The sequence below is a fragment of the Paenibacillus sp. NEAU-GSW1 genome, assembly GCF_009737085.1.
Lineage (GTDB): Bacteria > Bacillota > Bacilli > Paenibacillales > Paenibacillaceae > Pristimantibacillus.
This window is the reverse complement of record NZ_WOVL01000005.1, coordinates 115,344-218,282: the sequence shown is the minus strand read 5'-3', so window position 1 is coordinate 218,282 and position 102,939 is coordinate 115,344. Positions and strand designations below refer to the sequence as shown.

The following is a 102,939-nucleotide window of genomic DNA, read 5'->3' as shown; positions in this document are numbered from 1 at the left end:
TGAACGACGTAGATCTCCCTGAACTTGGAGAAGCATCGACCATTACAAGTGAAAAGCTGGAGCAGGCTGTTCAGCAGCTGGAAAACAAGCTTCAAGAAAAGCCAAAGGACAAGCCACTAAAGAAAGCTGTTCGCCTAGTGCGGAAAGACGTTCTCCCACGGTTGCAGAAATATGAAGATCAACAAGCGACGCTCGGAAGCCGCAACAGCTTTAGCAAAACCGACACCGACGCCACATTTATGCGCATGAAGGAAGACCACATGCGCAATGGTCAGCTGAAGCCTGGGTATAACGTGCAGATTGGGACAGAAGATCAATTCATCCTCGCTTACAGTATCCATCAACGTCCAACGGATACGCGTTGTCTCAAGCCACATCTGGACAAAGTGAAAGCCTCGTTTGGTCAATTGCCGGGAACCATCATTGCAGACGCAGGTTATGGAAGTGAAGAAAACTATGCTTACCTGGAGTCTGAGGAACAACGGGCACTTGTTAAATACAATACCTATCACAAAGAAAATACCAAAGCGTGGAAGCAAGACATTAGCAAATTCGAGCATTGGTTGTATGACGAGAAAGAAGACACGTGGACATGCGCAGCAGGACAGAAACTTCTATTCCGTTATGAAAGCAGAAGTACCACGGAAAGTGGTTATGAAATTACCACTCGCCATTATCGCAGCCTTTCCTGTGAAGGCTGCCCGCTGAAGGAACGATGTACGAAGGCACAAGGCGAGCGTGAAATAAAGGTTAGCATGGAATATCTTCGCCTCAAACGACAAGCGAGGGAGCAATTAAAGAGCGAGGATGGTATGCATTATCGGTTCGACGCATGCACGAACCAGAGCGTGTGTTTGGCCAAATCAAGAATAACCGAGGATTCCGCCGGTTCCTGCTTCGAGGCTTGCCGAAAGTCAGCTTAGAGGTCGGGTGGCTTTCACTTGCCCATCATTTGCTGAAGAAAGCTGCAAAGGATAAAAATCTAAAAATAGCGTTGCAGGTCCGCAACGCTATTTTTATGAAATTCACTTTTGTAATTTAGATGCGAGCCATTTCTCTAGCGAGCGAACCTCTTTTGAGACGGCCCCTTTGATAACATTACGCTTGCCGTTCGTCGTATCCAGCATTATTGTCATATCAAGGAAATTGTAAATTCGTTAGAAATTACTTAATCCCCGCGTTCCTCCGCCCCATCCTGCTCCTTGCTTTCAAACTCATTGAGCAGCGAACGCACTTCATTTGTTGACTTTGCGTTCATCAACGTATTTCTTAATTCGCTTGCCCCTCGAAATCCGCGGACGTATATTTTGAAGAAACGGGCAAGGGGCCGGAACGAACGCGGCTCCAGTCCTGAATAGCGATCATGGAAATCCAGATGCAGCCGCAGCAAATCAAGCAATTCCTCGCTGCTGTGCTCCTTCGGCTCCTTCTCAAAAGCAAACGGATTATGAAAAATACCGCGCCCGATCATAATACCATCCACACCGTACTGCTCAGCGAGCTTGAGGCCGGTCTGGCGGTCAGGGATATCCCCGTTAATGGTCAAAAGGGTATCTGGCGCCACCTCATCACGAAGCTTCTTAATCTCCGGAATCAGTTCCCAGTGAGCATCCACTTTGCTCATTTCCTCTCTTGTGCGCAGATGAATGGACAAATTAACAATGTCCTGCTCCAAAATATGGGTTAACCATCCGCGCCATTCATCTAGGTCACTAAAACCGAGCCTTGTCTTTACGCTGACGGGCAGTCCTCCTGCTTTGGCGGCCTGGATAAGTTCCGCTGCGGTTTCAGGGCGGCAGATCAGGCCGCTCCCCTTCCCATTCTCGGCTACATTCGCTACAGGACAACCCATATTAATATCAATGCCTTTGAAGCCTTCTTTCGCCATACCGATGCTCATTTGACGGAAGTATTCCGGCTTGTCTCCCCAGATATGTGCTACAATGGGCTGTTCATCCTCTGTAAAAGTCAAACGCCCGCGCACAGCATGGCTCCCCTCCGGGTGGCAATAACTCTCTGTATTCGCAAACTCCGTAAAAAACACATCCGGTCTGGCTGCCTCGCTTACGACATGGCGAAAAACAACATCCGTCACATCTTCCATGGGCGCCAGTATAAAAAAGGGCCGTGGTAAATCACGCCAAAAATTATTTGTCATATCAAAAACCTCTCTATACTTTCAGCATGTTAAAGGAACGTATTTCAAACGGCAGTATGTCCTAATGGCAAACATTTAATAAGTATACCATAACCCCGAGAGAAGCATATTCTTCTCCAATCGATGCTTTCAGTCTGATTTGTCTCAGGGTATTATTAATAATAATACCTAATAAATAGGATGATAGAACGAAAATATCGGGCTAGCCATTTGGTGCACAAAATGCAAGGCACGTATCAGGAGTTCGCGATATAGTAACACGGGGAGGAAGCTGCGAATGGAATGGGTAACACGAATGACCGATGCAATCGGCTATATCGAGGAGCATCTGACAGAAGAGATCGTCTACGCGGAAGCGGCGCGAATCGCCGGCTGTTCTTCCTATCATTTTCAACGGATGTTCTCTTATATGGCGGAAGTCTCCTTGGCGGAATATATTAGGCGGCGGCGAATGACGCTTGCGGCGTTCGAGCTTCAGAACAGCCCGATCAAAGTGATCGACCTCGCATTGAAATACGGCTATGAGTCGCCGGAAGCGTTCGCCCGCGCGTTTCAGCAGCTGCACGGCACGACGCCAACCGCCGCGAGACATGCCGGAACGAAGCTTAAAGCCTATCCGCGCATTTCCTTCCACTTTACGATCAAGGGAGCTCTTGAAATGAATTACCGTATCGAGCAATTAGGGCCGTTCAGTATCTCCGGCAAGAAGGAACGCATTGACATGGAGCTTGCTTTCGAACAAGTTCCCCGTATCTGGCAATCAGCGCAAGAGGAAGGGTTGTTTGGCCTGCTGTGGGATATTCGCAATGCCGAGCATCCAATTAGAGGCATAATGGGCGTATGCGTGGACGGCAACTGGGGCAAAAACGACGGATTCGATTACTTATTGGCGATCGCTTCCGAACAAGAGCCGCCGGAAGGGTTGGAGAAGCTTGAATTTTCGGAAGCCTCTTGGGCCGTTTTCGAAGCACTGGGCCCCCCGGAAGGCATACAGGACCTATGGAGACGGCTATATACGGAATGGATTCCCGCTTCCAATTATGAGCTTGGGCATTTGCCGGCTATCGAATGCTACTTGCCGATCGAAGAGGGTAAAAACGAGCTTTGGGTGCCTGTTGTGAAAAAGGGCTAGCTTCTGTCATCGTCTAGTGTTGTAAAAGCGAGGAAGCCGCCGGGCTTCCTCGCTTTTTGCGCTATTGCATGAAGAACGCTTCATCCTGCACATTCGGAAACGGATCGGCGAGGACGCTCCAATCGCACTCCATCTCCTCATCGCTAAGCAGGCAGCGGTCCAGCTCTGCTTCCAGCTCCCGTCGATCCAAACCAATACCGATCAAAACGACTTTATTCATCCGGTCGCCGTATTTCGGATGCCATTGCCGTGCCAGCTCCTTCTCTTCCCTGAGCAGCTGCAGCTTCTCATGCTCCGGCAGCGCATCCGCCCATAAGCCGGCCGGGCCAAATTGAATAGAAGGCCCCGCTTGGCTTAAGCTCTGCGCATGCTTCGCGCGCGAAGCCAGCCAGACGATTCCTTTTGCCCGCACGACTTCCTCCGGCCATTGCTCCATCCACTTCATCAGACGCAGCGGATGAAACGGCTTAACCCGTTGATAGACAAAGGAGGAAATGCCGTACTCCTCCGTTTCCGGCGTATGAACCGGCGATTCCAGCTCCTTGATCCAGCCTGCAGATCGGCTCGCCTCCTCGAAATCGAACCGCCCGGTATTCATAATGACAGCCGGCTCAACTTGCCCTTTCACGGTGCGGATTAGCTTCGCACGCGGCTGAAGCGTACGCAATACCTGCTCCAGTTCTTCCAGCTCTGCTTCTTCTACAAGATCGCATTTATTGAGCAGAAGCACATCGCAAAATTCAATTTGATCAATAAGCAGATCGACGACTTCGCGCCGGTCATCCTCGCCTGCCGCTTGGCTGCGGTCGAGCAGCGACTCGCCGGACGAGTAGTCATGCCAAAAGCGGTAAGCGTCAACGACCGTCACCATCGTGTCCAGCCTGCACCATTGCGTTAAATCAATGCCTTGCTCCTGATCGATATACGTAAACGTCTGCGCTACCGGCACTGGCTCGCCGATCCCCGTCGACTCGATCAAAATATAATCGAACCGTCCCTCCTTGGCGAGCCGTTCCACCTCGCGAAGCAAATCCTCCCGCAGCGTGCAGCAAATACAGCCGTTCGACATTTCCACCAGCTTCTCGTCGGTACGGGAAAGGCCGCCGCCATTTCTCACCAACTCGGCATCGATATTAACTTCGCTCAGGTCGTTAACGATAACGGCTACCCTTAAACCGTCGCGATTATGCAGTACATGATTAAGTATCGTTGTTTTCCCCGCTCCCAAATAGCCGCTCAGCACCGTTACCGGAATTTTGTTCATTGCCATCCATTCGCACCTCTTTCATTATATTCAACATTCAATAAATCGTAACAATTACGATTATTGCCCGTTAATAAATCCGAGAATCGGTTCTCGGATTACAACTTTATTTTAATCGTAACAATTACTATTAAAAGAAGTGTAGCATCTTTCTTCTTTTAAGGCAACCCGCTCCTTTTATCGATTCTAAAGTACTTTTGCATCTAAAATGTCGGGCGTAATCCCGGCAATATAAAAACCGCTCCCTCGGCATGTGCAGTATGCCGAGAGAGCGGTTTTCGTGTGTTAATGCGGCATCGGCTGCCCCTTGTGTGTAATAAAGAGCGCTTCCGGCTGCGGCGAGGCCGTCCGGTCCACGATGCTCATAATGCCTGCTGCGGCAACCGCCGCGTCGCCCGGCGCATTTCCGCCGCCCATATCGGTGCGGATCCATCCTGGATGGAGCGCATAGACAAGCATTCCTTGCGGCGAAAGCGCGCCGCGCAGCTGCGCGGAGAACATATTCAGCGCCGATTTGGACAGCGCGTACGAGTAATCTCCGCCGTACGCGCCTGCGATACTCCCCGCTTCCGAGCTGATGTTCATGACGCATTGCCGCTCGCCGCGCTGCAGCAACGGCAAAAAGTGCTTCATGACGCGCATCGGACCGTACAGGTTCGTCTGCATCGTTTGCTCCACCTGACCGAAATCAAGCTGCTCCAGCTTCTGCTCGCGGCCGAGCAAAATGGCTGCGCTATTAATGACGGCGTCTATGTAATTGCCATGCTCCGCTGCTGCCTGTGCCGCCGCCGCTTGGACGGACGATTCATCGTTGACGTCAAGCGGCAATAGATGCAACTGGCCGGGATATTCTGCCGAAAGCTTATCCAATCCTCCTGCAGAAGCGGTACTGCGGACGCCGGCCAGCACTACATGTCCGCGCGCGCACGCTTCCGCAGCGATCGCGAGGCCTAAGCCGCGATTTGCCCCGGTTATTAATATTTTCATCTATGATGCCTCCCAGCTAGTTGTCATTCTCCAGCAGCTCAAGCATCACTTTCAGCTGCTTGAACGTATCCATGTACGCATAGCGTCCGCCTGTATATTCGCCCTTTTGCACGAGCGCCATGCCGCTCTTTTCCATGACGGCGACCTTCTCCTGCATGCCTTCCACTGCAAACGCAATATGATGAGGGCCTTCGCCATGCTTATCCAGATGCTCCCGCCATGTGCTAGGATGCTCATCCGGCTCGATCAGCTCCAGCTGGAGCGACCCCATATCAAAGAAAGCCAGCTTCGCGCGGGCCACGGTTGATTCTCCGTTATATTCCGTTTGCGCTTTATCGACCGTATCGGTCCAAAACCAGTCGGGCTTCTCCACACCGAAAAAGTCGGCATATGCTTGCGAGACTGCCTCAATATCATGTACCAGCAGTCCGATTTGAGTGATGGTGCGATTTCCAAGCTTGCTTTTGTCCATAACGCGATCGCTCCTTTAGCAAAATAGATTAGATACAGCGCTTTCAATCTTCATCATACTATAAACGGAACGTTGCTTGTACACTGTACGTGATCGAAAACATATTAGTTTTTAACACCGATAGCTTAACTTCTTATCTTTTTTTCAATTTGTGTAATCGTTACATTTATATTGGGAAACAGGTCGACACCCACCTATAAGGAGATGAGAATATGAATACGGCATCCTATTTGAAAATCATCGACGAAGTTAATGCTACCGGGAAATACAAGGACAATTGGGATTCGCTCAGCCAGTTCCAGCTGCCAGACTGGTATCCGAACGCGAAGTTCGGCATTTTTATTCATTGGGGCGTTTATTCGGTTCCAGCCTTCAGCAACGAATGGTATTCGCGCAATATGTACATACAAGGCAGCAAGGAATTTGAGCACCATAAGGCTGTTTACGGCAATCATAAAGATTTCGGATACAAAGATTTCATTCCGATGTTTAAAGCGGAACATTTCGATGCTCGGCAATGGGCCGAGCTGTTCAAGCAAGCGGGCGCAAAATATGTGATGCCCGTTGCCGAACACCACGACGGCTTTCAAATGTACAAAAGCAGTCTATCCCGCTTCAACGCTTATGACATGGGACCGCAGCGTGACTTGCTCGGAGAGATGAAAGAAGCCTTCGAGGAAAGCGGCCTTCAGTTGTGCATCTCCTCCCACAGGGCGGAGCATTGGTTTTTTATGTCGCATGGCAAGGAGTTTGATTCTGATATTCGTGAGCCGCTGGAGCAGGGCGACTTCTATTGGCCGGCAATGCCGGAGCCTGATCATCAGGATCTATACGGCTCCCCGCCTAACCAAGCTTACTTGGAGGATTGGCTCGTTCGCTGCTGCGAGCTGGTAGACCAATACAAACCGAAGGTGTTCTACTTCGATTGGTGGATTCATACCGCGGCATTCAAGCCTTATCTTAAAAAATTCGCCGCCTACTATTATAATCGGGGATTAGAATGGGGCCAGCCGGTTGCGATCAATTATAAACATGACGCCTATATGTTCGGCACGGCCGTCGTCGATATTGAACGGGGACAGTTCGCAGAGCTGAAGCCTTATTTTTGGCAAACCGATACAGCTGTTGCGAAAAACTCCTGGTGCTATACCGAAGGAAACGACTATAAAACGTCCGGAGAAATTATTCGCGACCTGGTCGATATCGTTAGCAAAAACGGCAATCTGTTATTGAATGTAGGCCCGAAAGCGGATGGCACGATCCCGGAGGAGGATCGCCGCATCCTGCTGGAAATCGGGGAATGGCTACGACTCAACGGCGAAGCGATATACAGTGCGAGCTACTGGCGGACGTTTGGAGAAGGACCTACCAAAGTTTCCGAAGGCCAATTTACGGACGGAGAAATGAAGCTCTTTACGAGCGAGGATATTCGCTTCACGGCCAAAGGCGGCTCGTTGTATGCCACCGTGCTTGTATATCCAGAGAACGGGGAAGTACGGATCAAATCGCTTAAGGCACATTCTCCTCATTTTCACGGGATCATTAAAAAGATTCAGCCGCTCGGCTGGGAAGAGACGCCGGTGTGGGAGCGCAACGAAGAGGCTTTGTGCATTACGACGAAGACGGTGCAAAGTGCGCTCCCGGTCGTATTCCGCATTGAGTTGGACTAATTCAAAATAAACGGTTTGTTGCTGCTGTGAACTCGTTCAAAAAGGGTGAGAAAACAGGCGGCTGCACCGCTGCATTCAACCATTTCCGGGTAAGACAGCCCTTCATACAATAGAGCATAAGCGCAGGCCGCGCGTGATACCTGCCCATGTCCGAGCGTAGATAGGGGATGCCGTCGATGTGCTGTTTTATCGGAAAGGTGATTATATGCAAAAACAACGGCACGATCCATTTCGGAAGGATTGGGCGGCTTAATTCTATCGAGGACTTTGTCGGCAATGCGCCTCAAGGCGCTTTGAACGAAGGCCAGGACGCCGGCGTTAATGCAGCAGCAAAGAAGAAATCGGTGAAAGGCAACCCGAAAGCTGCTAAATACCGATGAAATAAAAGGAGCTGACTTTGCAAGATTTACTTGCATAGTCAGCTCCTTTGTCGTTAAAACGTAAATTGCTTGATCCGTTCATACTCTTCTAATGTAATCGGAAGCACCGTTCCGTGCTTAAAGCCGTAGGGGAAGTTAAAGCTTTCATCCGAGCGGATAAACCGGCCGCTTTCGATATCGTCAGCGACGAATGGCACATACCCCTGCCCTGCACCCTCCACGCCGAAGAAGTCGAGCAGCAGACACCATTGTCCGTTCGCCAACTTAAACGCTGTCGGCGCTTCATAAGCGCTGTGTCCAAGCTTCGCCATCTCCACGTCGAACGCTTCGATTCGCGTATACTCGCCGGTTAACGTTTTCCCCTTTTGCAAAATAATGCCCGCAGGGTCAATCTCGCTCTTCAGAAACCGGTAATAACTGCCGTTCTCCTCATAAATTGCGGAATCGATAATGCCGCTGCCATCCTTCCGGCAAAGCATTTGCGGTTTGGTAAAGCTCTCGAAGTCTTTCGTCCGCGAATAGTAGATGGCCTTATGGCCGAAATTGTTCGATGCGTGAGAGGATGACCAATGGAGTACATACTCTTCATTCGCTTTATCATAGATGACGTCAGGCGCCCACAGGCAGCCGTAATCTTCATCTCCGAGCTCAATTAATTTTTGCTCCGACCAGTTGACGAGGTCTTCTGACTCCCACATGGACAGACATTTGCTGCCTTCCCTGCCGATGTTAGCCCAATCGCCTTTATATTTCGTCTGGAAGCAATTCGCAAGGCTAAGATCAGTAGCAAAAATATAAAATTTTCCGTTGTTCGCCCGCACGATCGTATGATCCCGGACGCCCTCTTCGCCCAGCTTGCTCCAAAGGACAGGCTCGCCGCCGTTGACCTGCTTCCAATTGAAGCCATCGGTGCTTAAACCGAAATAAACCTGCTCGCCGTCCGGCGTTTTTTTCTCTTTAAAATGGACGAATAAATAAGCTTGCATGCAAGTTCCTCCCTAGAGCAGCGGTGCTGCCCTCTTTGAATTAATATAAATATTAAACAGAATATAGTTTTATTAATTTAAATCTATCATAATATAAAATCGGTTGCAACGATGCGTCGAAAGAAAAGCCCAGCCAAACGCCCGGGAGCAGCGGGCAGGATTTTGCACCGATATGTTGAATTGAAACATGAAATATATGGATTGAAATTAATGAAGCAGGTGACGAGACGATATGGGATTATTTGATTTTTTAAAGAAACCGAAAATAGCTGAAATGGAAGTACAAAACGAAGCTTTGCAAAATGTTGAAAGCTTTGCGTCTTTTCAACAATTGTTAGAGCGATACAGCGGGATCGCTTTTGAAAAACAGCTGGCAATGACCGATTTGATCGGCGATCTGGATTGGAATGTGGATATGATCGCAGGGACAGCTACATTCGGTACGGAGTTCACTTTCCCCATCCAAATGCTGGGCAGCGTTTCACATCAATCAAACACTTGGTTATGGGCATGGGCAAACACCCAGGCGCAAATGTCCGCAACCATTTTGAAACAAGCAAATGAGTTGAAAGCTTACGGCACTAAGCACAACATTGCCGAGCTTGCTGAAAAAACATTTTCTGCGACCAGTCATGAAGGACATGCGATTGCCAGCATCGCTTCCGGCATGTTTAAAAACCGTTTTTATTACGCAGGCAACTATGGCGCTGGCACCGCTTTTTTCACAATTGATACGGCAGAAGAAGATGTAAAGAAGCAACCCGAATCGGTATTAAACGTATTTCCGCAGCTTATTATGGCGTTTGAACTCGATCATAGAAAAGCGTTAAGCTTCTATTTGCAAGACAAAGGCTTTGAAGTGATTGACTCTGATGACGGCTTAACAGGCGTTTCTTCCAGGCTCACGGTTAAAGCATATTTCGATAAGCAAAGTCGAATGACCAACCTTGAGGCAGCTCCTAAATAAAAAGGCAGAGATAAAAGAAGCAGCTGGCTATGCGACAGCCGGCTGCTTTTTTCGGATATGTTCTACTTCTCTTGATTTTCCTTAAATCGTTCTATAATCGCCTGGTAATGTTCATCAGAAGGATAGATGCCTAGAACCATTTCCGCTATTTATGCCGCTGCTGTGCTTTTATTTTGTTAGGATCATTCTTGTATAGTTTCTTAAATCTTGTAAGCCTTCATCGCTTTTCTAAGCTCTTTCCATGTAGGGCGTTTGCCGTACATCAGCACGCCTGTACGGTAAATTTTTGCCGACAGCCAACCGCCAAAGTAGATGCTCACAAACAGGATGCCGAGCGACAGCAGCACTTGCCATACTGGCGGGTCTGTCAGGCCAATACGAAGCAGCATAACGAAAGGCGAGAAGAACGGAACATAGGAGGCAACCTGTACGAGCATCGTGTCCGGGTTCGACATGCTGAACGAGGCGATGTAGAAGCCTGCCAACGATAAAATCGTAATCGGAAGCACCGCTTGACCAAGCTCCTCCGTCCGACTCACAATGGAGCCGACTGCCGCATAAAGAGTTGCGTACAGGAAGTAGCCCGCGAAGTAATAAACAAGCGCATAGACGAGAATCATCGGATCGATTTGTGTCAGATCAATATTAAATTGCATAAATGCTTCTTTGTTATGCGGCATTCTTGCATTGACGAACATGGTGAGGACATAGATCATAACTTGCGAAACCCCTACGATAAACACCCCGAAAATTTTCCCGAACATTTGCGTCAGCGGAGGGACGCTCGTAATGAGCACTTCCATCACACGCGAGCTTTTCTCAGCTGTTACCTCGGATGCGATCATTTGTCCCGATACCATAATTGCAAAGAAGAGAAGCAAAATAATAACGGTTATAGCTCCTATCGTAACGCCCAGCTCAGCCTCATCCTTGCCTTCTCCAGACGCATCGATTTGAATCGTTTCCATTGCCAATGGCGTTAGAAGCATTGCGCGCTGCTCATCCGTTAGTGCTACACCAGTCAATGCAGCTTCCGTTTTATACAGATTCAATATGGATTCAAGCATTGCCATTGTCGTTGTATTCATGCTCTCTGCTTTATACGTTACTTTCGGTAAACCATTCTCCGCTTTCTCACCGAATAGTAAGTAGCCGCTAATTTTTTCTTCCGCGATTGCTGCTTTCAGCTTTGCTTCCGCTTCCTCCGCATTGCCCCCTTTGCCAACTTCTATCAAGCTGACGTTCAATTGCGGCGCATTGGAAAGGTAATCCGACAACTCTTTCCCCATCTCTGATCCTGGGATATTATCACTTTGAGTGGCATAGCCGATCTTAACCAATTTATTATCGTTGCCATCTTTATCAAACAACGAAATGATAGCCGGCAAGTTAATGCCAATCGACATAATAACGACAATGATAAGTGTTGTGATTAGAAAAGCTTTCGAGCGGAACTTGTTGCGAGCGGTAAAGCCGACTACTGTCCAAAATTTACTCATTTCTCTCACCTACCGTTTTTATAAAGATTTCGTTAAGCGTTGGTTCCATAATTTCAAAGCGGTAAATTTCCGTTTGGCCGATGGCATGACGCAAAATGCTGCCAGCTGCTTCTTCATTAGAGATGTTCACAATGTATCCGTTCTCTTGGCGGGTTACCTTAGTAATTCCTTCCAGAGACTCAAGACCGTTCACTTCGCCTGACGTACGCAGTATAACTTTTTCACGCGGGTAACGACTCTTTATTTCTTTCAAGCTGCCCTGCACAACAGCGTTTGAGCGATGAAGTATTGTAATATTCCGGCATAACTCTTCGACATGCTCCATACGGTGCGTCGAGAACAGCATCGACGTTCCGTTGTCGCGAAGCTCTTTAACGGTCGACTTCAGAAGCTCGACATTGACCGGATCAAGGCCGCTGAACGCTTCATCCAATATAACGATTTTCGGATTATGGATGACCGAAGCGATAAATTGAATTTTTTGCTGATTGCCTTTCGATAATTCTTCCACCCGTTTGTTGTAATACTCCGGCACTTCGAATCGTTCAAGCCACCGCTTTAAGCTGGCATCTGCGTCTCTTTTCGATACGCCGCGAAGCTCTGCCAAATAGATGAGCTGATCGCTGACGCGAACTTTCGGATACAAGCCGCGCTCTTCCGGCAGGTAGCCGAGACCTTTCAATTCGTCATTCGAGTAAGGCTTGCCGTTGTATAGGATGCTTCCGCCGTCCGGGTAGATCAAGCCGAGCACCATCCGCATCGTTGTCGTTTTACCGGCGCCGTTCGCGCCGAGCAACCCGTATATTTCACCTTCTCCTACTTCAAAGCTGATATGATTGACTGCCGTTTTCTCTCCATACTGCTTATAAATGCGATCGACCTGCAACCGTTGCATATATCGATTCTCCCTTCGATTCTATCTACCGTTTTTTTGATGTTGAGCCTATTAAGATCGTACGCGAAGCCTCTCTTGCTCGATTAATATGGCGAGTATATCGTCTAGACTTAACGCTTGCCTACCGACGATGCGGAGCCCCGTTTCCTCGAGCCAGCGCTCAGCCGCAAACGCTTCTTTTGTCACTACGCGGAATGTGCCGCCTCCATTGTCCTCGATCAAACATTGGCCAGGTATTTGTTCCGCCGCTTTTCGAGTAAAACCCTCACCGCTTATATAATAGGAGTGCCAGCTGCTGAACAATTCATCTTTTTCGAAAACACCGAGCACTCGGCCATGCCCCATGAACACGATATAGTCGGCCAGCCTTTTCACTTCTTCTATGATGTGCGAAGCCATTATGATGGTTCGCTCTCCATCCTCCATATAACGATGCAGCACATCTATCATCGTTCGCCAAGCGAGCGGATCAAGTCCCGAGGACGGTTCGTCGAGCAGCAGCAGTTCGGGGTGATGTGAGAGTGCAAGCGCAAGCTCGTATTTGCGGCGCGTCCCCTTGGACATTTTGCCAAGCTTAATGCTGTCATCCACCTCAAACACTCGCAAAAGCTCACGATATCGGTTCAAATTCCAATCCGTATACCATCTTCTCACAAATGCTGTTTTCTCCGACGCCCTCATTTTGCCGTCGTGGGAACCGAACAATTCCGGCAAATAACCGATTCTCTGTTTCAATTCCGCGTCATTCCCGCTGCCGATCTGCTCGCCGAGTACAGTAACTTCACCCTTTGCAGCTTTCTCCAAATTGAGTATCAGCCTAAAGGCCGAGCTTTTGCCTGATCCGTTAGGGCCAACGATTGCAGTTACGCAACCCTTTGGCACTTCTAAATCAATCGGTCCCAGTTGAAAATGCGGTCTGCTTTGCTCAATGCCAGTAAGCTTAACCGCAGCTTGTTGCGACATCCTTCTCTCTCCCTTCAACAGGTGTCAGCCGTTGTAATGTTTATTCAGCGCTTCCTGAAATATTTCATTGATTTCATCCTTCGTACATTGCACAAGCTTTCCTGCCGTCACGGCATTGTCTACCGCTTCGATCACTGCCGCTAACCGATGCCGGTCAAGCTCTCGTTGTTCTACTCGCGCCACATAGGTGCCGGTTCCTTGCCTCGTCCGAAGGAGTCCTTCCGATTCTAAATCTTGATAGACCCGACGGACCGTAATGATGCTGCACTTGAGCATCTGAGCCAATTCTCGAATCGATGGCAACAATGTTCCTTCCGCAAGCTGTCCGCTCACGATTAGCGCCCGCAGCTGCACTTCGATCTGGTAGTAGAGCGGTTCCGCGCTTTGTTCATTAATTTGTATCGGCAGCCACATGGCGTCACCTTCTTCGATTATGACTTGTTGATTAAGTATCTGTTATACATTCGCTTCCCAATTTCGATTAACAAAGCTTCGTTTTTCCAGCCGTTTTACAATTAGAGAGTAACCAAGCAGCATTGCCCCGAGGCTGTAAATAAATGCTGCTGTTGTGTACCACCAGTGACCCGCTTGAAGCTCTTTCAGCAATCCAAGCACGACACTTACATTCGCCAGCTTGAGTATAACCATCACAATGGTGATTGCTACTACGAATAAATAACAGAAGAAGAAGTATGCTTTTCCGGAATGACCCAACTCGTAATAAACATACATGACAGCAACTCCAACCCCGTAAAAGTACCAAAACATTGCGAATAGAATATAGGCTCCAATCGATATCGAATTCCTAATTTCAGCCATCACCGCATACTGCACTCCGAAGAACAAAATAACAATTGGCGTCAGGATGATGATGATCTGAATTAGCCTGCCCAGTGTTAATTGCTTTAGCGAAATCGGCATCGTCCTCCACTCGGCCAGCTTATCGGTAAACGAATCTTCCCGCCAAGCTTTTAACGAAGTTCGATTCATTACGAATGCAAATGACGGAAATACGATTGCATATGCAAGATCCAGTATCCAAGTTAATCCTTCTGGCACCTCTTCATCCAGATCAAAAATCCCCATCGTTACAAACACCATATATAAGCAAAATCCAATTGTGATCAATACGCCGTACTTATCTCTGTTCATCTCATGCCTGACGATATGCCATGCTCCTTGCCAAGTATTCACTCCGGCAGCCCCTTTCGTTCAAGTGGTTATACTGTATATATCTTTATACACAGTATAACCACAGTAGATACAGTTGTCAACATATACCATGAAAAATATTTCCTTTTTTTTGTTTGTGCTTCTTTTTAGGTGAAAAAGCTGGTTGCTGCCACGCTGCCTCTCCTGTTGCCGCTACAAGTTCGAAATAGCGGAACTTCGCTCCTCTATCCAACGCCTAAACCTCCATTTACAACAAAAACCCAGGAAAATTGCGGAACTTGTAACGCAATTAGTCGAACAACAAAAAGAGAGCCCCGCATAATGCATAATACTGGGCTCTCTCGCTCATTCTTCTTTTCAATACCTAACCAAAAATCGCATGAAAAACCGGTTTCGTATGACCGCCCGGGTACATCAGATAGAGCAGTACATAGACGGCAACGCCTGTTATCGCCGTAAAAAACCAAATAAGCGACGTTACGCGTCCCCATTTGCGATGCTTCGCAAACTTGCTTTTGAAGCCAAGCGTAAGCGTCGTAATGCCGAATACGGCTGCAACGGTCGCAAGGACGATATGGAACAGCAGGAACGTCACATAAAAAGGCTTCAGTTCAGGCGGCCCGCCCCACGACGTATTGCCGATGATTAACGTACGAGACGAATAAATAATAAAGAAGATAATCGCGGCAATCGCCGCCCAGATCATTACACTTTTATGCGCTTCAAGCCTGCGCTTAATCGCAAGGCTCCAGCCGATTGCTACAAGCACAGCACTGATGACGATAAACGATGTGCTGATCGTCGGGAAAATAAAATACCAATCTAAATTCACCATAATCCCACCTATACTAAACGTTTAAATTGTTGCTTAGGCCGTGCCGGTGTTTGTGTTGTTCGGCAATTCATCCAGCTCATCATCCTTATGCTCCTTACGGAACCAATGAAGAAAAATGTAGCCGAGAATAATGCCGTACATCAGCTCTTGCACGAGCTTCATAATGATGCCGCCAAGCTGCTGATCCTCCGCCGGATCCATCAGATTGAAAAACTGCGGGCCAAGCTCCATTAAGCGCGAAGGATCTCCCGTTACGCAATAGCCCATCGCTTCTACCCATACTTGCGGATCGTTGTAAATCGAATACATCGACGAGGTAGCGAAAATGATCAGCGCACATGCCGGCGTCAGAAGAATGCCGTTCGCAAACACGTAAGCGAGCTTCTTCAGATCGGTCAATCTGTTCCATTCCGGCACCGGACATGAAATTTGCCACCACATCATCATTGAAGTGATCAGCAATACGACATAATAGATCCGATGTATTGTAAAATGTGTCATCACGTAATCATGAATCAGCGGAATATGATACACAGAGAAGAGCACATTAAACAGTAGAATTGCCGCAATCGGATGCGCCAGAAAATTTAGCTTCGACCACCATGCCGGCTCAAACACCTTCCGCCACACAAAAGCCGGTATAGACAGCAGCAGCATCGGCGGCACAATGAGATAAGAGACGGACATATTGATCATATGAAACGTAAACATCAAGTGCCCAAGCAGACTAAGCGGCCCTCCATGCACGATGTAGAGCATAATGATCGATGTCACGAACATTATCTTTTGCATTACCGTTGCTGAAGGCTCTGCAGGGGCGTGCTTTTCCCGCCATGGCCCGATCACATAGAAATATGCGATGACAATCAACGCCATGATGAACATAAACCACGGGGTCCACACTTCTTCAAAGCTAAAATATTGTAAACCTAGCATATGTGGAGGCTCCTTTCACATAACCGGGCAGAATGTCTGCCATTTTTGCAAAAAAGGAGGGACCCAGCCTTTAGGGACCCTCCTCTTTTTAATTATTAGACGACTCGCTTTCTTACCACCAAGCCCAATATTCAGCCATAATTACGCAAGTGAATACGATAAATACGCCGAACAGGATAGCGATTGTGGCATAAGCATGGCCGCGGTCTTTCATATGCATCCATACTGCCATTTGAACGAATACTTGCACAAACGCGCTGGCAACAAGAATGATGTAAATAAAGTCGGTGTTAATCTCGCCGGAAGCGACTGTCGCGAAAGAAATCAGCGTCAGGAGAACGGATAAAATAAACGATACGATCGCCTTCTGCGGTCCTTCAAGACGATGGCGAACCGGGCGTTGCTCTTCAGCGGAGTGATTGCTTGACATGGATTAACCCACCTTTCCCATCAAGTAAACGACAGTGAAGATAAATACCCATACAACGTCGATAAAGTGCCAGTACAGGCCGGCTACATACGCTTTCGGCGCAGTAACGACCGTCAGCCCTTTTTTCATCAATTGACCGATCAGGAGCGAAATCCATACGATACCGAGCGCAACGTGCGCGCCGTGGAAGCCTACAAGCGTGTAGAACGAGGAGCTGAAAGCGCTCGTTGTGAAGCCGTGTCCTTCATGTACGTAGTGGTAGAACTCGTAAATCTCAAGGCCCAGGAAGCCTGCGCCTAACAAAACGGTAACGATCAGCCAGTTGATCAACGCTTTGTTGTCGTGGCGATGAAGCGCTTGTGTTGCAAATACGCTCGTCAGGGACGAGGTAAGCAGGAGCGCTGTTGCAATCGCAACGAGCGGAAGCGAGAACAGCTCATGTGCCGGAGGTCCCTCCAGCACTTGATGGCGGAGCGCCAGGAACGCCGAGAACAGCGTTCCGAACAATACCGTTTCACCGCCAAGGAAAAGCCAGAAGCCTAATACTTTATTGCGTCCCTCAAGGGTTGCCTTTTCGGGCTCATGAGGCAATTGCCCGTCTACATGCGTATGTGCGCTCATGCGTTTACCCCCTCATGTTGGTCTTCAGGCTCAATATGGAAGCCATGGTCATCGAACAAGGAACGAAGCACCATGCAAGTAAAGGTAATGATCAAGCCGGCTGCGCCGACAACATAACCGGTGTCGATGCCTGCGACTTTGCCCCAAGTGCCGTCGGAGTACAGCAGGCCGAAACCTGTGATGAACAAGCCAAGCGACATAATGAAAGGCAAAATCGATGGAGACGGCATGTGGATCGATCCAACAGGCTCGGCAGGCGTCATGCCTTTCTTGCCATCCATTTTTTCTTTCCAGAATGCATCATAACCGCGAACAAGCGGAGTTTGCTTGAAGTTGTACTCTGGCGGCGGCGAAGAAATCGTCCACTCCAGCGTACGGCCGTCTTCCCATGGATCGTTGACTGCGTTTTTCGGTTTGAACGCGGTAATCGTAACGTTCAGCAAGAAGAAAATCGTGCCAAGGCCCATCAGAATTGCGCCAATCGTACTGATCAAGTTCATTTCGTTGAAGCCCAGACCGTCCAGGTAAGTCCAGATCCGGCGCGGCATGCCGAGCAAACCAAGGAAATGCTGTACAAAGAACGTCAAGTGGAAGCCGATAAAGAATGTCCAGAACGTCAGTTTGCCCAAGCCTTCGCTGAGCATGCGTCCGAACATTTTCGGCCACCAGTAGTGCAGGCCGGAGAAAATACCGAGAATCAAACCGCCGACGATAACGTAGTGGAAATGCGCTACGACGAAGTACGAGTCATGGTACTGGAAGTCCGCAGGCGCTGCTGCCAGCATGACGCCGGTTACGCCGCCCATTACGAACGTCGGGATAAAGCCGACTGCGAACAGGTTCGCAGAAGTAAATTTGATCGAGCCGCCCCACATCGTGAACAGCCAGTTGAAGATTTTAATACCCGTTGGAACTGCGATCAGCATCGTTGCGATGGAGAACAGCGAGTTCGCTACCGGTCCAAGGCCTGTGGTGAACATGTGATGCGCCCAAACCATGAAGCCCAAGAAGCCGATCAGGATTGTTGCGAATACCATCGAGCTGTAACCGAACAGACGCTTGCGGGAGAATGTGCTGATTACGTCGGAAATCACGCCGAAAGCCGGCAGGATGAGGATATATACCTCAGGATGTCCGAAGATCCAGAAAATATGCTCCCAGAGGACGCTGTTGCCGCCGCCCGAAGGATCGAAGAAGTTTGCGTCGAAAATACGGTCAAACATAAGCGCCGCCAGACCTACTGTAAGAGCAGGGAAAGCGAACAGGATCAACGCCGAAGTGATGAACGACGCCCAAGTAAACATCGGCATCCGCATGAATGTCATGCCAGGCGCGCGCATGTTGATAATCGTTACTAGGAAGTTGATACCGCCGATCAGTGTACCGATACCGGCGATCTGCAAGCCGAGTACGTAATAGTCCATGCCGTGGCTAGGGCTATAATCTGTGCCGGCAAGCGGGGCGTATGCTGTCCAGCCTGCTTCAGGCGCGCTGCCTGCAAACCAGCTGACATTCAGCAATACGGCACCAAAGAAAAAGGTCCAGAAGCCAAGCGCGTTAACGAAAGGGAATGCAACGTCGCGTGCGCCGATCTGCAGCGGAACGATGGCGTTCATCAATGCGAACAGCATCGGCATCGCTGCCAAGAAGATCATTGTCGTACCGTGCATCGTCAGCAATTCGTTATATGTATCCGCACTTACGAAGTCGTTAAGCGGCTTCCACAACTGAATCCGAATGAGCAATGCTTCCAAGCCGCCGACGAGGAAGAAAAATCCTCCGGCGATCAAATATAATATACCGATTTTTTTGTGGTCAACCGTCGTCAGCCAATCCATAAGGCCGGTATGACGTTTAACCGCATGTCCATGAGCCAAGGTAGGAACCTCCTTCAATCACCGATGAGTTATTGTTCGTAATCAAGCGTCAATTCCGACAAATATTTAGCAATGCCATCGAGCTCTTGCTCAGTCAATTCTACTGTCGGCATTAGATTGCCTGGTTTGACAGCTTGAGGGTCCTCAATCCAGCGATGAAGGTTTTCTTCAGTCGAGCCTTCATTTTTGTATTTCGGATCATCGGTGTTCACGAGAATGCCGCCTACTGTCTGGCGACTGCCGATGCCTGTAAGGTTAGGGAATGCCGGACCGCCTTGGTCGCCTACAGCGTGGCAAGTCAAGCACTTGCTTACGAATGCTTCTTTAACAGCAGGATCGCTAGGAAGCGCAACCGGCTCTTGCAGTGCCGCTACCCAACGGTCAAACGAAGACTCGTCCACCGATTTAACTTTAAAATCCATCAAGCCGTGCGATGGTCCGCAAAGCTCGGCGCATTTACCTAAGTAAACGCCTTCGTTAGGCGCAGAGAAATGCATAACGTTTACGTTAGCGCCAGGGTTCGTATCGATTTTGCCGGCAAGCGACGGAATCCAGAACGAGTGAAGCACGTCTGCCGATTTCGCCTCGATCGAGATCGTTTTGCCAGTAGGAATGATCAATTCCTGCGCTGTTTTGATGCCAAGCTCTGGATACTCGAACTCCCACCAGTATTGGTGCGAAGTAACGATTACTTTAACCGCTTCAGGGTCCTTCGTGTAATCCTTGGACAAACTAAATACCGATTGAACAGTCGGTACGCCAAGAATTACAAGCAGGATGATTGGAATAACCGTCCAAATAATTTCCAGCTTGTGGCTGCCTTCCACTTGCTTCGGAATCGTCTTGTCTCCGGGACGCCGGCGGAAACGAATAATTACGTAGAAAGAAATCGCAAATACGACAACAATCACGATAAGCATGATTGAAATCGCCAGCTTCATCAGTCCGAATTGTTCTTCCGCTACAGGGCCTTGGGGATTCAACGTGGACAAATCACTTCGTCCGCACGCCGACAGCACTAGCACCATCAAGGCCAGAAGCGGCGCTAGCCGTTTAAATAACTGCCACCGATTCATCTCAATAATCAACCCCACTTTTGACGTTTTCGCAGCTGCAGAAATCGCGTAAAATCGCGGCAAACTGCGTGTTTTCACAGATGTTATGACAACTCCTGCACTAAATACACACTTTATTAAATATAAAGTTGAAGCCCCTATTTGTCAATGTTCCACAGAGAGTTCACAAATTGTTCGCAAAGCTGTCAAATCCGTTCATTTTCAACGTTTTCGGCTGCAAATTGTACCTGTTTTTGATTGACTCTCTACCCTACATTGTGCTCCAAAACCATGGTCAATTATGTATGATTCCGGGTACGTATATTTAATCGTTCCCTACAAACCCTATCCATATAAGATGATGTTCAAAAAGTCCGCTTTTGATCACGCAGATAACCAAAGAAGCTTAATCGACATCCGAATGGAGGCTGATTATAATGGCTAAAAGAACGACCCGGATTTATTGGTTTTCCTTTATTGCCTTACTGCTGCTGGCGCTGATGAGCTCCTGCGGCTATGAGAAACGCATTCAGAAGAGCGATTACGACTACGGCAGCCGCACTGCCGGTGATCCGAAAACGCACGGCGTTAAACTTTACGGCTCCACGAAGAATAAAGCGGACCAGCACGACAACACCTTCTTCGAATACAGCAACACGCTCTCAAACAAAGTGACGCAGCTCAACGGCGTCGGAACCGCAATCGTTATGCTTACCGATAAAAACGCTTATGTCGGCTTGGCGCTTGATTGGACCGCAGTCGGGACGAAAAGCAGCGGCAATACGAATGAGCAGCGCAACGGCGACGCCGTCTACAATACCGAGACAGGCAGCTCGCACTGGGATAACCGGCAGCTCATTACTCCTTTCAACTCATACTTCTCGGTGAACGACCATTCGCAATTGTCGCATGAGCTAAAGCAGACGGTCGCCAGACGCGTTCGCGAGTTCGCTCCAAATGTGCAAGAGGTGCACATATCGGCTAATATGGATTTCGTGAATCAAATGAACGAATATGCGAAGCAAGCTTGGATGAACCGTTCGCTCGCCCCTTGGACCGACGATTTCAACAATTTAGTTAAGCATCAATTCGCAGGCGGACAAAAAATGCCGGCGCAAATTATCGAGTATGAGAAAATGCGCGCGAAGAGCCGCCGAGGCGAATCGATCATTCCTGACACTCGTTAACCCGTGTAAAATTGCGATGACAAAAAAATCTCTTCCTATTATATATACAACAAACGAGACGATCAGCCGACGCCGATCGTCTCGTTTGTTTTCCGCTTTTCAAACCATTACGATGTCGGTTGCTTCATTGCGCTCTTAAGCTTATTAATAGCGCTGCGGTAATCGCGCTTGTCATCCTCATTCGTCGCAAATTGCTCCAGCATATGCAGCTCATCTTCATACTGCTTAAGCAAATCCGCAATCTGATCCTTCGGCTTGGATGGCTGTTGGCCTTTTACGCTTGCTGTGCCGGTCTGAATAGATAGTTCTCCGTTTGCGTCAATTTGCGCCAGAAAAACTTCCTCCATGCTCAGCTTTTGTTTGCGAAGCTCCCTCTTCAGCCAATTTTTGTCCCGTCCGGAATGATAAAGAGATTGCTCAAGCAACTGTCCGTCCATAACAATTGTCTGCGGCTCCACCTCTTGCTTAATATGCCAGCCAAGCGAATCGGGCGTAATCGGCTGATGCTCTTTTTTCAGCATGACATTGATTTCGCCGCTTTGCTCCATAATGGCAAACTCAACATCGGCCACTCGATAAACATCCTTCTTGCGAAGCTGCTCCAAAATTTCATCGAGCGTAATCCTTTCTTTTCGCATATTTGCCTTAAGCAAATTCCCTTTTTCGATCAGTACCGTGCCGCTTCCGTCGACGAAATCGCGAATTCGCTTGTTCTTTAGCGTAATAAATTCGAAAGACACGGATACGCCCACCCATACCGCAAGCGAGACGATGCCCAAGTACCATAAATTATCGAGATCAAGCGATATATAAGCGGCAATATTGCCAATCGTGATACCCGTAATATATTCGAACAAAGACAATTGCGATAATTGCCTTTTTCCCAGCAGCTTCGTAATGGCGAATAAAATGACGACAGACGACAAGGTGCGCAGTGAAATTTCTAACCAATCAGGCATTGCTTTCCCTCTTTCTATATGTTATAATTTTAGTTATGCTGTATTTAACCCCTTAAATATCCCTCAAAAAGAACTTCAATTTTTCCTCTGATTTTGATTTTCTATTCCGTTAATTCTCAAGCCAAGTTCAGTAAAGCTATTCTTTGATTCACACTGGCGCGGTCTTCGGAGCCGCAAGGACGGAAGAGAGGCAGGGCTTCCGTTGTTTTAAAGTAAGCTGTATGCGTGTGGAAAGAGCTTTGCTCCTCTAACCAACATGCGATTAACAAGGGATTTCAAGCGAAAAACACTCATAATTCGGGTCTTCCCTCTCACAGGAAGCGCTTCGGTTAAATATTGCAATTACGCGGCGGCATCCAGGCAGGATGCCGCCTTCCAATTCTATGCCTTTTTCAACGTTGTCTGACGGTACTCGTTGATTCCAAAAAACACGCATAACAAGAACGCGCATATAAATAAAATGCCGCTAATCTTCCCGTACATTCCGCTCACGTGGCCATAGATCGCGCCAAAAGCAATCGCTGCGGCGCAGCCGAACAAGGATAGCCAAACGAGCTTCCCATTACTGCCGTTTTGCCGATCGTCCGCTATTATCGCACCGCCAAGGCTGGATCGTTTCAGCGCAAATCCAATAAACAAACATCCGAAAAACAACACTTGCACAGCAATCGTAATCGGCATGATGCCGTAAATATTAAACATGCTCACTTCATCCATATTGCTGAACATGATGTCGGTCAACATCGCAACAATCAATCCGGTCATCACATTGGCGAAATCGTAGTTTTTCTTTTTCGTATAAGAGGCCAACCCCGTCAGTACGCCTGTATACAAAATAGCGAATTTGATCAGTAAAATCGGAACGTACAGCGATATGAGAAACAAGTCAATTCGGTCTAAAAAGTCAGTTACGTGGATTTGCTGCACGACGATCCAGCCGATATAGATAAGCCTCGACGACAGCATCGGACTAATGACGCTGACGACGCAAAACAGCCAAATCGTCAACATGAACGATGAGAAAATGACACCGACTTTGACGGAAAAATATATATCTCTCGGTTTTCTCACATGATGCAGAAACGCTCCCATAACGATAAGGTCCCCGTAGGCGCCAATCGCTAAAATTCCCGCTTTTAAGGGAGGAGCAATTCCGTTTGCCATAATCGGCTCCAGCTTCTGCAGGTCGATCTCATTTAACAGCAGCAGCGGAAGCAACGTATAAAAGATAATAAACAGCGCGATCAGCACAACATTCAGCCGCGCTAAATGTTCAGTAGAGCCCGTTGCGATATACATTAGCAATATAGCTGTCAGCAATACGACATACTCGGACGGCGTTCGAAGCAATATCGACGCGCTGAAAAAGTCGCTGTACACACGTATTTGACCAACCAAATCGAGCAGCAAATATGCAATCAGCACGGCGTTCAAAGCGCCTCCGATCCATTTGCCGCAGGCCAGTTTCGCCATCTCAAAAATATTTTTATTCGGCATTTTCCTAGCCAGCCTCCAGAATATATAGGCTAAAGCTATGCCATATGGAATCGGTGTTACAAACACGATCCAAGCGTCCTGCCGAGCAATTCCCGTTAATGCCATGGGTAGGCTGATCATATTCGAGGCGACAAGCAGCGAGCAAACGAGCAGCATCAATTGCATCGCCGAAATTTTCATCTTGTCTTTCATTTTCCGCTCACCCCTTCATCATCGCTATGATCGATTTCACGGAACGATAAATAAACTCGTTTTGCATGAGATTCACTTCCGTCTCCCGTTCATGCAGCAAAAGCAAGAAGATCACAACGCCAAGCAATGAGTAGAACATCGTTGCGCCGGTTTTGCTATCCAGCTTTTTCCGCTTCATTACAATCGTTATAACGGTTAACACCACAACGACCAGGATATATGCGTTATTCATAGCGTTGATCCTTCTTCGCTAAATTTTCGCGGTTCATGCCAATCCGGAATACTTCCGCCTTCACCGTCACTATAAATTCGCTCTGCGGAAATAGCTCTTCCCATTTTCCTTTCCATTCCTTATCCCATTTTCCCGGCTGCGAACGGCTTAAGTACCGCCCAAATCCGATTACATCCGATTTGGACTGCTTCATAAGAGCCAATGCGGCATTAATATCACTCTTCGCTTTTTTCACGAACAGCTTCTCGATATGACTGCGCTGTCCTATATCATCATAATCGCGGTCATAATTCGTATCTTCATTGATGCTGATTTTAATCAAACTGCTAATCTCGAAATAAGGAACACCGTTGCGCATCGACGGCTTTATCTTAAGCTGATTTGAATTTGCCGCAATCGTAATCGTGCTTTCGCCGTCTTCCAACGTTTCCCGATATGGACGAAACTGGGCGTTTAATAAACGGACGCCATTCGCCGCCCCGTCACTGGCCGATGCTTTCATCACTCCGTCATGCGTTAAGGCAAAGCCGATAACTTGAATATCCTCCGACTCATGCCCTTTCAACGTTGTTTTACGTTTATTCAGGTAAGGAAACATTGCATCATCGCCGACCGCGATCATTTTTGCGGTAATTTCTTTGAGCGATATCCGCAAGCTGGCATCAGACTGCAGCATCTCGCGAATGGACTCGGCCGAGAAGCGTTCCATACGAATATCCGCGTTTAATACATCGATCGCTGGACCTTTCGAAACTGCGATGAAAGCAGTAAGACGATTTTCCGGCGTTCTCGTAATCGCATCCACAACAGGCTTAAAACCTATGGTTTCGACTAACTTGTCACTAACGATGAGAACGCGGCGATGCCCGAAAAACAGCCACCGCGGCAAACTTTTTTGCAAGTTGTCGACAGCGCCTCTAATATCCTTGCCGTAAGCCGTCTTAATTGTGAATGGCTTGGCATCGCCGGCTCCGCCCATTGCGCCGCCCATATTGCCAGGGAGCGGAATAAGCGCTGAAACTTGATATTCGCCCGATTCGGTAATATCAATCGCGCTTCCCAGGACGAACGCAACGTCATTGATTTCCCTGCGGTCCCAACAGCCCGTCAGAATCGCACTACTAACAATCAGAGTCAACAGCACGCATGCGTGTTGTTTCCATTTGTTCAACATCATGGCATGCCGCCTCCTTCCTACTCCTGACGAATCGTATCTTCCGGATGAATAAATTGAGGGCGGCTCTTCATCTTGCTCCAAGGCGCCCTAAAGACGACGTCTTTCCAGTCTCCTGCCGAGAACGGCGATGCCGGCGCTATATAAGGCACGCCGAAAGAAGTAATTTTCGACATGTGCGAGATGATAGCAACCGTGCCGAGAATAATGCCAAGTAAACCGAATACCGATGCCAGCAGCATTAGCGGAAAACGAAGCAGCCTAATCGCAATGGCGGCGTTGTATCTCGGCAGCGTAAAGGAGGCAATGCCTGTCATTGACACGACAATGACCATTGCTGCCGATACAATCCCCGCTTGAACGGCTGCCTGCCCGACGACAAGCGCTCCCAGAATGCTGACCGCTTGCCCGACGGTTCGCGGCAAACGAATTCCCGCTTCGCGCAGCGCCTCGAAGGCGATCTCCATAATAAGCGCTTCGACGACGGCGGGAAACGGAATCGCTTCGCGCGACGCCGCAATACTAATAAGCAAATTGGTCGGTATCATTTCCGGATGATAGGTCGATACGGCAATGTACAACGCCGGCGCCATAAGCGCAATGAAGAGGCAGCAAACACGGAGCATCCGCGTCAGCGTGCCAACCATAAATCTCTCGTAGTAATCCTCGCTTGCGTGAAGCCATTGCCAGAAAGTAAAAGGTGCAATAAGCGCAAACGGCGTACCGTCTACCAATATCGCGATTCTTCCTTCCAATACCGCCGCAGCAACCGCGTCCGGCCTCTCTGTCGTCTGAATTTGCGGAAACGGCGAAGTAACTTGATCTTGAATAAACTCTTCGATATAGCCGCTCTCCAGGACAGCATCGATCTTAATATCATTCAAGCGGCGTTCAACTTCTTCGACAAGCTTCGGATTTACGATACCTGCCATATAAGAGAGAACGACATTCGTATTCGATTCCGTTCCGATGACAAATGATTTCATTTTGAGCCTTGGCGATTTGATTCGGCTGCGAACCAATGCTGTATTCGTTCTCAGCTTTTCCGTAAAGCCTTCTCTAGGTCCGCGAACGACAGTCTCTGTCTCCGGCTCCGCGACCGTGCGGCGTTCTCCGCCCCGTAGTCCAAGGCATACTGCTGTTCTTCCGCCTTCGATTATCAATCCGACATCACCGGCGAGCACGTTAACGAGCAGCTCCGAATAGTGCTGGACCTGCAGCGCCTGGCCGACAGGCAACGCCTGCTCGCAGATCGTATCTATCGTAAATGCGCCGCCCTCAAACACCATGAGCGCCTGCATCGCGTCGTCTACCAAAGCGGATGTCACTAAGCCGTCAACCAAACAAATCAACGCTTTCGGACCTTTTTCAATTTGAAATTCGCGGATGACAAAATCAGAGCTGTCGGTAAATAACTCCTCAAGCAATGCTCTGTTCGCCTTTACGGTATTCTCAATCCGCATATGCTTAAGCTGGCCGATTGCCTTATGATCGAGCCGGCCCTCTTTCTTCCCCAATGAACGCATGCGCATCCGATCACCTCCGTTTGCGGTTAGCCTTTCCTGAACGGCCAAATTTATGCCAGAACGCAAAAAGAGCTCGAACGGCAAGGCAATTTTCAGCCTTGCGTTCAAGCTCTCTATCCATTCAGAACATTAACCTTTAATGCCGGAATTCCCTTCATAAACTGCCTAACCAAAAATAAGTTGCCCATGCCAATCAATCGGCAGCATTCTGAAGCCAGTCTTGTGCTTGCAATTAATGAGTAACAGGCAGATTAATAACATTTTAATGAATAATTTATATTTTTATTATCAATATACAAACAACAACTGGCCATCCGACATTACGTTCTATTTCAATGGCAAAAAAGTCGGCATGTGGACAAGCCCCGGCGATTTCGGCGGCAAAGGCAAGCTGAATCCGCCATGGTGGTTCGAAAGCGTCAGCCAATACGGCCTGCTGAAGCATTTGATCATTAAAAAAGACGGCACCTTCATGGACGGCATTCAATTGTCGGACGTCTCCATCGACGACATCGATATCCGCAGCAATCAATGGACATTCCGAATTGCGGTTGAGGCCGATGCGGAGCATATCGGGGGCGTTACCTTATTCGGTTCCGGCTTCGGCAATCATAATCAGGATCTTGTTTTTCGGCTTTATTATACGAAGAACGGAGCCAGCCCAGGACGAATAGCCGCGCCGTAGTAAGGCTCGCATGATTTCGCGCTGAGAAGCCATAATAAAAGTCGAGCGAGGTTTTGCTTCGCAAAACTAAGCGTATGCTTTCGAAGCAAGTTTTGCTTCGCAAAACTAAGCGTATGCTTTCGAAGCAAGTTTTGCTTCGCAAAACTAAGCGTATGCTTTCGAAGCAAGTTTTGCTTCGCAAAACTTTTAAGGAGGGTTTTATCATGACATCATCCCAAAACCGCCGCGAAAACCGATGGAATCAGCGCAAGCAAAATCAGCAGCCTCACGGCAAGGTGAAATCATTGGCTGAGCTAAGCGCAGAGCTTGGCACTACGAAACAAACAGATAAGGAGCAGCAGTAACACGCAAGCGCAAGCTGCTCGCATAGCTATATGAAAAATGGGCATCTCGCAAGTCTTTCGACTTTGCGAGATGCCCATTTTTTTCATGCACGCGGCTATTCTACAAGCAATTCATGCTCTGAAATTGCAATGCCTATTTTTTTTCCGCCAGCTGTGAGACATAATTTCCCGTCTCGTCCGTTGTAATACACCGCTCCCGGCATCAGCGGCGTTTCGCTTTCCGATATGCCCCTCACCGTAACTTCAACATGCTCGCCTCCGTTGCCGGCTGAAGATGCGACTCCCAGCGGCGTTAGATACGGCCTTCCATAAGACAGCGACTCACCGTCTCCATAGGCCAGCATATACACTTGATTGCCGTATTCATCGGTTCCAACACAGAAAGCGCTCTGATGATCGAGCGGGATAAATACCGGAACGATATCAACAGCTCCTGGAAATGGATAAAAGCGATCCTTTGGCGGCGTTCCATCACCGTCTGTTTCCATGTCGATATCAAGCAAAGCCAGCCACAAATTTTGATGCGGCGCATCATAGCTGGCATCGCGTCCGCTCTCCCATCTCGCCCGATAGACGAACGCGGCCCTGCCTCCGAAATTCGTCATTTTCGACTTCACCGCAAATGCCTGTTTCTTCCTTGCAACCGTATCAGCCGTTTGATATAAACCGTTGTTCAAGCTTGAATAAGAAGTCGTTTCGAGTCCGTTGTTGCTGTTATTTATCGTAATTTGCGCAGCTCCGCCTTTCCCGTCCGACACAAAGCCTAGCGTCTTGCGATTCGTCAGCTCGGAATAGATTCTTTCGAACGCAACCAAATCGCCATTACTCGATATTTCGAGAAGGATCGTACAGCTGAACGTATGAACCGCAACTTTATTGCCAGCCAGTTGAATCGACTCTACGTTTCCTCTTTCATAATCCAACGCTAAATAACGCCCGAAACTATACATAGCGGTCCCTTGAGCTTGATACTTCACAACTTGCGCGACTACCGCCTGGCTGCCGGAGGTAACGCCTACATGAAGCAGGCATCCGTTATCCAGCTTTGTAAAATGGCTGTTGACGTATAGCTGTGCAAGATATGTAACGCCACTCGTCATCTTGTTCGTCAGGCCGGATTCGGTAATCGTCGCAACCATCACCTTCATCTCTTCTATCCCCTCGCCGCGATCCAATTGCTTCGAATCGTATGCAGGCACGATGCGTTGCTTGAATTGCACGGCAATCGTACCGGGATCCAGCTCAACGATGCTGGGATTATCAATATGGCTATACGAAAAAGTATGCGACAGCAGCGGCTGATAACCGCCATCTGCCGGCTTGAATACCGACAGCTTTCCATGCCAGGTATCGCGCTCGCGGTAAGCAATGGCGATATAGCCATTCGTTAAACGAACTACATCCATCGTACGTTTAATGAAACCATGGTCGCCCGTCGCTTCCTTGAATTCTCCAATACCAGAAGTAATGAACCGCATCGGAGACCAGCCGCAGCGGTAAATTTTCAGCCTGCCCCGCCCGGCGGCTATGAACCGTCCGCCTGTACCGATGGGGCTGAACCGGAACACCTCGGCAACGGCATCCTTATCCCAAATATTAATGAGCTGCTCTTGCTGAGTAAAAACGTCAATCACTTCTGTCGTTACGCGCAGCATCGCCGCCTGCGTGTAATTGTAGCCAGGTTCCGTTACATGGTTAAAGCCCAGCACAAATATGTCGTTGCCCATCGGAACGAGCTGCAGCTTGTTATGATTTCCTTTTACCGTACTGAGAATCACTTTGCTCGCAATGGATCTAACCATTGGGTTAGCCGTATCGAGAATCGACAGCGTCAGCGCTCCGGTCGTTGATCCGGCATTTATTGCGGTTAAAATTCGGTCTGAAGACAGCTTGACTGCATCGAAAAAGGGGTCGGTAAGCGAAACTTGGTGTATAATTCCGATAAGCAAATCCGTCTCCTCTAAAAACACCGTATAATAATTCAGCATCGTATCCAATTTATTGATCAGCACAAACTTTGTAGGCGACAAAACAAGCTGCCGCAGCTCGACCAAATTATTATTGGGCGTGTTCACAGCGGTTCTCACACCGGCAACAGGGACGCCGTCTTGATTGATTTGAAGCAGCTGGTTGACGATCGTGCCTCTCGTGGCACCTTTCAGCCAAAAGCTTGCCACAAAAAGTTGATCCGCCAGCTTGCTTAATGCAAAGTCGTCATGGAGCGTTTCATTCGTTTCCACCGATAGAGGAGTTCCCATAATTTCGATCGTATCGTATACCCGATTAATCGCAAAAGATACCGACTTCAACACTTTTGCCGGCTCTTTTCCGCAAACCCAAGTTACTAGAAACGATTGCTCCGAGAGACTTTCGACTGCAACCGTTCCGTACGTATACAATTCAATCTCATAAGGAAGGCCGACTCGCAGCTCCTCTTCGCCCGGCCAGCGAATCATACGAAACGCCCATTGCGAAGTATTATATTCGAGATAATATAAAATGCCAGTATCCGCTGTCAGCGGCTTAAAATGCAGTTTATAAATGCCCTCTGAGCCAAACACGGGCAAACTTTTTTGCGCTATTACTTGAATGCCGCCGGCGGTTGCTTCCGCACGAATAATATGAATATAAGTAGCAGTCATGCCTATATGAATAAAGCTGTCCCCGCCTATCGGATGAACGGACATGTTTTCAATGCCTAGCGGTAAATAATAGACGTCCGGACTGAACCTCGGAAGCTCGCTCAGCTTCATTTCTCTATTTCTGTAAAGCTTATCATCGACCACGGTAACAACGTCGTCCTTTTGGATCGTTTCGCCCGGCGCAACCTGGAAAGCGCGTTTAATGGAAGCTGTCCCTCCGCCTCCCGTCATCCCTTTTAGTGAACTATACACCCGGAATCACCTCGACTCCGGATATATCGATGGACAAGGCGCCAGAAACCGTCTGCGAGGCGGCGATTATCGTTCCCTTAGGCAGCACCGTCTCAAACGAAAACTTGATCGTATCCTCGCCGCCGATGCTCGTGCCGATCCGCTGCGTTTCCGCATTTGCCGTTTTGCCCGGGCGAATAACATAAAGCTTCAGCTTTGCTCCCGAGGCTGTCGTATTATGGATGACAATGCTTTTTAATATCGTCTTTTGCTTTAAAGTAACGAGGTCGGTCAGCGCAATTGCCGGCTGCCCGGCATACAAATCAACAGCCGAATAGACTTCATAAGCCACAAGTCTACACCCCCATCCAATACATGCAATTTGCATTGCTCAATTTAATGTTGATTTCTTTAGCCAGCTTCTCCAGCTGCTCCAAACGTTGTTCCGTCTCGTCGAGCGCCAAATTTACCTTTTGAGCTCCGGCGTAAAGGCTGTCAGGCGCAGCCGGGTCCAAATTAATGCGGTTCGGATTGCTCATCGCCAATCACCCGTTTCTCTAAGATAACGTTACCATCAGTCTTCTTGCCCGAGGCGTCTCCGCTCTGCTTTTATCGTCGTTCGACTGCTTGATCCGAATACGGATCTTTTTCGAAGCGGCGACGGTTGCCTCAAATTTGTACTGCGCGTATTGGCCCATTGGCTGATTCACCTTTCCTGCTCCCAAGGAAACCCAAGTCGAGCCGCCGTCAATGCTGAATTCTACGCTTTGCGACGTTCCTGCCGGCTTGTAAAGATCGACGTATACGATAATTTTCGTAAACGGATCGTTTGTCGTCCATTCTCTGCTGACATACGTTCCATTCGTCTTATAGGATAAGGCCGCTGCGCCGATCGCTTCGGTTTGAATGACTGGAGAGCTTTTGGCTGAGCCCGATAAAAGCGCCCGCACGAACACTTCTTTTGTCGGCGCTCCAAGGCCCGTTACTCCCGAGTCGTTCAACGCGAACCAGCTGGTTCCATCCAACGACCATTGCCATTGCAAGTTGCTGCCTTGCGGAACAACCTGGCTTGTTGAAAGCAGCAGCTGGGAAATCTCCGACTGCAACGTAAGCCCTTCAAAATAAATTTTGCTCACAGGTTTCTTGAATTCAGCCGCATACAGGCGGAACTTCAAATCCATATCCTGATGCGCTGTCCATGCGGTCGCGTTGGAGCTTGAGAACAGCAGGCCGACTGCGTAAGGCTGACGGGATACAATGTTGCCGGTTACGAGATCCTTGGCGCTCATCTTCGCGACAAATAACCGGTATTGACTAGCTCCGGTCAAGACGACAATCGCATATTCAACATTCGTCTGCAGCAGAACCGGATCGGCAAACGTAAATTTTGTCGGCAAATTGCCTTTCGCCGAAATTTGAATAGATTTTGCTTCGACCACTTTCGAAGCGAGCACCGTCGTGCCCGGATAGCCATTAACGACGTTGCGCAGCTGTACCGTAACCGGCTTGGCTAAATACTCGGCAGGCGTTCCTGCTGCATGATCGACGTCCTTCGTTTCGAAAAAAAGCTCTATGCTCGTTACAAGCCGCTCCTCTAGCAGAAGAAAGGTTTGCGCAAGCGGATCGATTTGATTCCACCATGGCACTTGCCAGAAGGTTTGTTCAATAATTTGCCTCCGGCCGACGCCGACATAGGATGTTCTCGATTCATTCTGAATCTGAGCCACTCATACCCCTCCTTAAAAGCTTGCCTATCAAATTCAAATTCGGTTTCGCAAGACAAACGTTTCCTTTTTGCTACACGTAATTGTAAATCCGCACTTCCCGCGTGCCCGTCCTAATGTTCTCAGGAATAATAAAGGTTGCCGTAAATTTCCCGGCTCCGTTCGCCTTCACCGTTCCGTTTTTGGTTCCTGCGGCGGAACCGTCAGCCGGAACGAGCTGTACATTCACTCCGTCAAAAGTAGCCTGCAGGTTGTCGCAGTTCGGCTCGAACCCTTCTCCGTGCACGGTCACGACGCGCTGCCTAATGTACGGAATGTTCTCGTCCAGAATAACGCGTGTTTCCGTCCGATTGCCGCTCCACCAAGCATCCCACCAGCCCCATACCGTTTCATAGACATAAGAGGTTTCCACCCACGAATCTTGCGAAGGCGTTAACCGGATCGTAGCCTGCGAGCCGAATACCTGATAAGGGTTAATGTTCAAGGACTCGGTACCGTAGCTTTGATCGATGATGACCTCTTCCGTATAGTCGAGCGTAAGCAACCTTTCATGCTGCCGAACCGACTCTCCGCTTTCGAATTCCATCTGGATAAACAGCTGATTGACCGGCAATTGCAGCGTTTGATTTGCCGGATCGATCATCGCGTCGAAGCCAAAGCCCAAGTCCGCCCGTTCGAAGTTCGTAAAGTTGTCGGTAAAAATCCCTTTTTTATTCGTCGTTTGGTCGGTAATTTGCGCCGTCCGGTCGAGCTCCAGCATCGCCTGATTGTATTCTGCGCGCTCTAACCGATCGAGCAGCGATCGCAGCTCCAGCATCGTCAGCCGTTTCGGCTTGTTGTTGACGACTTTGGTCTCCAAGCCTCCTGCCGAAAAATGCAGCTCTCCGAGCGCCAGTATATCCGGAGGCACCGGAGGTGCAGGAGGATTAATATCCGACTGACCCGTTACGATTTGAATTTGTCCGTCAGCAGTCAAATAGAACGCATCTCTGCGCGATAAATAATAGTCGTAGGTTACGTTAAAATGCCTTTCAAGGATCGGCCGGCTGCTCCCCGTCAGCATCAATTCGTTCGTGCCTTCCAGCAGCTTGTAATCAACGCCCTGCGTCAGCTTCTTCATGCAATCATACTTGACTTGATACGCGACATTGTTAGCCGGACGGGTCGTGCCGATCGACCAATCCACGCTGTTATCCGTCAGCTTGTAGTCCTTCCCTTTGACGAATGTTTTGCCCAACTGCTCGATGCTGTAAATATCAACAACCGCATCGGACCCAATCGGATTATAGAGGGATGAACCGTCATACGTTAGTGTTGCATCGAGCCTAAGCATAGCGGTCACTTCCTGAATGGCTTTTACCGGCTTGCTGCTTAACGAATGGATATCCGTGCCATTGTAATACTTCACCTCGTCGAACACCCGTCGTGATTCCAGCGCCTTCCCCAGCTTGATCCGGGTCGGCACGAGCCGATTAATCTCGTAGCCCAGCACATACGCCTTGCCGGCCTCGATGACGAGCGTTACATAATCGCCTTCAGCCGGTTCAATAAAACCGTCCATTCCGGACACGAGGAAGCTTCCGCTCGTATCATGCGTTCTTCTTGCCAGCATCGGCGTGAAGCCTTCCAGCTCTGGCGGCACCTTCGCCGTGACGACTTGACCGTCAATGATCCGGTACATCGGAATGGCGGCCGGATCGTTCACAACCCAATCCGGCACCGCGATCAGGCGGTCCATGCCCGGCGAGCCGAAATTCGCATAGCCGACAGCCGGATCCAGCAATTCTTTTTTTATCTCGTATGTAATCGTCTCATAAACGATTTTCAACCCGATCACTTCTTCGCCTGCGCCGGTGATGGGGATTTTCTTCTCCCCGATTTTGTGAATAATGCCGTCCACATAAACTTTGGAAGGAAAAATAATCGCCAGTTTGGCCGGCGCAAGCTGTACATATATTTGCCCGCCTTCGATAATATGGCCAGCTCCGAATATGACATCGCCCATTTGCTTATCCCGATGCAAAGCGAGCGACTGGATCTCGTTCAATTCCGCAGACTGCAGCCGTCTGCCGCTCTGCGCAAGCAAGGATACCCAGCGGTCGTTCGGGTCAAAACGGTTGTATACACTCATCCCCCGCGTTCCTCCTAAAACTCCACGATAAATTCGAGATATTCGCGTTGATCCTCAGCCCTGTTAATGACCGTACGGTTATTCAAGACGAGCGCGTAGCCGTGGCTGCTCACCTCTTCGGCTTTAACCGCCAGCTTTCCGGGCAATGTCTCCGGCGCCAGCTCCAGCTCGGTAATGATCGCACTCTGCCGATAGCTGACCGCAGGCAGCTCGGTGCCGTTAATCCATGCGGCAACATAAACCCAGCGGGTTAAGCTTTGCATCGCTTCCGCTTCCGTGATCATTTTCCACTTTTGCTCGAACTGAATAATGTCTCCGTCCGGGTCAGGCATGACGAACCTGACCTTCTCCGCTTTCTTATAGCCGATCGGTTCGCTAAACTGCGCTGCGCCCGTCACTTCCGGCACGCTGTCCGTTTCATTCCATGGCGTCGGCTTGCCGATACCGATCCAGATATTGTCCGTCCGCACAAGATTTAGCGCCTGAAACGCCCTCATCCCGGCAACCGAGGCCGTATAACTGACTCCCATGTGCTCTCCTCCTAAGCTAAAGCTATCCTTGAACGATCGTGACAGCCGCTTGCTGAATGTGAAGCTCCTGCTCCGCAAAGGTTAACGAATCCGTAAAAAACACGTTTGGCGACCACCACGCTTCTTTCGCCGTACGGGCTATGCTGCCGGCTGGCAAACAGATACCCATTGCCATATTGGTGCTTAATTTCTGTCCGCTGACCTCTTCATAATTTAGTTTCGTTTCGCGATCCGATCCCAAATACAAACTTCGCCACGTGCTAATCCTCGGGCTTTCCAGCTTGACTTGCTGCTGCAGCATGACGGCAAGCCAATATTTAAAACCGGCAAAGCCGCTAATTTGCAACAGCTTGCGAACGACATCCACCTGATCCGGATTGACATAAATTGCTGTAATCAACGGCCCGAAAAATTCGCCGTCCGGCAGCATCGCATCGTCACCCGACAGCGTATAGCCGTCTTCCGGACTCAGCCGAAACGTTTCCAGTGCAGTTAGGCCAAGCGCATTAATCGTTTCCATATTGAGCGTGCCCGATGACGATCTCAGCTTGGCAAGCAGCGCCTCTCTGTTCGTCTCCTGCAGCTCCTTCTGCCACAAATACAGCCATTCCTCAGGCGATTCCGATAAAAAAAGCGTATGGAGCAGCCGGCCCTCCACATCGGGAATATCCGGCTCCGCAGCCTCCATAATCGCATTCATTTGCCTGCTTTCCTGATAGTACTCGGGCAAATAACGAATGAGCGGCGAGGTCATACGATAATCACCTCCGCTTGCAGGCTCCGATCAAGAGGCAGCTCCAGGTTTTGCTTCGGCTCCTCGATGGTTGCATCTGTCGCTCCTGCGGAAATGATCGCCGCCACGATTTTGGACAAATAAATCGTTCCGCCGATGTCCACCGTACGCAAATAGCCGTAAACCGCATTTTTGGCCGCCGCTTCGTTCAAGCCGATCACTTTTACTCTCACCGTCATCGACTCCGGGACAACAGGCTTTACGATAACGTCGACGCCCAGCGGCTTTTTCAGCTCAATCAGCTTCAGCACTTCCGCGCATACCTCTTTGATGTTTCCGTCGCTGCCAACGATGACATCGACCGTGCCCAGCCCGCGATTGCAATTGATCGCTTCTGCATACGTGACGCCGGTAACGGAAAGCGCCCATCGCTTGTAGTCGGTTTCCGTCCCGCCATGCTCCGGGTTGCGCTTCTGGTACAAAATGCGGTTGCGAAGCGCTTCATCCGGCTCCTGATTGAGCCCGCCGACTGCAGGACGCGGGTTGTTCACTTTCGAAATATCCTTGAGCGGATCAAACAGCAGCCGGATCGTATCTGCATTTACGTTGCCGATTATGCCCGCTTGCTTGCATCTTGCCTTTACAATCGTCTTTTTTTGACTGCCGATGGTCGCTTCGCCGACCGTCGCAAAGGAGAGATCCGAGTTTTCAATGCCGACCGTCGTGCCGTCCGGAATAACGGCGTTTTCCGTGCCCGTGAACTCCAGATCTACCCAAGAAGCAGTGGCCGGCGTGCGGTCCATTCCGTAATCCTTTGCGATTAAATCGAGAAAACGGCCTTCCGCCGTTACGGCAAAGGCCTGCTCCATAATGCTGCGAAACTTGCTCTCTTCGATCCAAAGCTGCATAGCTATTGGCGCCAACGCGTCATATATGATCGAGCCTTCGCTTTTGTCCAGCCCGTCGTCGACGCGATCGAGCAGCTGCTGCAGCTTTGATTCAAAGCTGACTGTATTTGTGCCGTTCAAGCTACAACACTCCTTCGTATCGGATGATGCCCTGCGTCGTCTCCGCCTGGAAAGCGATTTTCACCTCGTCGCCGGCCAACTCGATATTAAAATCAAACACACGGCTGATACGCTCGTCATAGACGAGAGCTTCCGTAATCATCCTGATCATCTCTACCTGAATAAACCCTTGCGTATACGACTTGCCGAGCAAATACACAATCTCGCAGCCGTAATCATTCGAGTAGATCGAATAATTAAACCGAATCGTAAGAATCGCTTTATGAATAAATTGCTTGACCGCGTCTTTGCCGTCGATTTGCCTTCCGATTTCCCCGGTTTCCAAATCAAGGCTGTACGTGCGCAGCACCGGCTTCTTTTTAACAATCAGGTCCGGAAAATCAATTTCGGGCGTTAGTCCCATGCCACCGCCGCCTTCCCATGGCCATCAATATTGAACGATCCGGTCGAAAATAAAAAATTTCTGACCGCCCTCGTAAGAGATGACCATCACTTTATCGCCTTTTCTCAACAGATCATCCTCTTTTTTGTCATTAATGAAATGGATTTCGCCTTCCTTCATCGTGAAATCCTTATCCTTCAGATCGACAGTAACTTTGTAGCTGTGAGGATGATCCGAAGGGTCTGTATTTCCGCTGAACTCTTGCGATTCGATGGTCGTCAGCTTCTCATTGGTCAAATTTACTTTCCGTCTTACACGGCATAGCTTTTCGGCAACGACGATAAGCTCCTTCGGAATAATGAGCTTATCGCTTCCCTTGAGCTTAATTTTCAAATCCGGCGCATCCGAGACGACTTCGGCCTCCATCAGCTCCGGCAGCTTCATCGATTGCACGCTTTTTAAGCTATGCTGCTTGATCAATTGCCCAAGCGACATTAATGGCACCTTCTTTCATTCATATTGGAAAATCCGGTCGGCAATAAAGAAACGCTGCCCGCCCTCGAATGAAATGACCATCACTTTATCGCCCTTTTTCAGCAGATCGTCCTCTTCGTCATCGTTAATATAGTGCAGTTCGCCTTGCTCCATCGTAAATTCCCGGTCAGTCAAGGCGACCTTCACTTTACCGGTATGCGTGTGTATCGGATACGGGTAGACGGGATGCTTCTCCTTTGAAAACGACAAACTGAACTCCTGCTCCCCAATCGTCGTCTGGCCCTTTGTCTTCTTCCCGTCCACAATCTTGGCTTTGTTCACCAAATTCACCTTCCGCTTTACTTCGCACAAATGCTCCGCAACGACGATCAGTTCCTTCGGGATGATGAGCTTGTCGCTCCCCTTCAGCTTAATCTTCAGCTCGGGCGGCTCGGAGACGACTTCAGCCTCCATGAGCTCCATCAGCTTCAGCGACTGCACGCTTTTCATGCTGTGCTGTTTAATTAACTGCCCCAGCGACAGCGACATCTTGCATCCCCCCAAAAGGCTTTTACGATCAGGACATCTCGGAAAGCGCGAGCGACATTTTATGATAGCGCCCGCTAAATTGATGCGTATCCTCCTCGACCGCATAAGTCTGCTCAATGCCGAGCTCCGGCACTTTGACGATGATCGTCGTCCCGGCCACCACCTCTGTAATGCCAAGCACCTCATCAAGCCTAAGCGTCTTCTTCACTTTGCCGTTCTCGGCCAGCATCATGTTAGCCGCATCTTGCAGCTGCGCCCGATTCGACTTATCCTTTATTTTCTCGTAATGCTGGAGGACGCCGAATTGCTTCTGCAACGATTTATTCTCAGCCGTAGCGATAACCGTCTGTTTTCCGTCGCTGCCCTGCAGCTTCACTTTCGTTACCGTCTTGTCAATCGATTCGCCGTACGAATAATCGATCAAATTCATGCCAGTCTCGATCATCCATTTCCGGCTGTTTTTCTTAAAAGGCACGAGCTGCACCTTCCCCTCCTTCGAAAAAAGGGAAAAGCGCTCGCCAATATTTTTGTACGTAATATCGAGCGCTTTCTTCACCATATCGAACAGCGTTTCTTCGTCGCATACCATATGCGAGATGACGTGGGTCGTATCCTCTATCGTTCCGGCCGGAATCGAAAAGTCGGTGCAAAGCTTGTTCAGCAACGCCGACGCTTTCATGCTTTTGAACACATAGGAATCTTTGTTGTTCGTCAAGTAAATCAGTTGATCGTAGGCGGTTAAGCTGAGCTTTCCCGGCTTATACTCCGCATTGAATACGATGCCGCGAAACAGTTCTTCCTCGCCGAAACGAAGTACGATACCGCTGCCGTTTTCCACCTTTGCCGGCGCGATATCGCCTTCTTTGGCATGCACCAGGCTGACCGTAAGCTTGCGAATCGCTTTTTGCGCCGTCCCCGACCATTCCGCGCTTTCTACCAGCGCCGTTATATCGTTCATTTGCCCGTCTGTAACGGTCATTACTTGAATCATGGAATCACCAGCACTTGATTCGGATAAATCGTATAAGGCGGTTTAATACCGTTGGCCGCCGCTATCTTTTCATACGGCACGCCGACTCTCATCTGAATGGCCCATAGCGAATCCCCGGTTTTTACCGTATACGACTTCGGCTTCACGCTTTGATCCGGCCGCTGCCCTTTGTTGCTGATTTCCGCTACCGTCTGCCCGTTTTCCTTCTTCGTCTCAATGACGCGAGGCTTCGTATATTTGAATTCCCGCAACGAAAGCTCGTAATAGATGCTTCCGACATCGCCTGCCATTTCCCGGTAGGACAACGATTCGATCGTGACCGGAAGAGTCATCTTCTCTTCCTCCGAATGAATGACGACAAATTGGACAGGATAGCCGCTGTTCTTCCATTTCTCGAGCTGTTCGATTCCTTTCATCGGCGGCTTAATATTGACATAGGAGCAATACGGGCCGTAATGCTTCGGAAAATGGGAGGCGAATTCGTATGTTCTCAGAACCGGATCCTGGATGACCGTAATTTGTCCCAGCTTTTGCACCGACACCGTCTCGTTGGCCGAGCCTGCCGACACTTTCAATTCAGAAGGATTGACGGGCAGCCAAAGCGACTCCGCTCCGTTGTTAAAGGTGAACCAGAACTCAACCGGCATAGACGCCTTCTCCTTCCGTCAGCAAATCCTCCTCCAGCATCCGCTTTAGCTTGTCAATAAACCGGTTCTCATCGGCTTCGTCATGCACATGCATCTCTCCGATCAAGTTCGCGATTGCTACCGATTTGGATTGGTCGACAGGGCCGGACGTTCCTCCTGCTCCGCCGTAAGGCTGCAGCATGGACGAACGCTGCTCGCCGCTCAATTGCCCGTTCCGGTAACGGCTTGCCTGCTCGGAGGTAAGCACCATTTCCCCTTGATGAAGCTCGGCAATATAGCCGTTGAACGGCACGCTGTTAAGCCCTGTTTTATGACTGCCGTTAATCGGCTGCACATTCATGTTTACCGTCGCAGATGCGCTGCCGAAAATATTTCTAATCGAATCCCATATTTGCTGAACCGTCTGCATAAGCGTTCCATACATACTTTGGAACCCTTGAATGAGGCCGTCCATGAACTGAGTGGCGAATGTCATCGCATATTGCGCGATACCGTTCAAGACGTCGTAAACGATGCGGGCGCCCCAGAAAAACGTTCCGGCGATGATGCCCCAGATCAACGCAATAAATTCGTTGATTCCGGTAAATGCCGTAGTAAAGACGCCGCCGATGGCATTGAGCGTGTCTGCGCCCCATTTGTACATATCCGATAACGCGGTTCCGACTGCTGTCGAGACCTGATTAAACGTCGTGACGAAAAAGGTTCCGATCGCCGACAGGATACCTTCAACATACGTCCATATCGCGCCTAATCCTGTCCAGATATAGCCAAGCCCCGTTTGAATCGCTTGGCCCACCGCCGTCATCGCATTCATAAAGCCGTCGGAGATGGCTCTGCCGACGCCTTGCATGTACGCGGCGAACTCTCCCCAAGCGGTTCTTGCCCAATCCTGAATCCGCTTGCCGGTCGTAACGACAAACGTCGAAATTTCGTCCCATGTGGCCGTAATGTAATTCCATACCGGCATAACCGCATCTCTGACCGTCTGGAATAAGCCGATCAAACCGCCGGCGTAGCCGATAATGAAATTACGCGCATAATTGAATGCTGTAGAGGCAAAGCCGTCCAACAACGCGCCGATCTTGCCGACGGCGCCCATAATGGCGTTTTTGATCGTTATCAAAGCACCCTTGTGGTCGCCTGCCGCCCCCTGCCATACGCCTTTGAAAATACCGCGCAGCATTTCCATGCCGGCCTTTCCGATGCCGACTATCGTATCGAAAGCTGCGGACACGATGCCGCTGATCGTATCGAAAGCGGATTGGACCGTATTCGCAATAAACGATCCGATACCGGTCACGATAGCAGCCATGCCGTCCCATATCAGCTTATAGAACGTAAAGACTCGCGTCATATAGCCGGTAACGATGGACCAAACGTATTGAAAAGCGGCGCTTACCCCTTGCCAGATACGGCCCGCCAGCTCCGTCGTAACCGCTGCGATACCGCTCCAAACCTCTTTCATCCAACCGGCCAAATCGGTAAAAAACTGCTTGGTATCCGCAATAAACCATTCGATCTCTTGCGCGAGCGATTGATAAGAAGCAACGATCCAAGCGACGGCTGCTTTGGTCTTGTCTTGAATGCCGAACCAATTGCCTGTCCATGCCGCGGTCAGCAGACCGATCGCGGCGACGATCCAGAAGATCGGATTCGTCAACAGGCCAATAGCGGCTCCAATGCCCGATATAATCGACATGACGGTTGATATAACCGCGAATGCGGCGAATGCGGCGATCAGCCCGTTCAGAATCGGCTTTAAGGTCTCAAAGTTGGCCCCGACCCAGTCGAGCGCCTTCTCCAGCCAGCCGAATACCGGGCCGATGACATCCATCATCCATAAGAAGCATTTGACGAACACATCGACGGTCTTCGCCGCGATGTTTTCCAGCTTCTTAAAACCGCCGCTCGTCAGCCAGGTGACCAGCCGCTGCATAATTGGCTTTACCTGCTCCAGTGCAGCCACTCCGGCGTTCTGCAGCGAGCCCTTAAGCCCTTCCGTCACAATTTCCCACATGCCGTTGGCGGATTTGTTCAGCTTCTCACCCCCGCCCTGGAACCAGGTGCCTGCATCTTTCAGAAACTTATCCCAGCTGCCCTTCTTGAATTCGAAACCGAATGCCTCCAGCTTCTTGTAATCCTTCGAATTGGCGGCCTCAATTGCTTCCATCGCTTCGGCTACCGACTTGCCCGGATTAAAGCCGGCCATATCCTCCGCCAGCTTGACGAGCTGCATCGCTTTGCCTGTATCGCCCTTCGTCAGCTTGACCGCCGACATTCCGCCTTCCAGCACCTGATCCGCCGAGAAGGCTGTATTCTGGGCATTGTCGCGCAATGCCGTCCAATAATCGGCGAATTTCTTCTCCAGATCTTGCGCGCTGGCAGGCCCTTTCTTCCCCTTGCCCTTGCCTCCGCCGCCTTGGCCTTGCAGCTTGCTCATGGCAAAGTCGAAACCGATTTTACTCGTTTCCAGATCGGCGGCGGCAACGACGGTCGAAGATCCAAAGCTTTTTAACGCCTCTCCGGCACCGCCGAATATTTCCTGAATACCTTTGATGTTGCCGGCAATCTTCTCGCCGACGCCGCCGACCTTTTCTTGAATCCCTTTCATATTGCCTTTCAGCTTCTCCATGAAAGACGGCTCTTTCTTGCTTTCGGCCGCGCCTGCCTTCTTCACTTTCATTGAGGATTTATCCAGTTTCCCAAACATGCCCTTCATCGATTGCTTCCCGATGCCTTTTTTGGAAAACCCCTTGCCTCCATTCGTGACTAAAGCGTATTTATCGCTGCTTTTCTTAACGGCATAACCTTTGGCTACATTTGCTGCGGTATTTGCAGCCGCCATACGAGGTCACCCTCTTCCTTGCTTACATCCGAATTCTCCAAGCCTACTTCCGCTTTTGCGCGCGCTCCGCTTTTCGCTCGGCATCCATTTCGACAAATTCAGAAGCATAGATAAACGCTTTGTGGTAATCATCCATTGCCCAAAGCTCTTGCGGGGCCAAATGATGCTTTTGCCATATCCGATGAGAGACGAGCGCATGGTAATCGCCACTGTTAATTAGTTTTTTGCTTCTTCCACCAGCTCTTCAAAATCGGTATCAAAGCCGTTAACGCGCTGCACCGCTTGAATAAGCTCGGCATACTCCCCGCCGACGTTCAAAATTTCCTTAACGAGATCGCAAGGGTCAACGAGTCCGTAGCTGCTCAGCAGCTCGGCGTCGCGGAAGTTTGGAAACACGGTCGTCTCGACTGCCAGCCTGCAAGCAAACCGTTTCCAGTCGATCTCCTCGCCTACCTTTTTTCCTTTTTTGAACTGCGGCACCGTGCACTCATCCTGCAAATCCTCAATCCGCTTCGTATCTACCGCTTTAAGCACAAACGGGATCGTATTGCCGTCCTCGTCCACATATCGCTTAGAGACGATGACCTCCTCCGTTACCGCCTGCTTCGCTTTGCCTTTCATAAACATATCCATCGATCTAGTAGCCGTTGTCATTGTTTATTCCTCCTTGTAGTGGATTGAATGTAACGCTTATTCAAAGCTGTCCTTGAGCGAATTCGGAATTTCCGCACCCTCAAATGTAAACGGAATTTCCTCCTCCAGCACTTCCGCCTCGACGCTGAACTGGCTGATTTTGACCGAATCGATATTGCAGTTGAGCAGATTGACCCGCTCCGTTCCGCGCCCGGAGCCAGGATCGTCGAGCACGCCTTGCAGCGTGAAATATACGTCTTTGCCGCTAGTCGAATATTCCAGCATCATTTTCGAAAATTTGGACGTTACTTTGTACAAGGTGAGTGTTCCCGTACCGCTTAAGCTGGTTGTCTTCTTGCTAAGCCAGCGATTGCCGAGAATCGCCACGTCGACTTTATTTTTCTCGATCGTCGCTTCGAACGACTTGGCGTAGCCGATTTCCTCGCTGTCGATAAACAGTCTTGCTTCCCGTCCGTTAATCGTATTGTCGCCGCGAAATTTAGCCATTGATTATCGCACCTCCACCGTAAAGAAAAATTTCTCCATGCTGTCAACCGGCTGAATGCCGAGATTGACGTATACTTCGTCGCCGACCGAGCGGATCGGATCGATCTCGAAATCTTTAATGAAATCTACGTTCTGAATCGCGCCCGCATCCTGCAGATCACGCAAATATTGGTTGGCTGCCGCTTTCAGCAAGGCGTGGCCGTCCGCATTATTGTCGATTTTGCCGATATAGCTATCATTTGCCACGCGCGCGAAATCGTTGGCAATGGCGTCCAGCACGCGTACAACGCGGTTTTTCGAGAAACGTCCGTTGCGCGTTTGCGAGTAGGAAACGAGCGAATTGATATCCTGCTCAACCTTCACCTTAACGCCGTCATGGACGAATACGAATTGGCCCTTCTTGAGCGCGTCGATGACTTGGCTGTTCTTCAGCCTCGGATTGGCGTCAGCCGCGCCTTCATAAGCGCTGTATGTATTCGACTGGATAATCGAAGCGCCTGCCGTTGCGCCTGCGACCCAAGCGACCGCATCCGTTGCGTTAAGCACGGTTCCGTCCAGCAGAGTGACGCCGTTGCCGACGCAGACGATGCCTTCATAATCGGCAATCTTCGAGAAGGCGCCGTCCTTAAAGAGGCCGGCAATAACGCCTTGAATTTTTTTGCCTTCCTCTTCGCGCATCCGTTTGATGAACGAAACAAACGAAATTTTCAAGCTGGAATCCTCAAACGGATAAGCGATGACTTCAAAATGCTGCGTTTCCGTCGCTTCCAAATATTCGGTATGGTCCTCGCCCTTCACTTCGTTGTCCTTGCCGCCTGTAAGCGGCGATCCCGCCGACTTCTCTACGCTGCCCGTACCGGCAAACGAAACCCAGGCATTCGGTTGCAAATCAGCCGCCGAACCAACGATCTGCTGGTGAACCACCCGTCCGCTGACGAGCGTTTTAACCAGTTTTTTCCCTTCACTGGACGGATCTTCCTCGGACGTAATCGAAATATCGTTTCCGCGCTTGCCGGCATGGAGCGCCGTAACGACCGTTGCATTTGCATCCGCTCCGATCGTAACCTTCGCTTTATCGCCGTCGTTCAGCCTGTAGATGAGCAGCGTTTTTGCCCGCTTCTTCGCTTCCCGCACTTTCGTTACTTGCGGGTCATTAATGTCGTAGCCAAGCAGCTCGAGCACGTCGCTGTCTTTCTCGATCCGCAAAAACTTGCGCGATTCGCCCCAGCTCAGCGCCAGCGGCATCGTTACCGTTCCGCGATCCCCGGATTTGATCCGCTCAAGCGCCGCGATTTTGAAATTCATATAAAGTCCCGGCCGTACCTTCTCTACCCCTTGAATCCATGTTCCTCCTGCCATCCTAACGAACCTCCCTTTGCAAATAAGCGGTAATTAACGTTTTTACTTCTGTAATTGTGAATGCTTCGCCGTCCGCACCGTACAAAGCGCCGTCGACGACTTCAGGATTGACATGGAATAAGTGCCGAGCATTGCGGCGCAGGCTGTCTGCGGAATAACGCGTTTCCTGCTCCTTCGTTTCTTGCGCTTCTGTCGTCGTTTCAACCTTTTCCGGCAACGGCTGTATGTCTGCTTTTTTTGCTTTAGGCATCGTTCTTCACCCTTTCGGCAATCGTAAGCCTTTTAATTTTTTCATAGGTTTCGCGTTCGTAGTTGTCCTGGCGGGTCCACACGAGCGTCAGCTGCGCTTCTCCTGTCCCGGCCATTTGCAAATCCATTTGATCGATCCGGATAAAAGAGCCCGTTGCCGTTCCCGATTCATCAAGCTCCGGTATGCGGTAACGCGGATAGCGGATCCCGTCCGCGATCGTCTCCGCCATTGCAAAAGCCTTGCTGTCCGATTCATCAAAAATTTTCACGATAAGCGTATACGTCTTGCGGAAAGAAGCCAGGTTGCCCGGACTGTCTACGATGCGCGGCGGCGGAAATGCGATGGCCGGGATCGTCTTCTGTTCGGGAATATCGCCGATATACAGCTCCGCGCCAATCAGCCCCCCGCAGAAGGCCGCGATCGATTCAATGTCGGGGAACACATGATCATCTCCTTGCTCCCGATTTATTCAAAGCATAAAAGCCACCCGATTCCGGATGGCTCTTCCTGAAAGCTCTGTTTCAGTGTAATGCGAAATCGGCCTATGTTCGGTACAAGCCGCGTACGAATTAAATACTAATTTCGCATTAAAAAAGCCTAAAATCGGCCCAATGTGTTGCCGCTGGTTTCACCCGTTTGCTCCAAATTAAAAAAAGCTTCCTCTGCGGAAGCTTTCGGGACTTGCTATATTCGAATGTACAGCAGCGTTGTTGGACTAGAGCATGTTGGCCGCTTTCAATATCCTAGACATCGTGCTTATTGCGCGGGCTTTGTAAAAATCATAAGTACTTTTCGGTATTTTCAATATAAACTCGTAAATATGTTTGTCTTTTCTCTGCTCAAAAAAACATTTCGTCAATATTTCCTTCCCTTCATAAGGCAGTGCCTCTAGCGCCCGCTCGATCGCTTTGCATTTTCCGGCATATTCGACAAGATGATCAGCCCTATGGTCCCACACGGAAATATCGACCGCCGCTTTCATTGACGGGTAAGCCTTAAGCAGCTGCTTGACCTTCAGGCGCTCTTCGTCAGAGACGACCTTCGATTGCAGCAACATTTCATCACCATCCATTTTAAGGTAATACTTATATTACCAAAAAAATAAGATTTGTGAAGAGATCCTAAGACCTACCTGCCTATTCATTGCTCCGGACAGCCGCTTAGCAAATGGCCCGAACGATTAACCTTCGTTTGCAAATATTTCTCATTATATTCCGATACGTCGCCCCATAGCGGAATTCGATCCGCTACCTCAAGTCCTGCAGAGCGCAGAGCATCCAGCTTTTTCGGATTGTTGGTAATGAGCTTGACCTGCTTTTCCCTAAGCGATCGCAGCACCCGTATCGCATCGCCGTAATTGCGCGCGTCGTCGACAAAACCAAGGTTCAAATTCGCCTCGACCGTATCGTAGCCGTCCTCTTGAAGCAAATATGCCATCGCTTTGCTGAACAAGCCAATGCCCCGCCCCTCATGATTGGCCAAATAAAACAACGCGCCCGCGCCGTGGGATACGATCATTTGGAGCGATTGATGAAGCTGGAATCCGCAATCGCAGCGCTTGCTGCCAAAAATATCTCCGGTATGGCATATGCTGTGCATACGGATAAATGCATCGTCCGCGTGCTCGAAGTCGCCGTAGACAAGAACGCTCGATTGCTGCATTTCCGCCAGATTGACGGCCGACAGCTTATGAATAATCCCCTCGATGTCATGAAGATCCTCTTTGCAAAGCAGCCAGCAATACCATTGAAAAATAGCCGTCTCCTCGCCCAGATGAATCGGCAGCTTGATCGGTCCGACCAAATAAATTTCGCCCGAATTGCTGCTGATATGCTTTATTTTATCCTCCAGAATAGATACGACCTTCTGCTCCATCATAATTCCCGCCTTTCCAACGTTAACCTATAAAGGCTATGTTGCGCAGCGCCTGCGTTTGCTATCCCTCCAGCCGCTGATACACATCATCAAAAGCGAAAAAGTTGTATTTTACGAAAGCGTTTGCCATGATACACTGTTTACAAATGGATGCTATGCTTACAGCTATTGGCGCTCTTGCCGCCTCCATAATTGATCCGAATAAGAGAGGAAGAACGTAAATGGCAAATATTGTTAATTTCGCGCACCGCGGGGCGTCCGGCTGCTGCCCGGAAAATACGATGGCGGCGTTCTCGAAAGGACTGGAGCTTGGAGCAACCGGTATTGAAACAGATGTGCAAATGACGAAAGACGGCACTCTCGTCTTGATTCATGACGAAAAACTGACACGGACAGCCGGTTTGGATGCTCTTGTAGCAAGCGTCGATTACAGCGAAGTGAAACAGCTTGATGCGGGCAGTTGGTTTGGCTCCGAGTTCGCAGGCGAGCGCGTGCCGACACTGGAACAGCTTCTCGAGCTTGTAAAGGACACAAACACCATCGTCAACATCGAGCTGAAAAACGGATTCGTGCAATACCCGCAGCTCGAAGCCAAAGTAATAGAGTCCGTTCGCCGCTATCAAATGACCGAGCGTGTCATTCTATCGAGCTTCAACCACTATTCGCTTGCAGAAGCCAATCGACTGGCGCCGGAAATCGCCACAGGCATTTTATATATGGAAGGGCTTTACGAGCCGTGGAAATATGCGCAATCAATCGGAGCTTCCGCTCTGCACGCTCCGTATTATGCTGTTCTGCCGGATTGGGTTGCCTCAGCCAAAGCCGAAGGCGTCATTTACAATCCGTTTACTGTAAACGATCCGAATGAAATGAAGCGTCTCATCGATGCGGGCGTCGCCGGAATCATTACCGACTATCCGGACCGCTTGCACGCGTTATTGTAAGATTTAAGGAGAGGGGCTGAAAGTTAACGGATGAAAAAGACATGGCTATTGGCATTCGGCTTTTTCAGCATCAGCATTACATGGGCGCTTTACAATGCTTTTGTGCCGTTTTTTCTCGACAATTTTTTGAAGAGCACTGCCGTTATTGGTTTTATGATGACGATCGACAATTACTTCGCCCTGTTTCTGCAGCCTTGGATCGGCAGCCGCAGCGATCGGACTGACACCCGCTTCGGCAAAAGAATGCCTTACTTGCTTATCGGGATGCCGCTTGCGGCGCTGTTCAGCGCCCTTATCCCGTTGTACACCAGCCTGCTCACTCTCATTCTGTTCATGGTGCTGATGAACCTGTCCATGAGCTTGTACCGTTCGCCGACCGTCGCGCTTATGCCTGACATTACGCCGGATGAACGGCGCACCAAAGCAAACGGCATTATTAACTTTCTCGGCGGCGTCGGCTCGATACTCGCTTTCGGTGCAGGCTCCTTTCTGTACAAGGCGCATCCGTCGCTGCCATTTCTCGCCGCATCCGTTATTACGCTGATCTGCCTCTTCATTCTGATCAAGTCGATCAAAGAGAAGCGCGATGCTATCGCTTATGCTTCGCCTGCATCCGCTTCTGAGAAAACATCTTTTTCGTTTAAAGGAGAATGGAATCGGCCGACGATCTTTTTGCTAGCTGCCGTTTTCTTCTGGTTTTTCTCTTACCAGGGCGTCGAGGCGTTATTTACGCTTTACGGCAAGCATCACCTTGGACTTGAAGAAAGCGACGCTTCCTTCTCCTTGGCCTTCTATTCGTTAATGTTCGTCTTAACGGCAATTCCGGCTGGCTGGCTTGGACACCGTTTCGGCAAGAAGCGCATCATCCTTATCGGGGTCATCGGCATAGCGCTTGTGTTTGCCGCCATTACCTTCGTTGAGACGCTGCTGCCGCTCCGTTTGCTGCTAGTTGCCGGAGGCGTTTGCTGGGCGCTCATCAATATTAACTCCTATCCTTTTGTCATCGGCCTCGGCAAAGAAAAGAGCATCGGCACGCGCACCGGCATGTACTATCTCGTTTCGTCGCTTGCCGCTATCGCTTCACCGCCGCTGATGGGCAATCTGATCGACATGTTTGACTATTCGGTTCTGTTCTATACGGCTGCGGGCGGCATGGTCATTGCGCTTGTCATGCTGCTTGGCGTCAATGATAAAGGCCTTTCTGCAGGAAGCGGCACAGGCGCGCTGCCGGCCAAGTCTAACGTTACTTCCTAATCCGACAACGCAATAACAAAACCTCCGCTTTCAGCCTTTCAGCCGACTGCGGAGGTTTTCTGTCTCTATGCTCAATTCAATTAATGAATTTCCTTCTTCGCAAAATTGCCGCCAAGCACGTCCGATACATGCTCGATCGCAATGAACGCCTTCGGATCGATTTCTTGCACGATCGCTTTCAGTTTCGCCACTTCAAGACGGCTGACGACGCAATAAACCATTTGCGTTTCCTCGCGGGAATAGCCGCCTCGCGCTTGAATGTAAGTCGTGCTGCGTCCAAGGCGAGTCATAATCGTCTCGGAAATTTCCTCGTACGAATGCGAGATGATCGTTACCGACTTCGATTCCTCGATACCTTCGACAACGATATCCATCACTTTGGTTGCCAAGTAGTATGTAACCATCGAATACATAGCCGAATCCCATTGGAAGACGAAGCCTGCCAAAACAAAAATAAACACGTTGACGATCATAATGATCTGACCGACAGGCATGCCAAACTTTTTAGCGGCAAGAATCGCGACGATTTCCGTACCGTCAAGCGAGCCGCCGTAACGAATGACAAGTCCGACCCCTGCCCCTAGAATGATGCCGCCGAACAGAACGGCGAGCAGCTTCTCCTCGGTAAACGGATCCACATGATGCAGCAGCTGCGTCGTTGCCGACATGACGACGATGCCGTACAGCGTCGAAAAGGCGAACGTCTTGCCGATCTGTTTAAAGCCGATAAACAAGAAAGGCAGGTTGAATAAAATAATGAAAAGTCCGAGCGGTAAATGCGTCAATGCCGATGCCATGATGGATAAGCCTGTAATGCCTCCGTCGATGACTTCGTTGTTGACGAGAAACAGCTCGAGCGCCACGCCCATTAGAACCGCGCCGATTGTAATGAACAGGATGCGTTTTAAAAGCTCCAGCGGCGCCATTTTGCGATGTTCTTTTGCCATGAATACCTCCGTCGTTTTCTTTTAAGCCTAGCACACATACGGTCATTTTTCAAAAAGCGGAAGCCAATTTGCCCAGCGTAATCGAAGGCTGGGGGTTAGCTGCCCGCCTGCGATTCAAACTTGTGCTTCACAAATCGGTTGATTTCGCGGCGCTGCTGTTCATTTAAATATGCGATTAGACAGTCTTGTCCGAGCGGTGCCATGACAAGCGATTTTCCCGTTACATTTCCGGCAAGATCATTAAACCTTTCGAGCACTTCCGGGTCGATCCAGTCGTCATTTTCTCCCTGCATAAACTGTCAATCTCTACATATCGCTTATGTAAACCCTGCAGCTTCTTAACGAAGCTAATTCGCTGATTAAAGAAGCAAATTTCGCTGATCTGGCCGAGATCAGCCAAGAAGTAGAGGATAGCGAAACTGTTGACGCAAATAGCGAATGGTAGTTCTCGGATAACGAAACTAGATTCGCTGTTCGATGGCGTGCAGTCTATAACTAGCAATACAGCACTTTTTTGCGAAGCTGGCTTCTTTAATCAGCGAATAAGGTTCGTTAATCCGAAAGATGCAACCAAACCTTAACAAAGCATAAAGACACCCCCTCCTGTGAGGGGGCGCCTGAATTGGGCGAAGCTCGGTGCTTGCTGCCGCTATTATTCGTACAGCACCGCTTTAATCTGGTCGCTGTCGATATTCGTTTTGTCGTACCAGTAGAATCCGGTATCAATTGTCGATTGCAGTTTCTCGCCGCGAATCGCTTGAACAGCCGCTTTGACCGTTTCATAGCCGATGCCGACCGGATTTTGCGTAATGGCGCCAGCCATTTTGCCGCTCTTGATCGCATCCATTTGCTGCTTGCCGGAGTCAAAGCCGATGATCGTAATTTGACCTTCTTTTTTCAACTCGGTAACTGCGTTGATAACGCCGATAGCCGAGCCTTCATTAGCGCCGAAAAAGCCTTTAAGGTTCGGATGAGCTTGAATAATTGCTTTAGCAAGGTCGGTCGATTTCAAATGGTCGCCGCCGCCATACTGGATGTCGACGATTTTGATGTTCGGATACTTTTCTTTAATCCGGTTTACGAAACCATCGCGGCGATGGACGCCGGTAACGCTCGTTTGGTCATGAACGATTACGCCAACTTCGCCTTCTCCGCCGATCAGCTCCGCCATTTTGTCAGCGGCAAGAGCAGCTGCCGCCAAGTTGTCCGTGGATGCGGTCGCAACTGGGATATCGCTGTCTACGCCGGAGTCAAAGGCGATGACCGGAATGCCGCCGTCCTTCGCTTTTTGCAGAAGCGGAATCGACGCTTTGCTGTCGAGCGCGGCGAAGCCGATTGCGCTTGGCTTTTTGTCCAATGCCGCTTGCAGCATTTCGATCTGTTTATCTACCTGCGATTCCGTTTCCGGTCCTTCGAACGTAATTTCGACATCGAATTCTTTAGCCGCTTGCTCAGCGCCCGATTTTACCGCTTGCCAGAACTGATGCTGAAACCCTTTGGAGATAATCGGAATGTAAATTTTCTCTTCGCCGCCGGCGGAAGCAGCCTTGTTTCCATCGTTCTTCGCATTCTCTGAACCGCATGCGCTGAGCAGCGTAAGCCCAAGAAGCATAACAAGCATCGATAACGTTACCTTTTTCATCGAAATCTCCCCTTCGTCTTTTGTAAAAGTTCATCTATAGATTCGTCTGGCAAGCGACGGCAGCGCTTCATGGCTGACCGGCAGGTCAAACGGGTCTACCGTTATAAGACAAGGCAAGCAAGGTATTCCGAAAACATGAAAACTACTTTTTGCGGCGGCGCAAAATGTCGGCGTACACGGCAAGCACGATAACGAAACCAACGACTACCGTCTGCCACTCCTGCGGCACTGACAATATACGTAATCCGTTCGTCAGTACACTCATAATCAGCGCGCCAATTACAGTGCCGATAATTGTACCCTTGCCGCCGCTAAGCGAAGTTCCGCCAAGCACAACTGCGGCGATGGCTTCGAGCTCGTAACCGGCGCCGAGAGACGGATGGGCGGAATTGAGCCGAGATGCCATAAGCACGCCCGCAAGACCGGTAAATACACCCGTTAACGTGTAAATGACGATTTTCCAATAGTTCACGTTAATGCCGGAGAGACGCGTCGCTTCTTCGTTGCTGCCGAGCGCAAAATTGTAGCGGCCGACGATCGTTTTGGATAAAATAATGCCGCCAACAATTGCTGCTGCAAAAAAGATAAGCACGCCGTTCGGAATATCAAAGCCCGGAATGATCTTACCGACGATAGAATCGAGCGCAAGCTTGGAATAGCCGGTGTTCTCGTCGAAGTAGATCGGCTTTGCTCCAGAAATAACGAGCGCAAGCCCTTTCGCAACCATCATCATCGCCAGCGTGGCGATAAACGGCGGGATTTTCATTTTGGAGATGACGGCGCCTGAGATCAGTCCGCAAATCGCGCCAGTTAGGATGCCGCCAAGGATACCAAGAGGAACAGGCAAACCCCAGTAGGTGATAAAGACGCCTGTCATTACCGCGCTAAGCGTCATTACCGTTCCGACCGAAAGATCAATGCCTCCTGTAATAATGACAAAGGTAGAGCCGAGCGCAAGGACGCCAATAACCGCCGTCGAGAGCAAAATGCCGACAATGTTCGAGAATTGAAAAAAGTTGGACGACGATAACGAGAATGCGAGCACCAGCACGACCAAGCTTGCGAACGCAAACACCTGCTGCATAGCTCCGGGCTTGATTTGCAATATCGGCCGTTTGCTTACTCCTGCCGCCGCCTCCGTCTGATTTTGAATATTCATGCGTAATCCCTCCACATCATGTTGCAGCCTATTTTTGCATTTCTTTGCTTCAGCCCCGCAGCGTAGCTAAATGCATAATGCGTTCCTGCGTCGCTTCATCCTGATCTAGTTCTCCCGTAATCCGGCCTTCGCACATGACGATAACCCGATGGCTCATCCGCAATATTTCCGGCAACTCCGACGAGATCATGAGAATCGTCTTGCCGCTCGCCGCCAAATCGTTTAGCAGCTTATAGATTTCACTCTTCGCTCCAACATCGATGCCCCGGGTCGGCTCATCAAAAATAAGAATGTCGCAGTCGCGGGTCAGCCACTTGCCGATAACGATCTTCTGCTGATTGCCTCCGGACAGGAACTTCACTTCCTGACGAATATGCGGCGTTTTGACCTTCAATGTCTCTACCATTTTGTCTGCCGCTTCAGCAATTCGCTTCTCTTTAATCCAACCGAGCCTATTCGTAAAACTGCTCATGGAAGCAGCAGCCACATTCATTTGCACGTCCATATCGACGATGCAGCCGAAACGCTTCCGGTCCTCCGACAAATAGCCGATGCCCGCCTTGACCGCGTCATGCGGCTCACGCAGCCGCAGCTTCCGGCCTTTTACGCGAATCTCGCCCGAATCAATCGGGTCTGCGCCGAAAATAGCTCTAGCTACTTCCGTTCTTCCCGCGCCGATCAGCCCGGCAAAGCCGACGATCTCTCCCTTGTGCGCTTTGAAGCTAATATTTTTCAAGCCTTTGCGGTTTAAGCCTTCTACCTCGAGCACCGGTTCGCCCTTGCCTTCGCGCCGCTTCGGCTTTGAGGAATCGTATATTTCTCTGCCGACCATCATCGCGATAATCTGCTCGTTTGTTACTTCCGCCGTAGCAACTGTGCCGATATAACTGCCGTCGCGCATAACCGTAACCCGATCGGTAATCCGCTTCAGCTCATCCATCCGATGCGAAATGTACACGATGCCGACACCGCTTCTCCGCAGCTCGCGGATGATGACGAACAGTTCCTCGATTTCCGCATCGCTCAGCGCGGCCGTCGGCTCATCCATAATGAGCACTTCGGAATTGTAGGAGAGCGCTTTGGCGATTTCTGCGAGCTGCTGCTTAGCAACCGTCAAATTTCCGACCAGCTCGTTCGGATCGAGATCTAGCCGCAGCCTTTGAAACAGCTGCTCCACCTTGCGGTTTAGCTCCTTCTCGTTAAGCAGAAAACCAAGCTTGCGCGGCTCCCGGCCGATAAAAATATTTTGCGCCACCGTTAAGTCCGGGGCGAGGTTAAGCTCCTGATGAATAATCGCAATTCCTTTGTCCTGCGCCGCTTTCGCATTCGGAACGACAAGCTCGCTGCCGCGCAGCGTCATCGTCCCGGCGTCCCGCTGATACACGCCTGTAAGCACTTTCATTAATGTCGATTTGCCGGCGCCGTTCTCGCCCATCAGCGCATGAACCTCGCCGCTGCGCAGCTCGAAACGGCAATCTTTTAACGCCTGCACGCCGGGAAACGCTTTATCGATGCCTTCCATTTGAATCAACACGTCACTCATGCCGGTATTCACCTCTTCGCTTCTGCATGCCCTCATTGTAAAGCAGCCCTTGGCCGCGCAGAATCGAATATCGTATCGGGATCGTTGAAAAATGTACAATTCGAACTTTCACTTCATTGATAAAAGACACAAAAAAGGCCGATCATGGCGGAAATCGCCATCATCGGCCTATAAGGCGGAACGAGTGTTGCTTTTGAGGAGGAATGGAATCGAATTCCTGCAAATGTGCAGGCTTTTTGACAACAGAATGAACATCCAGCTCAGATTCCTGCAATTGTGCAGCTATTAAAGCCCTCCGATTTGTTTTGAACGAATTGTCAGCGGAATAGATGTACTTTTACAGGTTTCCTTCCAAAATGCGCTCCAGCTTCGAAAAAAACTGCAATTTTGCAGGTTTGCGTTGGTTAGCCTTGTTTTCTGCGCCTACGCCTGCGTTTGCATCTGTATCTGCGTCTGCGCCAGGCGTTACCCTTAATCCGCTACTTGCCTACAAAAGGGAACAGCAGCTTCTGATTCTGCTCCGAATACATATTGTTCTTGTCGATGACGACGGAATCGGTGTCAATCCTTTTGTCCAGCTTTTGACCGTCTATTGCCTCCAGCGCTTTCTTCACGCTCAAATAGCCCATGTTGTACGGCTTCTGCACTACAGTCGCCTGAATGACGCCTTCCTCCAGCTGCTTCACTTCGTCAATCGAGCTGTCGAAGCCGACCAGCTTCACCTTGCCTGCCATCCCCAGCTCCTTGATCGCTTTGCCCGCCCCGACAGTGGACGGCTCATTCAAGCCGACAATGCCTGCGAGGTCGGGATTGTTGCGAAGCAATTCCTTCGTAATCGTATACGCCTTCTCAACAAGCCCTTCGCTGTAATAAGTGCCGACAAGATTAAATCTTGCTTCCTCCTCCAGCCGCTGGCGAACGCCCTGCTCCCGCTCCAGCTGGGTCGACGTGCCGTAAATGTAACTGATAATCGCCACTTTCGATTCGCCTTTCAGCAGCTTGGACAGCTCATCGCCCGCTTTCCGCCCCGCCGCGAGATTGTCCGTCGCGATCAAGCTCAGCGCATCGTCGCTGTTAATACCCGAATCGACCGTAATCAGCTTGATGCCGGCATTGACAATTTGCTGCGCAATCGGTACCAACCCGTTATAATCGGTCGCCGCCAGGACAATCGCATCCGGTTTCTGCTGAATCGCTTGCTCCAGCTGCTTCACCTGAACGTCGATTTCGCTTTCAAGCGGCGGTCCGATGACCGTCACCTCAGCCCCGAACTCCTCCGCCGCATCGTTAACGCCGTCGATCAACACATTCCAAAAACCGGCGATCTGCTCGGTCGCTTTGACGGATACAACAATACGTGGAGGATGATCCGGCTTATCATGGACAGCCCATTGAAACACGCCGTACACGATAGCTGAAGCCGCAACAGCCAACAGCGCAATAATAGCAGGCAAAGGAAATCTTGCCTTCCGCATCATATCGCTTGTCCCTCCCCTTTATCCGTCTGAGGCAGCAGCCGCGCAATCCGCACCGTCACAGTCGTTCCCGTTGCTGCGCTGCTTTCATAGCTCAAGCCGTACCCTTTGCCGAAGTACAGTTGGATTCGTTCATGCACATTGACAACGCCGACCCCTTTGCTCTCATGGTCGCTGCTGCGCGGCTCTAGAATGGCGCGAAGCGTCTCTCCGTCCATCCCGACGCCGTTATCGCTTACCTGGAACCAAATATGGTCCTCCGACTGGCCTCCGGAAACGGTAATTTCGCCAATGCCGACCTTGTTCTTGATCCCGTGATAGATTGCATTTTCAAGCAGAGGCTGCAGCAGCACCTTTAACGTACGGCAGCTCATAATGGCAGGATCGACGTCGATTTGAAAATCAAGCTTATCCTTGTAGCGCATTTTTTGGATCGTCAAATAGTTGGCGACATGCTCAATCTCCGTGCGGATCGACACAAGCTCCTGCCCCCGGCTGATCGACGCGCGGAACAGTTTGGCGAGCGCTGACGTCATCAGCACCACCTCTTCCGATTTTTTGCCCTCCGCCATCCAAATGATGGAATCCAGCGTGTTGTACAGAAAATGCGGATTAATTTGCGCTTGCAACGCCGTAAGCTCGCTTTTCCGCTTGAACTCCTGCTCCATGACAACCTGGTTCATCAGCTCTTCGATCCGTACGACCATCAAGTTGAAGCTGCGGGCAAGGCTGGCGATTTCCTTCGGGTTGGCGAGCGGCACCCTGTGGTTGAATATTCCTTTCTCCACCTTCTTCATATGCTCTTGAAGCTGCTTGATCGGCCGTGACAAATTGCGGGAAATGAAGAAGGCGAGCAGCAATCCTACGAGCAGACAGCAAATAACGGCGACGATAAAAGAGAGCTGCATATGCCGTTCCCCGGCAATCAATTCGTCCGTATACGATACCCCGACGATTTTCCAGCCGAATCCCGTATCTTGAACGGTATATATGCGGCTTTGGCCGCCCTCGTCCGTCTCGAAGCTGCCGCTTCCCTGCCGCAGCACATCATCAATCATCTCCGTCTTCAGATTGCTGTACACAAGCTGCTGCTGCGGATGATAAACGATGTTGCCGCTCGCATCGACGATAAACACGTAGCCCCGCTTGCTTAGATCAATGCTGTTCAGCATGTCGTTCATGACGCTAAAGTTCAAGTCGACAAGCAATACGCCAAGCGGCTCCTTCTGATCTTTGCTCCACAGCTCGCGGCTTAGCGAGACGACCCAGCCGTACTCGTCCAGGAACAGATGCTGCACATGCGAGGACGAGACGACGATGCGGCCGGAAGCATTTTGCGCGTTCACATACCATGGCTGCTCCCTCACGTTCATGTTTGGATTCAGCTCGGCGCCAATCCGGTCGGAAACGAACTTGCCGTTGTAGCCGAACACATGAATCGACGCAATGTCTTTGCGGGAGACGATAATCGATTGGAAATAGTCCGATACTTTACGCGCGCCTTCCCCCGTCGCAACGAAAGAACGAACATCCTCGTTGCTGAGCGCCAGCTGCGAAATGTTTTCCATCCCCGTAATGTAGGTTTGAAGATTTGCGTTTACTTGCCCGATCAGCTCCGCTGTGTAGTCCTGAGCCGTCTCGCGAACGGATGCGGCTGACAATTGATACGACATTACGCCGAGCAAAGTGCCCGTTAGCAAAATAATGCAGGCGATCGCCGCCGCAATGTTCGTCTGAATGCTTTTAAATTTAAATATGTCCATAAATGCGCATCACGCCCGTTCTGCTGCAGTCTTCTGGCGGTATTCGGTCGGCGAATCGCCCGTATGCTTCTTGAAGAGGACGCTAAAATATTGCGCGTCGGGATAGCCGGATCTGGCTGCTATTTCATATGTTTTTAAAGCGGTGAACTTGAGAAGCTCCTTCGCTTTGTCCATCCGCAGCGCCGTTAAATATTCGACGAACGTTTTGCCGGTATGCGCCTTGAACGCCGCGCTGAAATAACTGACGCTCATCAGCGCCTGCTTGCTGACCGCCTTAACCGAAAGGTCCGCGTCGCCGTAGCGCTCGTGAATGATCGCCAGCGCATCCTTCAACTGCTTCCGCCACTGGCCGTCGCGCGCCTCGGCGACGCTGTCGACGGCGCGCCGGCACGCCGTTTTCAGCCATTCGCTTATTTCCTCAAGCGTACGGAATGAATAGATGGCCGTCACCGGATTGACCCCTTTGCCGAATACTTCGGCCTCCTCGCAGCCAAGCTCCTCCAGCGCCTGTATAACGGCGATAATCGTACGCTGCAGCCGAATATAGCTTTGCTCGATCGTCAGCATCGCCGTCCGGTGCTGACTGATCGCCGCTTCCACCGCTATATCGACCTCGTCCGGCGTGCCGGTCTTAATGCCGGCAATCAGCTTGCGGTCGAACTCCTGCGAATAATCCGCCCCTCGGCCGCTGCGGATCTCCATATCCGATATGCTGATGACCTGATTGCCGCCAAGCAACAACCTATATTCGAGCGCCGAGATTGCGGAGTGGCACGATTCATGTATACAGCGCAAATCGCCTGAGGACGTTCCGATGCCGACCGACACAGTCCGCTTCAAAAACTGCTCTGCTGACGTCCGGATGGCGTCGGCAAGCTCTTGCGACCGGTCATTCAGACTTTCCGTTCCGTTGCCGGACAATATCGCCAGCACCTTCTCTTCTCTGCTGCTGCGAAATACGGCAGCTCCTTTTTCCTCATGAAGCAGCTCCTGAGCAACGTTATATACGGCAAATCGCAGCAGCTCGCGGTCGGCAGCGGTCAAGCCGCTTCGTTCCGGAAGATCGAGATCGATCGCGAGCGCAATAAAGAACGGCCCCGCCAGCTCCAATCCGAAAAAAACAAGCCGCTCCGCAAGCTCGCGTTCGCCGATCGGCATCATCGCAATCCGGTCGAGAAACCGTTCCTTGAGAGCGGGCATGCTTTCCCGCAGCTGACGGCGAAGCCGCTCAAGATCTTCCTTTTCTTTCTGCTGTCCGTCGAGCTCTTCTTTCAATTTCTCCAGCACAGCGGTCAGCTCGGCTGCCGTAATCGGCTTCAAAATAAAATCGTTCACTTGCAGCTTCACCGCACGCTGCGCGTAGTCAAAATCGTCATATCCGGTCAGGATAATCATTTTCATGTCCGGATATTTCGACTTCACCGCCTTTGTCAGCTCCAGCCCGTCCATGAAAGGCATATTAATATCCGTCAGGACGACATCCGGCTGCAGCCGGTCAATCGCCTCCAGCGCAGCAACGCCATTCTCGCAATCGGCTGCGCATTCGAAGCCGAGCGCTTCCCACTTTATTTTTTCGCGAATGCCCTCGCGCACAACTGCCTCATCATCAACCAGCACTAATTTGTACATGTTCGTTCCCCCGTCTTAAACATCCGGAATGGTAATGTATGCGCTTTAATTATAGCATTCGATAACTTCTCGGCAATTGGAAAATGATTGAGCCGCTCGCGAAAGAGCGGCTCATTCTTCACAATTCGACTAATTTTGTTATTTAATTGCCGTCTTAAATGCCTCATATTTTTTATTAAAAGCTACTTTCACTGCAGTCCAATTTGTTTGTAACGCTTCCAATGCAGCCGTCGGCCTCCCATAGTCATTATAGGAATTCGATCTTTTCCTCTTAGCGTTGTCCTTATTGGTATGATTACTTTCTAATTTTATGTTTTCTGTCTTCTCTTTTTCCGTTTCGATCTCATGCTCTATCTTTTCTTTCCAGGCTACAAGAAACTGATTTTTTATTGCATCACGCCAATTTGGACTTATTGAGTTTTTATGATATTGGAAATGTTCAACCAAATGACGCGCAGCAACAGCAGCGGCATGCTCCATCGTTCTTTTCTGCGTAAAACTTTTAGGAAAGAAATCGAACGTCTTCATAATGCCTTTGCTGATCTTTTTTGCTTGACCATCAGACAAATCCAGATCCTCAGCGTATTCCTCTGATTTACTGTCTACCTGCCTAGGACCGACCGCATCACCCTTAATGTAGGAATCTTCATCAACCGAAGTCCATGGAATCTGCCCTCGAAGCGTAATCCAGGTTTCACAAGCTTCAGCGAGCTTTATAACTTCGGAATCTCGTAATGTCGGCTTCCATTGCTTGATGAAGTGAGTCGTATTGTCGAATTTATCCGAATCCATATTGGGCTGATGATCATAATACTCCCAATCAGCAGACGTTCCTGCTTTTGGTCTAGCCGCCCAGAGGCTGTCGCCTATCGGAAGATTACCGCTGCCTCGCGTCAACTCTTTCGTACAGTTTTGAATTCCTCCTGCAATTAAAAGTGGAAGTTGCTTTCTTATATGAGCATTGGAGCCTTTTTTAAGATTTTCTTCAGCATACCAACGGGTTAGCAAATCATAGAGGAACTGATATTGTTCTTTAAGGAATTCCCATGCTTCGACCCAATTTTTACCGACCAAATTACGTTCGAATAGACTTGTAAATACGACATTGGACGTTACATGCGATCTCTGGCTTGCGTCAACCGATTGATCTTCAGTTGCAACCGTTGGTTTGTCTCTTTCGGCACTTACTGAATCAATTGTAGCCGTTAAAGTATCGAATTCTTCCATTTCATGCTCTGGTTCATTAAATTTTATAATTACTTTCCTCTGAACGACCATTTGTGCCGTGGAACGAGCCTGAGGGGAATTCGGGGCAGAAGCTGCTTGCTGTGCATCCAATGGATGCCTTTGCATCGTTTCTCCCATTCTTAATGCTGCTTGCCCCATGCTGTCCGCTTCTCTTTCCAAGCCATCATTATTATTCAACAACATGCCGTTCTTCATCTGCAATTTGGGTTGAACCCTTCCTTGCTTTTGCTGCACAACATGCCATCCTTCATGCGGAAGATGGCGCTCTTGTCCAGGCCCGATATGAATGTCGTTTCCTTGTGCGAACGCCAATGCTTGAACTTTCGAAGGCTCCTTCGAATTATAATGAACCTTAACATCCGATAAATCGATACCGGACTGTTGCTCTAGACCTGACTTTAATGAATCTGGCAGGCCTGTCTTGTTCTCTTTCTTCTGAACAGGTTGAACTGACTTTGATTGGGCAGCAGGATCTGAGGACTGCAACAGTTGGCCAACTGCTTTGTTGCCAATTGATCTCTGCAGCTGAACAATATCTCCAATTGACGAATGTTGTACAGAAGGTGCGACAGTTGGGGAAGAAACCAATCCGCTTTTCTGCTCAACTCGATTTCCTGCACTCCTATTATTTTCAGTTTGAAAGTTAGCCACTTTCTTTAACACATCCTTTCATCTGACAACCTTATTACATGAGCAAAACGTTCCTGAGCTCACACAGATGCAAGATAAATCGTAAAAGTTTGTTAGTCCAGTACGCAATCCTCACATGGAAACTTTTGTATTTAGACTATTGTACTAGCTTCGCCAAGCGGATGAGCGTCCGAAGCGCATCCGGCGAACCGACGGCAATATCATTGCTATGCATAACGACAATCGTGCCATTTTCCAAGGAAGGCGTAACCTTTGAAACAATCATTTCCGCAGAAATACCGGCCCAATCCCCTGACTCGACGCCCTCAATGTCCAAATAATCGCGTTCGGCCAGCCAGCCCCCAAATTTTCCTCGCGAAAAGAACAATACGGAAAACGCAAAAAAGTCGGACACGCGAGCCCGGTCGCTTCCTGATAAGCGAGCTCCGTTAGCTGCAGCATTACCCCCGCCTTGTTGCTTAACTGTCCCACACTATCTCCTCCTATTATCGAACTTTGGGCTCTCCGATAACGTTTATTTTATCATTGCATCAAAATTTGGAAAACGAAAAAGAGACAACAAAGCCTTTACGGCTTCGCTGCCTCTCTTGCTGTTGGAGCCTATTTATTAATGCTGCTACTTTGCCTCAACTAGGTGTTATCTGATTCATCTTGCTTAACCGCCGTCACCGCGAACTCCAGCTCCTTCTCCAGCTCCTCGCGATATTGCGCGCTTTGCACGCTGCTCCAGCGGAACGCATCCGCCATATAGGCGTGAACCGATCCTTTCCATTTCACGACGCGAGCCCGGTCAAACAACAGGCTGCCCGTGCGGCGAATCCAGAAATCGATCGGTTTGACCGTCATCTCATAACGAATCGCATACAAAAGTTCAGCCATAACGCCGAGAGGAATGCCGCGCGCTGCCGATTCCTTTTTCGCATCGTCCATCAAGCTCAGCACAGTTGTCATATTAGAGCCGAATCTGCTTGCCAGCCGCCGCGCTTCCGTCTCCTCCAGCCCCGCTCTCACGCCGGCCTCCGTCATTCGGGTGACATAGCCGGGAAAACGTTCCGATCCGCCAATGTTTCCGCCTGAAATCGGCATTGTCTTCGTTCCACTAGGTCCGATATGGGTATATCCTTCCGCAGCAAGCTGAGCCGCCGTCTTGTCAACGACCGTCTCGGCCATCTTCCGGTAACCGGTCAGCTTGCCGCCCGCCATTGAGATCAAGCCCGATTCCGAGATGAAAATTTCATCCTTGCGGGATATTTCCGAAGGATCCTTCCCCTCTTGATGAATAAGCGGGCGAAGCCCTGCCCAGCTGGATTCCACATCGGCCGGCTTTAACTTCAGCGTAGGGAACATGAAGTTCGCCGCTGCCAAAATATATGTCAAATCGCTTTCCGTCATTCGCGGAGAAGCGATGTCCGATTGATAGTTCGTATCCGTCGTGCCGATGTACGTCTTCCCTTCGCGCGGGATGGCGAATACCATCCGGCCGTCCGGCGTATCGAAATAAATCGCTTGGGTAAGCGGGAACCGCTTCCGGTCGAACACCAGATGGACGCCTTTGGTTAAATGCAGCGTTTTGCCCTTTTTGGAGCCGTCCTTTTCTCGCAGCGTGTCGACCCAAGGCCCTGCCGCATTAATGATTTTGCGGGCGCGGATTTCACCTGTGACGCCAGAGATCAGATCGGTCATTTTAACGCCTGCAGCCTTACCCTGTCCGTCGTATATAAATCCGTCCGCTCGCACATAAGACACAGCCGATGCGCCAAGCTCGACCGCTTTTTTCATCACTTCAATCGTGAGCCGGGCATCGTCGGTGCGGTACTCGACATAGTAGCCGCCGCCCTTCATGCCGTCCCGCTTAAGCAGCGGCTCCTTGACGACCGTGGCGTCTTTGCTCAGCATTTTGCGGCGCTCTTTCCGCTTTACTCCAGCCAAAAAGTCATATACCCGAAGGCCAAGCGACGTGCTGAACCGCCCGAAAGTTCCGCCCGTGTAGATCGGCAGCAGCATCCACTCCGGCGTCGTCACATGCGGCCCGTTCTCGTAGACGATCGCCCGCTCCTTGCCGACCTCGGCAACAACCCCGATCTCCAGCTGCTTCAAATAGCGCAACCCGCCGTGCACAAGCTTGGTCGAACGGCTCGAAGTTCCGGCTGCAAAGTCCTGCATGTCGATAAGAGCCGTGCGCAACCCGCGCGTCTGCGCATCAAGCGCGATCCCCGCGCCGGTAATGCCGCCGCCGATGACAAGCACATCGAAGGGCTGCTCCGCAGCAAGCATTTGCTCTAGCCGTTCCGCCCGATGAAGCGCATTAAACAACGCGCTGTTCTGATTCATTCGATCCAATCTGTTTGCAGTTTGATTCATATCTCTCACCTAATCTCCTCTATGTTGACGATGCTTATACGATCTAATATTCAGAAAAAAAGAGAAGCCGCAAACACCTACCGTTTATGCTTCACGCAAAAACGACAGGTTATTTACGGCTTCTCCAATTCTCCGACCGAATATGAACTTGTAGCCCCATAGTAGCACACCAGGCTTGCAAAAAGCCAGCCTAAATTTTACCGGAACGCCATCGCGGCGTTAACCGCTTTTTTCCATCCGGCATGCATTTCCGCGCTTTTCGGCGGTTCGATGGACGGCTCGAATATGCGCTCGCAGCAGCGCTGGCTTGAAATTTCCTCTCTGCTGCCCCAATAGCCGACCGCAAGTCCGGCTAAGTAAGCGGCGCCAAGCGCAGTCGCTTCGCTGACCGCCGGACGCTCAACCGGCACCTGCAGCAAATCGCTTTGAATTTGCATAAGCAAATTGTTGCGGATTGCGCCGCCGTCGACGCAGAGCGCCTTCAGCCGCATCGCCGACGACTGCTCCATAACCTCCAGCACATCCTTGACCTGGTAAGCGATCGCCTCGAGCGTCGCGCGAACGAAATGCTCGCGTTTCGTTCCGCGCGTCATGCCGAAAGCCGCGCCGCGAACGTCGCTGTCCCAGTACGGCGTGCCGAGTCCGACAAACGCCGGGACGATGTAGACGCCATCGCTTGATTCGACCGAAGCGGCGAGCCGCTCGCTCTCCTCCGAAGTCTCGATCATGCCAAGCCCTTCGCGAAGCCATTGAATCGCCGAGCCCGCGACAAACACGCTGCCTTCGAGCGCATAATCGACTTTTCCGTCGACGCCCCAAGCGATTGTCGTGAGCAAGCCATGCTCCGATTTAATCGGCTCGGAGCCTGTATTCATAAGCATAAAGCAGCCTGTTCCATACGTATTTTTCGCTTCGCCTTTGTCAAAGCAGGCATGTCCAAACAAAGCCGACTGCTGATCGCCCGCTGCTCCGGCAATGGCAATCTCCCCGCCGAACAGCTCTGCGGTTGTAAGGCCGTAAATTTCCGAGGACGACCGTACTTCAGGCAGCATCGACACCGGAATGTTGAGCAGCTCCAGCAGCTCCATGTCCCAGCTAAGCTCGTAAATATTATAAAGCAGCGTACGCGAGGCGTTGGAATAATCCGTTGCATGCACGGCTCCGCCAGTCAACTTCCAGATTAGCCAGCTGTCGACCGTACCGAACAGCAGCTTGCCGGCCTCCGCCTGCGCTCTCGCTCCGTCCACCTCATCCAAAAGCCACCTCACCTTAGTGCCGGAAAAATAAGGATCAACCAGCAATCCCGTTTTCTCGCGAATCTGCTGTTCATGCCCTTCCGCCTTCAGCGTCTCGCAAATGCCCGACGATTGGCGGGATTGCCAAACAACAGCATTGTGAATCGGCTTGCCCGTCCCCCGGTTCCACACAATTGCCGTTTCGCGTTGATTCGTAATGCCGATGCCGGCAATTTGGCCCGCCGTTATGCCTTGCTTCACCATAACGTCTCGAATTACTTGAACCGACGTTTCCCAAAGCTGCTCCGCGTCAAGCTCTACCCAGCCCGGATGCGGAAACAGGCAGGTTACCGGCTGCTGAGCAACGCCGCAAGGCTCCCCGGCCTTGTTGAACAATATCGCCCGCGTGCTCGTCGTTCCTTGATCCAGCGCTAAAATATACGTCTCCATCTCGATTTCTCCTCCCATGCCGTCAATCGACAGTCCATCTTTCGCCTAGCCGCTTATTTCGCGGGAGCATAACGTTTCCAAAGCTCGCGCCGCGACGTTGTTACAGCCGTCGCTCCTGCGGACAGCGCGGCCTCAACATCCTCGCCCGTCCGAATCAGGCCGCCGGCAAACACCGGCGTACCTGTTTTTTCCATAACCTCTTTAATCATGTGCGGCATGACGCCTGGCATGACTTCGATGTAATCCGGCTTCGTCCGCTCAATGAGCGTATAGCTTTTCTCCAGCGCATTTGTATCGAGCAGAAACAGCCGCTGAATGGCGATTAGCTTATGCTGCTTCGTCTTTTGAATAACGCCGGTACGCGTTGAAATAATACCTGCCGGCGCAATGTGCTGGCATAAAAAATCGGCCGCATACTCGTCGTTTTTTAACCCTTCGATCAGGTCCGCATGCACCAAAATCTTCTTTCTGTGTCTCGACGCTTCGTCCACAATGCTCTTCAACTGGCCCAACTGGCTGTCGAGCAGCACAAGATACGTATAGGACGAGGCAACCAGCTCCTCGAAATCCTTCCAACCGCGAATGGAAGGCACAATCGGCTGTCCAAAAAACGCCACCTGCGACCAGCTCCCTGCTTCTGTTAGCTATTGCCTCTTGCAATTGGTTCGTATTTTATTTGAATTATCGGATGATGACAACCTTTATATTTTATCCATAGGACCAGTTCTGGCCTTACGGCTACGATCCGAAGTTACTTTTCGCGACTGTTAGGCCAGTTTTGAGCTTACAACTGCTGCTTTCGAGAACACAGTCGTAATGCTGCATTCTGTTAGGCCAGTTCTGGCCTTACGCCTACGATCCGAAGTTACTTTTGCGACTGTTAGGCCAGTTTTGAGCTTACAACTGCTGCTTACGAGAAGCCAATCGCCATGGCGCACTCTCTTTATATTTTATCCAACATTTGAAAATCGATCATAGAAGGTGCCGCCTTAATATGGCCTAATACCGCTCCGACACAAGCTTTGCCTGCATAAAAAGCTGCAAGTAATCGCGGCTTCCCGCCTTCGAGTCGGTGCCGGACATGTTGAAGCCGCCGAACGGATGCGCGCCGACCAAAGCGCCGGTGCATTTGCGGTTTAAATACAGGTTCCCGGCAAAAAACTCCCGCCGTGCAAGCTCCAGATGCGATCGGTCGTTCGATATAACCGCGCCCGTCAAGCCGTAATCCGTCGCGTTGGCGAAAGCGAGCGCCTCCGCGAACGATGCAGCTTTCGTAAAGGCGACGACGGGGCCAAAAATTTCCTCCTGTGAGATTCGCGCATCGCTTTCCACATCGGCAAAAATTGTCGGCTCGATATAGTATCCGTCCTCGCTGCCCTTGCCGCCGCCGCAGACGAGTCGGCCTTCCGTTTTGCCGATCTCGATATACTCGAGAATTTTGGCATACGCTTTATCGTCAATGACCGGTCCGAGCGAGGCTGTAGCTTTGGCCGGGTCGTCAAGCGATAGCCGCTTCGTGCGCTCGATGACTTTCTGCAGCACAGCATCATAGACCGCTTCATGCACAATCGCCCGCGAGCATGCCGAGCATTTTTGCCCAGAGAAGCCGAAGGCGGCGGCTGTAATCGAATCGGCCGCCAGCTCCAGATCGGCGTCGCGGTCGACAATGATCGCATCTTTGCCGCCCATTTCGGCTACGACGCGCTTGATCCATTTTTGCCCCGGACGGGCAACCGCCGCGCGCTCGTTAATGCGGAGCCCTACGTCACGCGAGCCGGTAAAACTTACGAATCGGGTTAACGGATGATCGACCAAGTAGTCGCCGATCGTTCCGCCCGGTCCCGGCAAATAGTTGACGACGCCCGGCGGCAGCCCCGCATCCTCCAGCAGCTCCACCAGCTTGTAAGCGATGACCGGAGTCGGGCTCGCCGGCTTCAAAACGACGGTATTGCCCGCAGCAATGGCGGCTGTCGTCATCCCTGCCGTAATGGCCAGCGGAAAATTCCACGGCGGTATAATAACGCCGACGCCCAGCGGAATATAATACAGCTCATTTTCTTCGTCAGCGACCGGTGTCAGCGGCTGAGGCTGGCAAATGCGCTGCAGCTCCCGCGCATAAAATTCCATGAAATCAATTGCCTCCGCCGTATCGGCGTCGGCCTCCGCTCTCGTCTTTCCTGCCTCTATGGTCATCCACGCGGAAAACTCATGCTTGCGCCGCCGCAGCATCGCCGCCGCCCGGTACAAATAACGCGCCCGCTCGTTCGGATCGACGTCGCGCCAGCTTTCGAAAGCGGCCGCCGCCGCTTTTATCGCCTTTTCCGCCAGCGCTTTGTCGGCCTGCGAGACGATTCCGACGGCTTCGCTTTTTCGCGCCGGATTGACGGATGCCGCTTTATTGGCGGATTCGATGCGCGCTCCCCCGATTATGATCGGATAGTGCGCGCCCAGTTTGGATCGGACATTTTGAAGCGCATTCTCATAGGCGCTGTGGTTTGCCGGATCTTGAAACGGAGTAAACGGCTCGTTCTGAAACGTAATTCGCATAATGGAACAGCCTCCTTCGGAATAACATAGAAGTAACACGGTTTTTCAAGGGAACACTGAGCTGGATGGGGGGAGCGGCGAATGGACGGAACAGAGCTATATCGCAAAGTGATGCTGACGCTTTCCGGCAGCAAGCCGGTCAAATCATTGTCGATGAAATACGGCAAACGATTAGCAAGCAGATTTATAGCCGGCGACCGGCTGGAGGACGCATTAGACCGAATCGAGATGTTGAACAATCAAGGTATAAAAGTCACATTAGACCATCTGGGAGAAGGCATTAAGCATTTGGATGAAGCGTCTGGCTACAGAGACGAATATTTGCATTTAGTGCGAGGAATTGCCAATCGGCGGCTCGACTCCGGCGTCTCCCTCAAGCCAACCCAAATGGGGCTGGCCCTCGATGAGGAAGCTTGCTGCAGCAACATTCGCGCAGTCGTGAAGCAGGCGAATGAATCCAATATTTTCGTCACGCTGGATATGGAGGATTCGCCCTTTACGGACCGTACGATCAAGCTTGTAAATCGGCTTCACGGCGAAGGGCTCCGCAATGTTGGCACCGTCATTCAAGCTTACCTCTTCCGCTCGCTGATCGACGTCCAGACGCTCGCCAAAACCGGCGTCAGCCTGCGGCTTGTAAAAGGCGCTTACAAGGAATCGGCCTTGATTGCCTACCAGCGCAAACGCGACATCATCGAAAATTACAAACGGCTCATTCGCTACCATCTGGACAAAGGCATTTATACCGCGATTGCTACGCATGACGACACGATCATTCAGTGGGTAAAAGAATATGCCCGCCGCAAGCGGCTGCCAAAAACCGCCTATGAGTTTCAAATGCTGTACGGCCTTCGCATGAATGAACAGGCTGCCCTGGCGCAAGACGGCTACCGGATTCGCTGCTACATGCCATACGGCAGCATGTGGTATCCGTACTACACGCGCAGACTGGCAGAGAAGCCTTCCAATTTGATGCTCGTTCTAAAAAATATGTTCCATTAAGCGAAAATAGGCCATGAATCGGAAGGCGTGCCCCATAACAAGCGGCGGCGGCAGTTCCGTTCATGGCCTATTTTATTGCGGTTATTGTCCGATTATGGTTAATTCCTTCGGATAGCTCGTCAGTACGCGAGCCGTTCCGTCCGCTTGAATGTACACGTCATCCTCGATGCGAACGCCGCCGACAACAGGGTCATAAACACCCGGCTCGACCGTAAAGAGCAGCCCCGGCTCGATCAGCGTGTCGTTTTGCCCGGACACGGACGGCTGCTCATGCACCTCCATGCCGAACCCGTGCCCGACGCGATGCGTGAACAGCGGCCCGAAGCCGCGCTGCTCGATCGCCTCGCGCGCAGCGCGGTCGACGTACGACAGCGGAATGCCGGCTTTCGCCGCGGCAATACCGGCCTTATTTGCGGCAAGCACCGCTTCGTAAATGGCGCGCTGCTCCTTTGACGGCTCTCCGATAACGAAGGTGCGCGTAATATCGGAGCAATAGCCGCTTGCCTGAACGCCGATATCGATCAGCAGAAAATGACCGGCTTCCAGCGCGTACGGCCCCGGTACGCCGTGCGGCAGCGCCGATCTCGCGCCTGTCAGTACGATCGACTCGAATGCCGGACGGTCTGCGCCAAGCTTGCGCATTTGATATTCCAGCTCGGCTGCCAGCTCGATTTCCGTCGCGCCAATCTTAGCTATCCCCGCTGTGTGCGCCACAACCGCCTCCACCATACGGACGGCGGCGCTAACCTTCTCGATCTCCTCTTCGCTTTTGTTTATGCGCAGCGACAATATAAAGCTTTCCAAATCAGCGAAGCTGCCTCCCGGAAAAGCAGCCGTAAGACGCTCCGCTTTAGCGACCGAGACCGCATCTTTTTCAATGCCGATTAGTCGGATGTGTGAAGTTTCGCCTGTTGTTTTGCGCAGAACCTCGTAGGCGTTCTCCGTATCCGAGATCGGAACCGTTGTGCCCGGAGCGGCATGCTTCTCCGCCTCCTGAAGGTCGAGAAGCGGCATGTACAGCTTCTCTTCCCCGGTCACCGCGTTCAATGTGAACGACAGAAACCGTTCATGCGGGTTGCAATGAAAGCCGGTAAAATAATACACATTCGTCGGCGAAGTAATCATCGCCAAATCGATTCCGTTTTGCTTCATATAGTCAAGCAAGCGCTGTTTTCTAGCCTGCCAGATCGTAAGTTGTCCGCTCAAATGTTCATCCGCTCCGTTCCAATGCTTTTGCCACTATTGTAGCATACCCTAGCTTGTCATTCCTTTATCTAACCGACATGCCGGCTGCTATTATATTCGCCAGTCAAGAAAGGTATAATGGTCGTAGCAGTCATTCGGACTTGATGAGAAAGGATGAATTCCTATGTTAACCTTCGAGCAAAAACTAAACAACTATGCCGAGCTGATCGTCCGCGTCGGCGCCAATGTGCAGCAAGGGCAGTCGGTCATGCTGAGCGCATCCGTAGAAGCGCCGGAGCTTGCCCGCCTGGTCGTAAAGAAAGCTTACGAAGCAGGCGCCTATCAAGTGAAAGTGCAATGGCAGGACGACGCGGTGTCGCGCATTAAATACGATTTAGCGCCGGAGGCTTCGCTGCTGGAAGCGCCGAAGTGGCTGGCCGGCGAACGGCTGGAAATGGTCGAGCAAGGCGCCGCTTCCATTACGATCAGCACCGCCGATCCCGATTTGCTTCGCGGCGTGCCGATTGATCGCGTCAACAAGGCCGATCTGACGCTGCGCAAGGCGAACGAGAAATATCGCGAGTATGCGCAGGCGTTCAAGTTCAGCTGGTCGCTGGCAACCGCCCCGTCCGCCGCTTGGGCAGCCAAAGTATTTCCGGATGTACCGGAAGAAGAGCAGATCGACCGGCTGTGGGACGCTATTTTCAAAATGGTGCGCGCAGATCAGCCTGACCCTCTCGCTGCTTGGGAAGCGCATATTCGCGTACTTAAAGAGAAGGCCGCGTACTTAAATGAGAAAAGTTACAGTGCGCTTCACTATACCGCTCCAGGCACAGATCTGACGATCGAGCTGCCGGAAGGCCATGTATGGCTTGGCGGAAGCAAGAGCAACGAGCAAGGCGTCCTGTTCGTGCCGAACCTGCCGACTGAAGAGGTATACACCGCTCCGTTCCGCGACGGCGTAAACGGTACTGTCTCCAGCACGAAGCCGCTCAGCTACAACGGCAACATTATCGACCGGTTCTCCTTCACGTTCGAGAACGGCCGCGTAGTCAGCGTATCCGCCGAGCAAGGCGAGGAGGCGCTGAAAGGGCTGCTTGATACGGATGAGGGAGCAAAATATCTCGGCGAGGTTGCGCTCGTGCCGCATCATTCGCCGATCTCGGATTCGAACATTCTGTTCTACAAAACGCTGTTCGACGAAAATGCATCTTGCCATCTCGCGGTCGGCAACGCGTACGCCTCTTGTGTGAAGGACGGCGCGAAGCTGTCGAAAGAGGAGCTTGCGGCTAAGGGGCTTAACCGCAGCATGGCGCATACCGATTTCATGGTCGGCTCCGGCGAGCTCGACATTTACGGCATCACGGCATCCGGCGAACGCGAGCCGGTGCTGCTGAACGGCAACTGGGCGTTCTAAAGCACCTCCGCTATATGGCTGAATGCTCGATACTTCGACACCATGACACTGCACGTCCGGAATGTTCGAAGCTTCGACCACCATGACACTGCACGTCCGAATGTTCGAATCTTCGACCACCATGACACTGCACGTCCGAATGTTCCTACGATCGCCATTGTGCGCAGACTCCTATAATTAATTTGGCAGTGGTAGGAGGCCGCTCACAAAAGCGAACGCTATCGCTTCTTCGGAATCATTCGGCCGTTCCGTTCCGGTTCATCCTCTCAAAAAACAGGGCTGCCACCGTCTTCAAAGACGTAGGCAGCCCTGTTTGTAAAGATGGTCACTACTCACTCGAACATTCCGTTCCGACTTCTCTACATTAGCGAAACAGCCCCGGTTGATCCACACCGTACGCAACCGACTCCCCCGTCATTAGCGAAGCAGACTCGCTATATTACGAAGCTACTTTCGCTAATCTGGCAGTTTACGGCCGCTCTTCTACCATTTACGAAGCTGCTTTCGCTATTAGCGAACCTCCATTCCTCAGCAACGAAACCACCTTCGCTAACGCCTCATACTAACCGTTTCGCCCCATAATTAGCGCATTTCATTTCGCTATTCAGCGAACCGGCTTCGCTAATCCGCCGCAAGCCTTCACACTCTTTTCCTTCAACACTATGTTTGCGGCGAAACGAAGTAAGCGAATGATTCTGGAGAAGCGGAGCGTTCGCCTTTGTATCCGGATTCCAACCTTTTCGAGCAATTCAAGGAATCCGGATACAACAGCGATCGGAAGAACATTCGATTACGCAGTGCGCCTATCAAACATCAATCTCATTCGATTACGCAGTGCGCCTATCAAACATCAATCTCATTCGATTACGCAGTGCGCCTATCAAACATCAACCTCATTCGATTACGCAGTGCGCCCATCAAACATTACAAATCCACGATTGCCTTAATCACCTTCGACTCCGGCTTCAGCCACTCTTCGAAACGGCCGATCATTTCCCCAAAAGGTGCGCGATGCGTAATAAAGCTGTCCACATCGATGCTGCCGCTTCTTACCGCTTCAATGACGCCCTCGAAATCTTCCATCGTCGCGTTCCGGCTGCCCATGAGCGTCATTTCGCGCTTATGGAACTCCGGATCGTTAAACGAAAGATCCGCCTTCACAAGACCGACATAAACAAGCCGTCCGCCGTGCCCAACAAGCTCGAACGCATTCATCATCGAGCGGGCGTTGCCGGTCGCATCGTAGACGACAGTCGGGAATTCGCCGCCCGTCAGCTCCGCGATCTTCTCTTTCGCCTGTTCCAGCGCATTAACGGTATGGTCGACCTTCGCCCAATCCCGGCAAAAAGCAAGGCGCTCATCGTTAATATCCATCGCAATAACATTCGCGCCTTTGTGCTTGGCGAATGCCATCACGCCAAGGCCGATCGGACCGGCGCCAATGACGAGCGCCGTCTCGCCGGCGCGCAACTCCGAGCGGCGCACGGCATGAGCGCCAATGCTCAGCGGCTCAAGCACAGCCGTCTGATCGAGCGTTAAGCCATCCGTCCGGATGAGATGCGTCACAGGGACGGAAATAAGCTCGCGCATGCCGCCGTCAATATGAACGCCTAGCACTTTCATATCGGTGCAGCAGTTCGTCTTGCCATGGCGGCAGGCAATACATTCGCCGCAATGCATATACGGAATAACCGTAACCTGGTCGCCAGGCCGAAGGCTCAAATGGTTGTCGCCAACCGCCTCGACAACCGCCGCCAGCTCATGTCCAAGCACGCGGGGATAAGTGAAAAAGGGCTGATTGCCCTTATACGCGTGCATATCTGTGCCGCAAATGCCGATCCGCCGGATGCGGATGATCGCTTCCCCCTCCGCAAGCGTCGGCTCTGCCGTCTCGACCAGCCTCAGCTGATCGATATTTTCACATACGATTGCTTTCATAATGAATCTCCTTCCACAACTTTACTTTGCCACATAGCGGCATAATTGCTGAAATGACCACCTGTACTAAACCCTCGCCTTGTTGTATTCAGCAACGCCGCTCGGCCAAGTCTCATTGTGGACCGGCGCCAAAATCGCCAGCACTTCCGAGAGCAGCGCCTCGTCCATCGGTTCCTCCGTCCACGCTGCATTGCGGCGGATGTTATCCGGATTCGCCGTGCTCACGAGCGTCGTCGGAATACGTTCGTTCGCCGTCGAATACTGCATCGCCAGCTTGGCGATATCGACGCCCTGCTTCGCGCAAAACTCGGCAGCCTCATGCGCAGCCGTTTTCAGCGTCGAGCCGGCCGGATGCCACGCCGGCGTTCCACGCGTACCGAGCAGTCCCATCGACAGCGGCGAAGCGTTAACCAGTCCGATGCCTTGCGTTTCGACCAGCGGAAGCAGCTGCAATAAGGCGGTATCGTTCAGTGAATAGTGGCAGTAGGAGAGAATGACTTCGATATCCGAGCCCGGCAGCCAATGCTCAAACAACGCAATCGGCAGTCCCGAGATGCCGAAATAACGAATTTTCCCTTGCTCCTTCAGCTTGCGGAGCGCCGGCAGCGCTTCCTGCGCATGCTCCGGCGTAACGAATTCCAGGTCATGCAAAAACATCATGTCGATATAATCGGTCTGCAGCCGCTGCAGACTCTCTTCCACGCTCGCCAATATGCGCTTTTCCGAGAAATCAAACACATCCACCCCATAACGGCCCGCCTTCGTCGACAGCAAAAACTTGTCGCGCGGAATTTCAGCTATCGCCCGCCCCAGAACGGTTTCCGCTTTCGTCAGGCCGTAATACGGCGATACATCGATATAGTTAATGCCCGTGTCGATTGCGGCATGAACGGTGCGAATCGCTTCCGCGTCATCCGTTTCTCTGAACACCGAGCCCAGCGACGACGCGCCAAAGCTAAGGACGGACACATCAAGCCCCGTATTGCCAAGTTTCCGATATTTCATTAAGCCCACCCTTTCGCTTCGACAAAACCATTCTACAAAATAACGCCATCTTTAAATATTGCAATTTCCTTAAAGCCGTTCCGCTCATTGCGCGCGCGGTCCTCGCCTGATGCGATTCGGATGATCCGCTCCCACAGCTCGTCGGTCAGCTCCTCCATCCGTTTGCCCTCAAGCAGCTGCCCTGCATTATAGTCGATCCAGTTCTTTTTACGTCCGGCAAGCTCGCTGTTCGTCGCGATTTTGACAGTCGGAACCGGACCGCCGAAAGGCGTTCCTCTGCCTGTTGTAAAGAGGACAATATGCGCGCCGCCTGCCGACAATGCCGTTACCGAAACGAGATCATTGCCCGGCGCCTCAAGCAGGTTGAGACCCGTATGCGTAACCCGCTCCCCGTAAGGCACGACGTCCGTCACGACCGCATGGCCTCCCTTTTGCGTACAGCCGAGCGACTTTTCCTCCAGCGTGCTGATGCCGCCGTCCTTGTTGCCCGGCGAAGGATTTTCGTAAATTTCCTGATCATGGCGTATAAAATATTGCTTGAAATCGTTAATCAGATGAACGATTTTACCGAATACCTGCTCATTCTCCGCGCGGTTCATCAGAATGGTTTCCGCTCCGAACATTTCCGGCACCTCGGTCAAAATCGCCGTTCCGCCTGCCGCGATAAGCCGGTCCGAGACCTTGCCGACCAGCGGGTTTGCCGTAATGCCGGACAATCCGTCCGAGCCGCCGCATTTAAGCCCGAGCTTAAGCTTGGAAATCGGAACCGGCTGGCGCTCAAAGGTCTCGGCATATTCAACGAGCTCTTCCAGCAGCTCAAGCGCTGTTTCCAATTCGTCCTCAACCTCTTGCGACTTCATAAATTTAACGCGTTTAGGATCATACTCGCCAATCGCTTCTTTGAACGAGTCGATCTGGTTGTTCTCGCAGCCCAGCCCCATGACGAGAATGCCTGCCGCATTCGGATGATTAACAAGCGAAGCGAGAAGCTTTTGCGTATAAGTCAAATCGTCGCCGAGCTGCGAGCAGCCAAACGGATGGGCAAAATGGTAGATGCCGTCGACGCGGTCGCCGAACATCGCGTCCGCTCTTTTTGCCGCGATATCGCAGGTTTTGTTAATGCAGCCGACCGTATTGATAATCCAAATCTCGTTGCGGATGCCGACTTCGCCGTTGCTTCTCACATAGCCTTGGAAATTGCGTCCCTGCTCGCTGGAAGGCGCGGCAGCCGAAGCGGCAGCCGGTTTATATTCGTAATCGACGAACCCTTTCAAGCCCGTCCGCAAATTATGCGTATGAATCCAGGAGCCCAGCTCGATATCCGTTTTTGCGACGCCGATCGAGTAGCCGAATTTCAGCACATGCTCGCCTTCCTGCACACGGCGCGCCGCGATTTTATGCCCTTTCGGCACATCCTCGCGCAGCTCGATCTCCGCGCCGCCGTCCAGCGTAATCCGATCGCCCTTGACCATTGGCGAAAGCGCAATAACGACATCATCCTGTCCGTTCAATTTGACCCAGCTGTTCATGCACGCTTCCTCTCCATTTCTGTCAAAAATGCCGCTACGGCTTTCACCAGTCCAGCCTCAACAGACAAATCCCGGCCCCACACGCCGCTCAGTCCGAGCAGCCGCACAGCCGCCGCTTCATAAATGGTCTCCGCGCCGCCGCTGTCCCGCTCCGCTTCGCTCCATGCTTTCGAAAGCGCCGCAAGCGCAGCGGCATCGTCGCGAACCGTATATGAAGTTCCCGAGAGATTAACGCCCGCGTAACCGCCATTGCCGTCCGGCGCTACTTTATAGTAACGAAGCAGACCGGCGAAGCCTCGAATAAGACGGCTCGGAAGCGGCTTGCCGTTATCGATATAATGCAGCAAGGAAGGCAGCAGCCTAACTTTAAACTTGCTGACGCTGTTCATCGCGATATCGCTAAGCCGGTGGCGGATGAACGGATTTAGGAACCGCTCGTATACGGTGCCGGCATATTCATTAAGCTCCTGCTCCGGCAGCGGCAGCAACGGGATAATCTCCTGCTCGACCGTTTCGCGGATATACGGCCCGAAGGCTGGATGCTCCATCACCTCGCGCACCTGCTCCAGACCGTGCACTAACGCAAGCGGAGTCATCAGCGTATGCGCTCCGTTCAGAATGCGCACTTTGCGCAGCTGGAACGGTTTCAAATCGTTAACCCAATGAACGTTCAAGCCGGATTGGCGCAGCGGCAGCCGTTCATCCAGCTCAGGCTCGCCTTCAATCGCCCAAAAATGGTAAGGCTCTGCCGTGCTCAGCATCTCATCCTCATAGCCCCATTCCGCAAACCATTGCGCCGCCTGCTCGGCATCCGGGTATCCGGTGACAATGCGGTCAACGAGCGAATTTAAAAACCGGTTGCTTCCGGCAATCCAATCCTTGAACGCCGCAGGCAAGCCCCAATCGTCGCTGTAGCGCAATATGCATGCCTTCAGCTCGTCGCCGTTGCGCTCGAGCAGCTCGCAAGGCAGGCAAATCAAGCCGCGCCGCGGGTCGCCGCTAAACGCCTGATAGCGCCGATACAGCAAGTAGGTAAGCTTGCCGGGATAGGACTGAACCGGCTGTCCTTCAACGAGCGCTTCCTCCCGATAAGCAAGCCCTGCTTCGGTCGTATTCGAAACGACGAACTGCAGCTCCGGACTTTCCGCAAGCGCAATCAGCTTTTCCCATTCCGTATACGGATCTAAAGCTTGCTTGAATACTGAAACAACCTCTTTGCGCTCCACGCGCTCTCCGTTTTCCAGCCCTCTAATAACGAGCGTATAAAGACCGTCCTGGCCGGCGAGCTTATCGATCTTTGGCTTTCCTGACGGACGAGGCTGCGTCACCGCGACACTGCCGTCAAACCGTCCTTGGTTGCGGGCTTGCTGCAGCATCCAATCGATAAAGCCGCGAAGAAAATTGCCTTCGCCGATTTGCAGCACCGTTACCGGACTCGCTTGCGTCGCCTCATATTGTTCTTTATCAACACCCGACAATGTCCGTGCATTCAGCTTATTAGTCATAGCTTGTAGAATTCCTTTGCGTTTAGTCCGTACAAGCGATCCCGATCCGCCCCGCTCCAGTCAAACGGGATCGAATCCTCCAACACACCGATCACTTCATCGTAGCTTGCCGCCAGCAGGCATACTGGCCAATCGCTGCCGAACATCACTCTCTCCGGGCCAAAATGCTCCAGCACGAACCGGATATAACGGCTGAAATCTTCCGGCTGCCAATGCTGATGATCCGCTTCAGTCACCATACCCGACAGCTTGCAATAAATACTTTTATGCTTCGCAATTTCCGCCATCTGATCGCGCCATGGGTCCAGCACGCCTTCCGCTATTCGAGGCTTTGCAATGTGGTCGATAACGCCCCGCAGGTTCGGCACCAGCTCCAGCAGTTTAATGACGGTGTCCAGCTGATGCGAAACGACGAGCAGATCGACCGGAATATTTTCCTCTTCAAATCGTTGCAGCGCTTTCACAAAATGCGGCTCGAGTACCGCATTTGGGTCCGGCAACTCCTGAATCATCATGCGGAAGCCGGCCAGCTTCGGATGCTTTCGCATCCGCTCGAAATGCTGCCAATAATCGGGATCATCCAAATCCAGCCACCCGACAACCGCCGCAATCGAATCATCCTTATCGCTTAGCGCCAACAAATAATCCGTCTCCGCAAGCGTCGGCGCCGCCTGCACCGCTACCGTCTTGTCGATGCCGTGCTTGGCTAAGCTGGGCGCCAAATCGACCGGCAAATAATCGCGGTACAGCACCGGAATTTCCGGTGTAATCCAGCCGTAGTCCCCGCGCGCAATCGACCAATAATGCTGATGCGAATCGATCCTCATGTTCAACCTGCCCCCTGTACAATCTCGTTTATATCTCCTATTATAGAAACCAATAATGAATTTAAAAATTGCGTAAACCCGCATTTTTATACTCTATATTGATATTTTCTGCATTAAAAATAATCATTTTCGCATAAAAGGAGCACTCGCCGATGCAAGCTATGCGCAAACCGTTTATTTTCAGCTCACCCTTTCCGTTCGACTGCAACTACCGCGACCGTAAGCATTGGCAGACGGAGCTGCCCGACCATCTGCATGATTGGCATGAGCTGGTCTATATTTACGATGGAAAAGGCACCTTTTTCATCGATCAGACGTTTTACGATATGAAACGCGGCGACCTGTTCATCATTCCGGGCAACACGATTCACCGCTCTCTGCCCGACAAGGTCGATCCCGTTACCTCTACCGCTATTTTTTTCAGCGCCATCTTTGTGCAGGCCGCCTCGCTCGGCGATTCGTTCTCCTATTTGCGCTGCTTTGAGCATGCCAAAAAAAATAAAAGTTACAAGCTGGAGCCAACCAACCAGGAGCAAGTGCGCCTGGAACGGCTGATCGACGATTTGCAGCGCGAGCGCGAGGAGAAGCAGCCGGGCTATCGCCAGGCGGTGCTTCTTTATCTCGAGCATATTTTACTGCTGCTGAACCGCAGCATTATTCCGAACGCATCGCGAGCCTCAAGCGAATCGTCCGAGCTGCCGCTGATCGGACCGCAATGGATGCGCGACATTTTGCTCCATATCAACGAACATCCCGAAGCGCCGCTGACGCTTGCCGCGCTTGCCGGCATGGCCTCAGTAACGCCTGCCCATTTCTCCCGCGTATTCAAGCAGCTGACCGGCATGAACCTGACCGAATACGTTACAGCCAAGCGCATCGTGCTCGCGAAGGAACGCCTTGCGGCGAGCGACGACAACATTGCGGTCATCGCCGAACGATGCGGATTCGAAAGCTTGCCCCACTTTCACCGCATGTTCAAGAAGTTTACCGGCGACACGCCTTCCGCGTACAAGAAAAGCATCGCTCACCTGCAATTTTAGGCTCATATGAGACTAATCTCATTCGCACTCTGCTGCTGGGGCAATTTAAGGCTCATACGGGCCTAAAACGTCAGACAATCCTGCTCTATTCCACCGAACACACAAAAAAACTGCCCAAGCAAGGTTAATAACCCCGCTTGGGCAGTTCCCGCGACTCTTTCTTACCCGCCAAACAGCCGCATCAGCAAAATGCCTGCAAATGCTGTCGCGATGCCGATCGTCTCGAGCCGGCTGAACCGCTCTTTCACGATGAATCGCGTATACAACAGGACGATTAACACATTTAGCGCGGCAACGGCCGATACGAGACCCGCTTTGCCGAGATCAAATGCGGTAATGATGAACATCATGCCGACCGCATTCGTGATGCCTACCGCCATGCCTACAGCAAACGTCCGCTTGCCGCTCCAGCGTCCCTTCGCTGTTGCCATCTCATCGCGTTCAGCCAGCGAGGAGACGGAGGCAATGCTCACCACCTTCACTCGCGCCCCAAGCGCGTTGCCCTGTGAAACGGCTGTTGCAACGCTTCGCGCGAAACGCGCATCTTTTAACCACCATAAGCCAAAGCAAGCGCTGCCCATCGCGAACATGCAGACGAGCGTCGGGAACATCGCCGCTTCCATCATCGTCGACCATTTGCCCGACAAATCGTTGCCGGCGAATAAAATCATCGCAAGCAATCCCCATTGGGCGCCCTGCAAATTGCCCCATGACAAATCATTGGAGTAACGGACGAGCAGAATGCCCGCAATAATGACGGCAAAAGCAGCCAGCTGCATCGCATTCAGCTTCTCCCCCCATAGCGCGTAAGCGACAATAACGACGACGACGGAAGGGAGCGCGGTCAATATCGCAACCAGCGACGCTTTGCCGACCGCAAATCCTTTGAACATACTCGCATTGGCGCCGAACGAGAACAGTCCCATTTGCAAGCCGATCAACGCCGATACGCTCCATTGCTGTCCGGTCAATATGGCGCAGATCAGACTGATAACCGCACCCGAGAAAAACGTTCCGCACAGCAGCGCGTTGCGGCTTAACGGCTGCTGGCTGGTCCAGTGGTATAATATGCCCCGCAGGCCAAATCCGCACGCGGCAAGAATTGCAAACACAAGCCAAGCCATGAAGCTTTCTCTCCTGTCAATAACGATGTTGAGTGACACAGATGCCATCTACCCATCTATCATGACAGCATGCGATTCGCTTGTAAATCCTCAATGCCTACGCCCGCTCCAACCGGTCGCAGTAAATATGCATCGCATCGCGCATAAAGGCAGCGAGCCCTTCGCCGTATTTATCAATGTTGGCCGTAAAGCGCGAATCCGCAACATACATATCGCCTAGACCGCGAAAAATTTCCGTCGTGCATTCGTAATAACTATCCGTAATATGCTTATGCCATTGGCCGATCGCCTCCTGCGCTTCCTCATCCGCCGGACCTTTGGGCATAGCGGCAGCAATGCGGCGGTAAATCGCCCCTACCTGTTCCGAAATTCGCTGCCAGTCCTCTTTCGTATAGCCCGACGTTCTGCGCTGCGATTCCTCGTAAGCTTTCGTGCCGCCGTACTTTTCTTTCACTTCCTGCTCGTATTTTTTCTGATGCTCCTCGATCTTCTTCATATCGAACGGTTCGAACATTTCTTGTTTAGACATGGTCGTTCCTCCTCTAATGGACTGTATCGTTTGTTCAACGGAAGCGATAATGCGTTCGATCCGGCGCTTCTTCTCAACAAGCAGCTCCATATGCGACTCGAGCGCGCTTCGCCGGTCGAAACCGGGATTATCGAGAATCGCTTTTATGTCCTCCAAAGAGAAATCGAGCTCCTTGAAAAAAAGAATTTGCTGCAGCCGGGCGAAATCCGCCTCGCCGTAGAACCGGTACCCGTTCTCGCCGATCTGAGACGGCTTCAGCAGCCCAATTTTGTCGTAATAGTGCAGCGTACGCACGCTCACTCCCGCAATTTTTGCCGCCTCATTCACCTTGATCATCGCCATCATCCTCTCCCTTCCTACATCCTAAACGATAACGCAGCGTCAGAGTCAACATGCATATTTCAACCTGATCAAATCTGTTTTCGCACATGTGGATAAAAATTTTCAGATAATTGTGGATAACTTCAGGATAATCAAGAAAGAACGCTGTTTTTTATGTTGATAATGGGTATAAGTCTGTGGATACTGCTATTAATAAATTGCAAATGCCATCCTTTCACCGCTGAGCTCTACGCATATTTCACCTTTTCAGCATCAGCCGGCACAGCGCATTTTAAATATTTTTGGCTTCATGACGTTCAATTGAAACCCTTTCGGTTTTATAATCGTAAGAAGAGCTATTCGGTACCGACAAATCGAAAACACCATTAAATGAAATGTAGGAGGACTGTACAATGTCTATTTTCAAAAGACTTCGTGACCTGACTCTCTCCAACGTATATGCCCTGATCGAGAAAGCTGAAGATCCGATTAAATTGACCGACCAATACATCCGCGATATGACCGAGGATTTGGAAGACGCCGAGAAAGCGGTGGCCGCTCAAATCGCGCTGGAGAAAAAATTCAAGCAGCTGTATGAAGAGCAAGCTCAGCTCGCAGAGAAGCGTACGGAGCAAGCGCATATCGCCGCGCAGGCACAAAACATCGACCTTGCCCGCCGCGCGCTGGAGGAGAAAAAATCGGCGGAAGCGAAAGCTGCCGAGTACAAAACGAGCTACGACAACAACAAAGCCATGGCCGATACGCTCCGCGCCAAGCTTGACGAAATGCGCGAGCAGCTGACGGAGATGAAAAATAAACGCGAGACGATCGCCGCGCGCTACAACGCCGCGAAAGCGCAAGAGAAAATCAATAAGTCGATTGCCGGCTTCGGAACCGATTCGGCAAGCGCGGGGCTCAAGCGCATGGAAGAAAAGATGCTGGAGATGGAAGCGCGCGCCGAAGCCAGCAACGAGCTTGCCCAGTCGAAAGGCAAATCGCTCGACGATGAATTCGCCGCGATCGGCAAAGACAAAGCGGTCGAAGAAGAGCTTGCCGCTTTGATGAAGCAATACGAGAAGGCTGATTAACGGGCAACGTTTGACGGAGGAGTCGTGCCATGAGCATTTTCAAACGAATTAAAAATATAATGTCCAAACCAGCCCCCGTTCAAGCGGAGAAAAGCGTTTTGACCCTGGGCCCCGGCGATGTTTGCGAAGTTTCACTCGTAACGTACCAGGTAACAGGCCGGACGCACAATCGCAGCCGCAATGCGGTTGTGCTTACGCTCCAGGACGGGACCGATATTCGCTACCTCAATATCGAAGAGCGCGAGCGCACCGTATACGCGCTTTACGAGCCGATCGACGGCAGGCTCGACTCCATTGACGAAGTTCCGGCTACGCTTGAATTGGACGGCCGCGCCTACTATTTGGAGGAACAATTCGCGGGGATGATTGTTTCGAGCGGTAAAACGCCGTTCATGCAAACCGGCGAGCAATCGGTATGGCAATATCAGTCCGACGACATGTTGCTGCTTCGCATCGAATGGCAGAACGGCCGCTTTATGCTGTACGCGGGCGAAGCTGTGCTGCCGGCTGATGTTCGCGTGCTGAGAGGCGTGTAGGCCTGACAAACACAAGGGGCGTCCTGCCAGTCATCTCCTTTGACTGACGGACGCCCCTTGCTCGCTTTTCGCATCGCTTACTGGGCAAATGACGGTTATTAGTTGTCTCCCTGGCAAACACCCAATCATCATGCACCGCTAAGGCATAACTTATAGAGTACTCAATACGTGAGGAGGTGCATTGCATAATGTCCGGATACGTAGGTGGCGCTTTTACTAACACAGGAACAATCTTGGTACTCTTCATTCTCTTAGTTATTGTCGCTTGCAGCTGCATGGGCTTCGTTGGTCCTTGGGGCGGCAAAGGCTACTAATTCATCCATCAGACGCCGTAACCGTCCTGCACAATATGCAGCATTCCTCTTGAACCTCTGAACTTCCTATAAAGACCCGCTGCGGCGGGTCTTTTGCCTTTTTAACCTCGCGCATTTCGATGTTAAAACTTCAAGAGATTGACATTCACCGCTGCATTATTTATTATAGCTCCATAATATCAGTGATCGGGAGAGTAGTCTGATCTGTCATTTCAAGCGAGCCGGGACGGTGAGAGCCGGCATTGACGATCAAGCGCGAAGCGGACCCGTGAGATGGCTGGCCGATGAAGCATCAGGTAGGTCTGCCCGGTTCGGAACCGTTATAACGGAGAGCTGTCCGGCATTCAATCGGGCAATTAGAGTGGTACCGCGGGAATGAACCCCGTCTCTTTATCGAGACGGGGTTTTTCTGTTTTTTCGGCCAAATAACGGCTGTATAAGCGGACGCTTTCGAAGCAAGTTTTGCTTCGCAAAACGAAGCAGACGCTTTCGAAGCAAAACTTTTAAAGGAGTCGATTCCATGTCGTTCATGAAGCTTGTCGCTCAAAAACTGCAAACCGTATTTCCGCTTAGCGAAGAGGAATTGCTGCTGGCGCTTGAAACGCCGGCGAACGAAGCGTTCGGAGACGTCGCCTTTCCTTGTTTCATCCTCGCCAAAAAACTTAAACGAAGCCCGCAGCAAATCGCCGCCGAGTTCGCCCCTCTGGCCGCAAGCGATTGGTGGAGCGTACATGCGGAAGGTCCCTATTTGAATTTCAAAATGAATCGCCCGCGGCTCATGAAGCGCTGGTTCGACGAACAGCTTTCCGGAAACGGCGGCACGCCTTCCGTCGGCGGCGGCAAACGGGTCATTATCGACATGTCTTCGCCGAACATCGCAAAGCCGTTCGGGATCGGACATTTGCGCTCAACGATGATTGGCCATGCGCTATACCGTATTTTACGCAAAGTGGGCTACGAGACAGTGAGCGTCAATCACCTTGGCGACTGGGGCACTCAATTCGGCAAAATGATTGCCGCGCATTTGGAATGGGGCCACGAGATTGTTGCGGCTGACGATCCGATTAAAGCGTACCTGGCGCTATATGTTAAATTCCATGAAGAAGCGAAGTCGCGACCGGAGCTGGAGCTTCAGGCAAGAGAATGGTTTGCAAGGCTGGAAGCCGGGGATTCGCAGGCACTGGCTTATTGGAACCAATTCATCTCCGACAGCAAAACGGAGTTTCAAAAGCTGTACGACCGTCTCGGCGTCCATTTCGATTACGTGCTGGGCGAGAGCTTTTACAACGATAAAATGGATGCGGCGGCTGATGAGCTTGAACGGCTTGGGCTGTTGGAGGAAAGCGACGGGGCGATGGTCGTGCGGCTCGACGAGGAGGAACTGCCGCCTTGCATCATTAAAAAATCGGACGGCGCTTCGATTTATGCGACCCGCGATCTCGCAACCGCCCTTTACCGCCATGATGTAATGAAGGGGGATCAGCTGCTGTACGTGGTCGGCTCGGAGCAATCGCTGCATTTCCGCCAGCTCTTTCTTGTTCTTGATCGAATGGGTAAACCGTGGGCCAAGCAATGCAAGCATGTTCCCTTCGGTCTTATGCGCTTAAACGGGCAAAAAATGTCCACTCGCAAAGGGCAAGTCGTGTTTCTGGAAGATGTGCTGGACGAAGCGGTTCGCCACGCCTTGCTGAAAATTAACGAGAAAAATCCGAATCTGGAGCGAAAGCTGGAGGTAGCCGAAGCCGTCGGCATTGGAGCCGTCGTATTCGGCGATTTGAAGCATTCACGCATACTGGAGGTCGATTTCAACATTGCGGATACGGTCAATTTTGAAGGCGAGACCGGCCCTTATGTGCAGTACAGTTATGCGAGGATCCAAAGCTTGCTGCGCAAAGCCGCCCGCCAGTATGGAGATCATTCTGCCGGCGAGATCAACGGGACCAGTCCTTCCGACTTTACCGCTGTCTCGAGCGACTATGGCTGGCAGCTATTCAAAAAGCTTATTGCCTATCCGGAAGCGCTGCGCCAAGCAGCAGAACGGCTGGAGCCGTCGCTGCTTACTCGATACTTGATCGATTTGGCTCAATCGTTCAATCGCTTCTATCATCATGAACGCATTATGACCGACAATGCAGAAGACAGACAGGCTAAGTTAAAGCTCGCCAAAGCCGCTGGTCAACGTTTGCAGGAAGGGCTGCAGCTGCTGGGCGTTCAAGCGCCGGAGGAAATATAAAGGTCTATTGCGCTGTATAGCCGCCATCTACGATTAAGCTCGCTCCGGCCATAAAGGACGAAGCGTCGCTCGGCAGAAATAAGGCGGCTTGAGCGATTTCCTCCGGACGGCCAAGCCGGCCGATCGGAGGAAGATATTAAGTGGTCTTCGCCTCCTGAGCATTATTAACATGTCAAATTTGTCCAACTTGACAATGAAATACTCGGATAGCGCCGGTCTGCTCTATTCTCTGTCCATTAATTGCTTTAGTTTAAATTCTGTCGACGATTCAGGCGCCGGCGTGTAGATGCTGCATCTCAGATCCGTGCCTCCCTGCACTTGAAACGAGGTCAGATGGAACAGCATTTTCCCTGCCTTTGAATGGCGGAATTCGATAAGCACTTCAGGCGCGGTTTTCACTTCGCTTTGGCGCCACAGCCGTTCGAATTCGGGATGTGCTGCCTTCATCTCGCCGATAAAACGATCGTACCATTCATCCTCGACATATTGTCCGTAATAGGTGCGAAATATGGCCAGAAATCCGCTCGTGAAATGCTCCCAGTTTACCGCCAGACGCTGAAGCTCTTTTCTCGTAAACAGCAAACGAAGCATGTTTCGCTCCTCGGCGGGAATCCGTTCAAAATCCAGAAAGACATGAGCTGCAGCCTCATTCCAGCCGACGATATCATGCCTTCGATCGGTTATAATCGTCGGGCAATTGCGCAGCTCCTGTAAAATCCGCTGCAAGGGCGGACTAATCTCCGGATGCGCCTCTGCGATTGCCGACACTTGAGCGCCGGATTCCAGCGCCAGCGCGAACAAATATTTGCGTTCGTCGATGCTCAGCTGAAGCGCGTTTGCGATGGCATCCAGCACCGAGGCCGACACGCGAATATCTCTCCCCTGCTCCAGCCACGTATACCAAGTCGTGCTGACGCCCGCAAGTTGGGCTACCTCTTCCCTGCGCAAGCCCGGCGTCCGCCTACGTGCTCCCGATGGCAAACCGACGGATTCAGGAACTATTTTCGAGCGCTGCGTTTTTAAAAAAGCGGACAACGCCTGCAGTCGCGTTTGCTGCTGCATTTCAACTCACCTCTTTCATTGCGGCGTTGCTGCGCCATTATCATGGTAGTCATTATACTATTATAAACTACAACTTGTAATAGGATATTATTCGTGACAATATAGCAACTAACACATCAATTGGAAATCGCTAACACCATCCGGATTAGGAGCGGCTTTGCGCTCCAACAAAGATCAGCATATCAAGGAGGGTTATATTCGATATGGAAAGAGTCGTTATTACAGGCATGGGAGTCGTCTCCCCGCTTGGCCATTCGGTGGAACAGTTTTGGGAAGGTTTGAAACGCGGTGAATCCGGCATTTCGGCAATCGACTCGTTTGATGCCTCCCGGCATAAGTCGCAAATCGCGGGACAAATACGCAATTTCGATGCAGATGCGCTTTTTGGCAAGAAGGAAGCTCGCAGAATGGACAGGTTTTGCCAATTTGCATTGGCCGCCGCAGATCAGGCGTGGGAGGATTCGGGCTTAGGCCGCCCCGAGTCGCCATTGAATCGCGAACGGCTGGGCGTGTACGTCGGCTCGGGCGTTGGAGGTTTGCAGACGCTGCTGGACCAGTCGGTCACCCTTCAAGGGCGCGGTCCGGAAAAAGTCAGTCCGACGCTAGTCCCGATGATGATAACGAATATGGCAGCAGCGATGATCAGCATTAAATACGGCGCAACAGGCCCTACGCTTTCTCCGGTCACCGCCTGCTCGATTGGCAATACTTCTATCGGCGAAGCGGCAAGGCTTATTCGCTTAGGCGGAGCCGATGCCGTCATTGCCGGCGGAACAGAAGCAGCTGTGACGGACATTGCGCTTGCGAGCTTTGGCAACGCCACAGCGCTATCGTGCCGCAATGACGATCCAACCCGCGCAAGCCGGCCGTTCGATACAGCAAGAGACGGCTTTGTCATGTCGGAAGGGGCTGCGATGCTGGTGCTCGAATCGCTCTCCCATGCGCTGTCCAGAGGCGCCGACATTTACGCCGAGGTCATCGGCTATGGCGCAACCTCGGATGCGTATCACATCGTCGCTACCCATCCGGAAGGGATCGGCGCCTATAACGCAATGCGGCTGGCTCTGGCAGATGCGGGCATCACGCCGGAGGATGTCGATGTCATAAGCGCACATGCGACAAGCACCGAGGTCGGCGACCTTTCGGAAACGGCAGCGATCAAAAAGCTGTTCGGCGAGCACGCCCGCAATATTCCTGTAACGGCGAACAAATCCATTACCGGCCATTTGCTCGGCGCGGCCAGCGCTTTAGAGGCAGTAGCCCTCGTAAAGACGCTTCAGGATAACATCATCCCGCCAACGATTAACCTGGATCAGGCCGATCCCGAATGCGATCTCGATTATGTTCCTCATCAAGCGCGGGAAGCGAACTTGCAGATCGGACTGTCCAACTCGTTTGGCTTTGGCGGGCATAATGCCGTCATTGTGCTAAAAAAATACGAACCTGAGGCGCAATCGCAATCGTAAACTATTGCTCTTTGCTCTTGCGCATAAAAAAGAAACGGCTTCGTCCTCTCGGGACGGAGCCGTTTCTGATAGGTATGGCGATGACTGTCAGCCAGCTTAGCTTCTCAGCGATGCAGGGATCAGGTCTTGTTCGTTGATCTGACGATCAAACAGATCTGCATTTTTTTCGAAGCAGCCGCAGTAATAATCTTTCCGGCAAAGCGGGCAAGGCACGTTCAGCATACGCGTAACGCCAGTCAGCTTCCATTCCGGCTTGCTGCTGTAGAACAAGCGCGCGCGGGAACCGTCGCCAAGAGTCATAATGTACTGAAACAATCCGGATTTAAGGTCTTTGTCCGCCAAGGTTACGTTCTTAATTTGCAGTTTCGAATTCAAGATTTTCACCCTTACTGTTCAAGATTCACGATTGTGTAATAATACCCTTAATAGCCGCTCAAGTCAATATTTACGCCGATTTTGTCCCATTTCTAAGGCAATTATAGTTTTTTATGCATAAACTCGTGTATACTATAAAGTGTAACAAAAAACATAACAGTTTATCCGTTTTGCTATGAATACAGTTACTGGAGGGTGCAGACATGATCAAGCTGGGCATTTTGGACCAGTCACATATTAATGAAGGCCAGCAAGCGACGGATGCGCTTGCCGATACGACCCGTCTCGCGCAGGAAGCGGAATCGCTCGGCTACAGCCGCTATTGGATATCCGAGCATCACGCCGGCAAAATGCTCTCGTTCTCCAGCCCCGAAATTTTGATCGCGCATTTGGCGGCGGCCACGAAACGAATCCGCGTCGGCTCCGGCGGCGTGATGCTGCCCCATTACAGCGCTTATAAAGTTGCGGAAAACTTCAAGCTGCTGGAGGCGCTCCATCCCGGACGAATCGACGCCGGCTTTGGCCGAGCGCCGGGCGGAATGCCGCTGGCCACTCGCGCGCTTCAAGAAAATAAGTTCGTCGACATCAACAAGTATCCACAGCAAATTATGGACTTCGTCGGCTATTTGAACGGCAAGCTGCCGGAGGGTCATCATTTCGCGAGCCTGCATGCCGCCCCGGCTATCGAGGAGCCGCCGGAAGTGTGGCTGCTCGGCTCCAGCTTTGAAAGCGCGCGCATCGCGGCACAGCTTGGCACAGCCTTTGCTTTCGCGCAATTTTTCGGAACGCCTGGCGGCGAGACGGCGATGAACCATTATCAGCAGCATTTTCAGCCGTCGCTCGCCAATGACCGTCCGCGTTCGATGGTTGCCGCGCTGGCGATTTGCGCCGACACTGAGGAAGAAGCTAATCAGCTTGCGCTTAGCACGGATCTGTTTTTCCTGTTGCTTGAGAACGGCGTCGATCAGCACGGCTTCCCGTCCGTTCAGACCGCGCTCGACTACCCGTATACCGAAAACGACATGTACCGGATTAACCGCGCGAGAGAACGTCGAATTATCGGCACCCCTGATAAAGTGAAAGAGGGCATTATTCGGCTGGCGGAGCAATACCATTCGGACGAGGTGCTTGTAATGAGCTCCATTCACAATTTCGAAGCGCGCCTGAAATCGTACCGCCTGCTTGCGGAAGCGTTCGAGCTTCCTCGCCGCTTGTAGGATGGGCTTATTAGGCGCATTTGTGCCTAATAACAACGGTGCTCGCTCAGCGAGACGCCCATTCACCAACCGTGTCGCGCCTCCCTTACTGCGCGCGGCTTAAATAATTGCTGCATACGGACGCTGCTTCTCTCCGCAGCAGCTTTGCATCGTGCTCCGCATAAGCGGCTCCTGTAAAATTCACATTGCGTCCATCGCGAAATAAGCGCATCAACAGCTCCTTAGCCGCTTCATGCGCCAGCGATTCGGATTGCAGCAGGCCGTAACATAGCCGGTATACGATAATTTCAATTTCTCTCAGCTTCTCCAACCTGCCGTTACTGCGCATGAGAAATCGCCGCCTTCCGTTCATCTCCGCTTATTCTTCATAGAGTAAGCGCCTAGTCTATATAAGACGGACGGAAGCGGCGAAATATATCATTTTACGCAAAAAAAAATGCGGCTGCATCGTCCAAAGTCCGGCAGAATCGGTGCACAGCGCAGCCGCTCTACTCCGCGTAAATCATCTTGTGCGTCATGCCGCCGTCAACGACGAGGTTAATGCCGTTAACAAAATCATTGCCCGGCTCGGTCAAATAAAAGCACGTGCGGACAATGTCATCCGGTCGCCCTACGCGTCTTGACGGATGCTGGGTGTGGTCTTCCTCCCGAAGCGCGCTGTAATCGCCGTTCTCGATCCAGCCTGGGCTAATGGCATTAACGCGAATGCGATCTTCGGCAAAAGAAACCGCCAATGCGTGCGTTAAAGCCACAATACCGCCCTTAGATGCCGCATACGCCTCCGAATTCGGCTCGGACATCAGTGCGCGAGTCGAAGACAGGTTGACGATCGCGCCGCCTCCGTGCTCTCGCATTATTTTCGCCGCTTCCCTCGCGCACAGAAATGTTCCTCGCAAATTCGTATTCAGCACATAGTCCCATTCATCGAGCGTAATATCGTATGGCGATTTCCATACCGATAAACCCGCATTATTGATCAGCACATCCGTCCTGCCATAACGCTCGCGAATTTCGGCGAATAAGGCTTCAATCTCTTCCGGCTTAGTTAAATCTAGAGGATGCGCTGAAGCGTTACCTCCCGCCTCCTTAATGCCGTTAACGGTCTGTTGTACCGTCTCCGCGTTCCGATCGACAGCAACGACTGCCGCTCCATGCTCGGCATATGACAACGCCAAAGCGCGGCCAATGCCTTGGCCAGCCCCCGTAATCACAACCACTTTATCGCTAAATTTCATCATGCCAGCTCCTCTGTCACCTTGATCGAATCCCAACATTCCTGCTTGCTGTTTAATCGTAATCCTATCATTCGCCTGCCGCGGCCGCAACGCGACGCGCTCGCAACCGCAATCGCACCGCCATACGCTGACGCAATCTCCGACCAGAAGCGAAAAAAAAGCTTTCGCCCCGCAAACTGCGGAACGAAAGCTTCAACCTCAATCATTAGGCGTTATAAAATTTAACGAGCTCGCGAACGATCTCTTCTTGCGAACCATCCACCATCGTTTGACGCTGCGGTTTGTTGAAGAGCGATGCGATTTGCTCCGGGAACTCCTGCTCAATGCCGCAAAGCTCGATTGCTTCGTTAAACTTCGCAGGATGCGCCGTTGCCAGCGATACCGTTACTTCGCCTTGGCCGCTGCGTACTTCGGTAGCCGAAACGCCGCATGCCGAATGCGGGTCAAGCAGGTAGCCGGTCTCCGCCTTATATTTCGTAATCGTATCGAGACACTCTTGTCCTTGCACGCCATGAGCGGCAAACTCCGCTTGTACGAGGGCAAGCGCTTCGCCGCCGATGACGATCTCGCCATTGCGCTTGAAGCTGTCCATCAGCTCGCGAATTTGCGCCGCATCTTCGCCAAGCACATAGTACAAATAGCGCTCGAAGTTGCTCGCCACTTGGATATCCATCGACGGGCTGTAAGTCGTGCGGAAATCGCCCGGCTTGTACACGCCCTCGTGAATGAAGCGCTCCAAAATGTTGTTTTCGTTTGTAGCCAGAATGAGCTTATTCACCGGCAAGCCCATCCGCTTCGCCAAGTAACCGGCAAAAATATCGCCAAAGTTGCCTGTCGGCACGCTGAAGTTCAGCGGCTGCTCTACGCCCGTTTCCTTCACAACTTGGAAATACGAGTAGAAGTAATACACGGTTTGCGCCATAATGCGGACAAAGTTAATGGAGTTAATTGCGCAAAGGTGATTATTCGATTTGAAGTCGAGATCCGCGAACAGATCTTTGATGATGCGCTGGCAATCGTCGAAGTTGCCTTCAACCGAAAGGTTAAGCACATTCTCGTCTTGAACGGTTGTCATTTGCAGCTCTTGCACCTTGCTGACCTTGCCGTTCGGATGCAGAATACAAATTTTAATGCCCTCTTTGCCGCGTACGCCTTGGATCGCCGAAGCGCCGGTATCGCCGGACGTAGCGCCGAGGATATGAATTTTTTTGTTCAGCTTCTTGGACACATACGTGTAAAGCTGGCCCATAAATTGCAGAGCAATATCCTTAAACGCAAAAGTCGGCCCGTGGAACAGCTCGAGCAGGAACAGTCCGTCCTTCAGCTTGCGAACAGGCGTTACCTGCGGATCGCGGAACGTCGCATAGCTGTCGTTCACGAGCTGTTTCAGATCCTCTTGCGGAATTTCGTCATTCGTGTAGAGCGAGAAAATTTCCAGAACCAGCTCTTGATAGCTGAGGTTTTGCCATTGTTTCAGCTTTTCAGCCGATACGGCCGGAATCTCGTTAGGTACGAGCAAGCCTCCGTCATCCGCCAAGCCCATCAAAAAAGCGTCGATAAATCCGATTTTCCCGACATTGCCTCGGGTACTGATATATTCCATTTTCCGATTCCCTCCTGCAATTTGACGCAAACGCCCTGCCATGTTTCCCCCCATTATACGAAAAAGACCGCTCCAACCTCAAGCAATAATTTGCTTGAGGTTGAATCGGTCTTATTTTCCAGCTAAAAAGCGATGCCTGTCCCTGCGCTGCCGCGTTGATCCAGTTCCATCTTCATCTGATGTAGAGAGCTTCTCTCTGTGTAAGATTCGCCGAAGCTAGGCGTGCATCCCTTTTATTTACGCGTCTTTGCCGTGTCTTTAATCAGTTTAAACAAAATTTCGAGCGTGTCCTTGCGCTCGTCCAGCTGCATCCGGTCAATGTAGATGCCGCGGCTTGCATACAAAGCTTCAACACTGCTCGCCAGCGTTTCCGGCGTCATCTGCTCTTCATACAGAACATCGCTATAGCCGGAATTTTGAAACGAGCGTGCATTCAAAATTTGGTCGCCTCGGCTCTGCTCCTTCGTCAGCGGAATGAGCAGCATCGGCTTGCGCAAATATAAAAATTCAAAAATCGAGTTCGAGCCCGCCCGGGAAATGACGACGTCCGCCATTGCCAGCACATCCGGAAGCTCTTCATTAATATACTCGTACTGCTTGTAGTTCGGCGAATCCAACCCAGGCTCCACTTGGCCTTTGCCGCACAGATGCACAATTTGAAAACGCTCGGTAAGACGGCTGAGTGACGCTCTCACCGCTTGGTTGATTTTACGCGCGCCAAGACTTCCACCCATAATAAGCAGCACAGGCTTCATGGCGTTAAAGCCGCAATAAGCGCGACCTTTCGCAGCATCGCCGCGTTTAAGCTGCTCGCGGATTACAGCGCCGACATAACGGGCTTTGCCCGAAGGCAAGTGCTGTTCCGTCTCCGCAAACGTCGTGCAAACGCCCGTCGCCATCGGAATCGCGATACGATTCGCCAATCCCGGCGTCAGATCGGATTCGTGTATGAGCACCGGCACGCGATTCAACTTAGCGCCCAGAACGACCGGCACCGAGACGAAGCCGCCTTTGGAGAAAAGCACGTCCGGCTTCTCTTTCTTAATGATCCGATACGCTTGAAACGCGCCTTTAATGACTTTGAAAGGGTCCTTTACATTTTGCCAATCCAGGTACCGTCTTAGCTTGCCTGTTGCGATACCGTAATATTTCACATTTCTAAGCGGTGCGATCAACTGCCGCTCGATGCCCGCCTCCGAACCTATGTAATCGACGGACCAGCCTTCTTCCTGAAACCGTGGAATCAATGCCAGGTTAACGGTCACATGTCCCGCCGATCCGCCGCCAGTAAACATAATTTTTTTGTTTTGCATGCGTCCTCACTCCTCGCTCAGCCTAACTATCCCCCTATTGTATGCCACCCTGCTCGCCTATTTCCAGTATAAAAAGATTAAAAGACAAAATCGCGATGGATTGCATCGCGATTTCGCCTTTTAATCTTTTATGGAGCTGTTCGCTTACCGCCGCTTGCGGCGTTGTGCGGAAATAATAGCGGAACTTTGCTCCGTTATTTCTCTCCCGCCGAGCTGCTTCCTCCAGCATCGGCTTCAACATACCGTTTGAGCGCGCCCAGCTTGTTTTCCCAGAAACGCTCATAGTAGGCGAGCCAGCGCTGCAGCTCGCGAAGCGGCTCCGCGTCCAGCCGGTAGCGAGTTTCCCGTCCTACTTTTCGCTCCTTCACAAGCCCGGCCTCCGACAGAACGCGCAAATGCTTCGATACGGCCGTCCGGCTAATCGGAAAATGCTCGCTTAACGCATTAACCGGCATTTCCTGATCCACCAGCAGCTGCAGCAGACTGCGCCTTGTCGGGTCGGCAATCGCTTGAAAAACGTCATGCTTCGGCTCAGAAGCCGGTTGATTAAGCTTCGACATGCTTCTGAAGCGCGAATTTCAGCTTGCCCCAGCCGCCGTTCATGCGCTCCCGCACAAGCGAATGCGCCTCGCCAAACTCCGTTACCGAATCGGCCGTCCAGCCGCTATGGATAATCGTTACTTCCGTTTGTCCTTCGCCCGCCGTTTTCAATTCGAAGGCAAGCGTCCAATCCTTGCCCCAATTAAATGCCAGCCGATTAGGCGGGTCGACCTCCGTCACCTTGCAAGGCGACTGTCCCCACGGACCGCCCTCAATAGTAAACTCGCGGCCGACGGCTGCTTCCAAATTGTTCGGCATAAACCATGCGGACAACCCTTCCGCCGTCGCAACCGCCTTCCACACTTTCTCGATCGGCGCATTCATCAGCTGTGTCTGCACAATATCCGGTAACGTATTCGCATCATTCGTATGGTTAGTCATTAGGTTCTGTTCCTCCTAAAATAGGAAACCTATTGGTTTCCTAATTCACTTCATCATTATAGGAAACCAATAGGTTTCATGTCAATAGCTTCGGGCGTCCAATTCAATGAGAATATCATCCTCTTCCGAAGGCGTACCTCGTCCATCCGTATTATTGGTCAAAACATACCATTTTCCATCACGCGATTTTACGTCGCGAATCCGTCCTAAGTCAGAAACCAGCTTTTCCAATATGTCGCTCTGCAAATCGTATCGGAACAGCCCTTGCCCGCGCAGGCCTGCAACGAGCAGCTTGCCGCTGCCGTTGAAAGCGGCGCCTGACGGAGCGACTGTGTCTTCGCCCGTATGATAGAGCGGAACGATCATGCCCTCTTTCTGCGCGTCGCCGATAATGTCCGGCCAGCCGTAATTGCCGCCTGCAGCAATCCGGTTGATTTCATCATGTCCGCCGGGATCTCCGGACGGACCATGCTCCGTACTGTAAAGCTGACCGTTCTCATCCCACGCCAAGCCTTGCGGGTTTCGGTGTCCGTAGGAGTAAATATAGGAATCAGGGAATGGATTGTCAGCAGGAATGGAGCCGTCCAGGTTCATTCGCAATATTTTGCCCGCTAAGTTGTCCAACTGCTGCGCCCGTTGTTCTTGCCCCGAGTCGCCTGTCGTTACGTATAGCTTAACATCCGGTCCAATCGCAATCCGCCCGCCGTTGTGGTTAAAATAGCCGGGTATGCCCTCCAGCAGCGCCTTCGTTTCGATCCACTCTTTGTTTTTATGCTCCACGGTGACAATCCGGTTTAGAACTTCGCCGTTTTCCTCATAGGTGTGATAGACGTAAGCAACATTCGATTTGCTAAAATCCGGCGCCAGCGCCAGTCCGAGCAGCCCGCCTTCTCCTTCCGCGAGCAGCGGCTTGTTCAGCCGGACCGGCTCCCGGTTCATTTGATCGCCGATCAGTTGAACCATATTGCCGCCCCGTTCGCTTATATAAATCGTATCGTTATCGAATGCGATCGCCCACGGCGCCTGCAGCTTCTTTGCCCTCACTTTATATTCGCTTCCTCCGCTGCTCCCGCTTTCCATCGGCGCCGCCGCCTCTTTCCCTTCGCATGCCATCAGTCCCGCCGTACTTAACGCTAACAGCAGCAGCAAAACAACCGTTTTCGTTTTCATCCTTTGCCTCCTCACATCAGGATCTTTGAGCTAAGCTCAAAGTCACTTCTTATTAAACCCCATTCTATGAAACTATTATTCCCTTATTTTGCGCAAAATAGAACGGCGGGCGCAAGCGATTACAAAACTGTGCCACCATCGATCGCGGTTCCATATGCTGCATGCGCGAAAAAACCGCCTCGCGCCAGATTGGCGAAGCGGTTTGCTAATGAGCCGAAAACGGATAAAGCTTGCCCTCCACACTGAAAGAAGATCGCCCCGTCTCCTCCGAGACGACGAGCACAAGCGCGTCGCTTTGCTCCGTCATCCCCATTGCCGCCCGGTGACGGGTGCCGAGCTTCCTCTCGCCGACCTCGACTGCAGCGAGCGGCAGCACATTGCCGGCCGACACGATCGTTTCGCCGGCAATATATACCGCGCCGTCATGCAGCGGCCCGCCGGGAATAAAGATCGTCTCCAGCAGCGACGGCGTCAGCTCCGCCCCAATTGGAATGCCTTGCGTAATAAACGGCAATACCGGCTGCTCGCGCTGAATGACAAGAAGCGCGCCGTGGCGCCGCTGGGACAAGTGCCTGACCGCCATCGTCAATTCCCCGAACTTGCTCGTAAACGTTGAGAGGTAGCATCTTAAATAATAAGCGGCGGCTTGCGTCTCCAGCGCGGCGACTTTATCTTTAATGTGCTCGAACTCATTCAGCAGGCAGTTCTCATCATCGTCCAGCTTTTGAAACAGGCCGTCGAAGGAATCCCGAATCCCCTGCAGCTCCCGCTTCAGCTCCAGCCTGAGCGGCGAAAAATCGCATTTGCTTTGTTCCATGTAAGGTGGTCGCCAACTTTCCTAAATAGCGGTAGTCTTTATCTGCTATTAGTTCCCAGTTGGCGCCCTTTTTACGCGCGTCACAGTGTTTTCACAAAATGCGGTTTGCTGTAATGGCTCGTTCCGCCGCCTCCGACAAACACTTTTCCGCCTTTTTTGAATGTAATGATCTTCGTTTGTCCATTGCTAAGCAGCGTGGTCACTTTGGCCCAATCCGCAATCGCCGTGTAGATGACATAACCTGTTCTCGAAATCCGTGTCGACCAGTGCCGGTCGAACTCCGACCGCAGCACCCGATTCGAGTAAACTTGATTTTCCCTAATTCCTTTTGCTTTCGAACCCATCCGATCGCCTCCCAAGCGTTGATGCATCCACTTTCATGCTATGCGAGATTAATAGAATGGTACGCAATAATGGGGGAAACAGCGAAAAAAGGGGGAACGGCATTCCGGGACGGCTGCCCTCCGCTACCGTTTAACGACCATGCCAAATTGTCCCGCAAAAACGGCAGCCTGCATAGGCGATATGATACAGCCGCGCAAATCTTGCAGCGTTGCGCCGAGACTATCAAACTCGCAACTGCTGAGGTCTACGCCCGCCAGCTTGGTCTGCGAAAACTGCGCCTGCTCCAGCTTCGTATTTCGCAAATAAAATTCCGTCAAATTGGAGTTGAAAAAGTCGCTGTACGCAAACGACCCGCCCTCCAGCTTAACGCGTTTAATATCGGTCATCCGAAACACGCCGTATTCCCCGTTGCAATCGATGAAAGTCACGTTTCGCAGCGTGCAGTCCGTCATATCAAGCCCAATGAGCTTGCAATCCTTGAAAACAACCCGATAGAACGAAGCTTCCTGTAAAATCGCATTCGATAGATCGCATCTCTCGAACACCACATCGGTGAATTCCGCTTTCCGCAGCGACGTTCCGCGCATCGCGACATTGGTAAACGTCGATCGGACGAAGCATGTCCGATAAGCGGAATGGCCGCTAAATTCGGCATCCGCGATGCTCCGGCCGCTTATTTCATATTCATCTTCCACTTCATAAGGATCGAACGGAACACGCTCTAAGTGAGCCGGCATTTTGGGTTCGTCGACGAGCTTTTTGGAGCTTGGCATACGTACACCTCTTCTAAATTGAACTGATTGGACTAGAAACTGCCAATCGTCGGCTTGCAACAAGACAAAAATGAAAAATATGTACTTCTTTAAACACGACTTGGACAAGCTGCTCGTCATAAAAGATTTCTACGCGCACAGCGTGATGCCCTTTCTCGCGCTGCATCTGCGTGTGCCGCAAATCCACGTTATCGACGTTCTTGGGAAGCCAGGATATGTTGAAGCCGGGGTATTGATGGTCTTTATTGAATAAGCAAACTACGCAAGCGAATGTTCTTACGATCGCTGTTGTATCCAGATTCCTTGAAATTGTTCGATAGAATTGGAATCCGGATACAAATGCGAACGCTATCGCTTCTCCAGAATCATTCGCTTGGCTATATTGGATTTATCCAGTAACTTTCGCCCGTACGCACCATTTCAGCTCGCTATATTGGAGTTATCCAGTAACTTCCGCCCGTACGCACCATTTCAGCTCGCTATATTGGATTTATACACTAACTTCGGCCCGTACGCACCATTTCAGCTCGCTATATTGGATTTATCCACTAACTTTCGCCCGTACGCACCATTTCAGCTCGCTATATTGGATTTATCCACTAACTTCGGCTCAAATTCAGCATTTAGGCTCGCTACACTGGATTTTTCCAGTATAGCGAGCCCATCAACCGCAGTTCTGCTACGCTAACACTAGCGCCTCGCCCCGCTTACTTGTCCGCTTCCAAATCCTCGATCGCTTTGCGCGTTGCGACGCTGAATTCTTTAAAGAACGCAACAAGCTCGCTGTTTAGCAGCCCCGCATTGTACAGCATCTGGATCGTCACAAGCTCCGGCTCGCCCTTATCGTTGACCGTTGTTATAATGCCTGCTTCGAGCGCGGCATCAAGAGCAGGCTGCGCCCAGCTTGGCGGCACCTGATTGCCCGAAATGTTCACGAACTTTTCCAGATCGGCCACTCTTGCCGACAATTGGTCAAACGCCAGCTTTTCATCATCTGTCATCGGTTCATCCCCTTTATAGCTGTCGCGTAGCTCTTGTTCCGTGCCGTCATATTCATTCAAGTCTACCGGTCCGCCAATTCCGTCAACCGAACGGGTGCCGTCCGGCCGATAGCCGCCCTGAGAGCCGTCGCTATACTGCCAGAACGTCCATTTGGACCAAGCCGCAGTATCGGAAGGCACCTGACTGCTGCTGTATCTAGCAATCCACAGCTCGTAATCTCCCAGCGATGAGTCAAAATTAGAGGCAAAGCTGTTTCCCGTATACACAATCGGTTTTACGCCTACGAGATTCTCCACCTCGCTCAAAAAAGCTTTCGCTACCGCGCTGATTTCGCTGCCGCTAAGTCCGCCCGGATTGTTCTCGTAATCCATCACAGGCGGCAAATCCAACAAGCTGATTCCTCCTGCATCCGCAATCGCGCATGCAAAATTGTTCGCCTCCTGCTTTGCCGCTTCCGTCGACGTTGCATTCACGAAATGATAGGCGCCGATTAGAACGCCGGCATCCCGCGCTCCGGCCACATTGGCAGCAAACCGATCGTCGCGATAGGACTGTCCTTCACTTGCTTTTGCGAAAGCAAAAACAATGCCGTCCGCCTTAACTTTCTGCCAATTTATCGATCCTTGGTAGTGGGAAACATCGATCCCCTGCGCATTGCCGCTGCTTCTTGATTGCATGTTGATGAAAAGCTCCTCTCTTCAGCAAATCCCGCATTTTCATCATAAGCAGCCAAGCCATTGTTCGAAACGGCGTTTGTACAGCATGGATAGCCTGCTACTTGGACGTCCCGTCGTAGAACAGCAAATAATCTTCGATATGCGCCGCCCAATATTTATTGTTGTGTCCGCCCGAGCTTGTATGAAACTCGTAGCTGGCTCCCGTCTTGTCCAACTCCGCAATAAGAGCCTTGTTGCCAGCCGCTATATGCTCATGCTCCTTGCTGCCGTGGTCGAGATAAACCGCTAAGTCCAGCGCCTTCCCTTGTGCCGCAAGACGGACCGGATCGACTTCCTCCTGCGTGCTTTCCCCACCGTACAGCCATGTCAAATACTCCGGCGTCTCCTCCCATACCGCTGCGCTATGTCCTCCAACTTTGCTGAACATCGACGGGTAGGTAAAAGCCAAATGCAGCGCCGCATAGCCGCCCATCGAAATGCCGCCAATGTATCGCCCCTCGCGGCTTTTTATCGTATTGAAGCTCGCATCAATGGCCGGTATGACCTCTTTTATCAGAAAGTCCTCATACATGCCGAGCTGATATTCATTTTTGTCCTTGGGCTTCTCCGCCGAGTTGACGCCGTAGCTGTTGTCCAGCTGCGGGGCAACGATAATCATCGGCTTGATTCGCCCTTCGCGCGCAAGCTTCGCCGCTTTCTCCCCCATATTCAACCCATTGGCGAAAAAGCTGTTTTCGTTGCCGTTCTTCCCATGCAGCGCGTACAGCACCGGATAGACATCCTTTCCGTCCGAATAACCTTCCGGCAAATAAACATTAATTTTCATTGCTTTGCCCAGCGCCGTGCTCGCTATCGTCAAATGCTGCATCGCCGATAATTCGCCCGCTTGAGCCTCTGCCGATAATGCCTCCCTTGCCGAGCCACTTGCATCAACCATCATCCGTTCTATTTCGCTTCCCCCGCCGCAGCCCGCAAGCAGCAGCATTTGCGGAACCAACAGCATCCCGACCAGAAGCCTTATGCCCGCCTTTAATCTCGGCTTTATTTCCGGTTTCATCGTCTGGCGCCCCCTTATCGTCAAGTTCCCAATCTTTCAATTTTTTTGCTTTATGCTAGAATAAAGGAAAAAGCTGCAAAAATAAAATCTTCAGGAGGCTAATCATGGAAACGAGTCTTCGAACGGCAACGAATGAGGAAATCCCGCTTGTTTATACCATTATGATACAATCCTTTGAGCAATATCGCGGAAAGCTGAATCCGCCTTCGGGAGCGTTCTCTGAAACGATTGATTCGATAACGGATAAAATTAGCCGCAGCGGAGGAGCGGTTCTTGCCCTTGCTGAAGGACAGGCTGTCGGTTCCGCCCAATATTATCGAATTGATGACTACATCTACCTCGGAAGAGTGGCAGTGCTCCCTTCTCACCGCTGCAAAGGCATCGCCAAAGCGATGGTCGAGCATATCGAAAGCTTGACGCTGAACGCAGGTTTATCCGAGACACGGCTTGAGGTCCGCTTGTCGATTCCGGACAATGTCTCCTACTATAAAAAACTGCAGTATGAAGTGATCGAGGAGCATGCGTATCCTGCGGAAACCGACTATTGGTATGTAATGAGCAAAAAGCTGCGTTAATGTTGATGAGCCAAAAAAGAAGCTTGGGCCGCTCCTTCGAGCGATCCAAGCTTCTTCTTCATTATGCCTTTTTACGCATTTGTTCCTCGAACCATTCCCAACCGGCGCCGACATGCTCCGGTTTATGGGCGTCGGAGCCGTATACCGTTTCGATCCCTTGCTCGCGGCAAGCGGCGAGAAACCATTCCGGCACATACGGCTTGCCGCACGTAGCAACACGAAGTCCCGCCGTATTGACGTCGATTCCGACCTTCCCCTGCGCGAGCAACGGAATGATGCGCTCCAGCCTGCGCCGGATTTGCCCTTCGCCGATCGGAGGAAGCGCATCGGCAAACTTTTCAATCAGATTGATATGCCCAATCCGCTTGCGCATAGGCAGCGCAGAAGCAAAAACGATCGCAGACTCAACGTGGTCGTAATACGTATCTACCGCTTTTTCCATCGTTCCGTAGCAGGATAAAATTTGTTCCCGGAAGTAATCCGCCGTAAAATCAACGCAGCGCGCGCCGCCATCCGCCCCCGGCAAATAGTGAACCGAGTAGACGATGTCTTCCAGCTCATGCCCCCACTGATCAACGATCTGCTTCGTAAAATCAAGCTGTCCCGGCAAATAATCGAGCTCCAAGCCTACCGTTATTTCAATCTGCCCCTCGTACTTGCGTTTCATCGCCTTTGCATATTCCATATAAAGCGGCAGTTCTTCAGGCGGCATAGCCAGCTCGCGGAATAACGCCGGATCGTCGACGAGGCCTGCAGGAAGCGGCGGATGCTCGCTAATCGTATATCGCTGGAAGCCGAGCTCAATCGCGCGGTCGATATAAAGCTCCTCTGCAGCGTCGCTGCCGTGATAGCAAAAACGGGTATGCGTGTGTCCGTCCCACTTCAATACCATCCTAACACTCCTTCAAGCAATGTCGTACTTTAGTTAGTCCCTATTCTATCGCATTACACCCCTTTTTCTCTACCTTAGGCTTAAAAAAGATGATTGGACAAATCAATGACGACGGTCATCGTCACGCTGCTGAGCAGCGTCGACAGAAGCACCGCCTGCGCCGCAAAGCCCGGCTCATTGCCGTATTCAAGCGCTAGGGCAGCGCTGTTTCGCGATGTTGGAATCGCGCTCGCGATGAACAGCGCCTGCGCGGCGATGCCTTCAATGCCAAGCAGCATAAGCAGCAAATAGGCGCAGACCGGCGACAGAAC

Annotated in this window: 102 protein-coding genes, 2 pseudogenes and 1 other annotated feature (1 of these 105 cut by a window edge); of the genes and pseudogenes, 20 read left to right on the top strand and 84 right to left on the bottom strand. The window is 51.2% G+C overall.

The window, feature by feature from the left end; all coding sequences use genetic code 11:
* A pseudogene (locus GOM71_RS05365) lies at positions 1-1,042 on the top strand (transposase); the annotation flags it as partial.
* Between the two features lie 126 nt (positions 1,043-1,168).
* Here GOM71_RS05365 and GOM71_RS05360 read toward each other — a convergent pair.
* Positions 1,169-2,158, bottom strand: coding sequence for a tRNA dihydrouridine synthase (locus GOM71_RS05360; protein WP_156278719.1), 990 nt, complete (start codon positions 2,156-2,158; stop codon positions 1,169-1,171).
* 277 nt (positions 2,159-2,435) lie between these two features.
* Between GOM71_RS05360 and GOM71_RS05355 the strand changes: the two genes are divergently transcribed.
* Positions 2,436-3,290: an AraC family transcriptional regulator gene (locus GOM71_RS05355; protein ID WP_156278718.1), complete on the top strand. Its 855-nt coding sequence runs from the start codon at positions 2,436-2,438 to the stop codon at positions 3,288-3,290.
* A 61-nt stretch (positions 3,291-3,351) separates the two neighbouring features.
* On the opposite strand, the gene GOM71_RS05350 is transcribed toward GOM71_RS05355, so the two are convergent.
* From GOM71_RS05350 to GOM71_RS05340, 3 genes are all read right to left on the bottom strand, one after another.
* Positions 3,352-4,560, bottom strand: a complete 1,209-nt coding sequence (locus tag GOM71_RS05350) for a GTP-binding protein (RefSeq protein WP_156278717.1) — start codon at positions 4,558-4,560, stop codon at positions 3,352-3,354.
* 279 nt (positions 4,561-4,839) lie between these two features.
* A complete protein-coding gene (locus tag GOM71_RS05345) occupies positions 4,840-5,541 on the bottom strand; it encodes an SDR family oxidoreductase (protein WP_156278716.1) in 702 nt (233 codons plus the stop codon).
* A gap of 16 nt (positions 5,542-5,557) precedes the next feature.
* A complete protein-coding gene (locus GOM71_RS05340; protein WP_156278715.1) occupies positions 5,558-6,013 on the bottom strand; it encodes a VOC family protein in 456 nt (151 codons plus the stop codon).
* Positions 6,014-6,225: 212 nt separating this feature from the next.
* Between GOM71_RS05340 and GOM71_RS05335 the strand changes: the two genes are divergently transcribed.
* Positions 6,226-7,683: an alpha-L-fucosidase gene (locus GOM71_RS05335; protein WP_156278714.1), complete on the top strand. Its 1,458-nt coding sequence runs from the start codon at positions 6,226-6,228 to the stop codon at positions 7,681-7,683.
* Positions 7,684-7,880: 197 nt separating this feature from the next.
* Positions 7,881-8,063 (top strand): hypothetical protein, encoded by a 183-nt coding sequence (locus tag GOM71_RS23745; protein ID WP_173275245.1) that lies wholly within the window; start codon positions 7,881-7,883, stop codon positions 8,061-8,063.
* A 53-nt stretch (positions 8,064-8,116) separates the two neighbouring features.
* Here the strand turns inward: GOM71_RS23745 and GOM71_RS05325 are convergent, their stop codons facing one another.
* A complete protein-coding gene (locus GOM71_RS05325; protein ID WP_156278712.1) occupies positions 8,117-9,049 on the bottom strand; it encodes a glycoside hydrolase family 43 protein in 933 nt (310 codons plus the stop codon).
* Between the two features lie 232 nt (positions 9,050-9,281).
* Here GOM71_RS05325 and GOM71_RS05320 point away from each other — a divergent pair, with 232 nt between their 5' ends.
* Positions 9,282-10,016, top strand: a complete 735-nt coding sequence (locus GOM71_RS05320) for a DUF6882 domain-containing protein (protein WP_156278711.1) — start codon at positions 9,282-9,284, stop codon at positions 10,014-10,016.
* A 200-nt stretch (positions 10,017-10,216) separates the two neighbouring features.
* Here GOM71_RS05320 and GOM71_RS05315 read toward each other — a convergent pair whose 3' ends face one another.
* The 12 genes from GOM71_RS05315 to coxB form a co-directional block, all read right to left on the bottom strand.
* A complete protein-coding gene (locus tag GOM71_RS05315; protein ID WP_156278710.1) occupies positions 10,217-11,515 on the bottom strand; it encodes an ABC transporter permease in 1,299 nt (432 codons plus the stop codon).
* Positions 11,508-12,410 carry an ABC transporter ATP-binding protein gene (locus GOM71_RS05310; RefSeq protein ID WP_156278709.1) on the bottom strand — a complete coding sequence of 301 codons (903 nt, stop codon included), beginning with the start codon at positions 12,408-12,410 and terminating at the stop codon, positions 11,508-11,510. Before GOM71_RS05310 ends, GOM71_RS05315 begins: the two co-directional genes overlap by 8 nt.
* 51 nt (positions 12,411-12,461) lie before the next feature.
* Positions 12,462-13,373, bottom strand: coding sequence for an ABC transporter ATP-binding protein (locus tag GOM71_RS05305; RefSeq protein WP_156278708.1), 912 nt, complete (start codon positions 13,371-13,373; stop codon positions 12,462-12,464).
* A 24-nt stretch (positions 13,374-13,397) separates the two neighbouring features.
* Entirely contained in the window at positions 13,398-13,787 is a 390-nt protein-coding gene (locus GOM71_RS05300; protein ID WP_156278707.1) for a GntR family transcriptional regulator, read from the bottom strand.
* 42 nt (positions 13,788-13,829) lie between these two features.
* Positions 13,830-14,567: a hypothetical protein gene (locus GOM71_RS05295; protein WP_156278706.1), complete on the bottom strand. Its 738-nt coding sequence runs from the start codon at positions 14,565-14,567 to the stop codon at positions 13,830-13,832.
* Between the two features lie 76 nt (positions 14,568-14,643).
* The gene (locus tag GOM71_RS24660; protein WP_301539604.1) at positions 14,644-14,778 is read right to left on the bottom strand and encodes a hypothetical protein; all 135 of its coding nucleotides are present in this window, start codon (positions 14,776-14,778) and stop codon (positions 14,644-14,646) included.
* A gap of 132 nt (positions 14,779-14,910) precedes the next feature.
* Positions 14,911-15,378: a DUF420 domain-containing protein gene (locus tag GOM71_RS05290; RefSeq protein ID WP_367649472.1), complete on the bottom strand. Its 468-nt coding sequence runs from the start codon at positions 15,376-15,378 to the stop codon at positions 14,911-14,913.
* A 36-nt stretch (positions 15,379-15,414) separates the two neighbouring features.
* Positions 15,415-16,317, bottom strand: a complete 903-nt coding sequence (gene ctaG, locus GOM71_RS05285; protein ID WP_156278704.1) for a cytochrome c oxidase assembly factor CtaG — start codon at positions 16,315-16,317, stop codon at positions 15,415-15,417.
* Between the two features lie 112 nt (positions 16,318-16,429).
* Positions 16,430-16,747 carry a cytochrome C oxidase subunit IV family protein gene (locus GOM71_RS05280; protein ID WP_156278703.1) on the bottom strand — a complete coding sequence of 106 codons (318 nt, stop codon included), beginning with the start codon at positions 16,745-16,747 and terminating at the stop codon, positions 16,430-16,432.
* 3 nt (positions 16,748-16,750) lie between these two features.
* Positions 16,751-17,368: a cytochrome (ubi)quinol oxidase subunit III gene (locus GOM71_RS05275; protein ID WP_156278702.1), complete on the bottom strand. Its 618-nt coding sequence runs from the start codon at positions 17,366-17,368 to the stop codon at positions 16,751-16,753.
* Positions 17,365-19,206, bottom strand: coding sequence for a cytochrome c oxidase subunit I (gene ctaD, locus GOM71_RS05270; protein WP_156278740.1), 1,842 nt, complete (start codon positions 19,204-19,206; stop codon positions 17,365-17,367). Before ctaD ends, GOM71_RS05275 begins: the two co-directional genes overlap by 4 nt.
* Before the next feature lie 68 nt (positions 19,207-19,274).
* Positions 19,275-20,321: a cytochrome c oxidase subunit II gene (gene coxB / locus GOM71_RS05265; protein ID WP_156278739.1), complete on the bottom strand. Its 1,047-nt coding sequence runs from the start codon at positions 20,319-20,321 to the stop codon at positions 19,275-19,277.
* A gap of 416 nt (positions 20,322-20,737) precedes the next feature.
* On the opposite strand from coxB, the gene GOM71_RS05260 reads away from it, so the two are divergent.
* Entirely contained in the window at positions 20,738-21,487 is a 750-nt protein-coding gene (locus GOM71_RS05260; protein ID WP_156278701.1) for a YhcN/YlaJ family sporulation lipoprotein, read from the top strand.
* A 107-nt stretch (positions 21,488-21,594) separates the two neighbouring features.
* Here the strand turns inward: GOM71_RS05260 and GOM71_RS05255 are convergent, their stop codons facing one another.
* The 5 genes from GOM71_RS05255 to GOM71_RS05235 form a co-directional block, all read right to left on the bottom strand.
* Complete coding sequence (locus GOM71_RS05255; RefSeq protein ID WP_156278700.1) at positions 21,595-22,446, bottom strand: DUF421 domain-containing protein; 852 nt, start codon at positions 22,444-22,446, stop codon at positions 21,595-21,597.
* A gap of 381 nt (positions 22,447-22,827) precedes the next feature.
* A complete protein-coding gene (locus tag GOM71_RS05250; protein ID WP_156278699.1) occupies positions 22,828-24,135 on the bottom strand; it encodes a GerAB/ArcD/ProY family transporter in 1,308 nt (435 codons plus the stop codon).
* Positions 24,136-24,142: 7 nt separating this feature from the next.
* Positions 24,143-24,367 carry a hypothetical protein gene (locus GOM71_RS05245; protein WP_156278698.1) on the bottom strand — a complete coding sequence of 75 codons (225 nt, stop codon included), beginning with the start codon at positions 24,365-24,367 and terminating at the stop codon, positions 24,143-24,145.
* A complete protein-coding gene (locus GOM71_RS05240) occupies positions 24,360-25,544 on the bottom strand; it encodes a Ger(x)C family spore germination protein (RefSeq protein WP_253944709.1) in 1,185 nt (394 codons plus the stop codon). The genes GOM71_RS05245 and GOM71_RS05240 overlap by 8 nt, the downstream gene beginning before the upstream one ends.
* A gap of 17 nt (positions 25,545-25,561) precedes the next feature.
* Positions 25,562-27,073 carry a spore germination protein gene (locus GOM71_RS05235; protein WP_156278697.1) on the bottom strand — a complete coding sequence of 504 codons (1,512 nt, stop codon included), beginning with the start codon at positions 27,071-27,073 and terminating at the stop codon, positions 25,562-25,564.
* A 259-nt stretch (positions 27,074-27,332) separates the two neighbouring features.
* On the opposite strand from GOM71_RS05235, the gene GOM71_RS05230 reads away from it, so the two are divergent.
* Together GOM71_RS05230 and GOM71_RS23740 are read left to right on the top strand one after the other, a co-directional pair.
* A complete protein-coding gene (locus GOM71_RS05230) occupies positions 27,333-27,752 on the top strand; it encodes a hypothetical protein (protein WP_156278696.1) in 420 nt (139 codons plus the stop codon).
* Positions 27,753-27,955: 203 nt separating this feature from the next.
* On the top strand, positions 27,956-28,096 hold the full coding sequence (locus GOM71_RS23740; RefSeq protein ID WP_173275241.1) for a DUF6254 family protein: 141 nt from the start codon (positions 27,956-27,958) through the stop codon (positions 28,094-28,096).
* Between the two features lie 95 nt (positions 28,097-28,191).
* Here the strand turns inward: GOM71_RS23740 and GOM71_RS05225 are convergent, their stop codons facing one another.
* From GOM71_RS05225 to GOM71_RS05130, 21 genes are all read right to left on the bottom strand, one after another.
* Positions 28,192-30,969 carry a hypothetical protein gene (locus GOM71_RS05225; RefSeq protein ID WP_173275237.1) on the bottom strand — a complete coding sequence of 926 codons (2,778 nt, stop codon included), beginning with the start codon at positions 30,967-30,969 and terminating at the stop codon, positions 28,192-28,194.
* Between the two features lie 13 nt (positions 30,970-30,982).
* A complete protein-coding gene (locus tag GOM71_RS05220; RefSeq protein ID WP_156278694.1) occupies positions 30,983-31,321 on the bottom strand; it encodes a hypothetical protein in 339 nt (112 codons plus the stop codon).
* 4 nt (positions 31,322-31,325) lie between these two features.
* Positions 31,326-31,508 (bottom strand): hypothetical protein, encoded by a 183-nt coding sequence (locus GOM71_RS05215; RefSeq protein WP_156278693.1) that lies wholly within the window; start codon positions 31,506-31,508, stop codon positions 31,326-31,328.
* Between the two features lie 18 nt (positions 31,509-31,526).
* Positions 31,527-32,696, bottom strand: coding sequence for a hypothetical protein (locus GOM71_RS05210; RefSeq protein WP_216651711.1), 1,170 nt, complete (start codon positions 32,694-32,696; stop codon positions 31,527-31,529).
* Between the two features lie 70 nt (positions 32,697-32,766).
* Positions 32,767-34,824: a DUF4815 domain-containing protein gene (locus tag GOM71_RS05205; RefSeq protein ID WP_156278692.1), complete on the bottom strand. Its 2,058-nt coding sequence runs from the start codon at positions 34,822-34,824 to the stop codon at positions 32,767-32,769.
* A 14-nt stretch (positions 34,825-34,838) separates the two neighbouring features.
* Positions 34,839-35,354: a hypothetical protein gene (locus GOM71_RS05200; protein WP_156278691.1), complete on the bottom strand. Its 516-nt coding sequence runs from the start codon at positions 35,352-35,354 to the stop codon at positions 34,839-34,841.
* Between the two features lie 22 nt (positions 35,355-35,376).
* Positions 35,377-36,108 (bottom strand): hypothetical protein, encoded by a 732-nt coding sequence (locus GOM71_RS05195; protein WP_156278690.1) that lies wholly within the window; start codon positions 36,106-36,108, stop codon positions 35,377-35,379.
* The gene (locus GOM71_RS05190; protein ID WP_156278689.1) at positions 36,105-37,115 is read right to left on the bottom strand and encodes a baseplate J/gp47 family protein; all 1,011 of its coding nucleotides are present in this window, start codon (positions 37,113-37,115) and stop codon (positions 36,105-36,107) included. The genes GOM71_RS05195 and GOM71_RS05190 overlap by 4 nt, the downstream gene beginning before the upstream one ends.
* A gap of 1 nt (position 37,116) precedes the next feature.
* Entirely contained in the window at positions 37,117-37,518 is a 402-nt protein-coding gene (locus tag GOM71_RS05185) for a DUF2634 domain-containing protein (protein ID WP_156278688.1), read from the bottom strand.
* Positions 37,519-37,542: 24 nt separating this feature from the next.
* Positions 37,543-37,992 (bottom strand): DUF2577 family protein, encoded by a 450-nt coding sequence (locus GOM71_RS05180; RefSeq protein ID WP_156278687.1) that lies wholly within the window; start codon positions 37,990-37,992, stop codon positions 37,543-37,545.
* A gap of 15 nt (positions 37,993-38,007) precedes the next feature.
* The gene (locus GOM71_RS05175; RefSeq protein ID WP_173275234.1) at positions 38,008-38,520 is read right to left on the bottom strand and encodes a DUF2577 family protein; all 513 of its coding nucleotides are present in this window, start codon (positions 38,518-38,520) and stop codon (positions 38,008-38,010) included.
* 28 nt (positions 38,521-38,548) lie between these two features.
* The gene (locus tag GOM71_RS23735; protein WP_173275231.1) at positions 38,549-39,511 is read right to left on the bottom strand and encodes an XkdQ/YqbQ family protein; all 963 of its coding nucleotides are present in this window, start codon (positions 39,509-39,511) and stop codon (positions 38,549-38,551) included.
* On the bottom strand, positions 39,508-40,158 hold the full coding sequence (locus GOM71_RS05170) for a LysM peptidoglycan-binding domain-containing protein (RefSeq protein ID WP_156278685.1): 651 nt from the start codon (positions 40,156-40,158) through the stop codon (positions 39,508-39,510). The genes GOM71_RS23735 and GOM71_RS05170 overlap by 4 nt, the downstream gene beginning before the upstream one ends.
* Entirely contained in the window at positions 40,148-43,003 is a 2,856-nt protein-coding gene (locus GOM71_RS05165) for a phage tail protein (protein ID WP_156278684.1), read from the bottom strand. Before GOM71_RS05165 ends, GOM71_RS05170 begins: the two co-directional genes overlap by 11 nt.
* A gap of 216 nt (positions 43,004-43,219) precedes the next feature.
* Positions 43,220-43,657 carry a phage tail assembly chaperone gene (locus tag GOM71_RS05160; protein WP_156278683.1) on the bottom strand — a complete coding sequence of 146 codons (438 nt, stop codon included), beginning with the start codon at positions 43,655-43,657 and terminating at the stop codon, positions 43,220-43,222.
* Between the two features lie 36 nt (positions 43,658-43,693).
* Positions 43,694-44,143, bottom strand: coding sequence for a phage tail tube protein (locus GOM71_RS05155; protein ID WP_156278682.1), 450 nt, complete (start codon positions 44,141-44,143; stop codon positions 43,694-43,696).
* 3 nt (positions 44,144-44,146) lie between these two features.
* On the bottom strand, positions 44,147-45,502 hold the full coding sequence (locus GOM71_RS05150; RefSeq protein ID WP_156278681.1) for a phage tail sheath family protein: 1,356 nt from the start codon (positions 45,500-45,502) through the stop codon (positions 44,147-44,149).
* A 1-nt stretch (position 45,503) separates the two neighbouring features.
* Complete coding sequence (locus GOM71_RS05145) at positions 45,504-45,752, bottom strand: YqzN/YkzM domain-containing protein (protein WP_156278680.1); 249 nt, start codon at positions 45,750-45,752, stop codon at positions 45,504-45,506.
* The gene (locus GOM71_RS05140; protein WP_156278679.1) at positions 45,745-46,194 is read right to left on the bottom strand and encodes a hypothetical protein; all 450 of its coding nucleotides are present in this window, start codon (positions 46,192-46,194) and stop codon (positions 45,745-45,747) included. The genes GOM71_RS05145 and GOM71_RS05140 overlap by 8 nt, the downstream gene beginning before the upstream one ends.
* Before the next feature lie 273 nt (positions 46,195-46,467).
* Positions 46,468-46,809 carry a hypothetical protein gene (locus GOM71_RS05135; protein ID WP_156278678.1) on the bottom strand — a complete coding sequence of 114 codons (342 nt, stop codon included), beginning with the start codon at positions 46,807-46,809 and terminating at the stop codon, positions 46,468-46,470.
* Positions 46,810-46,892: 83 nt separating this feature from the next.
* Positions 46,893-47,627 carry a GTP cyclohydrolase II gene (locus GOM71_RS05130; RefSeq protein ID WP_483311023.1) on the bottom strand — a complete coding sequence of 245 codons (735 nt, stop codon included), beginning with the start codon at positions 47,625-47,627 and terminating at the stop codon, positions 46,893-46,895.
* A gap of 221 nt (positions 47,628-47,848) precedes the next feature.
* Between GOM71_RS05130 and GOM71_RS05125 the strand changes: the two genes are divergently transcribed.
* Positions 47,849-48,571, top strand: a complete 723-nt coding sequence (locus GOM71_RS05125) for a glycerophosphodiester phosphodiesterase (RefSeq protein WP_156278676.1) — start codon at positions 47,849-47,851, stop codon at positions 48,569-48,571.
* 30 nt (positions 48,572-48,601) lie between these two features.
* Entirely contained in the window at positions 48,602-49,825 is a 1,224-nt protein-coding gene (locus GOM71_RS05120) for an SLC45 family MFS transporter (RefSeq protein WP_156278675.1), read from the top strand.
* An 80-nt stretch (positions 49,826-49,905) separates the two neighbouring features.
* Here the strand turns inward: GOM71_RS05120 and GOM71_RS05115 are convergent, their stop codons facing one another.
* The 15 genes from GOM71_RS05115 to pruA all read right to left on the bottom strand — a co-directional run bounded on the left by GOM71_RS05115 (position 49,906) and on the right by pruA (position 68,475).
* The gene (locus GOM71_RS05115; RefSeq protein WP_156278674.1) at positions 49,906-50,772 is read right to left on the bottom strand and encodes a YitT family protein; all 867 of its coding nucleotides are present in this window, start codon (positions 50,770-50,772) and stop codon (positions 49,906-49,908) included.
* A gap of 95 nt (positions 50,773-50,867) precedes the next feature.
* Positions 50,868-51,065, bottom strand: coding sequence for a hypothetical protein (locus GOM71_RS05110; protein WP_156278673.1), 198 nt, complete (start codon positions 51,063-51,065; stop codon positions 50,868-50,870).
* Between the two features lie 359 nt (positions 51,066-51,424).
* Positions 51,425-52,414 carry an ABC transporter substrate-binding protein gene (locus GOM71_RS05105; RefSeq protein ID WP_156278672.1) on the bottom strand — a complete coding sequence of 330 codons (990 nt, stop codon included), beginning with the start codon at positions 52,412-52,414 and terminating at the stop codon, positions 51,425-51,427.
* Between the two features lie 142 nt (positions 52,415-52,556).
* Positions 52,557-53,498, bottom strand: a complete 942-nt coding sequence (locus GOM71_RS05100) for an ABC transporter permease (protein ID WP_253944717.1) — start codon at positions 53,496-53,498, stop codon at positions 52,557-52,559.
* A gap of 124 nt (positions 53,499-53,622) precedes the next feature.
* The gene (locus GOM71_RS05095; protein WP_156278670.1) at positions 53,623-55,116 is read right to left on the bottom strand and encodes a sugar ABC transporter ATP-binding protein; all 1,494 of its coding nucleotides are present in this window, start codon (positions 55,114-55,116) and stop codon (positions 53,623-53,625) included.
* Positions 55,109-55,246, bottom strand: coding sequence for a hypothetical protein (locus GOM71_RS23730; RefSeq protein WP_173275228.1), 138 nt, complete (start codon positions 55,244-55,246; stop codon positions 55,109-55,111). The genes GOM71_RS05095 and GOM71_RS23730 overlap by 8 nt, the downstream gene beginning before the upstream one ends.
* Before the next feature lie 349 nt (positions 55,247-55,595).
* The gene (locus tag GOM71_RS05090) at positions 55,596-56,594 is read right to left on the bottom strand and encodes a substrate-binding domain-containing protein (RefSeq protein ID WP_253944708.1); all 999 of its coding nucleotides are present in this window, start codon (positions 56,592-56,594) and stop codon (positions 55,596-55,598) included.
* On the bottom strand, positions 56,591-58,354 hold the full coding sequence (locus GOM71_RS05085) for a sensor histidine kinase (RefSeq protein ID WP_156278669.1): 1,764 nt from the start codon (positions 58,352-58,354) through the stop codon (positions 56,591-56,593). The genes GOM71_RS05090 and GOM71_RS05085 overlap by 4 nt, the downstream gene beginning before the upstream one ends.
* A gap of 9 nt (positions 58,355-58,363) precedes the next feature.
* Positions 58,364-59,983: a response regulator gene (locus GOM71_RS05080; RefSeq protein ID WP_156278668.1), complete on the bottom strand. Its 1,620-nt coding sequence runs from the start codon at positions 59,981-59,983 to the stop codon at positions 58,364-58,366.
* A 138-nt stretch (positions 59,984-60,121) separates the two neighbouring features.
* Positions 60,122-61,882: an eCIS core domain-containing protein gene (locus GOM71_RS05075; protein WP_216651710.1), complete on the bottom strand. Its 1,761-nt coding sequence runs from the start codon at positions 61,880-61,882 to the stop codon at positions 60,122-60,124.
* A gap of 136 nt (positions 61,883-62,018) precedes the next feature.
* Positions 62,019-62,276 carry a polysaccharide deacetylase family protein gene (locus GOM71_RS05070; RefSeq protein WP_156278667.1) on the bottom strand — a complete coding sequence of 86 codons (258 nt, stop codon included), beginning with the start codon at positions 62,274-62,276 and terminating at the stop codon, positions 62,019-62,021.
* Positions 62,277-62,512: 236 nt separating this feature from the next.
* A complete protein-coding gene (locus GOM71_RS05065) occupies positions 62,513-64,156 on the bottom strand; it encodes a glycerol-3-phosphate dehydrogenase/oxidase (protein WP_156278735.1) in 1,644 nt (547 codons plus the stop codon).
* 284 nt (positions 64,157-64,440) lie between these two features.
* Positions 64,441-65,928 (bottom strand): glycerol kinase GlpK, encoded by a 1,488-nt coding sequence (gene glpK / locus GOM71_RS05060; RefSeq protein WP_156278666.1) that lies wholly within the window; start codon positions 65,926-65,928, stop codon positions 64,441-64,443.
* A 53-nt stretch (positions 65,929-65,981) separates the two neighbouring features.
* A complete protein-coding gene (locus GOM71_RS05055; protein WP_367649471.1) occupies positions 65,982-66,545 on the bottom strand; it encodes a glycerol-3-phosphate responsive antiterminator in 564 nt (187 codons plus the stop codon).
* A 382-nt stretch (positions 66,546-66,927) separates the two neighbouring features.
* Complete coding sequence (gene pruA / locus GOM71_RS05050) at positions 66,928-68,475, bottom strand: L-glutamate gamma-semialdehyde dehydrogenase (RefSeq protein WP_156278665.1); 1,548 nt, start codon at positions 68,473-68,475, stop codon at positions 66,928-66,930.
* A gap of 81 nt (positions 68,476-68,556) precedes the next feature.
* Between pruA and GOM71_RS05045 the strand changes: the two genes are divergently transcribed.
* A complete protein-coding gene (locus tag GOM71_RS05045) occupies positions 68,557-69,477 on the top strand; it encodes a proline dehydrogenase family protein (protein WP_156278664.1) in 921 nt (306 codons plus the stop codon).
* Positions 69,478-69,558: 81 nt separating this feature from the next.
* Here GOM71_RS05045 and GOM71_RS05040 read toward each other — a convergent pair whose 3' ends face one another.
* Positions 69,559-70,683, bottom strand: a complete 1,125-nt coding sequence (locus GOM71_RS05040; RefSeq protein WP_253944707.1) for a M24 family metallopeptidase — start codon at positions 70,681-70,683, stop codon at positions 69,559-69,561.
* A gap of 163 nt (positions 70,684-70,846) precedes the next feature.
* On the opposite strand from GOM71_RS05040, the gene GOM71_RS05035 reads away from it, so the two are divergent.
* Entirely contained in the window at positions 70,847-72,079 is a 1,233-nt protein-coding gene (locus GOM71_RS05035; protein WP_156278663.1) for an aminopeptidase, read from the top strand.
* A gap of 924 nt (positions 72,080-73,003) precedes the next feature.
* Here GOM71_RS05035 and GOM71_RS05030 read toward each other — a convergent pair.
* The 5 genes from GOM71_RS05030 to GOM71_RS05010 form a co-directional block, all read right to left on the bottom strand.
* Positions 73,004-74,017, bottom strand: coding sequence for a zinc-binding alcohol dehydrogenase family protein (locus tag GOM71_RS05030; protein WP_156278662.1), 1,014 nt, complete (start codon positions 74,015-74,017; stop codon positions 73,004-73,006).
* Positions 74,018-74,083: 66 nt separating this feature from the next.
* Entirely contained in the window at positions 74,084-75,022 is a 939-nt protein-coding gene (locus GOM71_RS05025; protein WP_156278661.1) for an aldo/keto reductase, read from the bottom strand.
* Positions 75,023-75,054: 32 nt separating this feature from the next.
* Positions 75,055-76,551, bottom strand: a complete 1,497-nt coding sequence (locus tag GOM71_RS05020; protein WP_156278660.1) for a UxaA family hydrolase — start codon at positions 76,549-76,551, stop codon at positions 75,055-75,057.
* Positions 76,548-78,056 carry a tagaturonate reductase gene (locus GOM71_RS05015; protein ID WP_156278659.1) on the bottom strand — a complete coding sequence of 503 codons (1,509 nt, stop codon included), beginning with the start codon at positions 78,054-78,056 and terminating at the stop codon, positions 76,548-76,550. Before GOM71_RS05015 ends, GOM71_RS05020 begins: the two co-directional genes overlap by 4 nt.
* Entirely contained in the window at positions 78,053-78,883 is an 831-nt protein-coding gene (locus GOM71_RS05010) for an amidohydrolase family protein (protein ID WP_173275223.1), read from the bottom strand. The genes GOM71_RS05015 and GOM71_RS05010 overlap by 4 nt, the downstream gene beginning before the upstream one ends.
* Before the next feature lie 152 nt (positions 78,884-79,035).
* Here GOM71_RS05010 and GOM71_RS05005 point away from each other — a divergent pair, with 152 nt between their 5' ends.
* Positions 79,036-79,923: an AraC family transcriptional regulator gene (locus GOM71_RS05005; protein WP_156278657.1), complete on the top strand. Its 888-nt coding sequence runs from the start codon at positions 79,036-79,038 to the stop codon at positions 79,921-79,923.
* Positions 79,924-80,084: 161 nt separating this feature from the next.
* Here the strand turns inward: GOM71_RS05005 and GOM71_RS05000 are convergent, their stop codons facing one another.
* Complete coding sequence (locus GOM71_RS05000) at positions 80,085-81,047, bottom strand: EamA family transporter (protein WP_156278656.1); 963 nt, start codon at positions 81,045-81,047, stop codon at positions 80,085-80,087.
* A 97-nt stretch (positions 81,048-81,144) separates the two neighbouring features.
* Complete coding sequence (locus GOM71_RS04995) at positions 81,145-81,912, bottom strand: MerR family transcriptional regulator (protein WP_156278732.1); 768 nt, start codon at positions 81,910-81,912, stop codon at positions 81,145-81,147.
* Between the two features lie 398 nt (positions 81,913-82,310).
* On the opposite strand from GOM71_RS04995, the gene GOM71_RS04990 reads away from it, so the two are divergent.
* From GOM71_RS04990 to argS, 3 genes are all read left to right on the top strand, one after another.
* The gene (locus GOM71_RS04990; RefSeq protein WP_156278655.1) at positions 82,311-82,985 is read left to right on the top strand and encodes a PspA/IM30 family protein; all 675 of its coding nucleotides are present in this window, start codon (positions 82,311-82,313) and stop codon (positions 82,983-82,985) included.
* Positions 82,986-83,014: 29 nt separating this feature from the next.
* On the top strand, positions 83,015-83,521 hold the full coding sequence (locus GOM71_RS04985) for a DUF4178 domain-containing protein (protein WP_156278654.1): 507 nt from the start codon (positions 83,015-83,017) through the stop codon (positions 83,519-83,521).
* A 487-nt stretch (positions 83,522-84,008) separates the two neighbouring features.
* Positions 84,009-84,228: a binding site (T-box leader), on the top strand.
* Positions 84,229-84,355: 127 nt separating this feature from the next.
* Complete coding sequence (argS, locus tag GOM71_RS04980; protein WP_156278653.1) at positions 84,356-86,068, top strand: arginine--tRNA ligase; 1,713 nt, start codon at positions 84,356-84,358, stop codon at positions 86,066-86,068.
* A 4-nt stretch (positions 86,069-86,072) separates the two neighbouring features.
* On the opposite strand, the pseudogene GOM71_RS04975 reads toward argS, so the two are convergent.
* Positions 86,073-86,201, bottom strand: a pseudogene (locus GOM71_RS04975) (SDR family oxidoreductase); the annotation flags it as partial.
* Between the two features lie 89 nt (positions 86,202-86,290).
* Positions 86,291-87,130 carry a helix-turn-helix transcriptional regulator gene (locus tag GOM71_RS04970; protein WP_156278652.1) on the bottom strand — a complete coding sequence of 280 codons (840 nt, stop codon included), beginning with the start codon at positions 87,128-87,130 and terminating at the stop codon, positions 86,291-86,293.
* A 203-nt stretch (positions 87,131-87,333) separates the two neighbouring features.
* On the opposite strand from GOM71_RS04970, the gene fabF reads away from it, so the two are divergent.
* Complete coding sequence (gene fabF, locus GOM71_RS04965) at positions 87,334-88,596, top strand: beta-ketoacyl-ACP synthase II (protein ID WP_156278651.1); 1,263 nt, start codon at positions 87,334-87,336, stop codon at positions 88,594-88,596.
* 96 nt (positions 88,597-88,692) lie between these two features.
* Here the strand turns inward: fabF and GOM71_RS04960 are convergent, their stop codons facing one another.
* On the bottom strand, positions 88,693-88,971 hold the full coding sequence (locus tag GOM71_RS04960; protein WP_156278650.1) for a hypothetical protein: 279 nt from the start codon (positions 88,969-88,971) through the stop codon (positions 88,693-88,695).
* A 203-nt stretch (positions 88,972-89,174) separates the two neighbouring features.
* On the opposite strand from GOM71_RS04960, the gene GOM71_RS04955 reads away from it, so the two are divergent.
* A complete protein-coding gene (locus GOM71_RS04955) occupies positions 89,175-90,188 on the top strand; it encodes an LLM class flavin-dependent oxidoreductase (protein ID WP_156278649.1) in 1,014 nt (337 codons plus the stop codon).
* A gap of 85 nt (positions 90,189-90,273) precedes the next feature.
* Here GOM71_RS04955 and GOM71_RS04950 read toward each other — a convergent pair whose 3' ends face one another.
* The 11 genes from GOM71_RS04950 to GOM71_RS04905 all read right to left on the bottom strand — a co-directional run bounded on the left by GOM71_RS04950 (position 90,274) and on the right by GOM71_RS04905 (position 98,425).
* Positions 90,274-90,516, bottom strand: a complete 243-nt coding sequence (locus GOM71_RS04950; protein ID WP_156278648.1) for a hypothetical protein — start codon at positions 90,514-90,516, stop codon at positions 90,274-90,276.
* A 160-nt stretch (positions 90,517-90,676) separates the two neighbouring features.
* On the bottom strand, positions 90,677-91,423 hold the full coding sequence (locus tag GOM71_RS04945) for an SDR family NAD(P)-dependent oxidoreductase (RefSeq protein ID WP_156278731.1): 747 nt from the start codon (positions 91,421-91,423) through the stop codon (positions 90,677-90,679).
* Entirely contained in the window at positions 91,423-91,629 is a 207-nt protein-coding gene (locus tag GOM71_RS23725) for a hypothetical protein (RefSeq protein ID WP_173275220.1), read from the bottom strand. Before GOM71_RS23725 ends, GOM71_RS04945 begins: the two co-directional genes overlap by 1 nt.
* Positions 91,629-93,026, bottom strand: coding sequence for a threonine synthase (thrC, locus tag GOM71_RS04940; protein WP_156278647.1), 1,398 nt, complete (start codon positions 93,024-93,026; stop codon positions 91,629-91,631). The genes GOM71_RS23725 and thrC overlap by 1 nt, the downstream gene beginning before the upstream one ends.
* A 233-nt stretch (positions 93,027-93,259) precedes the next feature.
* Entirely contained in the window at positions 93,260-94,339 is a 1,080-nt protein-coding gene (locus GOM71_RS04935) for an undecaprenyldiphospho-muramoylpentapeptide beta-N-acetylglucosaminyltransferase (RefSeq protein WP_156278646.1), read from the bottom strand.
* 194 nt (positions 94,340-94,533) lie between these two features.
* Positions 94,534-94,899, bottom strand: coding sequence for an ArsR/SmtB family transcription factor (locus GOM71_RS04930; RefSeq protein WP_156278645.1), 366 nt, complete (start codon positions 94,897-94,899; stop codon positions 94,534-94,536).
* A complete protein-coding gene (locus GOM71_RS04925; protein WP_156278644.1) occupies positions 94,886-95,320 on the bottom strand; it encodes an SRPBCC family protein in 435 nt (144 codons plus the stop codon). Before GOM71_RS04925 ends, GOM71_RS04930 begins: the two co-directional genes overlap by 14 nt.
* 81 nt (positions 95,321-95,401) lie before the next feature.
* Positions 95,402-96,490 carry a PQQ-dependent sugar dehydrogenase gene (locus tag GOM71_RS04920; RefSeq protein ID WP_156278643.1) on the bottom strand — a complete coding sequence of 363 codons (1,089 nt, stop codon included), beginning with the start codon at positions 96,488-96,490 and terminating at the stop codon, positions 95,402-95,404.
* Between the two features lie 205 nt (positions 96,491-96,695).
* Positions 96,696-97,307: a sporulation-specific diadenylate cyclase CdaS gene (cdaS, locus tag GOM71_RS04915; protein ID WP_156278642.1), complete on the bottom strand. Its 612-nt coding sequence runs from the start codon at positions 97,305-97,307 to the stop codon at positions 96,696-96,698.
* An 80-nt stretch (positions 97,308-97,387) separates the two neighbouring features.
* A complete protein-coding gene (locus tag GOM71_RS04910; RefSeq protein WP_156278641.1) occupies positions 97,388-97,651 on the bottom strand; it encodes a hypothetical protein in 264 nt (87 codons plus the stop codon).
* Between the two features lie 123 nt (positions 97,652-97,774).
* Complete coding sequence (locus tag GOM71_RS04905) at positions 97,775-98,425, bottom strand: pentapeptide repeat-containing protein (protein WP_173275217.1); 651 nt, start codon at positions 98,423-98,425, stop codon at positions 97,775-97,777.
* A 70-nt stretch (positions 98,426-98,495) separates the two neighbouring features.
* Between GOM71_RS04905 and GOM71_RS04900 the strand changes: the two genes are divergently transcribed.
* Entirely contained in the window at positions 98,496-98,678 is a 183-nt protein-coding gene (locus GOM71_RS04900) for a hypothetical protein (RefSeq protein WP_173275195.1), read from the top strand.
* A gap of 454 nt (positions 98,679-99,132) precedes the next feature.
* On the opposite strand, the gene GOM71_RS04895 is transcribed toward GOM71_RS04900, so the two are convergent.
* Complete coding sequence (locus GOM71_RS04895) at positions 99,133-100,104, bottom strand: glycoside hydrolase family 25 protein (RefSeq protein WP_156278638.1); 972 nt, start codon at positions 100,102-100,104, stop codon at positions 99,133-99,135.
* Between the two features lie 97 nt (positions 100,105-100,201).
* Positions 100,202-101,161, bottom strand: coding sequence for an alpha/beta hydrolase (locus tag GOM71_RS04890; RefSeq protein ID WP_156278637.1), 960 nt, complete (start codon positions 101,159-101,161; stop codon positions 100,202-100,204).
* A gap of 104 nt (positions 101,162-101,265) precedes the next feature.
* Between GOM71_RS04890 and GOM71_RS04885 the strand changes: the two genes are divergently transcribed.
* Positions 101,266-101,736, top strand: coding sequence for a GNAT family N-acetyltransferase (locus tag GOM71_RS04885; protein ID WP_156278636.1), 471 nt, complete (start codon positions 101,266-101,268; stop codon positions 101,734-101,736).
* Positions 101,737-101,797: 61 nt separating this feature from the next.
* Here GOM71_RS04885 and hisJ read toward each other — a convergent pair whose 3' ends face one another.
* Together hisJ and GOM71_RS04875 are read right to left on the bottom strand one after the other, a co-directional pair.
* Positions 101,798-102,628: a histidinol-phosphatase HisJ gene (gene hisJ / locus GOM71_RS04880; protein ID WP_156278635.1), complete on the bottom strand. Its 831-nt coding sequence runs from the start codon at positions 102,626-102,628 to the stop codon at positions 101,798-101,800.
* A gap of 80 nt (positions 102,629-102,708) precedes the next feature.
* Positions 102,709-102,939: the end of an AEC family transporter gene (locus GOM71_RS04875; RefSeq protein WP_156278634.1), read on the bottom strand. The gene runs 684 nt beyond the window's last position; the window shows 231 of its 915 coding nt (coding positions 685-915); the start codon falls outside the window, past its right edge — the gene reads right to left on this strand; its stop codon occupies positions 102,709-102,711.

Bases quoted from the DNA above. Each gene is read 5' to 3' on its own strand.
- GOM71_RS05360 (WP_156278719.1), bottom strand. From the start codon at position 2,158: ATGACAAATAATTTTTGGCGTGATTTACCACGGCCCTTTTTTATACTG.
- GOM71_RS05355 (WP_156278718.1), top strand. From the start codon at position 2,436: ATGGAATGGGTAACACGAATGACCGATGCAATCGGCTATATCGAGGAG.
- GOM71_RS05350 (WP_156278717.1), bottom strand. From the start codon at position 4,560: ATGGCAATGAACAAAATTCCGGTAACGGTGCTGAGCGGCTATTTGGGA.
- GOM71_RS05345 (WP_156278716.1), bottom strand. From the start codon at position 5,541: ATGAAAATATTAATAACCGGGGCAAATCGCGGCTTAGGCCTCGCGATC.
- GOM71_RS05340 (WP_156278715.1), bottom strand. From the start codon at position 6,013: ATGGACAAAAGCAAGCTTGGAAATCGCACCATCACTCAAATCGGACTG.
- GOM71_RS05335 (WP_156278714.1), top strand. From the start codon at position 6,226: ATGAATACGGCATCCTATTTGAAAATCATCGACGAAGTTAATGCTACC.
- GOM71_RS05325 (WP_156278712.1), bottom strand. From the start codon at position 9,049: ATGCAAGCTTATTTATTCGTCCATTTTAAAGAGAAAAAAACGCCGGAC.
- GOM71_RS05320 (WP_156278711.1), top strand. From the start codon at position 9,282: ATGGGATTATTTGATTTTTTAAAGAAACCGAAAATAGCTGAAATGGAA.
- GOM71_RS05315 (WP_156278710.1), bottom strand. From the start codon at position 11,515: ATGAGTAAATTTTGGACAGTAGTCGGCTTTACCGCTCGCAACAAGTTC.
- GOM71_RS05310 (WP_156278709.1), bottom strand. From the start codon at position 12,410: ATGCAACGGTTGCAGGTCGATCGCATTTATAAGCAGTATGGAGAGAAA.
- GOM71_RS05305 (WP_156278708.1), bottom strand. From the start codon at position 13,373: ATGTCGCAACAAGCTGCGGTTAAGCTTACTGGCATTGAGCAAAGCAGA.
- GOM71_RS05300 (WP_156278707.1), bottom strand. From the start codon at position 13,787: ATGTGGCTGCCGATACAAATTAATGAACAAAGCGCGGAACCGCTCTAC.
- ctaG (WP_156278704.1), bottom strand. From the start codon at position 16,317: ATGCTAGGTTTACAATATTTTAGCTTTGAAGAAGTGTGGACCCCGTGG.
- GOM71_RS05280 (WP_156278703.1), bottom strand. From the start codon at position 16,747: ATGTCAAGCAATCACTCCGCTGAAGAGCAACGCCCGGTTCGCCATCGT.
- GOM71_RS05275 (WP_156278702.1), bottom strand. From the start codon at position 17,368: ATGAGCGCACATACGCATGTAGACGGGCAATTGCCTCATGAGCCCGAA.
- ctaD (WP_156278740.1), bottom strand. From the start codon at position 19,206: ATGGATTGGCTGACGACGGTTGACCACAAAAAAATCGGTATATTATAT.
- coxB (WP_156278739.1), bottom strand. From the start codon at position 20,321: ATGAATCGGTGGCAGTTATTTAAACGGCTAGCGCCGCTTCTGGCCTTG.
- GOM71_RS05260 (WP_156278701.1), top strand. From the start codon at position 20,738: ATGGCTAAAAGAACGACCCGGATTTATTGGTTTTCCTTTATTGCCTTA.
- GOM71_RS05255 (WP_156278700.1), bottom strand. From the start codon at position 22,446: ATGCCTGATTGGTTAGAAATTTCACTGCGCACCTTGTCGTCTGTCGTC.
- GOM71_RS05250 (WP_156278699.1), bottom strand. From the start codon at position 24,135: ATGAAAGACAAGATGAAAATTTCGGCGATGCAATTGATGCTGCTCGTT.
- GOM71_RS05245 (WP_156278698.1), bottom strand. From the start codon at position 24,367: ATGAATAACGCATATATCCTGGTCGTTGTGGTGTTAACCGTTATAACG.
- GOM71_RS05240 (WP_253944709.1), bottom strand. From the start codon at position 25,544: ATGATGTTGAACAAATGGAAACAACACGCATGCGTGCTGTTGACTCTG.
- GOM71_RS05235 (WP_156278697.1), bottom strand. From the start codon at position 27,073: ATGCGCATGCGTTCATTGGGGAAGAAAGAGGGCCGGCTCGATCATAAG.
- GOM71_RS05230 (WP_156278696.1), top strand. From the start codon at position 27,333: ATGAATAATTTATATTTTTATTATCAATATACAAACAACAACTGGCCA.
- GOM71_RS23740 (WP_173275241.1), top strand. From the start codon at position 27,956: ATGACATCATCCCAAAACCGCCGCGAAAACCGATGGAATCAGCGCAAG.
- GOM71_RS05225 (WP_173275237.1), bottom strand. From the start codon at position 30,969: ATGACGGGAGGCGGAGGGACAGCTTCCATTAAACGCGCTTTCCAGGTT.
- GOM71_RS05215 (WP_156278693.1), bottom strand. From the start codon at position 31,508: ATGAGCAATCCGAACCGCATTAATTTGGACCCGGCTGCGCCTGACAGC.
- GOM71_RS05205 (WP_156278692.1), bottom strand. From the start codon at position 34,824: ATGAGTGTATACAACCGTTTTGACCCGAACGACCGCTGGGTATCCTTG.
- GOM71_RS05200 (WP_156278691.1), bottom strand. From the start codon at position 35,354: ATGGGAGTCAGTTATACGGCCTCGGTTGCCGGGATGAGGGCGTTTCAG.
- GOM71_RS05195 (WP_156278690.1), bottom strand. From the start codon at position 36,108: ATGACCTCGCCGCTCATTCGTTATTTGCCCGAGTACTATCAGGAAAGC.
- GOM71_RS05185 (WP_156278688.1), bottom strand. From the start codon at position 37,518: ATGGGACTAACGCCCGAAATTGATTTTCCGGACCTGATTGTTAAAAAG.
- GOM71_RS05180 (WP_156278687.1), bottom strand. From the start codon at position 37,992: ATGTCGCTTGGGCAATTGATCAAGCAGCATAGCTTAAAAAGCGTGCAA.
- GOM71_RS05175 (WP_173275234.1), bottom strand. From the start codon at position 38,520: ATGTCGCTGTCGCTGGGGCAGTTAATTAAACAGCACAGCATGAAAAGC.
- GOM71_RS23735 (WP_173275231.1), bottom strand. From the start codon at position 39,511: ATGATTCAAGTAATGACCGTTACAGACGGGCAAATGAACGATATAACG.
- GOM71_RS05170 (WP_156278685.1), bottom strand. From the start codon at position 40,158: ATGCCGGTTGAGTTCTGGTTCACCTTTAACAACGGAGCGGAGTCGCTT.
- GOM71_RS05165 (WP_156278684.1), bottom strand. From the start codon at position 43,003: ATGGCGGCTGCAAATACCGCAGCAAATGTAGCCAAAGGTTATGCCGTT.
- GOM71_RS05160 (WP_156278683.1), bottom strand. From the start codon at position 43,657: ATGACAACGGCTACTAGATCGATGGATATGTTTATGAAAGGCAAAGCG.
- GOM71_RS05155 (WP_156278682.1), bottom strand. From the start codon at position 44,143: ATGGCTAAATTTCGCGGCGACAATACGATTAACGGACGGGAAGCAAGA.
- GOM71_RS05150 (WP_156278681.1), bottom strand. From the start codon at position 45,502: ATGGCAGGAGGAACATGGATTCAAGGGGTAGAGAAGGTACGGCCGGGA.
- GOM71_RS05145 (WP_156278680.1), bottom strand. From the start codon at position 45,752: ATGCCTAAAGCAAAAAAAGCAGACATACAGCCGTTGCCGGAAAAGGTT.
- GOM71_RS05135 (WP_156278678.1), bottom strand. From the start codon at position 46,809: ATGTTGCTGCAATCGAAGGTCGTCTCTGACGAAGAGCGCCTGAAGGTC.
- GOM71_RS05130 (WP_483311023.1), bottom strand. From the start codon at position 47,627: ATGGAGCAGAAGGTCGTATCTATTCTGGAGGATAAAATAAAGCATATC.
- GOM71_RS05125 (WP_156278676.1), top strand. From the start codon at position 47,849: ATGGCAAATATTGTTAATTTCGCGCACCGCGGGGCGTCCGGCTGCTGC.
- GOM71_RS05120 (WP_156278675.1), top strand. From the start codon at position 48,602: ATGAAAAAGACATGGCTATTGGCATTCGGCTTTTTCAGCATCAGCATT.
- GOM71_RS05115 (WP_156278674.1), bottom strand. From the start codon at position 50,772: ATGGCAAAAGAACATCGCAAAATGGCGCCGCTGGAGCTTTTAAAACGC.
- GOM71_RS05110 (WP_156278673.1), bottom strand. From the start codon at position 51,065: ATGCAGGGAGAAAATGACGACTGGATCGACCCGGAAGTGCTCGAAAGG.
- GOM71_RS05105 (WP_156278672.1), bottom strand. From the start codon at position 52,414: ATGAAAAAGGTAACGTTATCGATGCTTGTTATGCTTCTTGGGCTTACG.
- GOM71_RS05100 (WP_253944717.1), bottom strand. From the start codon at position 53,498: ATGCAGCAGGTGTTTGCGTTCGCAAGCTTGGTCGTGCTGGTGCTCGCA.
- GOM71_RS05095 (WP_156278670.1), bottom strand. From the start codon at position 55,116: ATGAGTGACGTGTTGATTCAAATGGAAGGCATCGATAAAGCGTTTCCC.
- GOM71_RS05090 (WP_253944708.1), bottom strand. From the start codon at position 56,594: ATGATGCGGAAGGCAAGATTTCCTTTGCCTGCTATTATTGCGCTGTTG.
- GOM71_RS05085 (WP_156278669.1), bottom strand. From the start codon at position 58,354: ATGGACATATTTAAATTTAAAAGCATTCAGACGAACATTGCGGCGGCG.
- GOM71_RS05080 (WP_156278668.1), bottom strand. From the start codon at position 59,983: ATGTACAAATTAGTGCTGGTTGATGATGAGGCAGTTGTGCGCGAGGGC.
- GOM71_RS05065 (WP_156278735.1), bottom strand. From the start codon at position 64,156: ATGCTTGCTGCGGAGCAGCCCTTCGATGTGCTTGTCATCGGCGGCGGC.
- glpK (WP_156278666.1), bottom strand. From the start codon at position 65,928: ATGGAGACGTATATTTTAGCGCTGGATCAAGGAACGACGAGCACGCGG.
- pruA (WP_156278665.1), bottom strand. From the start codon at position 68,475: ATGCGAATTACGTTTCAGAACGAGCCGTTTACTCCGTTTCAAGATCCG.
- GOM71_RS05045 (WP_156278664.1), top strand. From the start codon at position 68,557: ATGGACGGAACAGAGCTATATCGCAAAGTGATGCTGACGCTTTCCGGC.
- GOM71_RS05035 (WP_156278663.1), top strand. From the start codon at position 70,847: ATGTTAACCTTCGAGCAAAAACTAAACAACTATGCCGAGCTGATCGTC.
- GOM71_RS05030 (WP_156278662.1), bottom strand. From the start codon at position 74,017: ATGAAAGCAATCGTATGTGAAAATATCGATCAGCTGAGGCTGGTCGAG.
- GOM71_RS05025 (WP_156278661.1), bottom strand. From the start codon at position 75,022: ATGAAATATCGGAAACTTGGCAATACGGGGCTTGATGTGTCCGTCCTT.
- GOM71_RS05020 (WP_156278660.1), bottom strand. From the start codon at position 76,551: ATGAACAGCTGGGTCAAATTGAACGGACAGGATGATGTCGTTATTGCG.
- GOM71_RS05015 (WP_156278659.1), bottom strand. From the start codon at position 78,056: ATGACTAATAAGCTGAATGCACGGACATTGTCGGGTGTTGATAAAGAA.
- GOM71_RS05010 (WP_173275223.1), bottom strand. From the start codon at position 78,883: ATGAGGATCGATTCGCATCAGCATTATTGGTCGATTGCGCGCGGGGAC.
- GOM71_RS05005 (WP_156278657.1), top strand. From the start codon at position 79,036: ATGCAAGCTATGCGCAAACCGTTTATTTTCAGCTCACCCTTTCCGTTC.
- GOM71_RS05000 (WP_156278656.1), bottom strand. From the start codon at position 81,047: ATGGCTTGGCTTGTGTTTGCAATTCTTGCCGCGTGCGGATTTGGCCTG.
- GOM71_RS04995 (WP_156278732.1), bottom strand. From the start codon at position 81,912: ATGATCAAGGTGAATGAGGCGGCAAAAATTGCGGGAGTGAGCGTGCGT.
- GOM71_RS04990 (WP_156278655.1), top strand. From the start codon at position 82,311: ATGTCTATTTTCAAAAGACTTCGTGACCTGACTCTCTCCAACGTATAT.
- GOM71_RS04985 (WP_156278654.1), top strand. From the start codon at position 83,015: ATGAGCATTTTCAAACGAATTAAAAATATAATGTCCAAACCAGCCCCC.
- argS (WP_156278653.1), top strand. From the start codon at position 84,356: ATGTCGTTCATGAAGCTTGTCGCTCAAAAACTGCAAACCGTATTTCCG.
- GOM71_RS04970 (WP_156278652.1), bottom strand. From the start codon at position 87,130: ATGCAGCAGCAAACGCGACTGCAGGCGTTGTCCGCTTTTTTAAAAACG.
- fabF (WP_156278651.1), top strand. From the start codon at position 87,334: ATGGAAAGAGTCGTTATTACAGGCATGGGAGTCGTCTCCCCGCTTGGC.
- GOM71_RS04955 (WP_156278649.1), top strand. From the start codon at position 89,175: ATGATCAAGCTGGGCATTTTGGACCAGTCACATATTAATGAAGGCCAG.
- GOM71_RS04950 (WP_156278648.1), bottom strand. From the start codon at position 90,516: ATGCGCAGTAACGGCAGGTTGGAGAAGCTGAGAGAAATTGAAATTATC.
- GOM71_RS04945 (WP_156278731.1), bottom strand. From the start codon at position 91,423: ATGAAATTTAGCGATAAAGTGGTTGTGATTACGGGGGCTGGCCAAGGC.
- GOM71_RS23725 (WP_173275220.1), bottom strand. From the start codon at position 91,629: ATGATTGAGGTTGAAGCTTTCGTTCCGCAGTTTGCGGGGCGAAAGCTT.
- thrC (WP_156278647.1), bottom strand. From the start codon at position 93,026: ATGGAATATATCAGTACCCGAGGCAATGTCGGGAAAATCGGATTTATC.
- GOM71_RS04935 (WP_156278646.1), bottom strand. From the start codon at position 94,339: ATGCAAAACAAAAAAATTATGTTTACTGGCGGCGGATCGGCGGGACAT.
- GOM71_RS04930 (WP_156278645.1), bottom strand. From the start codon at position 94,899: ATGTCGAAGCTTAATCAACCGGCTTCTGAGCCGAAGCATGACGTTTTT.
- GOM71_RS04925 (WP_156278644.1), bottom strand. From the start codon at position 95,320: ATGACTAACCATACGAATGATGCGAATACGTTACCGGATATTGTGCAG.
- GOM71_RS04920 (WP_156278643.1), bottom strand. From the start codon at position 96,490: ATGAAAACGAAAACGGTTGTTTTGCTGCTGCTGTTAGCGTTAAGTACG.
- cdaS (WP_156278642.1), bottom strand. From the start codon at position 97,307: ATGGAACAAAGCAAATGCGATTTTTCGCCGCTCAGGCTGGAGCTGAAG.
- GOM71_RS04910 (WP_156278641.1), bottom strand. From the start codon at position 97,651: ATGGGTTCGAAAGCAAAAGGAATTAGGGAAAATCAAGTTTACTCGAAT.
- GOM71_RS04905 (WP_173275217.1), bottom strand. From the start codon at position 98,425: ATGCCAAGCTCCAAAAAGCTCGTCGACGAACCCAAAATGCCGGCTCAC.
- GOM71_RS04900 (WP_173275195.1), top strand. From the start codon at position 98,496: ATGAAAAATATGTACTTCTTTAAACACGACTTGGACAAGCTGCTCGTC.
- GOM71_RS04895 (WP_156278638.1), bottom strand. From the start codon at position 100,104: ATGCAATCAAGAAGCAGCGGCAATGCGCAGGGGATCGATGTTTCCCAC.
- GOM71_RS04890 (WP_156278637.1), bottom strand. From the start codon at position 101,161: ATGAAACCGGAAATAAAGCCGAGATTAAAGGCGGGCATAAGGCTTCTG.
- GOM71_RS04885 (WP_156278636.1), top strand. From the start codon at position 101,266: ATGGAAACGAGTCTTCGAACGGCAACGAATGAGGAAATCCCGCTTGTT.
- hisJ (WP_156278635.1), bottom strand. From the start codon at position 102,628: ATGGTATTGAAGTGGGACGGACACACGCATACCCGTTTTTGCTATCAC.